General features: G+C 61.5%; 77 protein-coding genes. 28 read left to right on the forward strand and 49 right to left on the reverse strand.

Annotated elements, in window-relative coordinates:
* Window positions 1-202, forward strand: a 202-nt coding sequence (locus P3T24_RS36010) for a hypothetical protein (RefSeq protein ID WP_429441542.1), incomplete at its 5' end; no start/stop codon positions are given.
* Here P3T24_RS36010 and P3T24_RS36015 read toward each other — a convergent pair.
* Together P3T24_RS36015 and P3T24_RS36020 are read right to left on the reverse strand one after the other, a co-directional pair.
* Complete coding sequence (locus P3T24_RS36015) at window positions 186-446, reverse strand: DUF6723 family protein (protein ID WP_074266311.1); 261 nt, start codon at window positions 444-446, stop codon at window positions 186-188. The two genes, P3T24_RS36010 and P3T24_RS36015, sit on opposite strands and share 17 nt — an antisense overlap.
* Before the next feature lie 129 nt (window positions 447-575).
* Window positions 576-845, reverse strand: a complete 270-nt coding sequence (locus P3T24_RS36020) for a hypothetical protein (protein ID WP_074266312.1) — start codon at window positions 843-845, stop codon at window positions 576-578.
* A 217-nt stretch (window positions 846-1062) separates the two neighbouring features.
* On the opposite strand from P3T24_RS36020, the gene P3T24_RS36025 reads away from it, so the two are divergent.
* Window positions 1063-1266 carry a cold-shock protein gene (locus P3T24_RS36025; RefSeq protein ID WP_074266313.1) on the forward strand — a complete coding sequence of 68 codons (204 nt, stop codon included), beginning with the start codon at window positions 1063-1065 and terminating at the stop codon, window positions 1264-1266.
* Between the two features lie 172 nt (window positions 1267-1438).
* Here the strand turns inward: P3T24_RS36025 and P3T24_RS36030 are convergent, their stop codons facing one another.
* Entirely contained in the window at window positions 1439-2149 is a 711-nt protein-coding gene (locus tag P3T24_RS36030) for a lysophospholipid acyltransferase family protein (RefSeq protein WP_074266314.1), read from the reverse strand.
* 457 nt (window positions 2150-2606) lie between these two features.
* On the opposite strand from P3T24_RS36030, the gene P3T24_RS36035 reads away from it, so the two are divergent.
* The 3 genes from P3T24_RS36035 (at window position 2607) to P3T24_RS36045 (ending at window position 4064) form a co-directional block, all read left to right on the forward strand.
* Window positions 2607-3281 (forward strand): response regulator transcription factor, encoded by a 675-nt coding sequence (locus P3T24_RS36035; protein WP_429286098.1) that lies wholly within the window; start codon window positions 2607-2609, stop codon window positions 3279-3281.
* Between the two features lie 145 nt (window positions 3282-3426).
* The gene (locus P3T24_RS36040) at window positions 3427-3696 is read left to right on the forward strand and encodes a DUF4148 domain-containing protein (RefSeq protein ID WP_074266316.1); all 270 of its coding nucleotides are present in this window, start codon (window positions 3427-3429) and stop codon (window positions 3694-3696) included.
* 92 nt (window positions 3697-3788) lie between these two features.
* Window positions 3789-4064 carry a DUF4148 domain-containing protein gene (locus P3T24_RS36045; RefSeq protein WP_429286099.1) on the forward strand — a complete coding sequence of 92 codons (276 nt, stop codon included), beginning with the start codon at window positions 3789-3791 and terminating at the stop codon, window positions 4062-4064.
* 173 nt (window positions 4065-4237) lie between these two features.
* Here P3T24_RS36045 and P3T24_RS36050 read toward each other — a convergent pair whose 3' ends face one another.
* The 5 genes from P3T24_RS36050 to P3T24_RS36070 form a co-directional block, all read right to left on the reverse strand.
* Window positions 4238-4918, reverse strand: a complete 681-nt coding sequence (locus P3T24_RS36050) for a response regulator transcription factor (RefSeq protein ID WP_429286100.1) — start codon at window positions 4916-4918, stop codon at window positions 4238-4240.
* 13 nt (window positions 4919-4931) lie between these two features.
* Window positions 4932-6395, reverse strand: coding sequence for a sensor histidine kinase (locus P3T24_RS36055; protein ID WP_429441544.1), 1464 nt, complete (start codon window positions 6393-6395; stop codon window positions 4932-4934).
* Window positions 6396-6975: 580 nt separating this feature from the next.
* Window positions 6976-8121, reverse strand: coding sequence for a porin (locus P3T24_RS36060; RefSeq protein ID WP_429441546.1), 1146 nt, complete (start codon window positions 8119-8121; stop codon window positions 6976-6978).
* A 338-nt stretch (window positions 8122-8459) separates the two neighbouring features.
* Window positions 8460-8771 carry a DUF4148 domain-containing protein gene (locus P3T24_RS36065; RefSeq protein WP_429408452.1) on the reverse strand — a complete coding sequence of 104 codons (312 nt, stop codon included), beginning with the start codon at window positions 8769-8771 and terminating at the stop codon, window positions 8460-8462.
* A gap of 261 nt (window positions 8772-9032) precedes the next feature.
* The gene (locus P3T24_RS36070) at window positions 9033-9335 is read right to left on the reverse strand and encodes a hypothetical protein (RefSeq protein ID WP_429441548.1); all 303 of its coding nucleotides are present in this window, start codon (window positions 9333-9335) and stop codon (window positions 9033-9035) included.
* Between the two features lie 365 nt (window positions 9336-9700).
* Between P3T24_RS36070 and P3T24_RS36075 the strand changes: the two genes are divergently transcribed.
* From P3T24_RS36075 to P3T24_RS36085, 3 genes are all read left to right on the forward strand, one after another.
* Window positions 9701-11716, forward strand: coding sequence for a VTT domain-containing protein (locus tag P3T24_RS36075; RefSeq protein WP_429441550.1), 2016 nt, complete (start codon window positions 9701-9703; stop codon window positions 11714-11716).
* A 111-nt stretch (window positions 11717-11827) separates the two neighbouring features.
* Window positions 11828-12874, forward strand: coding sequence for a VTT domain-containing protein (locus P3T24_RS36080; protein ID WP_429441552.1), 1047 nt, complete (start codon window positions 11828-11830; stop codon window positions 12872-12874).
* Window positions 12875-12985: 111 nt separating this feature from the next.
* Window positions 12986-13189, forward strand: coding sequence for a cold-shock protein (locus P3T24_RS36085; RefSeq protein ID WP_074266324.1), 204 nt, complete (start codon window positions 12986-12988; stop codon window positions 13187-13189).
* A 95-nt stretch (window positions 13190-13284) separates the two neighbouring features.
* Here P3T24_RS36085 and P3T24_RS36090 read toward each other — a convergent pair whose 3' ends face one another.
* Window positions 13285-13899, reverse strand: a complete 615-nt coding sequence (locus tag P3T24_RS36090) for an H-NS family nucleoid-associated regulatory protein (RefSeq protein WP_429286105.1) — start codon at window positions 13897-13899, stop codon at window positions 13285-13287.
* Window positions 13900-14160: 261 nt separating this feature from the next.
* On the opposite strand from P3T24_RS36090, the gene P3T24_RS36095 reads away from it, so the two are divergent.
* Window positions 14161-15450 carry an Nramp family divalent metal transporter gene (locus P3T24_RS36095; RefSeq protein WP_429441554.1) on the forward strand — a complete coding sequence of 430 codons (1290 nt, stop codon included), beginning with the start codon at window positions 14161-14163 and terminating at the stop codon, window positions 15448-15450.
* A 15-nt stretch (window positions 15451-15465) separates the two neighbouring features.
* Here P3T24_RS36095 and P3T24_RS36100 read toward each other — a convergent pair whose 3' ends face one another.
* Both P3T24_RS36100 and P3T24_RS36105 read right to left on the reverse strand, forming a co-directional pair.
* Window positions 15466-17286 carry a diguanylate cyclase domain-containing protein gene (locus P3T24_RS36100; RefSeq protein WP_429441556.1) on the reverse strand — a complete coding sequence of 607 codons (1821 nt, stop codon included), beginning with the start codon at window positions 17284-17286 and terminating at the stop codon, window positions 15466-15468.
* 507 nt (window positions 17287-17793) lie between these two features.
* Window positions 17794-18735: a LysR substrate-binding domain-containing protein gene (locus tag P3T24_RS36105; protein ID WP_429441614.1), complete on the reverse strand. Its 942-nt coding sequence runs from the start codon at window positions 18733-18735 to the stop codon at window positions 17794-17796.
* Between the two features lie 392 nt (window positions 18736-19127).
* Between P3T24_RS36105 and P3T24_RS36110 the strand changes: the two genes are divergently transcribed.
* Window positions 19128-20714, forward strand: a complete 1587-nt coding sequence (locus P3T24_RS36110; protein WP_074266328.1) for an inorganic phosphate transporter — start codon at window positions 19128-19130, stop codon at window positions 20712-20714.
* A gap of 109 nt (window positions 20715-20823) precedes the next feature.
* On the opposite strand, the gene ppk2 is transcribed toward P3T24_RS36110, so the two are convergent.
* Entirely contained in the window at window positions 20824-21750 is a 927-nt protein-coding gene (gene ppk2, locus P3T24_RS36115; RefSeq protein WP_074266329.1) for a polyphosphate kinase 2, read from the reverse strand.
* 308 nt (window positions 21751-22058) lie between these two features.
* Between ppk2 and P3T24_RS36120 the strand changes: the two genes are divergently transcribed.
* Both P3T24_RS36120 and P3T24_RS36125 read left to right on the forward strand, forming a co-directional pair.
* Window positions 22059-23105, forward strand: coding sequence for a S1C family serine protease (locus P3T24_RS36120; RefSeq protein WP_074266330.1), 1047 nt, complete (start codon window positions 22059-22061; stop codon window positions 23103-23105).
* A gap of 129 nt (window positions 23106-23234) precedes the next feature.
* Window positions 23235-23504 carry a hypothetical protein gene (locus P3T24_RS36125; RefSeq protein ID WP_429441559.1) on the forward strand — a complete coding sequence of 90 codons (270 nt, stop codon included), beginning with the start codon at window positions 23235-23237 and terminating at the stop codon, window positions 23502-23504.
* Between the two features lie 95 nt (window positions 23505-23599).
* Here the strand turns inward: P3T24_RS36125 and ggt are convergent, their stop codons facing one another.
* From ggt to P3T24_RS36155, 6 genes are all read right to left on the reverse strand, one after another.
* On the reverse strand, window positions 23600-25327 hold the full coding sequence (gene ggt / locus P3T24_RS36130; RefSeq protein ID WP_429441561.1) for a gamma-glutamyltransferase: 1728 nt from the start codon (window positions 25325-25327) through the stop codon (window positions 23600-23602).
* Window positions 25328-25436: 109 nt separating this feature from the next.
* Complete coding sequence (locus P3T24_RS36135; protein ID WP_429286110.1) at window positions 25437-26840, reverse strand: MFS transporter; 1404 nt, start codon at window positions 26838-26840, stop codon at window positions 25437-25439.
* 224 nt (window positions 26841-27064) lie between these two features.
* A complete protein-coding gene (locus P3T24_RS36140; protein ID WP_429408468.1) occupies window positions 27065-27829 on the reverse strand; it encodes an NTP transferase domain-containing protein in 765 nt (254 codons plus the stop codon).
* A gap of 13 nt (window positions 27830-27842) precedes the next feature.
* Window positions 27843-28859, reverse strand: coding sequence for a flippase-like domain-containing protein (locus P3T24_RS36145; RefSeq protein WP_429286112.1), 1017 nt, complete (start codon window positions 28857-28859; stop codon window positions 27843-27845).
* A complete protein-coding gene (locus P3T24_RS36150; RefSeq protein ID WP_429441563.1) occupies window positions 28856-29677 on the reverse strand; it encodes a HalD/BesD family halogenase in 822 nt (273 codons plus the stop codon). The genes P3T24_RS36145 and P3T24_RS36150 overlap by 4 nt, the downstream gene beginning before the upstream one ends.
* Complete coding sequence (locus P3T24_RS36155) at window positions 29674-30357, reverse strand: CDP-alcohol phosphatidyltransferase family protein (protein WP_429286114.1); 684 nt, start codon at window positions 30355-30357, stop codon at window positions 29674-29676. The genes P3T24_RS36150 and P3T24_RS36155 overlap by 4 nt, the downstream gene beginning before the upstream one ends.
* 227 nt (window positions 30358-30584) lie before the next feature.
* On the opposite strand from P3T24_RS36155, the gene P3T24_RS36160 reads away from it, so the two are divergent.
* Complete coding sequence (locus P3T24_RS36160; RefSeq protein ID WP_429441564.1) at window positions 30585-31025, forward strand: hypothetical protein; 441 nt, start codon at window positions 30585-30587, stop codon at window positions 31023-31025.
* Window positions 31026-31076: 51 nt separating this feature from the next.
* Here the strand turns inward: P3T24_RS36160 and P3T24_RS36165 are convergent, their stop codons facing one another.
* On the reverse strand, window positions 31077-31613 hold the full coding sequence (locus P3T24_RS36165) for a hypothetical protein (protein WP_429441566.1): 537 nt from the start codon (window positions 31611-31613) through the stop codon (window positions 31077-31079).
* Window positions 31614-32243: 630 nt separating this feature from the next.
* On the opposite strand from P3T24_RS36165, the gene P3T24_RS36170 reads away from it, so the two are divergent.
* The 3 genes from P3T24_RS36170 (at window position 32244) to P3T24_RS36180 (ending at window position 34714) form a co-directional block, all read left to right on the forward strand.
* Entirely contained in the window at window positions 32244-33401 is a 1158-nt protein-coding gene (locus P3T24_RS36170) for a porin (protein WP_074266352.1), read from the forward strand.
* Window positions 33402-33674: 273 nt separating this feature from the next.
* The gene (locus P3T24_RS36175; protein ID WP_429441568.1) at window positions 33675-34019 is read left to right on the forward strand and encodes a sugar ABC transporter ATPase; all 345 of its coding nucleotides are present in this window, start codon (window positions 33675-33677) and stop codon (window positions 34017-34019) included.
* A 176-nt stretch (window positions 34020-34195) separates the two neighbouring features.
* Window positions 34196-34714, forward strand: coding sequence for a metal-dependent hydrolase (locus tag P3T24_RS36180; protein WP_074266354.1), 519 nt, complete (start codon window positions 34196-34198; stop codon window positions 34712-34714).
* Between the two features lie 33 nt (window positions 34715-34747).
* Here the strand turns inward: P3T24_RS36180 and P3T24_RS36185 are convergent, their stop codons facing one another.
* The 11 genes from P3T24_RS36185 to P3T24_RS36235 form a co-directional block, all read right to left on the reverse strand.
* On the reverse strand, window positions 34748-35953 hold the full coding sequence (locus P3T24_RS36185) for a PLP-dependent aminotransferase family protein (protein ID WP_429441570.1): 1206 nt from the start codon (window positions 35951-35953) through the stop codon (window positions 34748-34750).
* A 270-nt stretch (window positions 35954-36223) separates the two neighbouring features.
* Window positions 36224-37396 (reverse strand): NAD(P)/FAD-dependent oxidoreductase, encoded by a 1173-nt coding sequence (locus P3T24_RS36190; RefSeq protein ID WP_429441572.1) that lies wholly within the window; start codon window positions 37394-37396, stop codon window positions 36224-36226.
* Window positions 37397-37466: 70 nt separating this feature from the next.
* Complete coding sequence (amaB, locus tag P3T24_RS36195) at window positions 37467-38966, reverse strand: L-piperidine-6-carboxylate dehydrogenase (protein WP_429441573.1); 1500 nt, start codon at window positions 38964-38966, stop codon at window positions 37467-37469.
* A gap of 331 nt (window positions 38967-39297) precedes the next feature.
* Window positions 39298-40185: a LysR family transcriptional regulator gene (locus P3T24_RS36200; protein WP_074266358.1), complete on the reverse strand. Its 888-nt coding sequence runs from the start codon at window positions 40183-40185 to the stop codon at window positions 39298-39300.
* A 192-nt stretch (window positions 40186-40377) separates the two neighbouring features.
* Window positions 40378-41151 (reverse strand): alpha/beta fold hydrolase, encoded by a 774-nt coding sequence (locus P3T24_RS36205; protein ID WP_429441575.1) that lies wholly within the window; start codon window positions 41149-41151, stop codon window positions 40378-40380.
* A gap of 164 nt (window positions 41152-41315) precedes the next feature.
* Window positions 41316-42722 (reverse strand): MFS transporter, encoded by a 1407-nt coding sequence (locus tag P3T24_RS36210; protein WP_429441577.1) that lies wholly within the window; start codon window positions 42720-42722, stop codon window positions 41316-41318.
* Window positions 42723-42990: 268 nt separating this feature from the next.
* The gene (locus P3T24_RS36215; RefSeq protein WP_074266360.1) at window positions 42991-43797 is read right to left on the reverse strand and encodes an HpcH/HpaI aldolase/citrate lyase family protein; all 807 of its coding nucleotides are present in this window, start codon (window positions 43795-43797) and stop codon (window positions 42991-42993) included.
* Entirely contained in the window at window positions 43794-45170 is a 1377-nt protein-coding gene (locus P3T24_RS36220; protein ID WP_429441579.1) for an MmgE/PrpD family protein, read from the reverse strand. Before P3T24_RS36220 ends, P3T24_RS36215 begins: the two co-directional genes overlap by 4 nt.
* A gap of 10 nt (window positions 45171-45180) precedes the next feature.
* The gene (locus tag P3T24_RS36225; RefSeq protein ID WP_429441581.1) at window positions 45181-46359 is read right to left on the reverse strand and encodes a CaiB/BaiF CoA transferase family protein; all 1179 of its coding nucleotides are present in this window, start codon (window positions 46357-46359) and stop codon (window positions 45181-45183) included.
* Between the two features lie 31 nt (window positions 46360-46390).
* The gene (locus P3T24_RS36230; protein ID WP_074266363.1) at window positions 46391-47554 is read right to left on the reverse strand and encodes an acyl-CoA dehydrogenase family protein; all 1164 of its coding nucleotides are present in this window, start codon (window positions 47552-47554) and stop codon (window positions 46391-46393) included.
* Between the two features lie 67 nt (window positions 47555-47621).
* Window positions 47622-48464, reverse strand: coding sequence for an FAS1-like dehydratase domain-containing protein (locus tag P3T24_RS36235; RefSeq protein WP_429441583.1), 843 nt, complete (start codon window positions 48462-48464; stop codon window positions 47622-47624).
* Between the two features lie 230 nt (window positions 48465-48694).
* Here P3T24_RS36235 and P3T24_RS36240 point away from each other — a divergent pair, with 230 nt between their 5' ends.
* Window positions 48695-49480 (forward strand): 2OG-Fe(II) oxygenase, encoded by a 786-nt coding sequence (locus P3T24_RS36240; protein WP_429441585.1) that lies wholly within the window; start codon window positions 48695-48697, stop codon window positions 49478-49480.
* Here the strand turns inward: P3T24_RS36240 and P3T24_RS36245 are convergent.
* Window positions 49465-50391, reverse strand: coding sequence for a LysR family transcriptional regulator (locus P3T24_RS36245; protein WP_429441587.1), 927 nt, complete (start codon window positions 50389-50391; stop codon window positions 49465-49467). The genes P3T24_RS36240 and P3T24_RS36245 overlap by 16 nt on opposite strands.
* Window positions 50392-50532: 141 nt before the next feature.
* Here P3T24_RS36245 and P3T24_RS36250 point away from each other — a divergent pair, with 141 nt between their 5' ends.
* Window positions 50533-51627, forward strand: a complete 1095-nt coding sequence (locus tag P3T24_RS36250) for a tartrate dehydrogenase (protein WP_429441589.1) — start codon at window positions 50533-50535, stop codon at window positions 51625-51627.
* A 91-nt stretch (window positions 51628-51718) separates the two neighbouring features.
* On the opposite strand, the gene P3T24_RS36255 is transcribed toward P3T24_RS36250, so the two are convergent.
* The 10 genes from P3T24_RS36255 to P3T24_RS36300 form a co-directional block, all read right to left on the reverse strand.
* Window positions 51719-52120 carry a helix-turn-helix domain-containing protein gene (locus P3T24_RS36255; protein WP_429441616.1) on the reverse strand — a complete coding sequence of 134 codons (402 nt, stop codon included), beginning with the start codon at window positions 52118-52120 and terminating at the stop codon, window positions 51719-51721.
* Window positions 52121-52152: 32 nt separating this feature from the next.
* Window positions 52153-53307, reverse strand: coding sequence for an NAD(P)/FAD-dependent oxidoreductase (locus tag P3T24_RS36260; protein ID WP_429441591.1), 1155 nt, complete (start codon window positions 53305-53307; stop codon window positions 52153-52155).
* Window positions 53304-54680, reverse strand: a complete 1377-nt coding sequence (locus tag P3T24_RS36265) for an FAD-dependent oxidoreductase (protein ID WP_429441618.1) — start codon at window positions 54678-54680, stop codon at window positions 53304-53306. The genes P3T24_RS36260 and P3T24_RS36265 overlap by 4 nt, the downstream gene beginning before the upstream one ends.
* Window positions 54680-54985: a (2Fe-2S)-binding protein gene (locus P3T24_RS36270; RefSeq protein ID WP_074266368.1), complete on the reverse strand. Its 306-nt coding sequence runs from the start codon at window positions 54983-54985 to the stop codon at window positions 54680-54682. Before P3T24_RS36270 ends, P3T24_RS36265 begins: the two co-directional genes overlap by 1 nt.
* The gene (locus P3T24_RS36275; RefSeq protein WP_074266369.1) at window positions 54982-55776 is read right to left on the reverse strand and encodes an amino acid ABC transporter ATP-binding protein; all 795 of its coding nucleotides are present in this window, start codon (window positions 55774-55776) and stop codon (window positions 54982-54984) included. Before P3T24_RS36275 ends, P3T24_RS36270 begins: the two co-directional genes overlap by 4 nt.
* Window positions 55777-55863: 87 nt before the next feature.
* Entirely contained in the window at window positions 55864-56520 is a 657-nt protein-coding gene (locus tag P3T24_RS36280) for an amino acid ABC transporter permease (RefSeq protein WP_074266370.1), read from the reverse strand.
* A 35-nt stretch (window positions 56521-56555) separates the two neighbouring features.
* A complete protein-coding gene (locus P3T24_RS36285; RefSeq protein WP_429441593.1) occupies window positions 56556-57362 on the reverse strand; it encodes an ABC transporter substrate-binding protein in 807 nt (268 codons plus the stop codon).
* A gap of 82 nt (window positions 57363-57444) precedes the next feature.
* Window positions 57445-58722 (reverse strand): NAD(P)/FAD-dependent oxidoreductase, encoded by a 1278-nt coding sequence (locus tag P3T24_RS36290; RefSeq protein ID WP_429408494.1) that lies wholly within the window; start codon window positions 58720-58722, stop codon window positions 57445-57447.
* A 51-nt stretch (window positions 58723-58773) separates the two neighbouring features.
* Window positions 58774-59442, reverse strand: a complete 669-nt coding sequence (locus P3T24_RS36295; RefSeq protein ID WP_074266373.1) for a haloacid dehalogenase type II — start codon at window positions 59440-59442, stop codon at window positions 58774-58776.
* 434 nt (window positions 59443-59876) lie between these two features.
* The gene (locus P3T24_RS36300) at window positions 59877-61358 is read right to left on the reverse strand and encodes an aldehyde dehydrogenase family protein (protein ID WP_429441595.1); all 1482 of its coding nucleotides are present in this window, start codon (window positions 61356-61358) and stop codon (window positions 59877-59879) included.
* A gap of 224 nt (window positions 61359-61582) precedes the next feature.
* Here P3T24_RS36300 and P3T24_RS36305 point away from each other — a divergent pair, with 224 nt between their 5' ends.
* The 6 genes from P3T24_RS36305 (at window position 61583) to P3T24_RS36330 (ending at window position 68275) form a co-directional block, all read left to right on the forward strand.
* Window positions 61583-62446, forward strand: a complete 864-nt coding sequence (locus P3T24_RS36305) for a GNAT family N-acetyltransferase (protein WP_429441597.1) — start codon at window positions 61583-61585, stop codon at window positions 62444-62446.
* Window positions 62447-62510: 64 nt separating this feature from the next.
* A complete protein-coding gene (locus tag P3T24_RS36310; protein WP_429441598.1) occupies window positions 62511-63446 on the forward strand; it encodes a 2-hydroxyacid dehydrogenase in 936 nt (311 codons plus the stop codon).
* Between the two features lie 198 nt (window positions 63447-63644).
* Complete coding sequence (locus P3T24_RS36315) at window positions 63645-65024, forward strand: aspartate aminotransferase family protein (protein ID WP_429286140.1); 1380 nt, start codon at window positions 63645-63647, stop codon at window positions 65022-65024.
* Between the two features lie 183 nt (window positions 65025-65207).
* Window positions 65208-65690, forward strand: coding sequence for an Lrp/AsnC family transcriptional regulator (locus P3T24_RS36320; RefSeq protein ID WP_074266378.1), 483 nt, complete (start codon window positions 65208-65210; stop codon window positions 65688-65690).
* Window positions 65691-65772: 82 nt separating this feature from the next.
* On the forward strand, window positions 65773-67254 hold the full coding sequence (locus P3T24_RS36325) for an NAD-dependent succinate-semialdehyde dehydrogenase (RefSeq protein ID WP_429441600.1): 1482 nt from the start codon (window positions 65773-65775) through the stop codon (window positions 67252-67254).
* A gap of 43 nt (window positions 67255-67297) precedes the next feature.
* The gene (locus tag P3T24_RS36330) at window positions 67298-68275 is read left to right on the forward strand and encodes a M14 family metallopeptidase (RefSeq protein WP_429441602.1); all 978 of its coding nucleotides are present in this window, start codon (window positions 67298-67300) and stop codon (window positions 68273-68275) included.
* Between the two features lie 69 nt (window positions 68276-68344).
* On the opposite strand, the gene P3T24_RS36335 is transcribed toward P3T24_RS36330, so the two are convergent.
* The 7 genes from P3T24_RS36335 to P3T24_RS36365 all read right to left on the reverse strand — a co-directional run bounded on the left by P3T24_RS36335 (window position 68345) and on the right by P3T24_RS36365 (window position 78330).
* On the reverse strand, window positions 68345-68728 hold the full coding sequence (locus P3T24_RS36335) for a cupin domain-containing protein (protein ID WP_429286143.1): 384 nt from the start codon (window positions 68726-68728) through the stop codon (window positions 68345-68347).
* Window positions 68729-68762: 34 nt separating this feature from the next.
* Window positions 68763-70757, reverse strand: coding sequence for a hydantoinase B/oxoprolinase family protein (locus tag P3T24_RS36340; protein WP_429441604.1), 1995 nt, complete (start codon window positions 70755-70757; stop codon window positions 68763-68765).
* A 13-nt stretch (window positions 70758-70770) separates the two neighbouring features.
* A complete protein-coding gene (locus P3T24_RS36345) occupies window positions 70771-72837 on the reverse strand; it encodes a hydantoinase/oxoprolinase family protein (protein WP_429441606.1) in 2067 nt (688 codons plus the stop codon).
* Window positions 72838-72850: 13 nt separating this feature from the next.
* A complete protein-coding gene (locus P3T24_RS36350; RefSeq protein ID WP_429408508.1) occupies window positions 72851-74716 on the reverse strand; it encodes an ABC transporter ATP-binding protein in 1866 nt (621 codons plus the stop codon).
* A gap of 1 nt (window position 74717) precedes the next feature.
* On the reverse strand, window positions 74718-75629 hold the full coding sequence (locus P3T24_RS36355) for an ABC transporter permease (RefSeq protein WP_429408510.1): 912 nt from the start codon (window positions 75627-75629) through the stop codon (window positions 74718-74720).
* Window positions 75630-75703: 74 nt separating this feature from the next.
* Entirely contained in the window at window positions 75704-76657 is a 954-nt protein-coding gene (locus P3T24_RS36360) for an ABC transporter permease (RefSeq protein ID WP_429286147.1), read from the reverse strand.
* Window positions 76658-76752: 95 nt separating this feature from the next.
* Complete coding sequence (locus P3T24_RS36365) at window positions 76753-78330, reverse strand: ABC transporter substrate-binding protein (protein ID WP_074266386.1); 1578 nt, start codon at window positions 78328-78330, stop codon at window positions 76753-76755.
* Window positions 78331-78687: 357 nt separating this feature from the next.
* Between P3T24_RS36365 and P3T24_RS36370 the strand changes: the two genes are divergently transcribed.
* Window positions 78688-78813 carry a hypothetical protein gene (locus P3T24_RS36370; RefSeq protein WP_429441608.1) on the forward strand — a complete coding sequence of 42 codons (126 nt, stop codon included), beginning with the start codon at window positions 78688-78690 and terminating at the stop codon, window positions 78811-78813.
* Here P3T24_RS36370 and P3T24_RS36375 read toward each other — a convergent pair.
* Window positions 78810-79958, reverse strand: coding sequence for a porin (locus tag P3T24_RS36375; protein ID WP_074266387.1), 1149 nt, complete (start codon window positions 79956-79958; stop codon window positions 78810-78812). The genes P3T24_RS36370 and P3T24_RS36375 overlap by 4 nt on opposite strands.
* An 849-nt stretch (window positions 79959-80807) precedes the next feature.
* Here P3T24_RS36375 and P3T24_RS36380 point away from each other — a divergent pair.
* The 3 genes from P3T24_RS36380 to P3T24_RS36390 all read left to right on the forward strand — a co-directional run bounded on the left by P3T24_RS36380 (window position 80808) and on the right by P3T24_RS36390 (window position 84863).
* Window positions 80808-82745, forward strand: coding sequence for an FUSC family protein (locus tag P3T24_RS36380; RefSeq protein ID WP_429441610.1), 1938 nt, complete (start codon window positions 80808-80810; stop codon window positions 82743-82745).
* A gap of 251 nt (window positions 82746-82996) precedes the next feature.
* Complete coding sequence (locus tag P3T24_RS36385) at window positions 82997-84070, forward strand: Dyp-type peroxidase (protein ID WP_429408518.1); 1074 nt, start codon at window positions 82997-82999, stop codon at window positions 84068-84070.
* Window positions 84063-84863, forward strand: coding sequence for a family 1 encapsulin nanocompartment shell protein (locus tag P3T24_RS36390; RefSeq protein ID WP_429441612.1), 801 nt, complete (start codon window positions 84063-84065; stop codon window positions 84861-84863). Before P3T24_RS36385 ends, P3T24_RS36390 begins: the two co-directional genes overlap by 8 nt.
* Window positions 84864-84979 lie beyond the last annotated feature (116 nt).

The following is an 84979-nucleotide window of genomic DNA, read 5'->3' on the forward strand; positions in this document are numbered from 1 at the left end:
AAATCATGATCGAATGAACCCCAAACACTTGACCTTCAATACAGTTGCTTTCTTTGCGGCGGCAAAGAAAGTAAGTGCCGCCCCGCACAGGGGCAAAGCTAATAGACCGATAGCAATGCAAGGAAAGGCCAACACCGCCAGAAAACACCCAACCCAAGGCACCGCAGGCAAAAACCCCCAACCCCCTACAACTCCGGCCTAACCAAATCCCCAGCAACAATCCCCTCACCCCGCACCTGCGCGGCAGCCAACGCCTCGACCTTGGTAACAAAAGGCCCAATCTCCCCCGCCCCATCGAATGGAAACAACACCTTCCCATCGGTCTTGCGAACCACCTTCAAGACACCAAAAAACCGCCGATACCCGGCGAGTCGGGTCGAAGCCGAGACTTCGAAATCACTCTCGGACTTCGCTGGAACACTGGGAATGAATGCAGACTTGCTCATACGTCGAAACGAGGTGAGTTAGGAAGCGCAAGCGCCCACGACCACGTACGGATCGCCGCAGGCACCCAAAGCAAACCAGCATTGTCGCAAATCTTCACGCACCGCGAGTGACACGAGCGCGATACCAGATCAATACGCTTCCCTGAACCACGGCCCCCACACCGCTCCGTCGCCCTTCAACCGCGTATAGGTAGCGCTTTGCCCCGTCGGAAGCTCCGACGTATCGCCCTGCGGCTTGGCGTCAGTGGTATGTAGCGCAAATGCCTGCCGCTCGTCCGTGTCCACAGTGACACGCCCAATCGGCTCCAGAACGTCGCTTTGCGCGGATTCCAGCAGCGCGAAGTAAGGGGTCAGACGGCCCCAAAACGATGTCAACTCTTCCTGCAAGTAATGTTTCATGTATTTCCTCGGGAGAGTGTGCACGCAGTTTACCCTACCCTGACATTACAGTTTCCCAACACCGCCTGACTGCCATTTGTCCGATTTAAGCGACCTACAGAAACATCATGATTGGCAGGTTTGATATCAGCGTGGTACAAAGTCATTCTTCGCGTTCGGTCGCGGGGCGAAGACGCGGCACACGCGAACGCGACATTTAAATTGAATGGATTAAAAAATGGCAACCGGTATTGTGAAGTGGTTCAATGATGCAAAGGGTTTTGGTTTCATTACGCCTGACGGCGGCGGCGAAGATCTGTTCGCGCACTTCTCGGAAGTTCAGGGAAGCGGCTTCAAATCGCTGCAAGAAAACCAGAAGGTCAGCTTCGAAGTGAAGCAAGGCCCGAAGGGTAAGCAAGCGGCAAACATCACGCCGCTGTAACAGGCCGGGACGTTCGTTCCCCCCTGCTGCAAATGGCCCGCCTCGGCGGGCCATTTGCTTTTGTGACAGCCCAGGCCGCCATAAGCGCCTTTATTGTGAGTTCACAGGCAATAAATACTTGACCGGATGTCAAAGTCCGGTAAATCGTACCCGCGCATTTTTCGCAGAGCCATCAGAGCTTTAGCAAAGCCGTTTTCATCCAGTCGTGAACCGCCCGGCTCAACTCCTGTTGCGAAGTCTCGACAGAGGAAAACTCGGGACCCACGACGACCCGAATATGCCCTTTCCTGTCTGGCCAACCTTTTGCCGGCCAAACTTTTCCCGCGTTATGCACCACAGGTACCACCGGGGCACCGGTCGCACATGCCAGACGGATACCGCCCGAGGTCAGCCGAGGCGGCGCGTCGTGCGGCACACGGGTGCCCTCCGGAAAGATCACCACGACATCACCCTTAGCGAGACGCTCGGCGCACTCTTGCGTGACCGCCTGATGAGCCTGACGTGGCGACCCGCGGTTCAGGCTCACCATATCGAGGCCACGCAGCACCCAGCCAAAGAACGGAATGCGCAACAGATCTTCCTTGAAGACGAAACTGATGCGCCGTGGAAACAGCGCGAGAAATGCCAGCGTCTCCCAAGTCGATTCGTGACGGCACAACAGAATCGACGGCCCATCCGGAAGATGTTCAAGCCCTTCCACCGAACAGGTCACGCCGGGTAGCCAACGCATCCATGCAACCATTGCACGACACCATTGCGCTGCCAGCCAGTAGCGTCCAGACCTTCCCGCGAAAGGAAACAACACGAGGATGAACGCGGAATAGACCGTGCCGCTGCCGAGCAGGCAGACAATGAAAAACCATTTGAGGAACTTGGAGCGCATGAAAAACCGAGTGAATAATGAATGGAGCCGGAATGTGTTGCGTCGCCGCCCGTCCAGATTGCGTGCGAGCCCAAACGCGCGTGTGTGATGTCGCGCGCGGTGGTGTCGTGACTGAAACCTCGACGGCAGGCCATGCAGGCTGGCGGCCGCAGAACCGGTAGCAAGCTAGTCTGACACAAATTAAATCCGAGCCCACGCCTCGCGCGCATTCATTTCGGCTCGAAACACCTTCAAGCCATGGCGGCTCCCGCCTGTAGCGAGCCACTGCATAACGCCACACGTCGCGCCCGGCTCCGTTGCAAAACCATTAAAAACACTTAATCCATGTGGCGACGCCAGGTTACCAGCCGTCGGCGATGATGACCCTGTGATCTGTCCGATGGTCCTCCATGCACGCATTGTCAGCAGTGCGAATGCAGGGTCGACTCGTGCCTCCTTCTTCGTAAACTGATAAGCCATGCCTAAAGTGCTCTCTGTGGAAGACGATGAATTGATGATTCACGAGATTGTGAGCTCGCTCTCGGAGTCTGGCTATGAGGTCGACGTCGCACGCTGCGGGCGCGATGGCATCGCCAAAATCATGGCGTTCCCCTACGATCTCGTCACACTGGATCGCACGCTCCCTGACCTCGATGGCTTGACGATTCTCACGACCATGCGCGACGTAGGCATCGATACGCCCGTACTGCTCGTCAGTTCCATGTCGAATGTCGACGAACGCGTCAGGGGCTTAAGGGCAGGTGGCGACGACTATTTGACCAAGCCGTTCGCGCGCGAGGAAATGGCCGCTCGCGCCGAGGTGCTTCTGCGGCGCAAAACCCCGCAGCGCACGGCTGAAACCAGCCTTCAGGTGAGCGAACTGAAATTCGACCTGCTCAAGCATAGGGCCAGTCATCACGGTGAAGTGCTCGACCTCCAGCCAACCGAACTCAAACTGCTCGAATACATGATGCGCCATTCGGGCCAGGTGCTCACGCGCACGATGATCTTCGAGGGCGTATGGGGTTGCCGCTTTGATCCGGGCACCAATCTGATCGATGTTCATGTGGGGCGTTTGCGCAAGAAGCTCGGCGCTGCGGGAGAAGACCCGCAAATCCGCACAGTCAGAGGCTCCGGTTACATTCTCGGCTAAACATAGCTGCCGATTAAAAATCTCTTCACTTTCATGCTCGCGTTGCGATAGGCCCACCGCTCTATTCTGCTTCTTACCGAGACGCACATTGCGTTGTGCGGTACAGCCCGGACCTAAACCATCTCTTCCTCATAGAGGAGCAGTCATGAAAGCCATCAAGATCGCAGCTCTGCTGGGTATTCTCGCAACCAGCTCGGCCTTTGCCCAAAGCAACCCCGCCACTGCCGCTACATCCAACAACGCCCCGAGCACCGTGGCGATGTCGAACGCCGCGCCGCAAGACGCCGGAACGTGGGTTCCGCCGTCCCAGGCGATTGCACCGAAGACCCGTGCCCAGGTGTACGGCGAACTCGTGCAAGCCGAAAAAGACGGTCAGCTGAACTACCTGAACACGGTCGTCTACGCCCATCCGTAAGCGCGTCGCGGGATGCCGGCGTGCACCGGCTGGCATCCCGCGATGCAACCCGGCTTCATCCGGTTTTGCACTTTCTTAACAAGGAATCCGCCATGAAAACCCTCATGCTGGCAGCGCTCATCGGCCTCGCCGCAAGCAGCAGCGCATTTGCCCAGACCAACACGGGAGCAAACGATCCGCATGCGGCATCGAGCGACTCCAGCTTCACCACCGCAGCAGCAACGCCTGATCAAGCCGGCCAGTGGGTCGCACCTTATGGTCAACCGGTTGCGGGACGAACCCGCGCACAGGTGTATCAGAGACTCGTCACAGCCGAGCAGGACGGGCAACTCGCATATCTGGACCGCACCGTATATGCCCATCATTGAGCAATACGCGCCGGATGACCGGCCCGCTTCAGTGGGCAGACCCACGTAACGCGAACAGGTCAATCCGGCCACCTTAGTTCTCCGAGATGTTCAGTTATCCTTTTGATACCCGCTCCGTGCGGCGCCAGGCTGGCCGCTCCTTCTCCTGTCCACGCGGCGTTACCGTTTAATGTTCAACGCGAAGCCAACTGATAGCCGTAGCGGCTAATCGTCTCGACCCTCGCTCTAAACTCGTTCAGTTCCAGCTTGCGCCTCAGACGCGACACCACCAGGTTGACGCTGGAAGGATCGACATCCTCCTTGTCCGGCCATGCATAGCGGATCAGCTGATCTCTCGCGACCGGCGCATTCACCTGACGCAGCAGACATTCAATCAGCAGATACTCGCGTTTGGTCATCAGCACGCGTTTGCCGTCTTCGACAAGATCGCGCGTGAGTGGATCCAGTCTTAGCTGGATTAGCGTGGCCGACGGTTGAGCCGAGCGCGCCACCGATGCCCGATGAAGCGCCAGCATGCGCTCCTGCATCTCCAGAAACGAATACGGTTGCACGAAACAGGCGTCGGCGCCCGCGCGCAGCACCCGGGCACGATCTTGCGAACTGCCGCTGGCAAGCGCGACGATCACGGCCGGCGCACGTGGCAGCCGCGCCAGTTCGGGTAGCGCGTCGAAGAGCGAGGTCATCAGCGTGACGCCTACAGCGGAAATGACAATCGCATCGAATTCCTCATGCGAGGCAAGATAGAGCGCATAGCGGAGATTGTCCGCTGCCTGGACGCTATGCGCGCTTTCCCTGAATGCCTTATGTAGGTAAACCGTCTCCGCTTCGGAGGAAGAAACCAGCAGGATTCTCATCTATCGTTATGACCTACTGCAAGTTGTGTGGCCAGCAATCGATTGTGATTGTCGTTCCCCGGTCTTCACCACCAATGCGCAGCTCGAAGTCATGCAGCCGGATGATTGCCGAAACGATGCCAAGTCCAAGACCGGTTCCCGGTACGTGACGTGTCTGCTCGACACGGTAAAAGCGGTTTAGCACTGCGTTACGCTCGCTCACGGGAATACCGGGACCGTTATCGGCAATCACGAGTTGCGGCCCCGACTGGCTCGACCAGAGATCGACGCTCACCTCGCCACCGTTGGGCGCGAATTTGATCGCATTGTCGAGCAGGTTACTGAATGCCTCGAACAACAAGGCGCGGTCAGCATGCAATGGTCCGACAGCTGCCGTGCTGGACTTCAGAGTGATCGACTTCTCTTCGGCAAGCGGTTCATAGAGCTCGCACAGCTCGTCGACCAGCGTTTGCAACGAAATCACGTCGAAGCCGCTGCGCCGTTGCAGCGCTCCGATCTCCGAAATACGTAGCATCGCCCCGAAACGTTCGAGAATCGAGTCGGCCTCGACGCGCGCGTTAGCGAGCAGCGAGTCGGCCGCGCTGTCGCCCGTGGCCCGGACCCGCTCGGCGAGGTTGGCCAACTGCAGACGCAAACGCACCAACGGCGTACGCAGATCGTGCGCAATGCCATCGCATGCGCCTTTGACTTCGTTCATGAGGCGCTCGACTTCATCGAGCATGTGATTGACGAGGTGACACAGCATGTCCAGTTCGTCACGACCGCCGGTCGGCAAACGTTGCGCGAGATCCCCGTTGGCGATGCGGGTAGTCACGCGCCGCATGTCCGCCACACGGCGCATCTGACGCAGGCTCAGCAACAGGCCGGTGGCAAGACTGAGTCCGAGACATAGCACGCCGCCGCCGATCAGCACTTTGGTCAGTTCTTCCCGCACATGCTGCACGTCGGACAGGTTGCGTCCTATGACGAGCTTGACGCCGTTGTCGCGGAGTTCCCCTATCACACGCACCGTGGGCATCGACGCGTTATCCGGCAGTTCGATCGTGCGTCCCATACTGGTGCTATGGGATTCGCCCGCTTTGTCGAGCTTCAGCCCGGGTGGCATCGTGGCAATGTCCCCCGCGATCCGATGACCGTCCGGAGCGAATACGCCGTAGTAATTGGTGTGCCGGATTTCGCGCTCGAGCCTTTGGTTGATGACGGAGGCAAGCTGATCGTCGGACTTCGAATCGAAGTAACGCATCTGCCAGCGAATCCCACTATCGGCTTCGCGTTCCATCGCCGCGCCCACCGAGTATTCGAGAAACCCCAGCAAGGCCACGAAACACAGGGTAAAAATCGCTGCGTACGCCGACAGCCATCTAAATGTAGTGGTATGCCAGCGCTGCCCGGAACGGCGCCTGGCAGCCGTCTCCTGTTTATCGCTGGAGATCGCCTTCCCCCGTACTTTGCCAAAATCCAGAGTGGACACGGTCATCGGCCCCTCACTTGTAGATTTGTTGAAAGCGTGGACTTGATGGACATCCTCGCGACGCTAGCGGTCAGAAGGAAAATGGATTGAGCGTAAGACCACATAGTGAACATCCGAAAGTCATGCGCGTTTTCTGCTATCGATGTCGAAAGCTTCAACATCGCCAAAAACATTACAATCAGGATTCCATAGCTTACAGATTCTGCTATATTTAATTTATGAGGCGTCTCGTCTACGCTTCTCACGACTCGCCTGCATCAGCGTCCATGCGAAGCGCGTCGCCAGACAAAGCCCTGCCAATCTCCTGTTGCGCGCCACCAGGACATGGTCATACTGGTTACAGTCCTGGCATCATAGCTCCGCACGAATAAATACCAGGCCGCACGAAGATGAAAAACCCGTCACGTTTGTACACATTGCATGAAACATCAATGCAAATTCTTTACATTGAGCCAACTGCAGGCCATCAAATGACTCACGGGAGATTGCGTCGAAGGCCACCTAAGCACCAAATGCCGCAACAATGAAAAAGGCACACGCCGGAATCCGGCGTGTGCCTTTTATGCTGAAGCTAAGGTGAGACGTCTTAGAAGCGATGCGTCATCGCGATGCGATACACCATCTGGTTGCCGCTCGACGACTCGCTCGGCGATCCGAGAATGTTCGCATAATCAAAGTCCTGGCCAGTCTTGCCATCAGCATGCTGGTACGCCCCCTGCACGTAAACCGAAGTGCGTGCACTCAGATCGTAGTCGAGCATCAGCGATAGCTGGTTCCAGTTCGGATCCGAACTGCCCGTCACCGTTGAAACGTGCGCGCGCGTAAACGTATAGGCTGCGCCCAGCCAGAAGTCATGCGCAAAGAAGTACTGGCCGTTGAGTTCGATATTGTCGAACTTCCATGAGTTTTGTGTTCCGGGAGCCGGTTGCGTAACGAAGTATGCGTTGGAGGTCGGATTGTAGATATCCACGTGCGAATAGGCCAGCGAGACAATCGCCTTGTCGGCGAACTTGTACGAAAAGGCCGCATCGATGTTTTGCTGCGAGCTTGCAGTGAACACCACTGTCGCGCTCGGCGCCGCGCCACCGGCAGTCGCACCGCCGTTGTCGGTCTTCATATAAGCGGCAACTGCAGTGACCGGGCCCATCTGGTACTGGACCGCTGCGCTGTACACGCGATTGTCGGCGAACCCGCCCGCCTCGTTGCTAAAGCCGTACAAGGCCTCGCCGGTGAAGCCCGCAACCGTGGGCGACACATACTTGACCGAGTTCTGGATACGGTAATCCCAGTCCGCGTTGTCGTTGTCGTACGGGTGCGAACCAAGGTCGCCCTCCCAATTGCCGGCCGCCGTGAGAGCACTCCACATATCGACGGTCGGATCGTATTGACGGCCCATCGTGATGGTTCCGTACTGCGCCGACGACAAGCCAACGTAAGCCTGACGTCCGAACAGCAGACCGCCTTGCCCCATCGTGCCGGTGTTGGTATTGAAGCCGTTTTCCAAACGAAAGATTGCGCTCAGGCCGCCGCCAAGGTCTTCGCTGCCTTTCAGGCCAAAGCGGCTCCCGGCCGTGTCGCCGCTCACCATCTGGTAGCCACGGTTGCCGGCGGCGTTGGTGGTGAAATCGAAACCCTCATCGATGAGGCCATAAAGCGTGACACTGCTTTGAGCATGCGCGACATTACACAGCGCAAGTGCGGACAACAATCCGGCCAAACATGGTTTCTTCATTTGCCTTGTACCTGATGAGTGAGGTGAGAGAGTCTGTTTTTTCCTTTGCCCTTCTGCGCTCTGCGGCGCTGTCACTGCTGGTTGCGGCAGCAACATGAAAGTGCAAGCAAAGTTTAAGTAGCCACTTTTCTTGACGAGACGGCACTAAAGAAAGTCAGACTTTCAACAAACGCAAGTACGAAAGGCAGCCGCTCCATCGCCTTTGGTGGAGCGGTCTCGAGTTTCCTTTTTTGAAAAAAATGGCTCGTTTTAGGCGCGCAAGTGTCGTACGACTGCGACAACATCGGTCAAAACAAGCTTCCCGGCTATTGCCGGACACGGTCATGCGCTGCGGGTCGCTATGGCGTCGCCGAGTATTGCGCGGTCGCCACACCGTTCGAAGCCGTGCAGTCCCGTCGATATTCCGCGTTCAGCTTCTTCTGGGCGGCCATGAGATCGGACGGATAGTAGTTGTCGTTAGCGCTCGGGTCATAGCCGACCGCTTCAAGCTCCGATAACTCGTTCATCAATTGCTTATGCGTCACCTCGGTTTTGAGGCGCGTGAACGGATAGTCGTTGCATTGCTGCGGTGTCAGTCCGGGGGATGCCCAGCTAGCCGCGCTGACGGTCAGCAAAACCGCTGCCGCTATTGCCTTTTCGAAGTGTTTCATTTGTGCCCTCCAGGGTTAGAGCCATTGAGCAGGCCTAACGCGAGAAGGACGTTCTTACGTTGGCCTGCTAAACAAGGACCTGCAGGACAAAGTTAATCTTCCCAGCACGTAAACGCCGTTTCGCCAAGATGAAGAATGATTTAGTGTCAACACGTCTGGACATATGAAACATAGATAAGAAAATTATTTATCAGTTATCCATATTAATAAGCACCGCTGCCGGCTGACGATTTCTTCGTTCGGCTAGGGCAGGTCTGGACGTCATCGGCCGCGGAAAATGTTGCATTGCGGGCCGGCGACGCATCGCGGGCCGCCCGACTGTCCGTTGGAATCCACACTGCCTCCATATGATGAGTTAGTTATAGCGCGCGCCTGCGGCGTGCCGGGCTGCCCCGTTTCGCTATAGGGCATGTCTGTCGCATCTTGCGCGGTCTCGTTCGCGTTCTGCTCCAGGATCGCGCGCCCTCGCGCCTGCATGTCCGGGCGAATCTCCTGCCCGTTTGCTACGCTGGCCGCCAGCAGCAGCCCTGCGCCAGCCAACGGCAACACGATAAGTGTTTTCATCTCGACACTCCTTGCATCCTCAAGCGGGCTCGCAGCATGTCACCGTGGCCCGCTACCCGACTAACGACGCCTGTCGCCCTCCTCATTGCCGGAAGCGACAATGCAGTGCAACAAACGGGCGTCTGAAGTGGTGGATGCCGGTCCCAGACGCAGAGAATGCCCGCACCGCACCTCCGTTATAGGTCAAGTTCGCAAGACGTCAACGGAACGTCCCGCCAGCGCACACTCCCGCAGTCCAAGGCCGTCACATTGTTTGTCGACCGCATGCTTCGGTGCGGCATGACATCTGCTGAGGTTATATTCTGATATGACACGTTTTCCCGTTCGCAATCATTCGTCATAGTGCTGGACCGCCGGAGAGGTAGATGGAGCAAGCGTATGTTCACCTGTTGCACCTGCTCGGCGGCCACGCGGGATGGACGTTGGCGGTGGTGTTCCTGGCGGCGTTTCTGGAGTCGGTCGCGGTCATCGGCACCTTCGTCCCCGGTAGCACGGCCATGTTTCTGGCCGGAGCGCTAGTCGGCACAGGTGCGCTCAACCTCGGCTGGCTGTTCGCCTGCGCGTTCGTCGGCGCCATCGCCGGCGACGGTCTTAGTTATTGGATCGGCCACCGCTACCGCAATACCCTCGTCCAACTCTGGCCGTTCCGCACGCATCCGCAGATCCTGCAGACCGGCCACCAGTATTTCACGCAGCACGGCGCACGCAGCGTGGTGTTTGCCCGTTTCATCGCACCGGTGCGCGCCATCGTGCCAGTCGTCGCAGGCATGCTGGGAATGAGCCCAACGCGCTTCTACGCGATGAACGCACTGTCTGCCGTATTGTGGGCACCTGCGCATATTCTGCCGGGGGTCGTGTTCGGCGCATCCCTGCAACTAGCCGGCGCCGTCTCGTTTCGTCTGGTGGCCGTCATCGCAATTCTCGCCGCCATCGGGTGGTTGAGCTTTCAGGCCATGCGCCACATCGTCTTGCGCGCGCGGGCATGGGCCAACGCATCGCGTCGCGAGCTGGTCGCATGGGCCCGTTGTCACAACGGACGTGCAGCAACTTTTCTGGTGCAGGTGCTGGACCCCCAGAGGCCGGCGATGGGTATCGTCGCCATCATCTCCGTACTGGTGCTGTTGTTCGCTGGGATATTCTTCGGCGTGTTTCAAGGCGTGTCCAATGGCGCCCCGCTGGTTCAGATCGACATGTCGGTGTATCGATTCCTGCAATCGATCCATTCTCCCTGGGCCGACTCGCTAATATCAGGCCTCGCCACGCTAGGCAGCCTCCCTACGCTGGGCGCCGTTGTGGCGACCGTTATCGTCTGGATGACATACGAACGGCGTTGGCTCGCCGTCGCCTACTGGTTGGCGGCAGTCGCCTTTTCGCAATTGCTGATCTTCGCCATCCAGTTGACGGTGCGGCAGGTGTCGCCCGTTTCCACCGGCTTCGAAGCGTATGCCTTCCCTAGCAATCACGTGGCGGCAAGCGCGATCGTCTACGGTTTTCTCGCCTTCCTGCTGTCACGTCGCGTCGGCAAAATCCAAGGGATCCTCGTGACGACGGTCAGCGCAGCGATCGTCGTGGCAGTAGCATTCGCAGGGCTCTACGTCGGGCGCTTCGCGTTTTCCGATGCGGTGGGCGGGGCGGCGTTCGCGGCGATCTGGGTCGCCGTCGTCGCATTGACCGCCGTGTGGCGCAACCCTGACATGCCCACTCCGCGCGAGTTTATGCCCGCTGTGATGTTGCTCGTGATCTGCGCCAGCGCGGCACCCCAGATAGGACTTCACCGTTTGAGCACCGCACCGCCCAGCGAACAGCACCCTCCTCTCGAGGTCGTCACCGAAGCGCAATGGACCGACACGCTCTGGAAAACCTTTGCCTGCTACCGCTCTGACATGACAGGCGACCGGCGCGAGCCGATCACCGTGCAGTGGTCGGCCAACCGCGAGCAGATCGAATCGCAACTGGCCGACCGCGGCTGGATGGAAGGCACGCAACTTTCGGCGCGCTCCATCCTCTCGCTGGTGGCTCCCGACCCCGAGGCGACCGCGTTACCCGTTTTGCCAAAGCTCAACAACGGCGAGCCCTCGACACTCGTCTTTACCCGTGCCCGCGAAGCGCGCGACGAACGCGACGTCTTACGCTTCTGGCCCACCACGTATGCCGTGCAACGCAAAAGCGGTGGACCCTCCGCGCAGATCTGGCTAGGCTCGCTGGTCCATGAGCGGTTGCGGCGCCCATCGTGGCCGTTCAATGTGCTACGCCCCGACCGGCAAATCGATCCGCTGATCGCCGTCGAAGGACCGAAAGGTCCATGGCGCGAACTTGAAGTCTCCAGCGACGCCGGATGCGAAGGCGTGCGCGTGACGCTGATCGATTCAAACGTAAAATAAAAGCGTGTTGACGCCTGCCCGGGCATCCGGCTTGCGCCTACAACATTCCACGAACGCGGATGCAGCGACGCTGCTGCTGCGCCCTCAGCCGTGACTTCAGGAGCCGCGCAATTGATAGAGTTTCCGCAATCGGAGATTTCGACGTGGGGTGGCGCGGTCGTCTTTCTAAACGTGTTTCTGACCCGTCTCGGCGTGCCTCTGCCTGCGGTGCCCGTCCTGCTCTTCGCCGGTACCGCGATCGCAAGCGGTGCCCTGTCGTTCTGGTACGTATTGCCGGCAGCGGTGCTCGGTGCGTTGCTCGGCGATGGTATCTGGTTCACGGCGGGACGCCTGTATGGCCAGCGGCTGATTAACGCGCTCTCGCGGCTATCGATGTCTGCTGGTGCACGCGTGCGGACTACGCGTTCCCTGTTTGAGCGCTTTGGCGCGCCGATTGTGTCGGTGTCCAAATTCATTCCGGGTCTTGCCCTCGCCACCCCGCCGTTGATGGGAACAACGCGTGTCGACCCAAAGATATTCGCCGCATGGGATCTGCTAGGCGCTGTGATATGGGCAACGTTCTGGCTGCTCGGCGGCGCCCTGTTCCAGAAGCAGCTGGGTCCGTTCGTGCTCGCAGTCAGGGCACATGGGACCACAGTGATCGATCTGGTGCTGGCGGCGTCGCTCCTCTACTTCGTGCTTCGCTGCATCCAGCGCTGGCGCTTTAGACGCTGGCTCAAGCAGGTTCGGATTACCCAGGAACAGTTTGAGGCAACCCTGCATTCGGAGTCGCCGCCGATCATTCTGGACGCACGGCCGGCGTCCGCGGTGCAGGACGATACCCATCGCATTCCGGGCGCCCGGCGGCTCGACGCGACTTCGGCGGCCGACATCGAAGAGGCTTTACCGGGAAAGCACCGCGTGGTGTATTGCGTGTGTCAGGACGAGGACACAGCCATGCGCATCAGGTTGCATATGCGCCGTAAAGGGTTTACGCGGATTCGCGCGCTCAAGGGCGGGCTCGATTCCTGGGCACGCCGTGGCTACGCCTTCGACCCGTTTCCTTCACGGGCCAGCGCGGCCGCCCTGGCAGCACGGGTGGAGAGTTTGCGCTCGGAGACAGAGGCCGTCACGCTGCGCGGTGTCGCGCCAAGGCGAGAAAGTTCCGGTAAACCGTAGCCTCCCTGGTTGTGGATTGTCATTTTACTGTGGTACAAAGACGCGTCGCGCTCCGTCAACCGTGGCGGCACGACGCCAACACAACACGTCTTTTTTGGAAAACTCAGGAAAATGGCAACAGGTACAGTGAAGTGGTTTAACGATGCAAAGGGCTTTGGTTTCATTACGCCGGACGGCGGCGGCGAAGACCTGTTCGCGCATTTTTCTGAAGTCCAGGGAAGTGGCTTCAAATCGCTGCAGGAAAACCAGAAGGTCAGCTTCGAAGTGAAGCAAGGCCCGAAGGGCAAGCAAGCGGCTAACATCACGCCGCTGTAAGCAGCCGGAACTCGCGTTCCCGCAGGACATTGGCCCGCCTTGGCGGGCCAATGTCGTTTTCAGGCATGAACTGTTGAACGTATCAACAGACGTTGTTACGCAGCGACCGCGCTCGACGCAGCCTTTTTAGCTGCCGGCCGACCCCGTGACGCTTTCTTTGCCACCGGCTTTTTCACGCTTGCTTTCTTCTTCGCGGCGGATTTTTTCGCCGGGGCTTTCGCGGTCACGGCTTTCTTAGCTACGGTCTTCTTCGCGGCGGCTCGCTTGCCGGGCGCTTTCTTTGCGGCCGCTTTTTTCGCCGATACCTTCTTTGCCGCAGTCGTCGCTTTGCTAGCGCCGCTGCCGTTCAATGCGATCTCAGCTGCGCCGTCAATGAGGAAACGGGTACGGTCCTTCACGTCCTTGATCCAGGCGGGCGGCCGTGCGTGACCGCTCCACGTTGCGCCGGTTTTAGGATCACGATACTTCGGTGGGAGCTTGCCCTTGGCGCCGGCGGCAGTCTTCGCAACGCCATTGGAAAGACGGCGCCCCGCTGCTTTAGCTTCACGCCTCGCCTTGGCACGGGCTTCGATATCCGCAGTCGTCAAGCCGTGCTTGATCATCAGTTCGCGGATCTGGTCGACGGCCGCTTGCGCGCGTTTGGCAAGCAAAGCTTCGGCTTGCGCCTGGAGTTTTTTCATACGCGCTTGAATCTGCTCGAGAGTGGCCATACTGCCTCCTTACGTGTGGACGATGGTCGCACTATGCCATGAGCACACAACAAAGCGCTATGGTTTCGCGCACAACGAGACAAGGCATTGCACTTATCGGCACTGCATCGCTCAAGAAATATCCGCTTGCCGGGCGTTCAACTGTTTCATTAATAGAACTGATCATAGGTCATTCCTATTCGTCCGCCCAAACCCGTGGCACGAATAATGCTGTCCAGCAAAGGGTAGCTGCGAACGAGCCGCCACCTTCAAGGAACCAACGTGCCCACTGAACCATTAGATCCAGAGCTTGTGGTCGAAGATGAGGCCGGCCGGTCGTGGACCAGGCGCCTGGGTCCGGGCCTCGTGACGGGCGCGGCCGACGACGACCCGAGCGGTATCGCAACGTACTCGCAGGCCGGCGCACAATTCGGCTTCGGTCTGCTGTGGACCATGCTGCTCACGTTCCCGCTGATGGTCGCGATTCAATCGGTCAGCGCGCGCATGGGACGGGTTACCGGCCGCGGACTCGCCACCAATCTGCGCCGCCACTATCCTTCGCAGATCCTTTATGCCGCCGTGATGGTTCTGCTGATTGCCAATACGATCAATATCGCCGCCGACCTCGCGGCAATGGGTGCGGCCGCCAAACTCGTGCTCGGCGGTCCCGTGCCGGTTTACGTCGTTCTGCTGGGCACTTTTTCCCTTTTGCTACAGGTCTTTGTGCCATACGAGCGCTATGCCCGCATCCTTAAGTGGCTCACGCTCGTATTGCTTGCGTACGTTGCGATTGCGTTTGTCATTCCGGTCGACTGGAAGGCCGTTGGCCTAAGCATTGTCAAACCGCACATTCAGTTCTCCGGCCACTACCTGACCACCGTCGTTGCCGTGCTTGGCACCACGATCAGCCCTTATCTGTTTTTCTGGCAGGCCTCGCAGGAAGTAGAAGAGATTCGCTCCGAACCGGGGCAAGAGGCCTTGCTGCGCGCGCCGCAGCAGGCAGAGTCCCAACTCAGCCGCATCACCTTCGATACGTGGATTGGCATGGCGATGTCGAATGGCGTGGCGTTCTTCATCATTCTTGCCGCGGCGACGACCTTGCACGCACATCACATCCAGATCACCACTTCCGCCGACGCCGCAAGCGCCTTAAAACCGATTGCCGGTTCATTCGCATTCCTGCTGTTCAGCCTCGGCATTATCGGCACCGGCCTGCTCGCTCTTCCTGTGCTGGCGGGATCTGCGGCTTACGCCGCTGCCGGCACGATGAAGTGGCGTAACAGTCTGGCGCTACAGGTTAGCCTCGCCAAGCAGTTTTATGCGGTGATCGCGATCGCGATTCTCGGCGGCGTCATACTCACCTTTGTCAATTTCGATCCGATCGACGCGCTTTACTGGAGCGCCGTCGTGAACGGGCTAGCGGCGGTACCCATCATGGTGCTGGTTATGCTCATGTCGGCGCGCCGGGACATCATGGGCGAGTTTATCGTGACCGGTCTGTTGCGCTGGGTGGGATGGATCGCGACTGCGGTGATGGCGTTAGCGGCACTGGGAATGTTCTGGCCGACGTAACTCTTTAGACAAATATCAGGCAAGCGAACCGAGACCTGCGTCGTCGCTCTCGGACACGTAGATCTGATTGCGGCCTCGCCGTTTGGCAACGTATAAGGCACGGTCTGCTGCCGCCACCAGACCACTCGCGTCGCGACCCTCGCGCGGCTGTTGTGCTGCGACACCCAGGCTCACGGTCACTACGCCAGCGGGACTCGCCAGGTGCGGCACCTGCAGCCCTTCAACCGCCAGACGGATACGCTCGGCGACCCGCCGTGCACCGTGCAGATCGGTGTCCTTAAGGACCAGCGCGAACTCTTCGCCGCCATAGCGGGCCACGATATCCGAGGGACGCCGCGCCGACAGGGCAATCGCCTGCGCGATCGTCCGCAGACAGTCGTCGCCGCGCTGATGACCGTAGTGGTCGTTAAAACTCTTATAGGCGTCGATATCGATCATCACGACTGCCATAAAACTGGCGTCATTGGCCTCCGCGAGGTGCCGCCATTGATGCTCCAGTTCGCGGTCGAAATGCCGGCGGTTAAAGAGCCCCGTTAAACCATCGCGATAGGCTAGCCCCTGCAGTTCAAGACGTTCTTCGGCAAGACGCTGTTCGGCAGCTTTGCGTGCGGTGATGTCACGAGCCGTCGCCGTCAGCGTTTCAGGCTGCCCGGAAAACGGATCGATCACCGGACGAAGGTAGGTTTCGAGCCACAGGATCTGGCCGTCGGGTCGTCTGAAGCGGCTCACCTGCGAGACCTCGCTCGCGCCGGCGGCCAGCTTTTCGATAGCCGTAGCCAGCGCGTCGCGATCGTCGGCAATCACCAGATCGGGAAAGTATTCACCAATCAGCTCGTCAGGATCGCGACGCATAACCGTTTGAGCTCGCGGCGAAACATACGTCAGACGGCCATCGAGCGTCACGCTCATAACGATGTCGGTCGCGTTCTCCGCAAGGATCCGGTAGCGCCGCTCGCCCTCGCGCAACAGCCCTACCAGACGGCTGCGCGAAACTTGAGTCGCGCTGATCGGCAGCGCAATGCCTAACGCAGCCAGCAAAAACAGTTGCAGCGAAAAGATGCGCGCTTCCATGTTCGCATACGGATACATCCAGAGCGGTCCAATGCCGTGCATGGTGAACGCCACCGCAATGGCAAGACACAGCATCAGGCCGACCATGACGCTAGCGAGATCCGCCTGAAATGCCAGCAACATGATTGGCAGCAACGCCCAGTAGAGCAAAGGGAACTGGTTTTGAGCAAAGACGCCGGTCGTTACCGCGCAAACCAGCAGGAGCAGTCCCAAGGTCTTTAGACCCCGCTCCCCACGCAACAGATGGGCACCCTCGCCGCTCCAGAGCACGAGCGCGCCAGGCGTAAAGATGGCCAGACTGAGTGCGTCCGAAACGAACCAGTTAGAGAAATCAGGCAGCAGATTGCCGCTCAGTTGCCCACGCAACAGCACGCTTGCCAGCACACCGGACACGAGCGGCGCGAGTATCACGCCGCCGGCGATGAATCTGACGAGCGCTTTAGGCCGCAGCAGTTCGGCGATCGAAGTCACGCGTGGCGCAAAGCTAAAGGCAATCAGCACCTCGAGCGTATCGGCAAACGTGTAAGAGAGGGATACCGCAAGGCTCTCGCCAAGCAGATTGGCCGCCATATTGCCTGCTATGCCGCCGGCAAGCACCCAGTAGCGCTGGGCCGGCGCGGCCACCATCATCTGGCCCAGTAACAGCGCATTCGCAAGCCAGATGGCCGCAATTTCGCCTGCCATGCTTTTGAGTGCGCCACTCAGCATACAGGTGAGCATCGTCACCGCGAACGCAAGCAGCGTGGCGCGCAGTGTTGCGCTCACTCTTTGCCGACGTGTTGCACCCGGAAATCCCGGCGATTCTCCTGCTGCTTCTTCGCTTGACTGCCCCATACGCTTGCTCTCAGTTCTTCTTGTTGGCGTAGGCTCGCACGGAACTTCCTGCCGTTCCCCGACGCGCGGCCTTACCTTGTTCTTCAAGACGATCTTGCGATTCGTCCCCGCGGAGCCAGTGTATAGAGATTCGCGCGAATCCAGGGCGGGCGCCTTGGGCTGAACGTGCAGAACACCGCAGAACGCGAGCTTTTAAGCGCAATGCTTAACTTACAGGAGCTTAATCAACCCGCTCGGACGACTTGCAAGGTGTCGGTTAGCGCGATTTTATGGAGAGCGCATTGTTCGCAGGCCTAAGCCGTTGGCCCAATCTTATGCGTGGTGGGTAGCCACCACGCATGGGCGACCAAAGCGAACAGGGCAGCCAAGGCGGCTAAAGCCCGCTAAAGCGGCGTGGGCGACGCTGCCCATCAAAGATCGCCGTTGTCACATCGCGGCTCAATGTCCGCTGGCCAGCCGGTCCGGCGACGATGCCGACGGCTCCTGATTGCGTGCGGTAGACCACATTTCCTGTTGCAGCCAGTCGCGAAACAAGGCCAGTTGCGGTAAGTCGTCCTGCTCGGGGCGTGTCACCAGCCAGTACGACTGGTGGCCATCGACGTGCACGTTCAGCACCTGCACGAGTTCGCCGTTTGCGAGTTCGCGCGCGATCATATGGCGGTCGGCGATCGTGATGCCAAGACCGTCGACGGCCGCGCGAATCGCCAGGTCGAGCAGATCGAATTCGTAGCCACCGGTCGTATCGACGCCGACAATTCCCGCTGCTTTTAGCCAGTGCTGCCAGGTCAGATAGCGCTGCTCGTCGCTCGCCAGCACGTGCAGCAACGTGAACTGATTCAGGTCGATGCCCTGTTGTCCCGCATGCCGCGCGAGCAGCGCCGGCGAGCAAACCGCGATATGCCGCTCGCTCATCAGCAAGCGATTGTCGAAGCCCTCCCATTCACCGTCACCGAAACGGATGGCACAATCGAGCACGCCCGATTCGGCAAGCTTGTCCTCGACGCGCGTCGACAGACTCAGTTCCAGCTCCGGATGTTCGTCGCGCAGGCGTCCCAGACGCGGCATCAGCCAGCGGCTGGTAAAGGTGGGCGGCGCATTGATACGCAAACGGTTAAGGTGGGTCTTTTCCTGAATGCTACGCACGGTCAGTTCGATCTTGTCGAACGATTGCTGCAGCGCTTGCAGCAGCAGGCGCCCCGCCGCCGACAGCTCAAGATGGTGATGGCGCCGTTGCAGCAGGGATTCCCCGAGTTGCTCTTCCAGTTGACGCACTTGCCGGCTAACCGCGCTCTGCGTGACATTCAACAGTTCGGCGGCACGTGTGAAGCTGCCGGTGCGGCCGGCCACTTCAAAGGCTTTGAGCGCATTGAGCGCGGGCATTTTTCGTTTCAAGGGCGTCTCTGATCGGATGCGGCAAAGCGGAGTGACATTTTACGCGCTCGCCACGCTGGTCCTTTCGCCGCTCACGAGTGCGAAGAGATGCCGGCCACCGCACGCAAGATTCAACCGTTCAATGGACAGACAAATTACTTCGTATGACGAATTGATTTGAAAAGGCACGCTTGCAGGTCCGCCAGGTGCCAGAATTTATGTCGCGAATCGAAATAGTAGTTGAATTCCGTATGCGATTTTCCGATGGGGCCGCCTTACCAGGTAAGGCTTACGCCCTTTCGTTGCTTTCAAAGGGTCCGAAAGACACATCTCTGTCATAAACACGACATATTCGTAAACCAGCATGAAACGTTGACGCGACTACTTTTTGGGGCAACGCCATGCCGGAACTGTCTTACCCGCAAACGCCTGCCACGGGCGGCCGAAACCGCAACATTGGTATGATCATTTTCCTGATCGTGATCGCGATTGGTGCGGTGTACTGTGCCGCCCATCTGGTCAGCGATCTGCAGTCGGTTCAATCGCTCAGCTTTCTGCCTTACCTGTTGCTTGGCGTCGCGTTGCTGATCGCGCTCGGTTTTGAGTTCGTCAACGGCTTTCACGATACCGCGAACGCCGTCGCCACCGTCATCTACACCCATTCGCTTGCGCCGAATTTCGCGGTGATCTGGTCGGGCACGTGGAATTTCCTCGGCGTCCTGACATCGACCGGCGCAGTCGCCTTCGGCGTGCTGCAGCTTCTGCCCGTCGAACTGATCCTGCAGGTCGGCAGCAGCGCGGGTTTCGCGATGGTGTTCGCACTGCTGATCGCGGCGATCATCTGGAACCTCGGGACGTGGTTCTTCGGCTTGCCCTCATCGAGCTCGCACACGCTGGTGGGATCGATCATCGGCGTCGGCCTGATGAACCAGCTGATGCACGGCTCCAGCGGCACGAGCGGCGTGGACTGGAACCAGGCGTTGGGCGTCGGCAAGTCGCTTGTGTTCTCGCCTATCGTCGGTTTCCTGCTGTCGGGATTGCTGCTGATGGTCCTGAAAGCGGTCGTACGTGTGCCGGCCCTGTATGCCGAACCGAAGGGCAACGAGCCGCCGCCGTTCTGGATTCGCTGCCTGCTCATCCTGACCTGCACGGGCGTCTCGTTCGCGCACGGTTCGAATGACGGCCAGAAAGGCATGGGCCTCATCATGCTGATCCTGATCGGTACGGTGCCGACCGCCTACGCCTTGAACAAGGCCGTGACGCCTGCGGAAACGCAAACCTTCGTCGCCGTGTCGCAACAGGCCGCCGCGACGTTCGGCAAATACACCAATGGCGCACCGCCGTCGGCCCATCCGCGCGCCGACGTCGAAGCGTATGTGCAGACGCATAAATTGACGCCGGAGACGCTGCCTGCGCTCCAGCAGCTGACCACGCAGATTGGCCAGCAGGTTGGCACGTCCGGCTCGATGGCAGCGGTGCCGCAGGATGTCGTCGACAACGTGCGCAACAACATGTACGTCGTCTCCGAAGCGGTTCGCCTGATGGACAAGGCCAAGCAGCCCGACTTTGCCGCAGACGACGACAAGGTGATCGACAACTTCAAGAAGCAGATCGATCGCGCCACCAAATTTATCCCGACCTGGGTCAAGGTCGCAGTAGCGATCGCGCTCGGCCTGGGGACGATGGTGGGCTGGAAGCGCATTGTCGTGACGGTCGGCGAAAAAATCGGCAAGCAGCATCTGACCTACGGGCAAGGCGCGTCGGCGGAACTGGTGGCGATGCTGACGATTGGAGCGGCTGACGTCTACGGTCTGCCGGTGTCGACGACCCACGTGCTGTCGTCAGGCGTGGCCGGCACGATGGCAGCCAACGGTTCCGGCCTGCAATGGAGCACCGTGCGCAGCCTGCTGTTGGCATGGGTGCTGACGCTGCCAGTTTCGATCGCGCTGGCAGCAGGCTTGTATTGGGTGTTCCTGCACGTGTTCTGAAGCCTCAGCGGACGGGGTTGTGGCGGCACGACAGGCCGCCCATCCCGTCAGCCATAAAAAAGCGCGGCTCACAAGCCGCGCTTTTTTTGTCACATCGATCCACTCAAACTCAATACAGTTCAGGCACGATCATATTGGCCGGCACCGGTTGCCGGATGTACTCGCTGTTATGCACACGCTCCGGCAGGTTGATCGTCGGATGCTCGATCTCGTGGTACGGCACCTGGCTCAGCAAATGGTGAATGCAGTTCAGACGCGCGCGCTTCTTGTCGACGGCCTGCACGACCCACCACGGCGCTTCGGGAATATGCGAACGCTGCAGCATCACTTCCTTCGCGTGCGTATAAGCCTCCCAGCGGCGGCGGCTTTCCAGGTCCATCGGGCTCAGCTTCCACTGCTTGAGCGGATCGTGGATGCGGGTCTGAAAGCGGATTTCCTGCTCTTCGTCGGTGATCGAAAACCAGTACTTGATAATCTGCACGCCGCTGCGCACCAGCATCTTCTCGAACTCCGGCACCGAGCGGAAAAACTCCTCGTACTCTTCGTCGGTACAGAAGTTCATCACGCGCTCGACGCCCGCCCGGTTGTACCAGCTGCGGTCAAACAGCACCATCTCGCCGCCAGCCGGCAGATGGGTTGCATAGCGCTGGAAATACCACTGCGTGCGCTCGCGATTGTTCGGCGCCGGTAGTGCCGCAACCCGGCACACGCGCGGGTTCAGGCGCTGCGTGATGCGCTTGATCGCGCCACCCTTGCCTGCCGCATCGCGTCCCTCGAAAATCACTACCAGACGGTGCCCCGTCGCGACGATCCAGTCCTGCAGTTTGACCAGCTCCCCTTGCAGACGGAACAGCTCGCGGAAGTAGTGCTTACGCGCCTCGCGATGCTCGGGTGAGAAGCCCGCTTCGCCGTCGCCGATGCGGTCGTCTACCTCCATCTCGAGCTCTTCGTCGTACGCGTCGATGAGATCCTCTTCAAAACGGCGCTGCCGTTCTGCCATCGATGCCGTATCGGCGCTGGGATCCTGCTCTTTCATCGCGACTCTCCTGAAACGGGGAATAGGTAGGCGCACCGCGCGAACCGCTGCGGCAACCGCCCGATTATCGAGTACCGAGGTGTCACTGTTATTACTGGGGCGACATACGTAGCGCCTGAAGGGCCGCCACGGATGATTTCCGCCCATCCGGACGCTGATCTGCGCGCAAAGCGTCGTATGCAAACCATGATAACCAGTTTTGGCCACCTTTAAATTGGCCTACGGCCAGTTTCTCACGCCCTTTCCCGTGCCTTGAAAACCGGCAGACAGCCCTGCAGTTACGCTCCCGCCTTGTCCGGAGCTTCACCATGGGAAGCCGTCCCCGTTTTATCGACGACCTGTCGCGCGCGGCGTCTGAGCCCGTTGCGCCTGGCGGGTCCACTGGCCCGTCCGCGCTATCCGACGACGCCCTGCTCGACGCCTACTCGCGCACCGTGATCGGCGCGCTGGAGCGCGTCCAGCAGGCAGTCGTCTTCATTTCCGTCGAACACCGAACCCCCGCCAACCCCGGTGGCCGCGGCACACGCGGCGGCACCGGCTCGGGCTTTCTGTTCACACCTGACGGCTACCTGCTGACCAATAGTCATGTCGTGCACGGCGCCGCGCAGATCCGCGTGACCCTCGCGGACGGCAGCCAGTTCGACGCCGATCTGGTCGGCGACGACCCCGGCAGCGACCTCGCCGTGCTGCGGATCGGCTCGGCCGAACCATTGCCGCACGTCGAGCTCGGCGAATCCGGGCGGCTGCGGGTCGGTCAGATTGCGATTGCGGTTGGCAACCCGCTCGGCCTCCAGCAGACCGTCACGACCGGCGTGGTGTCCGCCCTCGGCCGCTCGCTGCGCTCGAACTCGGGCCGCATGATCTACGACGTGATCCAGACCGACGCGGCCTTGAATCCCGGCAATTCAGGCGGTCCGTTGATCAACTCGGCGGGTCAGGTGATTGGCGTGAACACGGCCATCATCCCCGGTGCTCAGGCCATCTGCTTTGCCACCGCAATCGACACCGCCAAGTGGGTCATCATGCAGATCTTCGCGCATGGCCGCGTGCGCCGTGCGTATATCGGCGTAGCGGGCACCACGACGCCGCTGTCGCGGCGTGTACAACGCTACTTTGGATTGAACTCGGAGACCGGCGTGCGGGTGATGGAAATCGTCAAGGCGAGCCCGGCCGCGCTCGGTGGACTGCGCACGGACGACACGATCGTCGCGATCGATGCGCTGCCCGTCGACGGGGTCGATAGCCTGCAACGGGTGCTGGATGCGTCGCGCATCGACCGTCCGGTCAATATGACGGTGTTGCGCGGCGCGCAGCGGCTCGAGCTGACGCTGACGCCGGTCGAACAGACGAGTTGAGATTGATGCGAAGAAACGCACCAGTGTCACGGCGATTTTCTATACTGAGGGAACCGACCCTCGAGCGCATTCAAACTGCATGGGATCGGCGCAGGTGCTTTAGCGCCAACGCCGACACAGGAGAGCGATGTGACAAGCAACTATCAGGTGCGAGTCACGCGGAACACCGCCGACTACGACGACTCCGGCGTGCCGCGTGTGACGAAAACGCCGGCGCGCGTTGAAATTGCCGCATCGCGACGCGAACTGGTGTTTGCCGATCGCGACGCCCTGCAGCAATTTATCGACGCCTGCGTCAAAGCCCGCGAAGAGGCATTCGGCGTCACGTCGAACTCAGCCCTCTCGGAGGCCGATAAGACCGCCTGGGCGCGCTTCCTCGGGCGGTTTACGGAGTTGTAAGCGCATCGCGCGTCGACTGCTCGAGCCGTCTCGTGCTGCACTGCATGGCGGCGGTGCAGTGCTGAACGCGCGCCCGCCGCCGCCATTTCAAACGCTCACTGAACCACTCGCGTCACACCGCGGCCACGCGGATCGGCAGCCGGCTCCGGCGTATCGCCATTGACCTTGATGACCTGGATATCGCCGCTGAAATCCTGGCCTTTCAACACGTAACCCTTTGCCTCGATCTGCTGCGCGAGATCGCCGGTAATCGGCTTGTACGGCTCCCAGAAGATCGTGTTAGGCGGCAACAACTGGTGATGAAAGCGCATCGCGGCGACTGCGTCGGGCAACGGCATGTTGAAGTCGTAGACGTTGTTGATCACCTGGAAAATCGACGTGAAGATGCGCGAGCCACCCGGCGTGCCGATCACCAGCGACACCTTGCCGTCCTTCGTCAGGATAGTCGGCGTCATCGACGAAAGCGGACGCTTCTTCGGCGCGATCGCATTCGCATCGCTGCCCACCACGCCAAACTGGTTCGCCACCCCCGGCTTGGCGGAGAAGTCGTCCATTTCATCGTTGAGCACGATCCCTGTGCCGTCCACCACGACGCCCGAGCCGAAATAGCCATTGAGCGTATAGGTGTTCGATACCGCGTTACCCCACTTGTCGATCACCGAGAAATGCGTGGTCTCGGCCTTCTCCGGCATCGAGGTGCCGAGTCCTGGCTGCACACTCTTTGTGTCCGATGGAGTCGTGGGGTTAACGTCGGCGGCGCGTTTGGCAAGGTACGCATCGTCGATCAACTGCGCCACCGGCACCTTGTAGAAATCAGGGTCGCCCATGTACTGGGCACGGTCGGCAAATACACGCTTTTCGATTTCCGCAATCAGGTGCACATACTGCGCCGAGTTGAGCGGCACGTCCTTGAAGTCAGGTGCGATATCCGCCTTCATCTTTAGCAATTGCACGAGACCGACACCGCCTGAGCTCGGCGGCGGCGCGGTGATCACGTGATAGCCGTTCCAGTCGGCCTGAACCGGCTCACGCCAGATGGCCTTGTACTCATGCAGATCCTCTTTCGTGATCAAACCGTGGCCGCGCATAGACGTGGCGATCAGGTCGGCGGTCTTGCCATCGTAGAAGTCTTTGGCACCCTGATTGGCAATACGCGTCAGCACAGCGGCAAGGTCCGCCTGCTTGAAGGTGACGCCCTGCTTGAGATTACCAAAGTAGGTATCGAAGTTGGTCTTGCCTGCAAAGTCTTTAGCGGCATCGTCACGACGCTGCTGCAACTGTTCGCTCACTTCGAAGCCGTCTGTAGCGTACTTGATGGCCGGAGCCAGCACCTGCTTCCACTTCAGCTTGCCGAAACGGCGCTGCGCTTCCCACATGCCTTCGACCGTGCCCGGCACACCCACCGCGCGATAACCGAACAGGCTCATGCCTTTGACGACCTCGCCCTTGTCGTCGAGATACATATTGCGTGTGGCCGCAAGCGGCGCTTTCTCGCGATAGTCGAGAAAGTACGGTTTGCCGTTGACATACAGCGTCATAAAGCCACCACCGCCAATGTTGCCAGCTTCCGGATACGTCACGGCAAGCGTAAAGGCAATCGCCACGGCGGCGTCGACGGCATTGCCGCCTTCCTTGAAGATCTGCTCAGCGGCATCGGCGCTAAACTTGTCGGCCACGGCAACGGCCGAAGCATCGAGAACTGCGGGTTGCTGATCCGAAGTCTTCGCGTACGCCGGCACCGCTTCGAGGAACCCGCTCGATACGGTAAGGAATGCTGCTAACGCAAATGCGCAAGCAGACAACTTTACTTTGCCTACTGACATTGACTGTCCTCCTTGACCATTCCCTGACTAAACAAAACCTCTGCCTTGGGCTTATAGCACGCTCACCAACGTTTGCGAAGGCAAAACCTGTAGTCCTAACTTTGCACGCTTAGGCGCGGCCCCGGCTGCCCTTTGCGATCTCATCGCCACTACCCTGCGGCAGACGCGCCGTAACAGGAATCGAACCCACTGAGAACAAACCCACCACCAGAAACGCCGGCCAGAAGTCCGACCACACAATCGCCGGATGACCCTGCAGATGGTGCGAAATCTCCAGCACGATACCGCCGATCGTCACGCCGAGCCCAAGCGAGATCTGCTGGATCACGCTCGCCACGCTAGTGGCACGGCCGATGTCGCGGGCCGGGATATCCGCATAAGCAAGCGTATTCAGCGAGGTGAACTGCAGCGACGGGAAGAAGCCGCCGAACAGCACGATGCACCAGATCGCCCAATGCGGCATGCCGGGGAAAAACAGTCCGTAGACCGCGATCGCCAGGCCCGCCAGGCCCGCATTGACCATCAGCACCTGGCGGAATCCGAAGCGCTCCAGCACCCGCGAGGCGGCCGCCTTCATGAAGAACGCGCCGAACGCTGAAGCACAGGTAATTGAACCTGACACGAAGGCCGTCATGCCAAGCCCTTCCTGCAACGCTAATGGCAGCAGAAACGGCACCGCGCCAAGACCAATGCGAAACAGCGAGCCACCCAGCACGCTTGCATGGAAGCTCGGAATGCGCAGCAGACGCAGATCGAGCACCGGCAGTTCAACACGGCTCGCATACAACCAGTACACGAGCAGCAACGCGGCGCCGGCCACGCACATACCGAGCGACAGACTGTTCGACACCAGTTCGCCGCCCACCAGCGACGCGCCCAGCATAAACAGCGAAGCGCCGGCCGCCGACAATACGAAACCGAACCAGTCGAGCCGTCCCGGATGCGCCTCGTGGACATTGGCGATGTGCTTGTTCGTGAGCCAGATGCCGAGCACGCCGATCGGAATGTTGATGAAAAAGATCAGGCGCCAATGCAGATACGTGGTGATGAACCCGCCGAGCGGCGGTCCAAGCACGGGGCCGAGCAACGCGGGCACCGTCAGGTAGTTCATGGCCCGGATGAACTCCGACTTCGGCAGCGAGCGGAAAATGATGATGCGTCCGACCGGCACCATCAACGCACCGCCAAGTCCCTGCACGAAACGCGCAAACACAAACGTGCCGAGCGAACTCGACGCAGCGCACATCAGCGAGCCGGTCATGAAGATGCCGATTGCCGTGCGAAACACCGTGCGTGAGCCGAAGCGGTCGGCCACCCAACCGCAGATGGGAATAAAGACGCCGAGGCCGATCACGTAACTCGTGATGGCAAGCTTAAGGGTAATGGGACTTTGGCCGAGGTCGCGCGCGAGGACGGGGAGCGACGTCACGATGACTGTGCCGTCCACGTTTTCCATGAACATCGCACATGCGACGATCAACGGAACGATGAATGCACCCAGGGCGAGAGGCATTGGCGAGACGACGGCTGACGAAACCGTCGGCGTAAAGGCGCAATTATCGCATTGCCCCGGCAACAGATGTTGTTAAGGAAGGTGATTTACACAGCACAGCATGCTGTGATGACCCCGCGCGGGATCTGTGCGAGATGGTTGAGGATGCAACGAAGCGTGCAGAAAAGAAATGTGCCGGCATCAGCCGGCACACTCACATCGCATAGAAAAGCGGGAAGCGGACCTTAACGCGGCGCCGTGACCAGCGGCTGCAATTGCGGCAGGATCTCGGTGCGGGCACGCACAACGTCATTCGGAAAGTCGATCTCGATCCACGGTGCGCCGGTCACGTCGGCAGTATCGAACACCTGGCTGCCCTCGAGCAGCAGATCGCGCACGGCCTCTTCGTGTGGCAGATTCGAGCGGCCGCTATCGATGTAGCCCGCCACGATCTGCGCAAAGCGCTGCGCCGTTTGCTCGCGGAAACGGAAGAACCCGACCGACTCGCCAATCGTGTCGTATTCGAGGTTCACCGCGAGCTGCTTGCGCAACTCGACCGGCACGCCGTCTTTCAGACACAGCTTGACGGGCTCGTCGCCCGCTTCGAAATCACGGTCGATCAGCAGCCGGTTTGCCGTTTCGCCCGCCACCAGGGCGTTCAGGATGCGCTCGTCATACAGCACGTCGGCGTCCATCAGCAAGACGTCGCCGCCGCGCGTCAATGCGTCCGCTACGGTGTGCACCGTCAACACGCTGCCGAGGTCGAAACGCGGATTGATCACCGTCTCGACCGGGTGCGGCCAGTTGATGCGCTTCAGCTCTGCCGCGACCAGTTCCGGCTGGAAACCGAGCGCCAGCACGACGTCGGTCACGCCAGCGGTTTCGAGCATCTGCAGATGCCGCTCGAGCAGGCTCACGCCGTCGAACTGCAGCAGACACTTCGGGAACTGTTCACCAGGCGGAAGCTGGAGACGCAGGCCAAGGCCCGCAGCGAGAATAATGGCACGCATGCGCGGTCCCTTTCTAAAAGTAAGATTTGTCGACAGCCGGCACCTGCGTCGCGCGCCGACGCTGCCAGTTTCTTTCACTGAAATGCAAGTACAACAGGCCCGGCAAGCCAAGCAGGAGTTCACGGGCGCGCTTGGCAAGCGACAGCGCCAGCGCCGCCTCCGGCGGCAAGCCGACGAGCGGCGCGAGCAGCAGATAACCGCCCTCCTGCACGCCAAGCGAACCGGGAATCGCAAACGCAGCGCCGCGAATTGCCTGACCCAGGCTTTCGAGCAGCAACGCATCGATCCAGCCTACCGGATGACCGAGGAAGCGCAGCGCAAGCCACACTTCCACGGTGCCGACGATCCAGCCTACCAGGCTCAGCGCAAAACTCGCCAACACGCGGGCGCGGTCGCGATAGAGCGCCTGCACGGCACCATCGACGGCGTCAGCGCGCATCGTGAGCGACGACCAGTCGCGCTTGCCGAACACCTTCGACACCACTCGCAAAAGCCGTCCAAACAGGCCGCGCCGCTGGGCGAAGAAGAACAGCGCAATCATTCCGGCGAGTATAGCGGTGGCAATAAAAGTTGCGGTGCGCAGATCGTGCAGCGCGCCTTGCGCCGCGTAGGCGCCGAACAGCAGCAGGCCGAGCACGGCAAAGACGATTTGCGCGAGCGCCTGCAGCGTGGTGCTGACCGTGATCGCGGCGGCCGCATCGCGCATGCGCATGCCGCGTTGCGACAGTTGCCGCACGATCACCACAGGGCCGCCAATCTGTCCGGCCGGCAACAGGCTGTTGACCGACTCGCCGGTCCAGCGCGCCAGCAGCGCATCGAGCGCGCTTACACCGTCGCGCCGGCGGTCGAACAGCACGGCGATCGCCGCCGAATCGAGCACCAGCGGCACGAGATGGAATGCGGCCACCAGCGCCAGGCCCCAACCCGCCACCATCAGCGTCGACGTAACGGAACCAAGGCCCTGCCAGGCGAGCAGCGCGACGAACAGCGCCACGCCGATCGTCAGCAGGATCACGGCCGCGCGAGTCATGCGCCGGCCCCTTTGCCTTTGACCATCTGACGGAACACCTGGCGGAAGCCGAAGTAGGCGATCGCGTCTTTCATGTTCGAGATGAAACGCCGCCACGGGCGCATGTTCGGATCGGTAACGTATTCGAACGTCAGCGAGACGCGGAATTCGTTGGCGCCAGCCGGCGTGATGCGGTGGCGCAGCTTGTCGCCGTCGAAAAACACCAGGCCGCCCGGTGGAATCTGCACGGAGCCAGGCACGTCCGGCACGTCCGGGTTGCGCGTATGCAGTTCGTAATCGAGACGGCACGACGACTCGTCGATCACGCCAAGCAGCAGCGTATAGCGACGGCCGTCGTAGTAAGAGGTGTCGTAGTGCCAGCCAATATGGTCGCCCGGCCGCATGTAGTAGTACAGCGCATAGGCGTGCGGATCGTCCGCCGGCGAAACCATCAGCTTGTCGCCGCTCAACTGCTCCAGCCAGCCGATCAGCTCTTTCGAGCGATACAGCTCGGCAATAAACGGCGCGAGACGGTCGATCGTGTGACGGCTGACGCTGCCGCCCTGCTTGTGGCCCGGCAGGTAATTGCGGTTCACCTCGTCGAGCAACGCGCGGGCGCTATGCACCAGTTGCGCCGTCACCTCGGGCGCCAGGAAGTCTTCCATGTAGAGGAAGGCGCCCTGATCGGCGAAGTCCTTGCGCAGACCGGCCGTGTCGAACTGGCGTGTACGGCCGGCGACTGCGCGATCCGCCTCGGGAGCGGCCGCGGGTGCTGGTGCGCCGGATACCTGCTGGAACGAAGCCTGGCTGACCACGTGCTCTTCGGCCTGCGTACTCATTGACTAACCTGCATCTGACTGGTCTCGGCCACGGGGCGTGCATTGCGACGCAGCGCGCGGCGATAGTCGACGATCACCCAGATGGCAAAAAGCGGCGCGCCGATCGAGGCAGCCACCACGAACGGCGTGATGATGCCCGTCAGCGTGACGAGTGGCAGCAGGTACAGCACGTCTTCGGTCTCGAAACCGGCCACCGATGCCTGTTTGGTGCCCGATTTTCCTTCCATGTCTTCAATCCGCATACGCAGGAAGAAAATCACGGCGACCGCCACTCCGGCCAGTCCTCCAAGGAACCCGCCCGGCAGGACCCGGCCGACTTCGTGCACCGGGCCAATGCCAAGGCCCAAGCCAACGAACAGCAGGACCGTCACGAGGGCGTCGCACGCCAGGTCGTAAAAATGACCGATCCGGCTCGACTTGCCGCTGATGCGCGCGAGCTCGCCGTCCGTGTGGTCGACGAAGTTCGACAGCACGATCAGCAGTGCGCCTGCATTGGCCCATACAAACCCGCCACGGGCCAAGCCCAGCGCGCCCGCGACGCCAATCAGGAGGCGCAGGGTGGTCAGGTGATTAGGGGTGACAAACGTGTTCACAAGCGGCGTCACGAGCCGGCGGGCAAGCCTCGCGTCCCACGTTTTTGGGACCGGAACGTTTTTTAGGGATATTGGTCGCGAATTCATAACCCGGAAATATATACGGTTACAGGAAATCCTGCTCTTCTCCGCAACAAAAATCCCTCTAACCGTTGACAGGAGCGGACTTCAGCACGAATCCCCGAACGTTGGTAAAGTGCGAATCCAGTTGCGCCTGTAACGCCGTGTAATCCAGATGCGCAACCCCGCGCGGCGGCCCTTCCAGCCTTGCCGTGCGGCGAATTTGCCATTTCGACCACGCTACCCCGAAGGCCATGAAGCACGTTTTTTCGACCGCCCTGCTCGTCTTGTCTGCGACAGCCCTGCCGCTTGCCGGCCACGCCGCCACGGCGCTCGACGCGTCGCTTGCCTGCAACGAATCCGGACATCAGTTCATCGCGGACCTCGCCCAGCAGCAACTGATCGAGGCAACGCCGATGCGCGTCGAAAGCAATTCGATCAACGCATTCAAGCCGGCCAAAGGCGCCGACCTGACCGCCTTCGGCTTTCACGTGTTCGCGGTGGTCGGCTTCGAGAAGGACGATCCGATGTTCCGTACCGGCGACGGCGAGCCGCTTGCCAATTCAGCTTACGGCGCCGTGGTGTGGGGCAGCGATTCGAGCGTGCAGGAGGCGGTCACGCAGGCCGGCAGCACCGCGGCAATCGTGCATCACGTCGCCCCGCACGTCACGGCAATTTTCTGCAAGCGGAATTGAGAACGGGCGTGAGTGCCGCGCCCGGAGATCTAACCCCGGTTTAGCGCGGACTCAGCCCGGACGCCGAAAGCCGTCCGCCACCCACGCGGTAGCGTTTGCTTTGCCTAGCTTGAAGTTAGGCGCCACCTTCACCTGCGCGAGCTGCTCGCCAAAAGCGTCGAACGCGGTCAACAACGCGTAGGGATCATCTTCGCTCGGCACGATGTCGAGCGTGACCGCCAGTTCCCCGTCGCCGGACGGCGAATCCACTGTGACCCGTTTGTGCAGCATGGCGTGCAGCTGCTGCTCATGGCGGCGCAATACCTCCGACGCCGTCTTCACCAACGTATTGAAAGCACCCGTATCGAGCGGCTTCGGGTTCTTCTTGTCACGTCCCATCGTCCATGGTCCGACCAGCGCAGGCTCCGCCTCGCCGTCCTTGATCATTTCCACCGCCCAGCCGTCGTCGTCTTCGTTCTTGATGACGCGCGCCGTCCAGCCGTCATCGCGCCACAAACGCGCTTCGTGCTGGATCTCGGGCACTTCGGGGAGGTCTTCCGTCGCGGAATCGGCAGCGGTGTCGGGCGAAGGAAGGGACTTGTCGGTCATTGCAGGGTCGCTCAGGTTTGGAACAGGTTCATCAGCACAAGGCTCAGGGTTCGATTCTACCTGTCCGCGCGGCCGCCAAGGACGGCCTACGCCTTTCAGCCAAGGTGGCTGATTCTTTCCATTTATAGAAAAATGTTTTTCGAAATTACCAGGAACTTATAATCGAATTCAATACGGAATAAAAAAACGCGGCCCGAAGGCCGCGTATAAACAGATGAAAAAGACACCCTCGGTCAAAGGGTGCGCTTAATTGTAAATCGAGTAACCCGGCGTAATCGCAACAACAAATGGAATAATCTCTTTCGCGAAACTTAAGAATCGGAATCCTGTCGTTCGGCCAACAGTCCGTAAGGCGCTGAGCCGCCAGGGACGGGCGTCGCGCATGTGCAACATCAAAACAGTTGACAACATCGTGACGCCCAATAAATCAAACAGAAATTCACTTTATTTACTTGCACTTACGTCTGATCAAACGCGCCATTCCTGATTCGGAAAAGCATTGTTGCGCCATACAACGTAAATCAATGGATTAGACGGAATACACTTCGCTGCGAATCACTAGGCGGCCGGCGGCGTCGGCATTAAGCCCTATATCGCGATTCTCTACGGACTGTCTCGGAGTTAAAAAGCATGAAAAAAACCCTCATCATCGCGGGCATCATGGGCGCGTTCGCCATCAACGCCCACGCACAAAGCAGCGTCACGTTGTACGGCACGCTGGATGCCGGTCTGGTCTATACGAACAACCAGGGTGGCCACAACAACTGGCAACAAGGTAGCGGCACGGTGTCGGATACGTACTTCGGCCTGCGCGGCAGCGAAGACCTCGGCGGCGGCCTGCATGCCATCTTCACGTTGGAAGACGGCTTCAACATTAACAACGGCCAGTTCAACGAGAGCAACACGTTGTTCAACCGTCAGGCTTTCGTCGGTCTGCAAAGCGACCAGTACGGTACGCTGACCCTCGGCCGTCAATATGACTCCGTGGTCGACTACCTCGGTCCGCTGTCGGAAGCAGGTTCGGGCTACGGCAACAACCTCGCCGCCCACCCGTTCGACAACGACAACCTCGACAACTCGTTCTCGATCAAGAACGCAGTCAAGTACCAGAGCGCGAACTACGCCGGTTTCCACTTCGGCGGCTTGTACGGCTTCAGCAACGACGCTGGCCAGTTCGCGAACAACCGCGCATATAGCGCCGGCGCTTCGTACACCAACGGCCCGTTGAATGTTGCAGCTGCCTACCTGCAGATGAACAACTCACTGGGCAGCTCGAACTCGGGCGGCGCGGTGTCGGCAGGCGCAGGCAACGATGCCAACCTGACGGCAGCAACGCAGCGCACGTATGGCGTGGGCGCGAATTACTCGTTCGGTCCGGCTACGGTTGGCCTGCTGTACACGCACACACAGGACGACAACCTGATCGCCGGCGACCAGAACGGCGTGGGCTTCACGGTGCCGACGGGTACGAACCTGCACCTCGACAACTATGAAGTCAACGGCAAGTACGCTCTGACTCCGGCGCTGAGCCTGAACGCGGCGTACACGTTCACGAACGGCCATGCGACGGGCGGCACGAGCGATGGCGATCCGAAGTGGCAAACCGTTTCGCTGCAGGCTGACTACTCGCTCAGCAAGCGCACTGACTTCTACCTGGAAGGTGTGTACCAGCATGCGTCGGGCTCGTTGGGCGATGGCAGCGCGAACGTGGCTATGATCAACACGCTGTCGCCGTCGTCGACCGGCAACCAGGTGGCAGCGACCGTCGGTCTGCGTCACCGCTTCTAATGAAGCTGCGGACCGGATCGAACGATCCGGTCTGTTGAGACTGCTGAACAACGCACGCGTGACACGATCACGCGTGCGTTTTTTTATGGGCGCGCGAAATGTACAAGTGTCGAACCGTCATGCATACGCAGGTATACTCGATGCAGCCGCCTTCCACGCTGCAGGCCTCATCGGGCGCTCGCCGCGGTTGACCGGCGGCTTCGTCGCGGAGCACCACGTTCTCCGCCCATGGCCCAGTTCCCGCGCCCGACCGGGAGCGCCGACGATCCGATCATGAAAAAACTTCTTCTGTTACTCGTTCCCACTGCACTCACACTTGCGGCCTGCGGTTCGTCCGGCCCCACGCGCGATGCGTCGCAACCGCTGGTGTTCGTGACGTCGCAACGCACCACCTCCGACATTACAGAATGCCTGGAGAGCCGTCTTTCGCGCGTACGGGCATCGTCCGTGGGCGGAGCGACCGAACTGGCCGTTGGATCGGATTCGAACACCTCTTACTTCGTTACAGTTACGCCCGCCAGTGCCGGGGCCGTCATCAAGGTGATGCGGCCGGCCAACTCGCCGGACGATCCGCCGGAACCGGAAATGCGCTTCGATATCGCGCGCTGCGCGACTTGAGCAGCGGGCATAGCGTCTGCGCTTTGCGCGGCGCTCGCCGCTTGACGAATGTGAGTGAGTCTCTCGCGCCGCGCCTGCACTGCACGCGCGGCGCTGTCTTTTTGCGCGGGCATCTGCGAATATAACGGCCCTTCGTATTCGTAGTCAGACGGCGCACGTGGCGCCGCGCACTTCCGATGGCATCGAACAAAGCACATCACGCTACCGGCTTCGCGGCCGGTGTTATCGCTGCAGCTATCGTCGCGCGCAGTGGCGCGGGCGGCCCGTTTCATCTGTGGGTGTTGTCGAGTTTTATCGCCGCCGTGGCCGGCGGTACGGCGCCCGATTGGATGGAAGTGGCATGGTGGTCGCGCAAGCGGCGCCTGTGGATCACTCACCGCACCGTCACGCATTGGGGCATTGGGTGGGTCGTGTTGCTGGTGTTGTCGTATCGTTGGCTTGGGCTACCGCATCCGTTTGCGGCAATTGCGTTTGGCTTTGCTTGCGGCGGCTTGATGCATTTACTCGCGGATTGGCCTAACCCGCTTGGCGTGCCATGGATTGCAGGCCGTCACTCGCTTAACTGGTGGAATAGCGGGCACTGCGATCTGCTGGTGGTCGGAGCTTCGTGGATCGCCGCGTGGTTTGTGGCTGGCCATGTCTGGCTACATGGCGTGCATGGGTTTGCGTTGTTGCAGCATTTGCGGGCGGGTTAGGGTATCGATGACGCGCACGCCCCGTCGCAATCGTCACGCCCCGCCAAACGCGTCAAGCGCCCGCTTCAACCGCAGCACACCTTCTTCGATATCGCTCACGCCCGGTGCCGCAAACGACAACCGCAGCGATGCCAGGTCAACGTTGTCCTTATAAAACGCGACGCCGGGCACAAACATCACGTTCTGTTCGATACACGCCTTCAGATAAACGGACGCATCGAATCCACCGCCCAGCCGCGCCCATACGAACATCCCGCCCGCTGGACGATGAAACGCAATCTCGTCTTTCAGATGCGTCTGGAGACCATCGCACAGCGTCCTGCATTTCAATGCGTAGGCCGCGATGATCTGCGGCAGATGCACTTCAAGCGCGCCGCTCGCGAGATATTCCGCTGCAATCACCTGAGTCAGGGACGAGGTGCACAGATCCACAGTCTGCTTGGCGACCGTACAGCGCCGCAGAATCTCCGCATGTGCCACAGTCCAGCCCACTCGCAAACCCGGCGCCACGATCTTCGACAAACTCGAAAAGTGCACGAGCCAATCGCGCGAGCCGGGCACCTGGGCACTCAACGCGAGCAGCGAGGGCACCGCCTCACCGGCAAACCGCAGATCCCCGTATGGGTCATCTTCAATGACGAGAAACTGATGCCGCGCCGCCAGCTCCAGCAATGCAATGCGGCGGTCATGGGAAAGCGTCGCGCCGGTCGGATTCGCGAATGTGGGCACCGTGTAAAGCAGCTTCGGCGCGCGCTTGAGCGTGCCCGCTTCGAGTAGCGCGGTCAACGCAACCACGTCGAGGCCGTCCTGATCGACCGGGATCGTAATCACCTCGGCTTGCTGCAACTTGAGCGCCTGCAACGTCGCCGGATAAGCCGGCTGTTCGACCAGTACGATGTCACCAGCGCCCACCATTACGCGCAGCAGCAGATCGAAGCCTTGCTGCGAGCCCGTGGTCACCAGCAATTCCTGCGGAGTACATGGCGTGCCGCGCCGCGTCATCAGTCTGGCAAGCTCTTCTTTGAGGACCGGCAAGCCGTCGGTTGGGCCATATTGCAAACACAGCGCGCTCTGTTCCGACGCGCGTGCTGTCGCGGCATCAAGACCTGCCCGATCGAACAGGTCGCTCGCCGGATAGCCGCCTGCAAACGAGATCATGCCCGGCTGTCCCAGGTACTTGAACAGCTCGCGAATCGGCGAGCCAGACGGTGCTTCGAACGGTGGAGTGAACGAGAACATGGTGTCGAAACGGTAGACCGCGGGCTCGTGGCCAGCAGTTAAGTGAGTGGGGCAAAAGGTTCGGCTTTAAGAGCTCGGGGCGCTCCGTGAGCCAACGCCAACGTAGATTGTGGTCAGCAACCCCACGCGCGGCAAACGATATCTAATCACTACGTTTTGAGTTTTCGGAATCACTCGGCGCAAAAAAACCCGGCGCGAGGCCGGGTTCAGCTAACGCATTCCCAAAGGCGCGGGCAACATGACGCACAACGCAGCTGCACTTGTCCGCACCTAGACAACATTCTTTTCGACGATCGGCCGGTTCTCCAGCACGCGCTCAAAATTGAGCGACGACAGATCGAGCGTCGTATAACGCCCGTTCAGAATCAGCTCACTGACGCCGCGCCCGGTGGCCGGCCCTTGCTGCAAGCCATGACCGCTAAACCCGTTGGCGAAGATACAGTTATCGACATCAGGATGATGGCCGATGATCGCGTTCTGATCCAGAACGTTATATTCGTAGTAGCCCGACCAGCAATTCTGCACGCGCAGCGCTTCAAATTGCGGCACGCGATGCGCCAGCGTCGGCCAGATCACCTCATCGAACAGCGCGTGGTCGACTTCGTCGAGCGGCAGATCGTCCGGATCGTTATCCGCACTCGGCGACGTCCCGCAGATAAACGACTTGCCTTCAGGCCGAAAATAGACGCCGGTCGGATCGATCAGCAACGGACAGTGTTCCAGTTGTGCAGGCGAACTGACGTTGAAAATACTGCGGCGGCGCGCGAATATCGGAATGTCGATGCCGATCATCTGAGCGATCTTGCGCGACCACGCTCCCGCCGCATTCACCACCACGTCGCAGGGGAAAGTCTCGCCGCCCGCCGTCACCACTTGCGTGACACGCTTGCCGTCGCGATCCAATGCTGTCACCGCATCGGCCACGTAGCGTGCGCCCAGCGCCTGCGCCTTCTTGCGCAAAGCCTGCACGAGGCCATAGCCATCGAACCAGCCCTCGCCGCTTTCCCCATAAGCGCCCGCCACCAGATCCTCGGTATTGAGCCACGGGAAACGTGCCTGCAATGCCGCTTTCTCGAGCAGACTGATGTCGGCGCCAAGGCTTTTCTGCAGCGCGTGATTGTCGCGCAAGGTGCGCTCGCCGGCCGGCGTGGCAAGGAACAGATAGCCGCCTTCATGCAGATCGATCGAAGGTTTTGCCCCGTCGATCTCCAGACGCTCGCCAATTGAACGCAAGAACTCGATGCCGAACAGCGACATCTGGATCGAGAGCGGTGTGGAGAACTGCTGACGGATCGACGCCGCCGACAACGCCGACGACGAGCGCGCATAGGTCGGATCGCGCTCGATCACGGTGACGCTCACGGTCGGGTCCGAAGCCCGCAAGAAATACGCAATCGAGCTGCCGATCACGCCACCGCCGATGATTACGACTTTCGCACTCACGACAAGGCTCCACCGAAAGCAGGCGCTGGCCGCACGAACCGTGCGGTCAGCCGGGACATCAGCCGGAAAATCAGCCGATATTGAAGTCGATACCCTGCGCGAGCGGCAGCGCCGACGAGTAATTGACCGTGTTGGTCGCGCGGCGCATATAGGCCTTCCACGCATCCGAACCCGATTCGCGCCCGCCGCCGGTTTCCTTCTCGCCGCCAAACGCGCCGCCGATTTCCGCGCCGCTCGGTCCGATGTTCACATTGGCAATCCCGCAATCGCTACCGGCAGCGGACAGGAAACGCTCTGCTTCGCGCAGATCCGTGGTGAACACGCAGGAGGACAGACCATGCACCGCAGCGTTGTTCGCGTCGACCGCATCCGCGAAGTCCGAGTGGCGCAGCACGTAGAGAATCGGCGCGAAGGTTTCCTTCAGCACAACCGCCGTTTGCGACGGCATTTCGACGAGCGCCGGGCGCACGTAATAGCCGCTTTCGTAGCCCTTCACCTCGACGCGCTCGCCGCCGAACACCTTGCCGCCTTCCGCGACCGCCTGCTGCAGCGCTTCCTGCATACGGCTGAACGACTGCTTGTCGATCAGCGGACCCATCAGCGTGCCCTTCTCTAGCGGGTTGCCGATCGGCACCTTGCTGTAAAGCTGCTTCAGACGCTCGATGGTCTTGTCATACACGCTGTCGTGCACGAACAGGCGGCGCAGGGACGTGCAGCGCTGGCCCGCCGTGCCGACCGCGGAGAACAGGATGCCGCGCATGGCCAGTTCATGATCGGCGCTTTGCGCGACGATGCCGGCGTTGTTGCCGCCCAGTTCCAGCAGCGAGCGGCCAAAGCGCTTCGCCACTTCGACGCCCACCGTGCGGCCCATTTCAGTGCTGCCGGTAGCGCTGACGATCGACGCACGCGGATCGGCAACGAGCTTCGCGCCCACGTCGCGGCCACCGTTGATCAACGCGGTGAGGCCTTCGGGCGCATCGCCGAATTCCTTCAGCGCTTCGGCGAGAATCTGGTTGACGGCCAGCGCGGTGAGCGGGGTCTTTTCGGACGGCTTCCAGATCACGGCGTTGCCGCACACCAGCGCCAGCGCGGCATTCCACGACCAGACGGCGGCCGGGAAGTTGAACGCGGAAATCACGACGCAGGTGCCCATGGGATGCCACGATTCGGCCATGCGGTGGCCCGGACGCTCCGAGGCGATGGTCAGGCCGTATAGCTGACGCGACAGGCCGACCGCGAAGTCGCAAATGTCGATCATTTCCTGCACTTCGCCGAGACCTTCCTGGAGGATCTTGCCGGTTTCGAGCGTAATGATGCTGCCAAGCGCCTGCTTTTTCTCGCGCAGACGGTTGCCCAGCACGCGTACCAGTTCGCCGCGGCGCGGCGCCGGCACATTGCGCCAGACGTTAAACGCGTGCTTGGCATTAGCGAGCGCCGCGTCGACGTCGGCGACGGTATGGCTGGTCACGCGGCCGATGAGCTCGCCGGAGATCGGCGAATGAACCGCGATGTCGCCGGCTTGCGCCGCCTGGGCGATGCCGAGATCGGCGAGGATGGTCGAAGCGTTCATAACAGGAATCCCTTAAATTTCCAATGCGAAACAAGAGTAAGTTCGGAAACTATACACGCGGGGGTTTATGGCGGCAAGCGCAATTGCGGCGGGGTCCGGGGCTCAGGTCACGGGCGCATCAGTCCGCGCCGCCTGGAGGCTTGCAGCATATAGGATAGGCGGATTTCCGGGGACCCGCTCGCGGCGGTGCGTAGCCTTTCGATGAGGACAATTTCGTTTCCTATACGAAATATTCTCGATCCGGAAACGTGTGGGTCGTGGCTGCCTCGCGCGCCCAGCGGACATATCTTCAAACACCACTTTGAGCCTCCGGCGCCTTCGAGTGCATACCTCAATTGCCCGCCATCAACCGGTCGACCAGTGCCCGCGCAAACGGCGGCAAATCCTTGACGCTGCGCACGCAGATCTTCAGCTTGCGCTCCGCCCACGCGTCGTTCAGGCGCACAAGGGCAATCTGCATGGTCTTTCCATGGCGCAGCGCGACAGACTCCGGCACGATGCCGATGCCCACACCTGCCTCGATCATCCGACAGGCCGCCTCGAAGTTGCCCACCTGAATGCGCAGTTTGAGCCGCACACCCAGCGTATCGGCCGCGCTCGTCACAAACGCGTGAATCGCGCTCGCGGTGGGCAAGCCGACGAAGTTGTCCTCGAGCGTCTGCGCGAAATCGACCGAACGCTCATGTGCGAGTGCGTGGTCTTTCGAGGTGACAAGGATCAACCGGTCGTCCCGATACGGCAGCATCTCCAGATGCTCGGCGTGCATGTTGCCTGCAACGATGCCGATGTCGGTCGCGCTATCCGCGACGCCTTTGACGATCTCGCCGCTCAGCACTTCGCGCAAGTCGATGTTGACATCGGGATGGTCGCGCAGGAAATGGCTCAGGACATTGGGTAGAAATTCGCTGATCGCCGTGGTGTTGGCCCAGATCCGCACATGGCCCTTGATGCCTTCGCCGTACTCCTGCATGTCGCCCGCCAGATGCTCGACTCGCTCGAGCACGAGCCGGGCGTGGTGGACGAACGCCTCGCCGGCTGGTGTCGGCGTCACCCCCTGGCTGGTTCGATAGAGCAGTTTGAAGCCGAGCTGCTCCTCCAGGTTCTTGATCCGGTTGCTCGCCGCCGGTGCCGAAAGGTGGGAACGCTCCGCTGCGCGGGCAAGGTTCTTCGTGTCGGCAACGTTGATGATGAGCCGCAGGTCTACAAAGTCGAAATGCATGACGAAAGCCGATGGAGTGAGCGCCGGTGCGCCGACAACCACCTACAGGCGGACGGCAGCAACGCAAAGACCCATCTTAACCGGGCGCGAAACGGCGTTTCAATTAGCCGAATGGCTAGCCTCGGTACGGCCTGCTGCGCCATCGTCTCCCGGACGGCGCAGCGGCAGTCTGCGCCGACTCCCCCGCTTCCCTCAGACAAACGCCATCAGTTTCTCCGCCAGCGCTTCCGGCGCGCTGACCATGGCATCGTGTCCCGTGGCAATCTCATCCCACGCCCAGTCCTGCTGCGCTTTCACAAAGTCACGGCTGCTTTGCAAAGGGGCGTACACGGGATCGACGCACTGGATGTAGACCTTCGGAAGCGCGCCACCCACCGGGCCCGTCAAAGCAATAGGATCGTCGAACGTCTTCAACGGATGCGGTGTGCAATACCGCTCTAGCAATGCGACCTGATCGGGCTCGAACACGCCGAATGCGCTCGCGGGCGGTACCGGGATGGTCAAGCCGTTACTGGTTTCCAGCGCCAGCTGCCTGCGCGCCGCGGCGATCTCCGGCGGGAGCCGCGAGAATGCCGTCTCCCCATTAGACAGGACGACTGCGTCGAGAAACACCAGTTGACGGATACGCTGCGGCACGCGATCGGCCGCGCCGGCGATTGATATGCCGCCGAAGCTGTGCCCGACCAGAATCACATCGGAGAGGTCGTGCTGCTCGAGCACATCGACGACGTCCTGAATGAAGACCTGCAGATCGATTTGCGGCGACAGCAGATTGCTTCGCTCGCCAAGCCCGCTTAGCGTCGGCGTGAACACGCGATGCCCGTTCGAGCGGAGGATCTGCGCAACCGCGTCCCAACACCAGCCGCCGTGCCAGGCGCCGTGGACCAGCACGTAGGTGTGAGACTTCGCGTGCGCCGGCGTAGCCGTTGGCGCATTGGCAGGGGCTTCGGTCTGGGTCAAGGGCATCTCCTTCGGAAGCTGCGGATGCGGGCCTCGCGTTGTGCGATGTGCCACGTGGGCGGAAGCCGTCGAACCCCGTGGGCTCCGCGCCAACCGCACCTACATTAAATCACGCGCCCTCTTCTCACGCATTGCCGACGATTACCCAAGGCAGGCCCCACAACCAAACCTCACACCCTCGCAGACTGCCGCGTCACACCACCTGTCGCCACTTCCGCGCCGCCTGCGCCATACATCTCCGTATCCGGGGAAATCTCTTCGAGCGTCTGCTGGCTGGTCTCGATGCGCAACGCGAGAATCGCCACGCTCATCAGCAACAACACACCGCCGACCATGGCAAGCACACCCGTCACGCCGAAATGGGTGTATAGCAGCAGCGCGACATAAGGCGTCGTCATCGAAGCCGCCCGCCCGCAGGTCCCGGCGATGCCAGTACCACGCAAGCGATGCGCCGTCGGAAACAACTCCGGGATATACCCGAACAGACCCAGCGTGCAGACCGTATAAATCGCGGTGACGAGCGCGAACCCGACGAGTGAGATCGCCGCGGGCGCACGCATCTGCACATAGATCAGGGCCAGCACGATCGTCACGATGGAAAACAGCACAAGTCCGTTACGTCGTCCCATACGGTCGGTCACAAAGTAGCCGACCACGGCGCCAAACGGCGCGCCGAACGACATCAGCAGCACAAAGCCGAGCGACTGTACGATCGTCAACCCTTCCTTGACGAAGAACGTCGGCAGCCAGGCCACGAAACCGTACAGCGACATATTGATAGCCATACAGGTGAGTGCGGCCACCAGTGTGCGGCCGATCATCCCGCGCGCAAACAGCGCAGACAGCGGCGCCGCAGGTACTTCGTGGCTCACCACGCGCGCCACCGGCGGCAGCTTGCCGACACGCACCTCGACCTCTCGCTCGATCGCCGAGACCGTCGCTTCGGCTTCGTCGAGCCGACCCACCGTTTCGAGCCAACGCGGCGACTCCGGCATGCGATGGCGCAGGAACCAGACAACGAGCGCGCCGACGCCGGCAATCGCAAACATATAGCGCCAGCCCAGATGAGGAATCACCCAGTAGCCGACCGCCGTCGCGCCGAGCAATCCTGAGTTGATGATCAGCGCCAGCAGCGACGTCCAGCGCCCGCGCGTGGCCGGCGGGACGAATTCGCACAGCGTGCCGGCCGCTACCACCAGTTCCGCGCCGAGCCCGACACCCATCAGGAAGCGCAGCAGAATCAGCCAATAGATGTTCGGCGCGAAGCACGCGGCCAGTGATGCGAGACCGAAGATAGCCAGATTCGCCTGATACGAATAGCGTCGGCCGAAGCGGTCGCCGAGATAACCCGACAGACCCGCGCCGATCATCATGCCCATAAAGGTCGCGGAGATGAAGAACGAGCCGAGCCGCAAATCGGTGAAGCCCGTCTTGACCATCGCGGCGAGCGAGCCGTTGGCGAGATAGATGTCGAACGCGTCGAGAAACGCGCCCGCGCCGATCAGGCCGAGGATCTTCCAGTGAAAACGACTGATAGGCAGGCGGTCGAGCCGCGCGCCGGAATTAACGGTAGCCAAGCTTTGTCTCCTGTGTCGACCGGGGTTAGCGCTTTGACAGTGACTCCGGTCCCATGCTCTTGCGGCGGGGTCCGCACGCTCTACGAAGCTTGCGCGGCCGTCTTGGGTGGCATGACAGCTCTAATGCAAGCCCCTGGGTGTTACGGCTTCGATCAGCCTCTTCCAGAGCAGACTAAGATTGCAATAGCCGGCCCAAAGTGGGAATTCGCATTGTTGGAAGCCGGTATTTCGCTGAGGTTAATGAGGTGCAACAATCGGTGCTTTCGCCTCAACCCTGACCGAGAATCCGCCGCGCCTTCAGGATTACAGGCAGGTCGACCATCTTGCCGTCGACGGCCACCGCTGCCCCCTCGCTCGCCTCCACGGCCTGCAACACCCGCGTGGCCCACGCCTGATCTGCGTCGCTCCACGCGTAAGCACGGTGCACCGCATCGATCTGCTTCGGATGGATGCACAGCTTGCCGCCAAAGCCAAAGCGGCGTCCACGCCGGGCATCGGCTTCGATGACGGCAGCATCGTCGATTGTGGTCGATACGCCGTCTACCGGCGCGCCAATCCCCGCCAGCCGCGAGGCCAGCACGATCTGCGAGCGGAACAGATGCAATTCCTCCCCCTCGCCGTCGATACCCAGATCGATCTGGAAATCGAGCGTCCCGAACACGATGCGGCTCACGCGCGGCGCGGCGCACAAGACCGTCAGATTGGCAAAACCGCGGGCCGTTTCGACGATCGGCAGCACGCTCAGCGCCGCATGCGCATGAGCCAGTACCGCGCTCACCTGCTCCTGCGTCTCCGCCTTCGGCAACACCACCCCGGCGATACCCGGATGCCCGGCGAGCGCAGCGACGTCGTCGGCGAACCAGCGCGTGTCGGAGCCGTTGATTCGCACCCATGCCGGCCGCGCGGCATTTGCGGCCGCGAGAACGGCCGCGCGCGCGGCAGATTTCTCATCCGGCTGCACGGCATCTTCAAGGTCGAGGATCACGGCATCCGCGCCCGCCGCATGCGCCTTCTCAAACCGCTCGGGACGGTTGCCCGGTACGAACAGGTATGAACGCGGCAGCGCGGTGCTCATGCAGGCACCTCTTCCGCAAACACCGCTCCTACGCGGGCCTGCGATGCAATTTGCCAGGCGTGCTCGAGCAACTGCGACGCCTCTTCCTCCGAGGCTGCGCCGGAAAACGCCGCCAGCCGCTGCAGCTTGGTCGCCAGCTCGGAACGCGTCAGCGTATTGCCAGGGTCGCCCTTGGGCTCGTCCACACGACCGTGCAGCGTGCGGCCATCGCGCGTCTCGACGGTGACCTTGCCGATCCAGCGCGCTGGATAAGCAGCGTCTACTTCAGCGTCGAAGGCCATCGCGACCTTGTCGCGGAAGGCAGCGATCGCGTCGTCGTCAAAGCCCTGTTCAAACTCGGTCACGCCCGCATAACCGTGATAAGCGACGAGGCCCAGCACCGTTCCCATGTTGAACTTCGCCTGGTGTACGGTGCGCGGATTGACGACGGGGCCCAGCACATCAATTGCGCCTTGATGCACGTGAGCGGTGACCTTCGCGATCTCCTGCGGTACCAAGGCGTGTTGCTGAACCACCGAAAGCAGTGCGTCCGCCGCAGGATGCGTGTGCCTGCAAGCGGCGTGATACTTGAACGACGTTTCGGCGGTGGCCCAGCGGCTGCCCAGTCGGTCGACCAGACGCGCAGGATCCGCGTCGCTCGACATACCCGCTGCCATCCCTTGCGCTCCTTCGAGGATGTGCGTCGCGCCCTTGAAGCCGTCGGCGGCGAGTTGGGCGGCCATCAGGCCGTTGGCCGCAGCCATCGCGGTATGCAGTTGTTTCGAATCCGCCGCATCGCGCAGGAATTCCCACAGGCCGCTCGCCTGGGTGCCTGCCGAGCCGAAGGCGTCCAGCATTTGCGCGGGCGTAAGACCGAGCAGCCGGCCCGCGGTAGCGGCGGCTGCGACCGTACCAGCCGTGCCGGTAGTATGAAAAACCTTGTAGTGCGAGCGGCCGAGAAACTCGCCTATGCGAATCCCAACCTCATAACCCACCACCGCTGCCGCGATGAATTCGCGCCCCGATGCGTGGTTCGCTTGCGCCAGCGCGAGCGCCACCGGGAACACGACGGTGGCCGGATGAAAAACCGAACCGTTGTGCACATCGTCCTGCTCGGCGAAATGCGAGGCTGCACCGTTCACCATTGCCGCGAAATACGGTGTCGCGCGACTGCGATCGATCAAGACTTCACATGGCCCCTCTGCAAGACCGCCGCCCGCCTGGCGGGCAAAACGTGCAATGGTCTCGACCGGCCGCGCGCCTTTACCGGCAAGCGCCGAGCCTAACCAGTCCACGTACAGATTGACGGTGCGTTCGACCACTGCGTGGGGAATGGAATCGAAGTCCAGTTGTGCGGCAAATGTCGCCAGCGTACGGCTCGGGTGATCGGTCATGATGGAAGCCTCAAATGGTGCCGGCCACGCGCAGCGCGTCGATCTGCGCGCTGTCGTAACCGAGTTCGCGCAAGATCGCGTCAGTGTGTTCGCCCAATGCCGGGACGGGGTCCATGCGCGGGTCAAAGCTGGTGGGCAAGCCAGGCGGCAACAAGGCTGGGATCATGCCGGCCGGCGTGCCGACCTCTTGCCAACGCTCGCGCGCAGCCAATTGCGGATGCACCCATACGTCGTTGAGCGTATTCATCTGCGCGTTGGCAATGCCGGCCGCTTCCAGGCGCTCGATCACTTGTGCCGCCGTCAACGGCGCAAATGCCTCCACGATCACCGAGCGCAGTGCCTCACGTGCAGACGTGCGTTTCGAATTCGATGCAAAGCGCGGATCGGTGGCAAGCTCGGGTTGCATAAGCACCTGCTCGCAAAACAGCTTCCATTCGCGCTCGTTCTGCAGGCCAAGCATCACAATCTTGCCGTCGCCCGCGGGGAACGGTCCATAGGGATAGATGGTCGCGTGCGCAGCGCCAGACAGCGGCGGGGGTGTTTGACCATCAATAGCGTAGTAGAGCGGATAACCCATCCACTCGACCATGCTCTCCAGCATCGACACATCGATGCGGCAACCGCGCCCCGTGCGTGCGCGCAGCAACAACGCGCTGAGGATGTTCGAATACGCATACATGCCTGCAGCGATATCGGCGATCGAGCAACCGGCCTTGGCGGGCTCACCGGGTGAACCGGTAATGGACAGAAAGCCCGATTCGCTCTGGATCAGCAGGTCATAGGCCTTCTTGTCGCGATACGGACCGTCCGCGCCATAGCCGGAAATATCGCAAACGATCAGCTTCGGATATTTCCCGCTCAAGGTCTCGTAGCCGAGCCCAAGCCGGTCCGCTGCGCCCGGAGCGAGGTTTTGCACGAGCACATCCGCATCGGCGACAAGTGCGTCGAGAATCTTCGCGGCTTCCGGTTGCTTAAGGTCGAGTGCGAGGCTCTCCTTCGACCGGTTGGTCCAGACGAAGTGCGAAGACAGACCGTGCACCCGTTCATCGTAGCCGCGCGCGAAATCGCCTACGCGCGGCCGCTCCACCTTGATCACGCGCGCGCCGAGATCGGCAAGCTGGCGTGTGCAAAACGGCGCCGCGATGGCGTGCTCGAGTGTGACGACCTTGATACCGTCGAGGGGTCTCATCTACACCTCACCTTCACAATCAGACAGAACATCAGAACGAACGCGGCAAGCCGAGAATATGCTCGGCCACGTACGAGAGAATCAGGTTCGTCGAAATCGGCGCAACCTGATACAGGCGCGTTTCGCGAAACTTGCGCTCTACATCGTATTCGCATGCAAAACCAAAACCGCCGTGAAATTGCAGACACGCGTTCGCTGCTTCCCACGAGGCGTCCGCAGCCAGCAGTTTGGCCATGTTCGCCTGGGCACCGCACGGTTCATGCGCGTCGAAGCGGCGTGCGGCTTCGAAACGCATCAGGCTTGCAGCCTCGACATTGACGTACGAGCGCGCGATAGGAAACTGCACCCCCTGGTTCTGCCCAATCGGGCGACCGAAGACGACGCGCTCTTTCACATAAGCCGAGACCTTGTCGACGAACCAGTAACCGTCGCCGATACACTCCGCTGCGATCAGCGTGCGTTCCGCATTCAGCCCATCGAGAATGTATTTAAAGCCCTGACCTTCTTCGCCGATCAGGTTTTCCGCGGGAATTTCGAGGTTGTCGAAGAACAGTTCGTTGGTCTCGTGATTGACCATGTTCAGGATCGGCTGCACGGTCAAACCGTGGCCGATCGCCTCGCGCAGATCGACGATAAAGATCGACATGCCCTCGGATTTCTTCTTTACGTCAGCAAGCGGCGTGGTGCGGGCAAGCAGGATCATGAGATCCGAATGCTGCACACGCGAAATCCACACCTTCTGTCCGTTGATCACGTAGCGGTCGCCGCGACGCTCGGCGGTGGTCTTGATCCTGGTGGTGTCCGTGCCGGTGGTGGGTTCGGTCACCCCCATCGATTGCAGACGCAAATCTCCGCTGGCGATCTTCGGCAGATACCTGAGTTTCTGCTCCGCTGAGCCGTGCCGCAGCAGCGTGCCCATGTTGTACATCTGCCCGTGACACGCGCCCGAGTTGCCGCCGGCCCGGTTGATTTCCTCCATGATGACCGACGCTTCCGTCAGACCGAGTCCCGAGCCGCCGTACTCCTGCGGAATCAGCGCGGCGAGCCAGCCCGCTTTGGTCAGAGCATCGACGAAGGCTTCGGGATAGCCGCGCGCCTCGTCGATCTTGCGAAAGTATTCGCCGGAAAACTGCTGGCACAGATCGCGCACAGCTTCGCGAATGTCCTGGAAAGAATCGGATTGCGTCGTTTGCATGGAAATGGCAGTTGGTGTTCGAGGGCAAGCGTTGAAGTTCGGCGGTGCTGCACAGCGGCGGCCCGAGTCAGGCTATTGCCGCCGTGGCGCGCATCGTCAGATAACCCTCGTGATCTTTGGCCCACAGATCGATGGTCTTGCCGTCGTCAGAGGGCTTGCCGCAAACAGTGAACGGGTGGTTCGCGAAGGTCGGACGTAGCGCCTTGAAAGCAAAACTTTGCAGCGTGGCGTCGGGTAACTCGCGGCGCACGAGGTCAACTAGCAGCGTCGCAATCAACGGGCCGTGCACGACCAGGTCCGGATAACCCTCAACCCCGGTCACGTAGGGATAGTCGTAGTGAATGCGGTGGCTGTTGAAGGTCAGTGCCGAATAGCGGAACAGCAATACCGGGTCAGTTTGAATCGTGCGCCGCCACGTTTCGCCCTCCGGCGCAGGCGCCGCTTTTGGCGGAGGCGCATCGGGGTGCGGCGCGTCCCGATAGACGATGTCGTGCTCTTCTTCGATCTTCAGCTCGCCGCCAACCTCAACCGTATGCTGCACCGTGACGAACACGAGACGGCCCGAGCGCCCCGTCTTGTCCTCGATGTTGGCGATGGTCGAGGTGCGCACGGCACGCTCGCCCACTTTCAGCGGCTCGTGGAACGTGAGACGCCCACCGGCCCACATCCGCCGCGGCAACGGCACGGGCGGGAGAAAGCCGCCGCGCTTCGGATGACCGTCCGGCCCCGCCTCTGCCAGCGGCGACACCGGCAAGAAATACAGCCAGTGCCACATTGGCGGGACCACATCGCCCGCTTCGGTCCGGTCCAGCGTTGCCGCCAACGCCGCCAGGGGAAAGGCGGTGATGGTGTCCTTGACGACCTCCTGCTTTTCGAGCCAGGCGTCGAGACTCTGGGGAGAAGCGGACATGGGCGGCACTCCGGATAAGCTAAACAGACTATTACTATGAACCTTATGGCACGTTTCGCGAAGTTCGCATTTCTGAAGCGAGTCTTTGGATTTGGTTAAGACCTGGCCTTTCAAATCCATGACTGCTGCCCGCCAGAGGAGTTCCACCGAATTGGAAAGCAAGACCCGGGGTGTCCGGCGACGCGCATTTTCATACACTGGGTCTATTGAAGCAGAATCTGGAGCCTCGCATGAACACCGTTCTGAAGCACGTTCCCCAAAACGCGAACGTCACCGATACGACCATTGCTTTACTTGATGCATCGGACGCAGAGACGGCGCGCCGCATCGAGGCAGTTGACTGGTGGAACGTCGAGCAGAGTCTCGACCAGCACGGCAGCGCGATGATTCAAGGCCTCCTGTCGCCGCAGGCATGCGATGCACTAAGCGCGCTTTATTCATGCGATGAGCTATATCGCAGCCGGGTTGTGATGGAGCGCCACGGTTTCGGTCGCGGCGAATACAAGTACTATGGCTATCCACTGCCCGATCTGATTGGTACGCTGCGCCGCTCGGTATATCCGCATCTGGTGCCGGTAGCGAACCGATGGAACACGCTCATGCATATCGACGCATGCTACCCCGCGCAGCACGCCGAATTCATCCGCCGTTGCCACGATGCCGGTCAGACACGGCCGACGCCGCTGATCCTTCAGTACGCGAAGGACGACTACAACTGCCTGCATCAGGATCTGTACGGCGAGCACGTGTTTCCGCTGCAGTTGGCTATCCTGCTCTCCGAGCCGGGAGAAGATTTCACCGGCGGCGAGTTTGTGCTGACCGAGCAGCGGCCGCGTATGCAATCGCGCGTTGCGGTGATGCCATTACGTAAAGGCGATGCTGTTGTGTTCGCCGTGCATCATCGCCCCGTGCAGGGAACACGCGGCAGTTACCGGGTCAATATGCGGCATGGCGTGAGCCGGCTGCTTTCAGGGCATCGCCACACGCTCGGAGTGATTTTTCATGACGCACTGTGAAGCGCCGCGCCGCCCTTCCACCCCTTGAACTCTTTCACCAGAAAGTCCACGCACGCCCGCACTTTTGCAGAACTCGCACGGCGTTCGGGATACACCGCCCATACGTTCGCGGCCTGGGACACCTGCGGCAAGACCTGCACAAGCGTACCGTTCGCCAGCAACGGCGCGACGTCCCAGATCGAACGCAGTACGATGCCGTACCCGGCCACGGCCCATTGCACCGCGATCTCCCCGTGATTTGTCGAGAGCGGCCCAGTCACCTTCAACTGCGTCTCCTTGCCCTTGACGCTGAGCCGCCACACGCCGAACGGGTGATCGCGCTCCTTGATGACCAGACAGCGGTGCGCAACGAGGTCGGCCAGTTCGCGCGGCTTGCCATGACGTTCCAGATACTCCGGCGACGCACACAACACCCTATGGTTCGCCGCCAGCTTGCGCGCAATCAGATGCGGCGCGATCTCGTCGCCGATGCGCACGTCGAGATCGAAACCCTCCGCAGCAACATCGACGATCCGGTCGAGCAGGTCAAGCCGCACATTCAGTTGCGGATATGCCGCCGACAAGCGCGCCACCGCGGGCGCAACCACATGCCGCCCAAAGCCGAAGCTGCTGGAAATGCGCAGCGTGCCGCTCGGGATGCGCTGCGTCGTGGAGACATCTTCGACCAGGTGCTCCACGTCATCGAGAATCTTCTCGGCCCAGGCGAAGACCTGCGCGCCCGCCTCGGTGATCGTCACACGCCGCGTGGAGCGGTGTAGCAAGCGCGTGCCGAGATCGGCTTCGAGCATGGCGACACGCTTGCTGACGAACGCGGGCGACACGCCCAGCAATTCCGCGGTGGCGCTGAAACTGGCATGCCGCGCAACAGCACAGAACACGCGAAGGTCGGCGAGATTGGGCGTTTTATTCACGATTCGTGGAAAGTGGATTAACCTGCAAAGGGCTGTTTCGCCTCGTCCGGATCAATAGAATGGATTCACTCGCGTGGCCTGCCGTCGCGCCGCGCATTGTCCTCCATCTACGGCCCAACGCTATTCATCCGGACGTTCGACATGACCCGCAAACAACATCGTATCGCCGTGATCCCCGGCGACGGCATCGGCCGTGAAGTAATGCCGGAAGCGCTCCGCGTCCTCGACTCAGTCAGCCGCCGCTTCGGCGTCGAACTCTCGTACAAGCACATCGAGTGGGCCAGTTGCGACTACTACGCGCAAACCGGCCAGATGATGCCGGACGACTGGAAAACCCAGCTTGCCGACTGCGATGCCATCCTGTTCGGCGCGGTCGGCTGGCCCGACACCGTGCCCGATCATATCTCGCTGTGGGGCTCGCTTCTCAAGTTCCGCCGCGAGTTCGACCAATACGTCAATCTGCGCCCGGCACGCACGTTTGAAGGCGTGCGCTCGCCGCTCGCCGAACACAACGCGAAAGACATCGACTTCTTCGTCGTGCGCGAGAACACCGAGGGCGAGTATTCGTCAGTGGGCGGCAAGATGTTCGAAGGCACCGAGCGTGAAGTGGTGATGCAGCAGTCCATCTTCACGCGTCACGGCACCAACCGCGTATTGAAGTTCGCCTTCGATCTCGCGCAACGCCGCGCCCGGCGTCATGTGACGGTAGCAACCAAGAGCAACGGCATTTCCATCAGCATGCCTTGGTGGGACGAGCGCGCCGCCGAAATCGCGGCCACGTACCCCGACATCACGTGGGACAAGCAGCATATCGACATCCTGTGCGCACGTTTCGTGTTGCAGCCGCAGCGCTTCGATGTAGTGGTTGCGTCCAACCTGTTCGGCGACATTCTCTCGGATCTCGGTCCGGCCTGCACGGGCACGATCGGCATTGCCTCCTCCGCGAACCTGAATCCCGAGCGGCGCTTTCCTTCGCTATTCGAACCGGTTCACGGCTCGGCGCCGGATATTGCAGGCCAGCATATCGCCAATCCGGTTGCGATGATCTGGTCCGCGGCGATGATGCTCGACTTCCTCGGCGAAGGTGCGGGCGCTGAGCACGATGCGCATGAAGCGATTGTGGCGGCGATCTCGGACGTGCTGAAGCAAGGACCGCGCACGCGCGATATGGGCGGGGAAGCGTCGACGGATGAGATTGGTGCGGCGATTGCGGAACGGATTGGTAACTACGTTTGATTGAGCCTGCAGCGAGGCCACCGCGTGCGGCCTCGCGTTAGCTACTCGCCAGCTATAGCTAGCCACCCGCCAGCTGTGCACCAACAGCACCCTAACTACGCGACGCCAGGTACGCGCTAGGCGTCGTGCCCACCGCACGCTTGAAATGCCGGCCGAGGTGGCTCTGATCGAAGAAGCCCACTTCCGTCGCCACGATCGACGGCGGCAACCCTCCACGCAAAAGACGCTGCGCGTGCCGGATTCTGACCTGGCAAACATAGCGATGCGGCGAGATCCCCATCTCCGCGCGAAATAGCGCTGCAAAGCGCGATACGCTCAACTCCGCCTGGGCAGCGAGTGTGGCGAGCGTCACAGGTTGGGAGAACGATGTTTCGATGAACTCGATCGCCCGTTCTATGGGCCTCGTCGCACGACGCGGTTGTGCGAGCGTCGTAGCCAGATCAAGACGAAGCGATGCGGCCGGTGCCTTCTCGGTCACATCGTCCGCAAACATGCTTGCGTGATCGGTCAGCATGATCTCGATTCCTAAGCAGCTTGCTGTGCCCGTGTGGCCACGGTGGCAAAACGGCGAATATCGAACGGTTCCAGCGGCGTGCTGGTTGCGCCGGTGTCGATCAGTTCGGCCATCGTGTCGCCCACGCCCGGTCCGAGCTGAAAGCCATGTCCGCAAAAACCGAACGCGTAGTAAAGGCCGCTGACATTGCCGCTTGCGCCCATGACCGGACGATCATCGGGCATATAGCCTTCAATCCCGCTCCACACGCGGATAATATTGAGCTTCGCCAGCGCCGGCGCAAGGCGGTGCATCTGACGAAACTGCAGCATGGTGTTCTGCGGCAACACATAAGCGCGCCGCACGTCGGGATAAGCCGGCCCCCGAGCACAACCGCCAATCACGATGTTGCCGCGCTTGACCTGGCGGAAATACAGCACTTCCTCGATATTCGGCGACGACACGCCCACTACCGGACGGATTCCATAGGTGGTCGGTTCGGTCACGGCCATTTGCGGGCCATGCACGGCGATCGGCACCGGCTCGCCGAACTGTTCGCTCAACAAACTACCCCATGCTCCCGCAGTCACTAACAGCACCGGCGCATGGAACGTGCGGCCATCCGTACTGGTAGCGCGAAATTCCGCGCCTTCCTTTTCGACGGTCAAGATCTCCGTGTTCTCGATAATCTGCGCACCGAGACGAGCCGCGGCACGCCCGAATGCCGGCGCCGCGAGCCGCGGATTCGCATGACCGTCTTTCTCCGAATACGACGCACACAGCACTTCCGGGCCGAGGAACGGAAAGCGCGCCTTCATTTCAGCGCCGCGAAAGAGGTCAAGCTTTAAGCCGTACTGGCTAGCCTCTTTTGCATAGATTTCAAACTGGTCGGCCTGTTCGTCGCGATAGGCGATGCGAATGTGGCCCGACATCAGAAACTCTGCGTCGTGCTGGATCAGTTCCGGCAACTTGCCCCAGATCTCACGCGAGCGATTCGCGAGCGGCAATTGCGGCAGGAAACGCCCCTGGCGCCGCACATTGCCGAAGTTGACGCCGCTGGCCTGCTGTCCGACGAGGCCACGCTCGAGCAGAATCACCGAACGGCCGCGCTGGCGCAGGAAAAATGCGGTGGCCGCGCCCATGAAGCCGCCACCGACAATGATCACATCTGCTTGCGAGCGACTCATTCGACCTCCTCAACGGTAGCGATCGAAAGCGGCTTGACGGGCGCTTGCCCGCGCAAGCGGCCGACCAGTTCGACCGGCACAGCGGCCGCATCCGCGATGATTTCCGCTGCTGCATGGCCGCAATAGCGACCCTGGCAGCGTCCCATGCCGACCCGGCTGAAGGCTTTAGCGCGATTCGCTTCGCACGCGCCCTCTTCCCGGATCACACGGCGTAGTTCGCCAACGGTGATGCCTTCGCAGCGGCACACCACTGTGTCGTCAGAGAGGCGCGCGGCTTGCGCAGCGGGCCACGGAAAAGCTTCCACCAAGCCCTGGCGGAAACGATCCATCTTCTGTTGCTGGCGTTTCAGTTCGTCCAGCGTAGTGGCGTCAATATCGTGGCCTAGATCCTGCAATGCCGCATAGGCGGCAAGACGGCCTGCCAGTTCCGCACCGTCTGCGCCGAGCACACGCACACCGTCGCCTGCGAGATACACGCCCGCTTCCGAGCTGCGGCCCAGTTCGTCGATCTGCGGCAGCCACTGGCGCGACTTGTCGTCGAAGCGGAACGCGCAGCGCGCGAGATCTGCGAGTTGCGATTCAGGGCGCAGGTGATAGCCGAGCGCTACCGCATCGCAAGCGATCTGCTCTACCTGTCCTCTTGCATTTCGATAGCTCACGCCTTGCACGCCGGCGGCGTCAGAGCCCACGATTTCCAGTGGCTCGATGCCGTTCTCTACAACAACGCCCGCCTTCTTGAGTGACGAGACGAGCGCGGCGCCCTTCTTCAATACATCGGGCCGTGCCAGCAGTTTCGGCAGCGCGCGCAGACGTTGCCCGAGCTTCGACGTATCGAGCACTGCCGCCACTTGAGCGCCGGCTTGCACATACTGACTCGCGACCAGATACAGCAACGGCCCCGAGCCCATGAACACCACTTTGCGGCCAATCGAAACAGCTTGGGACTTCAACGCAATCTGCGACGCACCGAGGCTGTAAGTGCCCGCGAATTGCCAGCCCTTTACCGGCATCAGACGATCGGTCGCGCCTGGGCACAGGATCAACGCGTCATAAGGCAGTGAGCTTGCGTGCCCGTCACGAACGACATGCAGCTTGCGCTCCGCGACATTCCACGCGAGCGTTTCCGGCCGATAATCGAGTTGCGGACGCAAACGTTGGAACGTGTTGTGCAAATCCTCCGCGCGGGGAGCTTCAGTCCCATACAACTTCGCGTAAGGGCGAGAAAAATTCTCCGGCTGACGTCGATAAATCTGCCCGCCGTCGCGGCGGCCTTCATCAATGACGATCGGGCGGATGCCGGCAGCCAGCAGCGTCTGCGCACAACGCACACCCGCCGGCCCCGCACCGACGATAATCACGCGAGGTTGGCCCATCACAGGTTCGCCCATTGCTCCTCCGCTTGAGTCGTCAGGATATGCAGCCCTTCGCTGACCACGGTCGTGCAGGCACGCAGCCGCTCGCCGTCTGAGGTCCAGACCCAGCAGTCCTGGCAGGCGCCCATCAGGCAGAAGCCCGCGCGCACCTCATTGCCGAATTCCGATTGACGCACATGATCCACAGAGCAGAGCATCGCCACCAGCAGCGTGTCGCCTGCGAGCGCTTCTACCTCTTTACCGTCCACGCGAATCTTCACGCTCTTGCGTCCGGTTTCGCCAAGCCGGATGAATCGTCCGTTCATGCTGTCGCTCCATGCGCGTGGCCATCGTTATTGGCGCCAGCGCTATCGTCTGTCGTCTCCATCCGGTTCGTGAGCACGTGACGCAGGAATTCGCGCGTGCGCGGCTCGCGCGGCGAGCACAGCACCTGCTGCGCGCTGCCTTCTTCGATGATCAGACCACCGTGCAGAAAGCACACCCGGTCGGCCACTTCGCGGGCAAAGCCCATTTCATGCGTGACCACCAGCATCGTCATGCCCTCGCGCGCGAGCGTACGCATCACCGCGAGCACTTCGCCTACCAGTTCTGGATCGAGCGCGGAAGTCGGCTCGTCGAACAGAATCGCCTTCGGCTTCATGGCAAGCGAGCGCGCAATCGCCACACGTTGCTGCTGGCCACCCGAGAGCTGGTGCGGATACGCATGCAGCTTCTCGCCGAGCCCCACTTTGCCGAGCAATTCGATCGCCTCGCGATGCGCCTGCTGCTTCGGCTCGCCCTTCACATGAACAGGGCCTTCCATCACATTTTCGAGCGCAGTGCGATGCGGAAACAGATTGAAGCGCTGAAACACCATGCCCACTTGCGTACGCAAGCGGTTGATGTGACGCGAGCGTTGCTCGACGCGCTGATCCATCAGCTTGATATCACCGGTATCGTACGACTCGAGCGCGTTAATACAGCGCAGCAGAGTCGATTTCCCGGAGCCCGATGCGCCGATCAGGCACACTACTTCGCCCTGCTTGATATTCAACGAAATGCCCTTCAGCACCGGAACGGCGCCGAAGCTCTTGTGCACATCAACGATCTCGATCATGGCATCCTCGCTTGAGGCCCGGCTTGCGACCTCGCTAGAGGCCTCGTTTAGCGTTCGTACAGCCTTCATGTCGCCTTCGTGTCGCGGTTACTTCGCCTTGTGCTTGCCGAAACGCTTTTCCAGATGACGCGTCAGGCTCATCAGCGGCAGACTCATCGCCAGGTACCCCAGCGCCACCAGCGTATAGACAGTCACGTTCTGAAACGTGGACGCCGCGATCAACTGACCTTCACGCGTCATCTCGGCAACGGTGATCGTCGAAGCCAGCGACGAGTCCTTCAGCATCATGACCAGCGTATTCGCATACGGCGGCAACGCAACGCGCACGGCTTGCGGCAGGATCACGCGATACATCGTCTTCACGCGACCCATGCCGATCGACTGGGCCGCTTCGAACTGGCCAGGGTCGACGGCTTCGATGCCCGAGCGGATGATTTCCGCCACATAGGTCGAGTAGCCGAAGCCCAGACCAATGATGCTCGCTTCGAGCGCCGTCATCTGAATGCCGACGTCCGGCAGCACGAAGTAGATGTAAAACAGCAGCACGATCATCGGCAAACCGCGCACCACGTTGATCATCGCACTGACCACCGTGACGACACCGGGATGGCGCGACATTTTCAACAACGCCCAGACGAGTCCGAGCACGGTGCTCAATACCAGACACCCCAGCGTGATGAGGATGCTCATCAGGGCGCCCGTGAACAGAATCGGGACAAAATCGGTTATATCGCGCCAATGCATACGGTGTGCTCTTCAGAATCGGGGTGGGTTCGCGTTCAGCTTGCGAGATTCCACTTCTTCAGGATCGCATTGAGCGAGCCGTCGGCCTTCATCTTCGTCAGAGCATCGTTGATCTTGGCGAGCAGTGCACCATTGCCCTTCTTCACGGCGATGGCGATGTCGAATTTCTCCATCGGCACGTAGTCGTTCACCACGCGAGCGCCGCGCAGGCCGCCCGACGCTTCCTGCGCCTTGAGAATCGGATAGTCGCTAAAGCCGGCGATAATGCGGCCCAGCACCACGTCGCGCGTCATGTCGGCGGGGCTGTCGTACATCTTCACTTCCTTGAAAATGCCGAGCTTGACCAGTTGATCGCCGTAATCGGTGCCGGTGGGCGCGCCCACTACGGTGCCCTTCAGGTCCTGCACCGACTTGTAATCCGTCTTGTTCGAATCCTTGACGATGATGCCTTCGCCGAATGCGGTAACCGGTTGCGAGAAGTCGACCACTTCAGCGCGCTTCGGCGTCGGCGTCATGCCCGCCACGATGATGTCGATCTTGCCCGATACGGCCGACTGGATCAGCGCCGAAAACGGCACCGCATCGAACGAGACGTTGAAGCCTTCGCGCTTGCCGACCGCATCCACCACATCGGGCATCAGGCCTTCGATCTTCTGCGTCTTCACATCCATGAAGGTGGTCGGTGCGCTCGACGGCGGCGAACCCGCGGTCAGCGTCGGCGTATCGGCATGGCTCAGGCTTGCGCCGAACATCATGGAAAGGGCTACGCCAGCCTGAAGAGCGAAGCGTTGAACGGCTTGCAGGCGTGCTGCGGGGCGAAGCTCACGGGTAAAACGCAACATGGTCATCCTCGGAATGGTTGGTGAAAACCGTAGCAACGAGATGCGCTGCTACGGCAAACAACAGTACTGCCCCTGCATCGGTTCAATGCAGAATGTCCTGCAAACGGTAATACGCGCCCACCAGCGGCAGAAACCACGCATGGCCGAAATGGCCTGGAATGGCGGGCCACTCCAGCTTGCGCCATGGGTTGCTCGCGGCGGCGCCGAACATCACGTCGGCCATCAAGCGACCCATGTGCACCGACATCTGCACACCATGGCCGCTGTAGCCCATCGAGTAAAACAGTCCCTCATGCTGGCCCGCGCGCGGCAACCGGTCCGCCGTCATGTCGACGAGGCCGCCCCAGCAATAATCGAGGCCCACGTCGGCCAGTTTCGGAAAGTAGTTGGCGAGACCTGCACGCAGGATCTGGCCGCTCTTTTCGTCGGAACGCGGATTCGACATGGCAAAACGGGCACGACCGCCGAACAGCAAACGGTTGTCGGCCGTCGCGCGAAAGTAGTTGCCGATGTTGCGTGTGGTCACATAAGCGCGGCGCTTCGGCACGATCTCGTCGAGTTGTGCGGTCGTCAAAGGTTCGGTGACGACGATAAAGCTGCCTACCGGCGCAATGCGGCGCCGGAACCACTGCAATGGGCCGATCTGCGAAGCGCCTGTAGCAACCAGCACACGCCCGGCGCGGATCTTGCCGAACTCGGTGGCCACTTCGTAACGTTCGCCTTCGAGGCGCTTGAGGCCCGTCACCGGTGTGTATTCAAAAATGCGCGCGCCGTGTTTGACAGCGGCATTCGCAAGGCCCACGCCAAACTTGCCCATATGCATCTGCGCACCGTTGCGCTGCACGAGGCCGCCGTAAAAACCATCGGAGCCGACTTCCTCGCGAATCCGTTCCGGAGGAATCAGTTCGACATCCGAATCGACATTGCGCAACAGCGATTCGTAGCTTTTGGCAAGCTTGTCGAAGTGCTGAGGCTTGGCCGCGAGCTTGATCTTGCCGCCGCGGAAAAAATCGCAATCGATCTTCTCTTCGCTGACGATCGACGCCACCGTCCCCACCGCACTCTCATACGCACGATAGAAATCGCGCGCATTGTCCGCACCGATACGCTCGGCCAGCGCCGCATAATCGTGCGCGAGACCGGTGTTGCACTGGCCGCCATTGCGGCCCGACGCTTCACCGGCTATGCGTCCGGCTTCCAGCACCGTCACCGGAATACCGCGCTTCGCCAACTCGAGTGCCGCAGACAGGCCGGTAAAGCCGCCGCCGATCACCACCACATCGGAGCCGCCTTCGAGCGGGCCTTGCTGCCCGTGCAGAAACGGCGGCGCAGTGTCGAGCCAGTACGAATCAAGCTTCATCGGGTTCCTTCGCGCTTGAGCGCGTCAGTGCATCAGTGCGTCAAACCAGGCTTAAAGACCGACGACGCCGGCCAAGCCGCCGATGTCCTTGATCTCGGTGTAGTTGTAGAACGGCGTCGACGGTTCATGACCGCGCGCGACGAACACCTTGTTCTTGATGCCGAGATCGTTGGCCGACATCAGGTCGTAGCGCAGGCTCGACGACACATGCAGGATGTCTTCCGGGCCGCAGCCGAGGTTGTCCAGCATGTATTCGAACGCTTGCAGACGCGGCTTGTACGCTTGTGCCATTTGCGCTGTGAACACAGCATGAAACGGCGCGCCGAGCTTGTCGACATTGCTCTGGATCTGGTCGTTCGATGCGTTCGACAGGATCACCAGCGGGATTTCCTTCGCGACCTTGGCAAGACCTTCCGGCACATCCGCGTGCGGACCCCAGGTCGGGACGGCGTCGTAGAAACGTTGGGCTTCGGCGTCGTCGTAGGCGAGATTCCAGCGCTTGAGCGTGCGGCGCACGGCGTTCTTCACGACTTCCTGATACGGCTTCCAGGCGCCGAGCACTTCGTCAAGGCGAAACGCCGAGAAGTCGCGCACGAACTGATCCATATGGTCGGCGCTGACGCGGTCGGCAAAAATTTCGCGGGCCATGTCGCCCATGCGGAAACGGGTCAGCGTGCCGTAGCAGTCGAAGGTGATGTATTTGGGCCTGAAGCGGGTCATGTCTATGTCCTTTGGTGGGCAATAGTCAGCGGGAAAGCAGTCACTGCACGCGCGGCGACGGCTGCTTGAAGAGAATTACACCACCCCAAAAAATGCGGGTTGTCGTGTTATGGACGGCGCTGAACACACAATCCGCCGTTTTTCGCTGCGCTCGCAGCACAGTATGCGGCATCCGCTGAAGGGGCTCAGAACAGCATTTCGTCGACCCGGGTATGCCCTTACGCGGGCGCGCTCAGCCAGGCCAATCAAGGTTTCACGGGGTCCTTGACGGCGATCGCCAGGCGACGACATAAACGACAACGGCCGCGTCGGAGACCGACGCGGCCGTATTGGAAGCTATAGACGCCGCGTTTAGCAGCACATCGTGCTACGCGCAGCAGGGCTTATGTATGAGCTGAAATCGACGCGCGTGAAAGCCACGCCCGCACGCAGATTCAAGCCCCCTGATTCAGATCGATCAGCACGCTCTTGAAACGCAGATTCGCTTCAAACGCCTGGCGGCCGAGATCCTTGCCGAGTCCGGATTGCTTGTAGCCACCAGTGGGAATCACAAAATCGGAAGTACGCCCATAGCGGTTGATCCACACCGTGCCCGCTTCGATGCTACGCATGGCCCGTAGCGCGCGGCTCAGATCGGCCGTATGAACGCCCGACGCCAGACCATATTTCTCGTGGCTGGCGAGCGCGAGCGCCTCGTCTTCGTCATCGAAGGTCTGCACCGTGAGCACGGGCCCGAACACTTCTTCACGCACAGCCTCGGAGTCTGCAGTCACGTTGGTCAGGATGGTCGGCGCGTAGAAGGCCCCCTCACCAGCCACCGGCAGGCGCGTGCCGCCCGCGGCAATCTGTGCGCCCTGCCCGACGCTACGCGCGACGATGCCTTCGATACGCTGTGCCTGCTTGGCCGAGATGATCGGCGGCAGCGTCGTGCCCGCGGCCCACGTGTGCCCAGGCTTCAACGCAGCGAACGCGGAGGCAATACCGTCGATCAGACGCGGCGCGGCCGAACGTTCGACGATCAAGCGCGAACCCGCCACACACACCTGCCCAGCATTGCCGGCAATCGCGCCGGCGATACGGCGCGCCACCAGATCGAGATCGGGCGCATCCGCGAACACGACTTGCGGACTCTTGCCGCCAAGCTCCAGCGTCACAGGCTTGGTGCCGGTCTGCGCGCAGGCCGTCATGATGGCCGCACCAGTCTGGCTCGAGCCGGTGAAGGTCACCTTGGCGATCTTCGGATGACGCACCAGTGCGTCGCCCGTGACGCGCCCGTCGCCTTGCACGACATTGAAGATGCCCGGCGGGATGCCGGCTTCGATCGCGAGTTCGGCCAAACGCAGCACCGAAAACGGCGTCATCTCCGACGGCTTCAGCACCACCGCATTGCCCGCTGCAAGCGCCGGGGCGATTTTCCAGGACGCCATCACCAGCGGAAAATTCCACGGCGCGATCGCGCCGATCACACCGTACGGCTCGGCGATGATCATGCCAAGATGATCGGGTCGCGTCGCCGCGACCTCGCCGCCGATCTTGTCGGCGAATTCGGAGTAGAAGCGGATACCTTCGGCGGTGAACGGCACATCCCACGCGGCGGCATCGCGAATGGGCCGGGTCGAGCCGACCGACTCCAGACGCGCCAGCGTGTCCACATCCGCCTCGATCAATTCGGCCCAGCGGCGCAGCGTGCGCGCCCGTTCGCGCGGCGCGCAGCGTGCCCAGTCGCTGGTCCGGAAGGCGTGCCAGGCATCCTCGACAGCACGATCCACCAGATCGGCGTCGGCGATCGGCAGATCCGCGTAGACTGCGCCGTCCGAGGGGCGCGTGACATCGAGTGCAGCGGCACCGTCTACATAGCGGCCACCTATGAAGTGCGCGCCGCGCACGGCAATCAGAGCGGGATCGAAGCTGTCCATTGTGTCAATTCCAGGTCGCAGACGAGATTCGAATCATGGTACGGGCGATAGCGCAGCATTTGCTGCCATGATGACCGGCCACGACCGCGCGGAGCACGCGTTATGAGGGCTGTGCGCAGCGCAGCGTGCGGTATTCCCACGCTGCGGCCCGCGCAATAAGATCGTCCTAGCCGCAGTATTTTGCCGGTGCGACATTACGCAGGCATATTGAAGAGGAGTGGAAAGTGACTGAACCGCTTGCTGGAGCACCTGTCCGGTTTCGTCCGCTGACGGCCGGCGATCTGCCCGCCGCGCACGAACTGTCGGTGGCGGTCAAATGGCCGCATCGCCGCGAAGACTGGGAATTCGCGCTGAACCTGGGCACGGGCGTCGGCGCCGAGGACCACGGCACCCTGCTCGGCACCGCGTTGCACTGGAAATTCGGTGCGGATCACGCCTCGCTCGGCATGGTGATCGTCGCTCCCGAACAGCAAGGCCGCGGCATCGGCCGCGATCTGATGACCCGCACGATGGACGCGCTCGGCGAGCGCACCACCTTTCTGAACGCCACGCCGGCCGGCCAGCCGCTCTACGAAAAGTTCGGCTTCAAGGCTATCGGCAGCATCCATCAACACCAGGGCACGGGTGGCGCGCATCCGCCGGCCGTGCAACTGGCGCCCGGCGAACGGATCCGTCCACTCGGCGCGCGCGATCCGGGCCGGCTCTCGGCCCTGTTAAACCGCGCCGCGGGCTATGATCGCACGCAGGTGCTGGGCGCGTTACTGAACGTGGCGGAAGGTGTCGTGCTCGATCGCGACGGCGAACCGGTTGGCTTCGCGCTAATGCGCCGCTTCGGCCGCGGTCATGTGATCGGGCCGCTGGTGGCGCCGCATATCGAAGGCGCCCAGGCGTTGATCAGCCACCTGGTTGGATCGAACGAAGGCAAGTTCGTGCGTATCGACGTCGACGGTAACTCGGGTCTGTCCGACTGGCTCGACGGTCTCGGACTGCAACAGGTGGATGCAGTCGTCACCATGGTGCGGGGCGCCGCGCCCCAGCCTGAAAGCGACGTACGCGTTTACGCCATCACCAACCAGGCGCTCGGCTAGGCGCTATAGGCCTCCAAAGATCCTCACCGCCCTCCCCAAACGACGACGCCCAGGACCCCGCGAGATGACCTTCCTCTACAAGGCCGACACCGTGCGCGGCGCCCAATGGGCGCGCCTCTTTGCCGAAAAAGCCCCGGACATCCCCTTCCGCATCTGGCCGGACGGCAGTTCAGGCGACGACGCCCACGCCGTGCGCTACCTCGCCGTCTGGGAACCGCCGCGCGATCTCGCCACAGCCTTTCCCAATCTGGAACTGGTGTTTTCGGTGGGCGCCGGGATCGACCAGTTCGATCTGTCGGCCATTCCGGCGCATCTGCCGGTAGTGCGGATGATCGAACCGGGCATCGTGGCGGGGATGGTCGAATACACGACGCTCGCCACGCTGGCGCTGCACCGCGACTGGCTCACCTATGCGGCGCAGCAACGCGAAGGCCGCTGGCAGCCGGTGCGCACCCGCGTCGCAGGCGAGCGGCGCGTCGGCGTGCTGGGTCTCGGTGTACTGGGTGAGGCCGTGCTGACGCGCCTTGCCAGTTTTGGCTTTCCCTGCGCCGGCTGGAGCCGTTCGCCGCGCGAGCTCGACGGGATCGAATGTTTCGCGGGCGCCGACACGCTGCCGCAATTTCTCGCCCGCACCGATATTCTGATCTGCCTGCTGCCGCTGACGGCCGCAACGCGGCATATCCTGAACCACGATCTGTTTGCGCAATTGCCACGCGGGGCCGCGCTGATCAACACAGGCCGCGGCGGTCATCTGCAGCAGGATCATCTGCTAGAGGCGCTCGAAAGCGGGCAACTGAGCGCCGCCGTGCTGGACGTGGCGGACCCCGAGCCGCTAGCTGCGGATCATCCGCTATGGCATCACCCGCGCGTCATGCTGACGCCGCACATTGCCAGCGTGACGCAGCCGGACAGCGCGGTCGATGTCGTGCTCGACAACCTGCGCCGCCACCGCGAAGGCGAGCCGCTGATCGGTCAGGTGGACCGCGCCCGCGGATATTGAGCGCGCCAGCGCAGCACAAAATGCTGCGCCGCCTGCAAAAACACAATTCCCACCTTCCAGCAGCGGCGAATCCCAGCGTCTTCGTTGTTTCTGTCCCGCTACCATGGATTGCATGCGGTTCGCGCTCGCGGCACGCGTTGCGCGCACCTTTCCGGCACTCCGTGCATTGCTGCGCGCACAACTCACGCACCCCATACCATGTCCACGTCCTCACTGATCGAATCCGACCGCAAACATCTGATCCACCCGGTTGCCAGCATGCGTGCTCACGAGAAGCGCGGCGTGACCATTCTCGAATCGGGCCGTGGCGCATGGCTGCGCGATAGCGAGGGCAACGAACTGCTCGACGCATTCTCTGGTCTGTGGTGCGTGAATACCGGCTACGGTCACGAGAGCATCGTGCGCGTCGCGACCGAACAGATGACACGCTTGCCCTACGCCACCGGTTATTTCCATTTCGGCTGCGAACCGGCGATCAGGCTTGCTGAACAACTGGTTGAACTGGCGCCCGCCTCGCTGCGTCACGTGTATTTCACGCTGGGCGGCTCGGATGCGGTGGACGCGGCAGTCCGCTACATCACGAACTTCTACAACGCCACCGGCCGGCCGCAGAAAAAGCAGTTCATTGCGCTGGAGCGCGGGTATCACGGTTCGTCGTCGGTGGGTGCGGGGCTGACGGCACTCGGCGTGTTTCACCAGAACTTCGATCTGCCTTTGCCGAACCAGCATTACATTCCTTCGCCGTATCTGTATCGCAGCGAAACGAGCAACGATCCGCAAGCGGTCATCGACGCGTCGGTTGCCGCGCTGCGCGCGAAGGTCGAGTCGCTCGGCGCCGAGCGCGTTGCCGCGTTCTTCTGCGAGCCGATCCAGGGCTCGGGCGGCGTGATCGTGCCGCCGAAAGGCTGGCTCAAGGCGATGCGTGACGCATGCCGCGAACTCGATATCCTGTTCGTCGCCGATGAAGTCATCACCGGCTTCGGCCGCACCGGCCCGTTGTTCGCCTGTGCTGGCGAAGACGTCGAGCCGGATCTGATGACGGTGGCGAAGGGCCTCACCGCGGGCTATGCGCCGATGGGCGCCGTGCTGATGTCCGACGAGGTCTACAACGGCATTGCCGATGGTGCAGGCACCGGTTCGGCCGTGGGCCATGGTCAGACCTATTCGGCGCATCCGGTCAGCGCGGCCATCGGTCTCGAAGTGCTGCGGCTCTATCACGAAGGCGGCCTGCTGGCGAACGGCGTGGCTCAGGCGCCGCGCTTCGAAGCGGGCCTGCGCGACCTGCTCGACCATCCGCTGGTGGGCGACGCCCGCAGCCGCGGCCTGCTCGGCGCGCTCGAACTGGTGTCGGACAAAGCCACCCGGCGCCGCTTCGACCCTGCACTGAACCTGAGCGAGCGGATCGCCACCACCGCCTATCGCAACGGCCTGATCTTCCGCGCCTTCAACGACAACATCCTCGGCTTCGCGCCGGCGCTCTGCTACACGCGCGAGGAATTCGACGTGATGTTCGAACGCCTGCGCAAAACGCTCGATACGGTGCTGGAAGCGCCCGAAGTACGCGCCAGTCTTGCCTGAGGTCGTGCCCGAGGCTTGATCTCGGGCATCGCGCGGCAGCCTCGCGGCGCGGCTGCGTAATGCGTCGAAAGGCTTGCTGCGTACGGGTTTGCCGTGAAATTTTTTCATGACGGAGCGTGCTACGATAGTTCCGTCACCGCGCTTCCATAGGTCATCGCCTCCGTGTCAACCAACGCTAGTTCAATGAAGCTGGACCGCATCGATCTGCGCATCCTGTCCCAGCTCCAAAAGAAGGGCCGTATAACCAACGTCGACCTCGCGGATGCGGTCGGTCTCTCGCCGAGCCCGTGCCTGATTCGCGTGAAGCGTCTCGAGAAGGCCGGGTACATCGCGGGCTACGGCGCACATCTGCAGCTCAACAAGCTCGGTGACATCCAGCTCGTGTTTACCGAAGTGACCTTGCAGGACCATCGGCGCGAAGACTTTGCCAAGTTCGAGGCCAGCATCCGCACCGTGGATGAGATCGCCGAATGCCACCTTGTCAGCGGCGGCTACGACTATCTGCTCAAGTTCGTCACGCGCAGCGTCGTGCATTACCAGAGCGTGATGGAGAATCTGCTGGAACGTAACATCGGCATTGAAAAGTACTTCAGCTACGTCGTGATCAAGTCGCCATTCGTGAAGAACCACTACCCGATTGAAAGCCTGTTTCCGTTGACCGATTGAAGGAATGGGCGCGGCATGATTTTGTGCTGCTTTCCCGGCTTTCTATTTCGTTATCCTGAACTCATTCTTGCAGGCGTTCGCCATGCCACTCACACTCCATCGTCCAGAACTTTCCCGCTCGCACAACTTCATCAATGGCGAGTGGCGCGATGCTATTGATGGCGCACGCTATCCCGTCAGCGATCCGGCTAGCGGAAGCGAATTTACGAGCGTGCCCGACAGCAGCGACGCTGACGCCCAGGCCGCCACCGACGCAGCGCACGCCGCTTTCGATGGCTGGCGCGAGCGTACAGCCCGCGAACGTGCGCAGCTTCTCAAGCGCTGGCATGCCGCGATCGTCGCCAATAGCGAGGACCTCGCGCGCATCATCTCGCGCGAGCAGGGCAAGCCGCTCGCCGAAGCGCGCGGCGAGGTGGCGTATGGCGCGTCGTATGTGGAATGGTTTGCGGAAGAGGCCGTACGCAGCTACGGCGATATGATTCCCGCCTTGATGCCCGGTAAGCGGATGATGGCGATCAAAGAACCGGTCGGCGTGGTCGCCGCCATCACGCCGTGGAATTTCCCACTCGCGATGATCGCCCGCAAGATCGCGCCAGCGCTGGCCGCCGGCTGTACGGTGGTCGCCAAGCCCGCGGAAGACACGCCCCTTACCGCTCTCGCGCTGGCTCGTCTCGCCGAAGAGGCCGGCCTGCCGGCTGGCGTGCTGAACGTCGTGACCGCCTCGCGCGAACACACGCCGGCAGCCGTTTCTAACTGGCTCGCCGATTCACGTGTGCGCAAAATCACGTTCACTGGATCGACGCCCGTCGGCAAGCACCTGGCGCGCGAATCGGCTGATACGCTCAAGAAACTCTCGCTGGAATTGGGTGGCAACGCGCCGTTTATCGTTTTCGACGATGCGGATCTCGACGCCGCAGTCGACGGCCTGATGGCCTCGAAGTTTCGCAACGGTGGCCAGACCTGCGTGTGCCCGAACCGGGTGTATGTGCAAAACGGCATCTACGACGCGTTCGTGCGCAAGCTGGTGGACCGTGTTGCCGCTCTGCGGGTAGGGCCCGCCACGCGCGACGACTCGCAGATCGGCCCGATGATCAATGCCCGTGCGGTCGACAAGATCGAGCGTCACGTGCAGGACGCGCTGGCGCATGGCGCCGTAGTGCTGACGGGCGGCCGTCGCCTGCAAGGTGAAGGGCTGGACGGTCCACACTACTACGCCCCCACGGTAATCGGCGACGCCAACCGCGACATGGCGCTGTTCCGCGAAGAGACCTTCGGCCCGGTTGCACCGCTGTTCCGCTTCGACGCCCACGCCGACGTTCTGCGCGAAGCCAACGACACGCCTTTCGGACTCGCGGCATACTTCTATTCCAACGATGTGCGGCGCATCTGGCGCGTCGCCGGACGGCTCGAAAGCGGCGTGATCGGCATCAACGAGGGCGCCGTCGCGAGCGAGGCGGCGCCGTTCGGCGGCGTGAAGGAGTCGGGCTATGGCCGCGAAGGTTCGCGCTACGGTCTCGACGACTACCAGCACATCAAATACCTTTGCCAGGGCGGCCTTGCCTGAATCCTGGATAAAGGCCCTTTATCGACTGCGAATGGACTCTCACATGACAACCCACTCACCGCAGGACCACGCCTACCCGGTCGACGTCGAATTCCCCGACCTGAGCGGCTATGCCGCAGGCAATACCGGCATTCCGTATGTCTACACGTTCGACAGCGGCCTGCCCGGCTCGCACGTGATGATCAACGCGCTCACGCACGGCAACGAAGTGTGCGGCGCGATCACGGTCAAGGGGCTGCTCGATCTCGGCGTGCGGCCGCGCCGCGGCAAGCTCACACTGGCGTTTTCGAACGTCGAGGCTTATCTGACTTTCGACGCTTCGAAGCCAGATGCATCGCGCTTCGTCGATCAGGATTTCAACCGGGTATGGACCGCGGCGAAACTCGATGACACGAGCACAGATTCGAGCGAGCTGCGCCGTGCACGAGCGTTGCGTCCTGTGATCGATACCGTTGACGCATTGCTCGACCTGCATTCGATGCATGAGCGTAGTGCGCCGCTGATCGTGTCAGGTCCCCTGGAGAAAGGCATCGCGTTGTCCCGCGCACTGGGTGCCCCTGCTACCGTGATCAGTGACGAAGGTCATCCGGAAGGGCGTCGCATGCGCGACTATGCCGACTTCGGCGATCCGCAAAGCACACGCAACGCGCTGCTGGTGGAGTGCGGCCAGCATTGGGAGCCGTCGTCGGTGGTGGTGGCGAAGGACTGTACGGCACGCTTCCTGGTGCTGTCCGGCGTACTCGATGAAGCCGACCTGCCCGCTGACTGGTTCGCGCCGAAGCCGGATGCCATGCGCGTCATTCGTGTCACGGAGCCGGTAGTGGCAAAGAGTATGGACTTCCGCTTTGCGGATGCTTATACCGGTTTGGAGACATTCTCCAAAGCGGGCGCTGTGATCGGCTGGAATGAGGGCGAACCGGTGGTCACGCCTTATGACAATTGCGTGCTGGTGATGCCGTCGTTGCGACAGCTCAGGCCTGGGGTGACGGTGGTACGGTTGGGGCAATTGCTCGACAACTGAGTTTCGCTGTCTATTGCAAGAGGCGTGAAGCGATGCTGCTGACAGCGGCGCCGCTTCGCGCCGCGTCACTCAGATATTCTGCACAAACATATACTGCTTCGTGACTTTCTCGGTCACTTCGAACACGCCGCGAAAACCTTCCGGCACCATCACAGCATCGCCCGGGCCGAACGGTTTGCGTTCGCCTTCATCCGGCACGATCGCGCCAATGCCCGACAGCACGTGGAAAAACTCGAACTGTCCTTCGGGGAAATCGATCCGCCACGCGCCTGCTGTGCCGCTCCAGATGCCGGTGCTGATCTTGCCGTCGCCGCGCTCGAATACGGGCCAATCGCGGCGCTCGGGCTGACCGCGCAACAAACGCTCCGGACTCAGCGAAAGCAGTGTGCCTTCGCCTTGCGGCTCGCCGAAACAAAAACTCTGCACGGAACTAACTGATAAAGACTGCGACATGAATGGGTTCTCTCTTTACGGTAAATCGATTCCGTTAACTCGCGCGACGCAACTCGGGCCACGAAGCACAGAGCTCCGCAAAGATCTGCTCGATCACCTCGGCGCCCGCACCTTGCGTTTCGACACGCGCATCTAGTGCATCGAAAATCCGATGCTTGATGAAATAGCGCCATTGCACAGGCACGCCTGACAAAATATGTGTGAGCGCGGCATAGCGTTCGCGCGTCCACTTCGCTTCGAAAGCTTCACGGTAAGGACCAAACTCGAACGCAGGCACCGGCGTATTGCGCGCCATCGCATGAGCCTGCTCGCGCAACACAGCCGTTTCGGCAGAGTCGATCTCGCCGTCGGCAATCGCCACGGCATAAACCTCGCGCGCTTCCTGTGCCGTGACATAGCCGCGTTGCACGTCTTCGCACACTCGCCGAACGTCGCGATCGATAGGCCTGCCGTATCCTCCTGCTCCCGCACCAATCAGCCGGATCACGTCGCCCGGATTGCAGATCACCAGGTCCGTGTTGCCGAGTTGCTCCGCCTGCGGCATGTCGGGGTTCCTGGTGAACCGCGCGTTCGCGCCGGCATGGCCGCCGCGAACGCCCCATGAGGCAAAGTGCGTGCGGTCGCGGTTGCGAGCAGTGACGAGCGTGTTTGGCGAGAAGACCTTGAATTCCATCACCAGCCCCTGGCCGCCGCGAAATTGTCCTGCGCCACCTGAACCGGGCGCCACGCCGTAACGCGTGATACGGATCGGCACCTCAGCCTCGTTGATCTCCACAGGCGTGTTGCGCAAAAACGCGTTGTTCGCACCAGAGCCGTCTTCGCCATCATCGAACGACATGCCTCCGGCGCCGCCACCAATAGGTCCAATCGACGCCATGACCGTACTGCCGTGCCGGTCCATTGTCTTGACGCTGAGGATCGACAGGCCGCCTGCGGGGCAAGCGGCGAGCCGCTCAGGAATGGCCTGCGAGAAAGCACCGAAGGTCAGCAAATGCAGCAGCTTGCAGGTCAGGCTGCGCATGCCGACCGCCGCCGGCCGCTGCGCATTCACCACCGTGCCTTCAGGCAGCACGCAGCGCGCTACTCTCAGCATGCCGCTGTTCAGCAGGATCTCCGGGTTGAGCGTGTACAGCACATAAACGAAACCGACCAGCGCAAGCGCATGCCGTTCGCGTCCACCGGTCGGGATGTTCAATGACGACTGCAACTGCGGATCGCTACCGGTGTAGTCGAATTCGACGCTGCCGTCGCGGATACGCAGCGTCAACGCGACGCGCATCGGCTTGCCGCGCACCGAGTCTTCGTCGGCGTATTCGGCGAAGAAATACTCGCCATCGGGAATGCCGCGCATGACGGTGCGCGCCTGCTCTTCCGAGTAATCGAGCAACGCCTGCATGCCCGCCTTGAAACCGTCGATGCCGAACCGCTCGATGATCTCCAGCACGCGCCGCTCGCCCGTATGCAGCGACGCCAGTTGCGCATGCAAATCACCGACGTTCTGGTCCGGCACGCGCACATTGGTAGCCATGATGCGCAGCAGCTCTTCGTCGAGCACGCCGCGTCGCACGATCTTGGTGGGCGGAAAGCGGATGCCCTCCTGCTCGATCTCGGTCAGCGTACGCGACAGCGAGGCGGGCACGGCGCCGCCCATATCGGTGTTGTGAATGTGGCCGCCCACGAAGCAGACGATCTCGCCTTCGTAGAACACCGGCTTCCAGAGCACGATATCCGGCGTGTGGGTGGCGACGAAACCGCTGTATGCATCGTTCGTCATGCCGATGTCGCCCGGCTCGTAGTGATCGATCATGCCGATCACCGGGCCGTAATCGAGGCCGACGTACCAGGTCGCGCCAAGCGTCTTTGGTGAAGCGAACGTGTGTCCATCCGGCGTCGTGATCGCGCACGAGAAGTCCTCCGTCTCTTTCACGAAGGTCGAATGTGCGGTGCGTACCAGCGTGTACGCCATGCTTTCCGCCGCAGCGACGCAGTAGTTGGCGAAAATCTGCAGGACTGCCTTGTCGAATTGCATGCCGGGCTCCGGTTCAGTTCGCGCCAACGTAAGTGAGTATCAGATTGCCGTAGGTATCGACGCGTCCCGCGAAACCAGGCAGCACGCAGGTTGTGCAATCGTCCTGCGCGATCACTGCGGGTCCGGCCATGTGCTGGCCGGCTAGCAGTTTGGCGCGGTGAAACAGCGCGGCGTCGTGGAACGCGCCGTCCATCCAGACCTTTACCGAAGCGTCCGGCACCGGCGTCTGCTCACTGGCTTCGATTGGGCGCAAGGCTGGCTTGGGGGTTACTGACGCGATCACGAGGCGCAGCGCCACGATCTGAATCTTTGCTTTCAGATCGCTGTGGCCATAGAGTCGCGCGTGCTCGCGGTGGAATGCTTCGCTGAGCGCGTCAATGTTTCGCTCCTGCAGCCATGCCAGTTCAAGGGGTGTGTCGATTTCGAACGATTGGCCCTTGTAGCGCATATCCGCCGAGACCGTGATGCGCGCGGGGCGATCGTCGCTCTTATCGCTGGGAGACGCAGTTTCACCGGCCATCCAGCTTCGCGCCGCCGTTTCGAGCGCATGTGCATCGTCGCGCAGGGCCTCAAGCGCCGCAGCATCGAGATCGTAGTAGGTGGTCTTGACGAAGTCGTTCTTGGTGTCCGCAATCAAACCGCCCAGCGCACTGAGCACGCCCGGCGTGGTCGGCACAACAACCTGCTCCATGCCGAGTGCCCGCGCGAAGTAGCACGCGAGCATCGGCCCGGCACCGCCGAACGGCAGCAGCGAAAACGTGCGCGGATCGATGCCGAAGCGCGAGACGATCCGGCTCACGCCCGCATACATGCCGGACACCGACACGTTGACGATCGCTTCCGCGGTCCGGTAAATATCGGAGCCAAGCCGCTGCGCCAGCACTTCGACCGCGCGGCAGGCCGCATCGTGATCGACCTTCACCGAGTTGTAGCCGAGGCTCGCGTTGCCGATCACGCCCATCACGGCGAAGGCATCGGTGATCGTCGCGCGCGTGCCGCCCCGGCCGTAGCACACCGGCCCGGGGTTCGACCCAGCACTCTCCGGCCCGACCTTGAGCACGCCGAAATCGTCGACCCACGCAATCGAGCCACCGCCGTCGCCAATCGAAGATACCGAGACCGACGGAATATGAATCTGGAAGTCGCCGATATATTCGCCGGTTGCGTATTGCGGCTCGCCGTCGATGATCAGCGCCACGTCAGCCGTCGTGCCGCCGATGTCCAGGCTCATGCAATGCTGCAGGCCGCACAGCTGTGCAACATACGCCGCACCGATCACGCCGGACGCCGTACCGGAGAGAATCATCTGCACGCAATTGGTCTTGCCGGTTTCGGCGCTCATCACGCCGCCATTCGACTTGGTGACCTTCATGTCCGCCGCGATGCCGGTTTCGCGTAGCGCGCGCTGCAACGACGACAGATAGTGCGACACCTTCGGCTGCACATAGCCGCCAATCACCGCCGTCGAGGTGCGTTCGTATTCGCGGATGATTGGCCATACATCGGAGGAACATGAAACGAAGAGATCCGGCATGGCCCGCTCGAGGATGGCCTTAACCTCGTGCTCATGAGCCGGATTGCGATACGAATGCAGCAGCGATATCACCACGCCTTCGCAACCGGCACGGCGCAGCTTGTCGAGTGCATCGAGCACGCTCGCCTCATCCACGGGTGTCTCGACCGTGCCGTCCGCGGTCAGCCGCTCCACGATGCCGAAGACACGCTCGCGCGGCACCAGCGGCGCGGGGCGCTTCGACATCAGGTTATACATATCGGGGCCCTTGAGCCGCGCGATATCGAGTACGTCTTCGAAGTGACGTGTCGTAATCAGGCCGAGCGTCAAACCCTTGCGTTGTACGACGGCGTTGACGCCCACCGTCGTCCCATGCGTGAAATACGCCACTTCATGCGGATCGATGCCGTAGCGTTCGGCCAGCCCTTCCATACCGCGTAAAACTTCGGCGCCAGGGCTATCGGGACGGGAAAACACTTTCAGCGTTTTCAGCTCGCCTGTTTCATCATTCAGTACTGCAAAGTCCGCGAACGAGCCACCGATATCAACACCGATTCTTAGAGCCATGACGTTCTTCCCGTTATACAACGGTACCTTCTCGCACCATTGCGGCCTGCAAGGTCGTCAGATCGAGCTCCGTGCGATGACACAGCACTTCGGCACCGTTCGACAGTTGCCGGCGCGCCGGTGCCGTGGTGTTGCACAAGCCGTCGACGCGCAACGGACAGCGCCCGAGAAACGTACACAGTTCCGAATGCGCCGCGCTGGGTCCAATAGGCGGCAATTCGCTGTGACAGCGAATGGTGGCCTCATCGAGCCAGCCCGTGCGCAACTCCGGAGCCGATGAAATCAGCAGATCGGCATACGGATGAAACGGCGGCGCGCACAGTGCCGCGCGATCGCCCGCTTCGACGCGATGTCCCGAGTACAGCACGACGATATCGTCGCTGATCGCGCGCATCTTGCCGATGTCGTGGGTAATGAACAGATACGACACACCCAGCTTGCGTTGCAGGTCGGCGAGCAGATCGAGAATCGCCGCGCCTACCACGGTGTCAAGTGCGGACGTTACCTCGTCGCACAGAATCAGATCAGGCTCGGCCGCAAGCGCTCGTGCCAGATTGATCCGCTGCTTCTGGCCGCCCGACAGCTCGCCCGAACGGCGCGTCGCAAGCGCTGCGGGCAGTCGCACCAGATCGAGCAGTTCGGCGACACGCCGCCGGGCACGCTCGCCCTTCATGCCGTGATAGAACGCAAGCGGCCGGGACAAAATCCGTTCCACCGTATGCACCGGATTCAACGCCGTATCCGCGTTCTGGAACACGATCTGGATGCGCCTGAACTGCTCCTTGCTGCGCTGATCCAGCCGCTTGGGCATCGGCTCGCCGTCGAGCAGCAGCGAACCGCCCGCTACCGGCACCAGCCCTGCAATTACTTTGGCAAGCGTAGTCTTGCCGGACCCGGACTCGCCGATCACGCCGACCGTCTTGCCGCGATGGATCACCAGATCCACGTCGTCGAGAATACGTGCCGCCGGATAACCCTTTGCATCGGTCTTGCCGTAGCCTGCGACAAGCCGCTTCACCTCCAGCAACGGACGCTCGTCGGCTCCGGCCGCGGCACGTCCTTCCGGACGTGCGCCGCGCGGCGTCGGCATGACCGCCGCGATCAGACTCTGTGTGTACGCATGCGCGGGAGCATTGAGAATCTGCGCCGTGCTGCCCACCTCGCGAATCTCGCCATCGCTGAGCACGACGATGCGATCGGCCATCTGCGCGACCACCGCCAGATCGTGCGACACGTACACGGCCGTCGTTCCGAGTTCCTTCACGACCCGCTTGAACGCCTGCAGCACATCGATCTGCGTGGTGACATCGAGCGCGGTGGTTGGCTCATCGAGAATCACCAGTTCGGGATCCGTAATAAGCGCCATCGCCGCCAGCAGTCGCTGCAACTGGCCGCCCGATACCTGGTGCGGATAGCGCTTGCCGATCCGCTCCGGATCCGGCAACGCCAGCGCGCGGAACAATTCGATCGCTTTTGCCTGGGCAGCCGCCTTGCTCATGGTCCGATGAATCAGCGCGCTTTCGATCACCTGATCGAGAATCGTACGCGCCGGGTTGAACGCCGCCGCTGCACTTTGCGCAATATAGGCAACCTTGCGACCGCGCAGCGAAGCCAGCGCGTTGGGTGACAGCGAGCGCACATCTGCGTCGCCAACGCGGATAGAGCCGCCCGCAATACGGCAGCCGGTACGCGCGTGACCCATCAGCGAAAGTGCAATCGTCGTCTTGCCCGAGCCGGATTCGCCGATCAGCGCGAGCACCTCGCCGCGTGCGACCGTAAAGTCGATGTCGTGGACGATGGTCGTTTCGGGCCGCCCTTCACTGCTGCCCACCACGCGCAGTCCGCGCACTTCAACCAGGTTGTCGGTTGTCGTATTCATCTCAGCGAGCCTCCGCGGCACGGCGCAAACGCAGACGCTTGCCACGCCCAGGCAGCCCGTCGATCAGCAGATTGACGCCGACCGTCAGGATCGCAATGGCAATAGCCGGCATTAGCACCACCGGCGCACCGTCACCGAGACCGGCGATGTTTTCCCGCACCAGCGAGCCGAGATCCGCATACGGTGGCTGCACGCCCAGCCCAAGGAAGCTCAGGCTGCTCAGCAATAGCACCACGAACACGAAACGCAGGCCGAGGTCGGCCAGCATCGGATGAATCATGTTCGGCAGGATTTCCACGCAGCAGATGTAGATTGCGTTCTCGCCACGCACCTTGGCTACCTGCACGTATTCGAGCGCGCTGATATTCACAGCCAGCGAGCGCGCAATGCGATAAGCGCCAGGCGTATAGCTGATGCCTGCTGTGATGACCAGCAACGTGAGCGACGAACCGAACGCGGCCACGATCATCAGCGCGAACATCTTGGTGGGAATCGAGCTCACTGCGTCGAGTATGCGGCTCATGGTCTCGTCCACGGCGCGGCCGGCGACGGCTGCCAGCAAACCGAGACCGGTTCCGCACAGCGCGGCGAACAGCGCCGCGGCCAACGCCAGCAGCACTGTCAAACGCGTGCCGTACATAATGCGGCTCAGCATGTCGCGACCCAGGTAGTCGGAGCCGAGCGGCAAGTGAGCGCTGAACGGCGCGAACACATCTTGCGTGACGATCGCGCCCACCGGATACGGTGCGAGAATCGGCCCGAAAATCGCCACGAATAGCGCAAGCGCCACCATGAAAGCGCCGATCCAGCCGCTCAACGACAGCGACGGCAAGCGGCGCGCGGCACGCCTGACCGGTGGCGTCGGCGCAGCGCCACCACCGCCGGACGGCGCGGGTGAATGAGGAGCGGGCATGGCGGAACTCCTAAGGAGCGCCCCTTCAGCAGGCGTCGGCGAACGGGGATCGACGGGGGACGATTGAGGAATGTTCATGTCCGCAGCCTCGGGTTGGAAACGATCGCGCACAGGTCCGCGAGCAGCACCAGAATCAGATAGCCGAGGCAGAAGATCAGCGTGCAGGCCTGCACCAGCGGCATGTCGCGGTTGCTGACCGCATCGACCATCAGACGCGCGAGGCCCGGATAGTTGTAGATCGTCTCGACGACAATCACCCCGCCCAGCAGATACGACAGACTTAACGCCACCGCATTGGCAATCGGGCCAATCGCGTTAGGCAGCGCATGCAGCAGCACCACACGCGCCGGACGCGCTCCCTTGAGAATCGCCATCTCGACGTACGAGGAGCCGAGCTGCTCGATCACAGCCGCTCGTGTCATGCGCGCCATCTGCGCGATGATCACGCAGCACAGCGTGATAACCGGCATCGCATAGGCCCGCATGAAATGTTCGAAACTGTCGATCTCGCCGCTGTACGACAGCGCGGACAACCAATGCAGCTTCACCGCGAACACCAGCACCGCGAACGTCGCGATCAGAAATTCCGGCGTCGCCACCAGCGCCAGCGTGCTGAGACTGATCATGCGATCGAGCAGCGAGCCGCGCTTCACGGCGGCGAGGATGCCCATCGAGATCGCAATCGGCACCGAGACGAGCGTCGTGATTGCAGCCAGCTCGAGCGACTTCGGCAGACGGCCGGCAATCATCTCGCTGACCGGCAGACTGGCGGAGAGCGACATGCCGAAGTCACCGCGCACGAGGCCCGCAAGCCAATGCAGATAACGCAGGTAGGCCGGCTGATCGAGGCCAAACTGCAGCCGCAATGCCGCAATCGTCTCCGGCGTCGCCGCCTGGCCGAGCGCCTCTTGTGCGGCGTCGCCCGGCAGCAGGTTGGTAATCGTGAAGATGATCATCGACACGATCAGCAGAATCAGCAGCGTCAGCGCAATGCGCTTAACGATCAGCGCTGCAATGGTCTGGTTCATCGCACGGGCCTCCTACGAGGATTGCAGAGACCGGTGGCGCAACGCAACGTCGCGCCGTTGCGCCACCGGCGAGCCGGTCAGGAGGGTCTGCCAGGTCAGGCTTCCCACCAGACGTTCTCGGCAAACGAGAAGCCCATCATGCCGCCGGTCGGAATCGAACCGAGGCCTTTGAGGCGCTTGTCGTAACCGTCGAGCAGACTGATAAACGAAGGAATGCCGATGCCGCCCTGGTTGCTGACGATGGTCTGCATGTCAGCGTACATCTGCTTGCGCTTGGCGTCGTCGGTTTCTGCACGCGCCGTAATCAGCAACTGGTCGAACTGGGGATTCTTCCAGCCGGACTCGTTCCACGGTGCATCCGATTTGAAGAATTGCGTGAACAGCACGTCGGCGCTCGGACGCGGATTGATACTGCCGAAGCCAAGCGGATGCTTCATCCAGTGATTCGACCAGTAGCCATCGGCGGGAACGCGGTTGACCGCCAGGTTGACGCCGATCTTCTGCGCCGTCAGCTGCATCATCTCGGCCATTTCGATCGAACCGTTGGCGTCCGACGTCGCGTAGATCGGCGGCAGCGTCAAGCCGACGGCGCCGGCTTTCTGCAGATGGAACTTGGCCTTGTCCGGATCGTACGGACGCTGCGGCAGGCCGGCGAAGTAATAGCGGTGACCGGGAGGAATCGGCTGATCGTTACCGATTACCGCATAGCCGCGAAACACCGCCGTGCGGATCTGCTCGCGGTCGAACAGATACTTCATGCCTTCCACGAAGTCCGGGTTGCCGGTGATCGTGTTGTCGCGCCGCATGATTAGGTCGGTATAGAGACCCGACTTGGTCTCCTTGATCGCGTAGCCCGGCGTCGACGCTACGCGCTGCGTTGCGCGCGGATCGACGGCGCTGATCAGATGGACATCCCCCGAGAGCAGCGCGTTCACGCGCGCCGCGTCGTCACCGATACCGATCAGCTCCACCTCGTCGAGGTAGGGTTTGCCCGGGCGCCAGTAGCTGTCGTTGCGCGTGCCGACCGTCGTGACACCTGGCTTGAACGTCTTCAGCTTGTACGGGCCGGTGCCCACGGCGGTCGAGAAATCGGTGGTGCCGTCCTTGACGATGACGAGTTGCGGCGTGGCGAGAATTGCCGGCAGGTCCGCGTTCGGCACGGTCAACGTGATCTGCACTTCATCCGGGCCGCTTGCCTTGACCTCGTCGAACTGATCCGCGACCGACTTCACCTTCGAGGCCGTCGCCGGATTCTTGTGGCGCATCAGCGAGTACACCACGTCGGCGGGCGCCAGCGCCTTGCCGTCATGAAAGGTCACGCCCTTGCGCAGCTTGATGGTCCAGACCTTCGCGTCGCTGCTGGTGAACGACTCGGCCAGCGCCGGCTGCGGCGTCAGGCTGCTGTCGAACTGCGTGAGTCCGCTATAGAACATGAAGAAGCGGATGTAGTCGGCGCCAGCCGAGCCCTTGGCCGGATCCAGCGTGTCGGCGGTCGAACTGGAGTCGTAGGCAGCCCGAATCTTGCCACCCTTCTTCGGCGTGTCGGCAGCAAAGGCGCTGGTCGCGCCCGCCAGCAAACCACTGGCCCCCGTCGCGAGCATGCCACCCGCAGCCAATACTCGCATCATGTCGCGGCGGCTGAAACCGGCTCGTTTGATTTCGTCGTCGTTCATGGAATCTACTCCTAGGACCAAGGATGAATGAATCCGGGTTGTGTAACGTGGCTTGCCCGTCATTTCGAGGAACGTTGCGGGTTGAGTGAATTTAAGCACCGCAAAATTAACGGAATGTCCTGATTCGGCATCGCGCGCAAGCGAAACGAATCGTTTTGATAGCGCTTCACAGCATGAATTGCTGCGAACGTGGAGGCAGGCGGCTCACAGCCCGCCGGGACGGGCTGTACGGCGAGCGTAAGGAGATCTGGTAAGGGTTTGCCAGACCCAGGCGGCGCATTCTGGTGCTCGAGGCGCCGCCTGGGACGTGCTTTGCGGCCCACAAACAGCGCAATTAAGCGTTCGCCGGAGTGGCACGTGGCACTTTATGCTGCGGACGAAAAAAAGCTCATCGTGAATCTTCAGATGCACGATGAGCCTGCCAAGGACATCACGTCACGCCGATCGCGTCACATCATGCCGCGTGGTGGAGCAAAAATTTAGAACTGGTGGCGGATGGCGACACGAACCACGGTCTGGCTCGAGCTCGACGACGGTGCGTCGGTACCGAGCACGAAGCCGTCGTCCAGCACCGAGTTCGTCTTGTCGCCGGTCACGTCCTGGTACACGCCCTGGATGTAGACGTCGGTGCGCTTCGAGAGGTTGTAGTCGGCCATCAGACCGACCGTTTGGATCTTCGGCTTGACGTTGCCGGTCGAGGCATCGAAGTTCTCGATTGTGTAGACGTACTCCGCGCCGACATAGAACGCCGGGCTGATCTGATACTTGCCATTCACTTCGAGGTTCTGGAACTTCAGCGTGTTCAGCGTCGAGCCGATGACGAGCGGGGCCGTTGTGCTGATGTAGCCGTTTGCCGTCGGGTTCTTGTAGTTCGAGTTGGAGTATGCAAAGCCCACCGTCGCCGGGCCGAACGTGTAGTTGATGCCGGCGCCCCAGACGCGCATACGCTCGGCAATGAAGCTCGCGTCGTTGGTGGTGATCGCGCCGCCAGTGGTCCCGCCAGGATTGTCCGCTTGCATATACGCGGCAGCTACCAGCAGGCCGCCGTTGGTGTATTGACCGCCGAAGCTGTACGCGCGATCGTTCGCGAAGCCGGTATCGTTACTAAAAGCGTACGCGCCGCCGAACTGGAAGCCACCAATGTTCGGGCTCGCGTACTTCACGGCATTGTCCAGACGGAACGAGTTGTCGCTATTGTCGTTGTCGTACGGGTGGGCAAACAGATAGCCGGCCCAGTTGCCGTTGGCGGTGGTTTGCGCGAAGTAATCGACCACAGAGTCGTACTGGCGGCCGAACGTGACCGTACCGTACGTGTTGCTTGCCAGACCAACGTATGCCTGACGTCCGAACAGACGGCCGCCCTCAGCGAGCGCGCCGTTACTTGCGTTGAAGCCGTTTTCCAACTGGAAGATGGCCTTCATGCCGCCGCCCAGATCTTCCGAACCCTTGAAACCCCAACGGCTGCCCTCTGCATAGCCGCTCGCCATCTCGAACTCGCGGCCACCGCCGACGTTGCTCGTGTAGTTAATGCCCTGGTCGATCACGCCATACAACGTGACGCTGCTTTGGGCAAATACGGGGGCGGCACATGCGGCTAATACAGCCAATGCAATGAACTGCTTTCTCATTACGATCTCCGGGTTCTTGGATATATAAACGACGCGCTTTTTTCGAACTGCCATGCAGGGTTCAATGGCAAACTTCGTTGATGGTTGCGGTTCATAAACACGCAACGGGACGGATGCTTGCACGCTCGTGGCGGGTCGTCCATCGAGATTGAGACGGAAGCGAAAAAGCGTTGTGTAATACCAACCTGGAGAGATGCAATGCTCAGCATTGACTTCGCGCAGCCCCCTTAAATGAAGTCATTTCCGCGCTTTGCCACCCTCGTTGAAAGCTCGACGTTTTGTACTGCGATACGCTGCCTTATCGCTTGCGCAGCGCACCAAATTTCACGCCTCCAAAGAACGAACCTGGTGTGAAATTTGAACCGGCTTATTTGATTAGGATCACAGATTAAACAGACAACTGATATTCCAGACTTTCGGTTTTTCGATTTGAAGGGAGGGCGCATCGCATCGCCATGGATCGCCGGATCTGAGCTTTGCATTTTGCGTTTTGCGTTTCCCGTGCCGCGCCGCGCTGTCGAAAAGCCGGCGCTGTCTCAGGTTCTGTAAACGCGCCAAAGCTTTCAACCAGCCTTCATAAAAAATAGCGAATTCATGTTGCTTTTCTGGACGCAGCTAATTTTGACCAGATATCATCCGGGAAAACCCGAACATGCCACCGCTACGCAGATGCCGTTTCCTGCGACCGATGTGGTCATGCGCGGGTGATGTAGTCCGTCGTCGAGCGGGCTGTGAGCCGGTGATCCCGGCTCACAGCCCAGGTCGGCGGCCTGAAGCTGGCGGTTCCATCCGCCCTGTCGCAGTCGGCCACAAGCCGGTCTCGGCCTCCTAGCCTGGATATCATCGATCATGATTGCTGTCGCGTTTTCACGCGTCGCCGGCCGCCTGCTGGTTGCGGACCCGGGACTCGTACGCCTCCACACTGCCTTGCGCGCCGCGCTTGCCTGCCTCCTGAGCGGCATCGCCTGCGTCGCATGGACGGCCGGTCATCACCAGCCCGTCACCCTTGCTGCCCTCGGCGTCCTGTTCAGCATGATCGCGCCGCTGTTCGTGCGCGACGCGCGCCGCAGCGCGTGGTTCGTCACCCTGTTCTACCTCTATCTGTGCGGCTGCGTGATCTTCGCCGTCGCCGCCGCGTTGAGCCGCTATCCGCTCGCGGGCGATGCCGGCTTTCTGCTTGTCATGTTCGCCGGCATGCTCTGCCAGGCTTGCGGTCCGCGAGCGCTTGGCTGCGCGATGATCGGTGTGGTTACGTTCTATCTTGGGCTGTATCTGCATCCTTCGGCCGCCCAGGTTGCGCAGACCATTGCGTTGTCGACGGTCGGCCCTGCGATGGTGGCGCTCGTCGGACGACTGATCGTACCGATACACGCCGAGCGGACCTTGCGTCTGGCGGTGCATACCGTCACGCTGCGCGCCGAACGCGTGTTGGCTGCCACGCGCACTGCGCAGATGCCTGGCGTCGCCAGCGCCGCGCGCGTCTCCGAACTGAATGAGGCCGCGCTCGCGCTGGAAGAACAACTTGCACTGCTGAACCCTCCTGACGCCGCTACGCTGCGCGAACGGCTCGTCGAACTCGAGGTGGCGGCGGGACAGAACGCATTCGGCTCGGCATCGGAAGAGGCGGACACCAATCCGCTACGCAGGGCCGTCGAACGGCTCAGGCAAGCCGCGCGGCCGCGGCGCGTCTCGCAGACGTCGCCTGCAGCACGCGGCAAAAAGACCACCGCCGAGTGGATCGGCGAGATCCGTTCGAAGCTCGCCTGGCTGCCGGCGGCACGTGCCACCACTGCGGCGTTGCTCGCCATGGTGATCGGCCACTCGCTCTCGCCGGAGCGCTGGTTCTGGGCGGTCATCACCACCTTCGTCGTGTTCCTCGGCACCCGCTCGCGTGCCGATACCGTCTATCGTGGCGCACAACGGCTGGCCGGGACGCTCGCAGGCGCACTCGCCAGCATGCTGCTGGCAACCTCGCTGCACGGGGAGCCGCTGCTGATGGCCGTGGCCATGGTGCTGTGCGTGTTCGGCTGGGCGTACTACATCCTGAATGCGTATACGCCGGGCGTGTTCTTTATCACGGTGCTGGTCGGCCTCGTCTATGGACAACTGGGCTTTGCGATGGGGCCGTTGGTCGAGTTGCGCATCGAGGAAGTGATGGTGGGCTGCGTCGTATCGTTTGCCGTCGCCATTCTGATGATGCCGCTCGCAGCGACGCGCCATGTCGAGACGCGAATCGCCGCCGTACTCGCGGCACTCCGGCAGGTGGTGCGGCTTGCTACACAACCCGATGCGCGACAACCGGACGGCACCGCGGCAAGCGCCGCAATGCGCACGCTGGACCGAAGCTGGCATGACCTGCGCGTTGCATTGCGACCGTTGCAAACCCAACGGGTGTTCGTGTGGAACCCGGGCGTCGAACTCGCTACGGGGTCCATGCTCAGTTGCCTGCACTGGGCCCGCGTGTTGAGCCGGCCCGAAGAAGCCGCGCTTGTGCCCGGGCATGTTGGGCAAGCGGTATCGAACGATGCCGGCGTGGCGTACGCCGCGTCAATCCTCACGCGACTCGACGCGATGATTGCGCGTTATCACGGCTCCCCCGCTTCGCCAGCAACTGGCGAGCGGCTCGAAGCCACCGCACGTGCGTTGGAGATGGCCATTGATCGAGGCCATGCACAGACCTTGGCGCAACTGGACGGTGCCGTGGCGCAACTCGCCGACCGGCTTGCTCATCCAAATGCCAGCATGCAGAAGCGCCTGAACTGGGCGTTGCGAGCCAGGAGCGCCTAGTACGCAGTTCGCGCTGCGCGCGGTGGGCCGGTAGCGTTATCGGTCCACCCTGTTCGTCTCAAACGGCCGGATAAACGGCGCGAATTGATACGTTCGGCCTTCCCGCTGCACCTCCTTCCGACGCACAAAACCCCGCACCCTGCTACCCTTGGCGTTCCGCAACGCCTCGGGTGATATATCCTGTGGCCCTGCGTCTCCCTTTGCTACCCCGACCAACCTTGTCTGACCTGTCAGCCTGAAAGGCCGAAGCGATGTCCGATACCCCGATCCCTGCTGCTGTTACGCACGAACCACAAGCGGTGTCCGTGCAGGTCACTCCCAGTGCAATCTTCATTGTTGCGACCATCAACTCCGACCCCGCCAGTCGTGAAACCGTGCGAGCCTGGTGTGCCGATATTGCCGCGCTGGTGCGCTCGGTCGGCAAGCGTGTACCGGCCGGCGGGCTGTCCTGTGTCTGCGGCTTCGGCTCAGAGGCTTGGGATGCGCTGTTCGGCGCGCCGCGCCCAGCCGGCCTGCATCCGTTCCGCGAATTCGGCTCCGGCGAGCGGCTCGCGGTGGCGACGCCCGGCGATATCCTGCTGCACATCCGTGCCAACCAGATGGACCTGTGCTTTGAGCTGGCTACGCAACTGATGGGCCGGCTCAGCGGCGCCGTGACCACGGTCGATGAAATCCACGGTTTTCGTAACTTCGATCAGCGCGCCATGATTGGCTTCGTGGACGGCACCGAGAATCCGACCGGTAACGAAGCTGTCACGTTCACGGTGGTCGGCGAGGAAGATCCCGAGTTTGCCGGCGGCAGCTACGTGCTCACGCAGAAGTATCTGCATGACATGACCGGCTGGAATGGGCTGTCGGTCGAGACGCAGGAGCGCATCATTGGGCGCACCAAACTCTCCGACATCGAACTGGACGAGGCGGTGAAGCCCACCAACTCGCACAGTTCGCTCACGACGATCGACGACAACGGCGAAGAGGTCAAAATCCTGCGCGACAACATGCCGTTCGGCCGACCGGGCTTCGGCGAGTTCGGCACGTACTTTATCGGCTATGCGCGCTCGCCTGCGCCGATCGAACAGATGCTCGAAAATATGTTCGTCGGCCGGCCGCCTGGCAACTATGACCGGCTGCTCGACTACAGCCGCGCGGTCACGGGTGGCCTGTTCTTTGTGCCTTCGGCTCCCCTGCTTGAAGCGCTGGCCGAGCGCGATCCGGCCGCAGTAGCGACACCCGTCAATGAACCCGAATCCCCGCCGTCTGCCGAACCGCTCAGCGATGGTTCGCTGAACATCGGCTCTCTCAAAGGAGCACCTCAACATGAATAATCTGCATCGCGAACTCGCGCCTATATCCGCGGCCGCCTGGTCGGAGATCGAGGAAGAAGTCGCACGGACCTTCAGACGTTCTGTGGCGGGTCGCCGTGTGGTCGATGTGAAAGGACCTGGTGGACCGAGTCTGTCTGCCGTTGGCACGGGTCATCAGTCCACCATTGCGCCGCCGCAGCTTGGTATCAGTGCGCGGCAGCGCGAAGTGAAAGCGCTAGTGGAATTGCGCGTGCCGTTCGAATTGACGCGCGACGCGATCGACGATGTGGAGCGCGGCGCGGAAGACTCGGACTGGCAGCCGGCGAAAGATGCCGCGCAACAACTCGCCTATGCCGAGGACCGTGCGATTTTCGACGGTTATAAGGCGGCGAATATTGTCGGCATTCGCGAGGGCTCGTCGAATCCCAAGCTGAGTCTGCCGGCGGATTTGAGCGATTACCCGGCGGTGATCGCGAAGGCGCTCGAGCAATTGCGTCTTGCCGGGGTCGACGGGCCGTATTCGGTTTTGCTGGGCGCGGATGCGTATACGGCTGTTAGCGAGGCGAGTGACCAAGGGTATCCGGTGCTCGCGCATCTCAAGCGACTGGTGAATACCGAGATTATCTGGGCGCCAGCTATCGATGGTGGGAGCGTGCTTTCCACACGTGGTGGCGACTTCGATCTGCATATTGGGCAGGATTTGTCGATTGGGTATCTCAGCCATACGGATCAGGTGGTGAGGCTGTATCTGCAGGAGACGTTGACGTTTTTGATGCTGACGAGTGAGGCTTCGGTGGCGGTGTTGCCGGAGTGAGGGTGCTGCGGAGGCGCCGCAGGGGGTGTCCCGAATTTTGTGTAAACGGGTTGGTGTTTAACGCTGCACCAGCCGTTCTTCGAACTGGATGGTGAAGCGGTTCAGAGCTGCTTTCC

Origin of the sequence: Paraburkholderia sp. GAS33, from assembly GCF_050436645.1 — a bacterium.
GTDB classification, from domain to species: Bacteria; Pseudomonadota; Gammaproteobacteria; order Burkholderiales; family Burkholderiaceae; genus Paraburkholderia; species Paraburkholderia phenazinium_B.

What these genes read in the sequence shown, in the direction of transcription:
- P3T24_RS36015 (WP_074266311.1), bottom strand. Translation starts at nt 446, where the DNA reads ATGAGCAAGTCTGCATTCATTCCCAGTGTTCCAGCGAAGTCCGAGAGT.
- P3T24_RS36020 (WP_074266312.1), bottom strand. Translation starts at nt 845, where the DNA reads ATGAAACATTACTTGCAGGAAGAGTTGACATCGTTTTGGGGCCGTCTG.
- P3T24_RS36025 (WP_074266313.1), top strand. Translation starts at nt 1,063, where the DNA reads ATGGCAACCGGTATTGTGAAGTGGTTCAATGATGCAAAGGGTTTTGGT.
- P3T24_RS36030 (WP_074266314.1), bottom strand. Translation starts at nt 2,149, where the DNA reads ATGCGCTCCAAGTTCCTCAAATGGTTTTTCATTGTCTGCCTGCTCGGC.
- P3T24_RS36035 (WP_429286098.1), top strand. Translation starts at nt 2,607, where the DNA reads ATGCCTAAAGTGCTCTCTGTGGAAGACGATGAATTGATGATTCACGAG.
- P3T24_RS36040 (WP_074266316.1), top strand. Translation starts at nt 3,427, where the DNA reads ATGAAAGCCATCAAGATCGCAGCTCTGCTGGGTATTCTCGCAACCAGC.
- P3T24_RS36045 (WP_429286099.1), top strand. Translation starts at nt 3,789, where the DNA reads ATGAAAACCCTCATGCTGGCAGCGCTCATCGGCCTCGCCGCAAGCAGC.
- P3T24_RS36050 (WP_429286100.1), bottom strand. Translation starts at nt 4,918, where the DNA reads ATGAGAATCCTGCTGGTTTCTTCCTCCGAAGCGGAGACGGTTTACCTA.
- P3T24_RS36055 (WP_429441544.1), bottom strand. Translation starts at nt 6,395, where the DNA reads ATGACCGTGTCCACTCTGGATTTTGGCAAAGTACGGGGGAAGGCGATC.
- P3T24_RS36060 (WP_429441546.1), bottom strand. Translation starts at nt 8,121, where the DNA reads ATGAAGAAACCATGTTTGGCCGGATTGTTGTCCGCACTTGCGCTGTGT.
- P3T24_RS36065 (WP_429408452.1), bottom strand. Translation starts at nt 8,771, where the DNA reads ATGAAACACTTCGAAAAGGCAATAGCGGCAGCGGTTTTGCTGACCGTC.
- P3T24_RS36070 (WP_429441548.1), bottom strand. Translation starts at nt 9,335, where the DNA reads ATGAAAACACTTATCGTGTTGCCGTTGGCTGGCGCAGGGCTGCTGCTG.
- P3T24_RS36075 (WP_429441550.1), top strand. Translation starts at nt 9,701, where the DNA reads ATGGAGCAAGCGTATGTTCACCTGTTGCACCTGCTCGGCGGCCACGCG.
- P3T24_RS36085 (WP_074266324.1), top strand. Translation starts at nt 12,986, where the DNA reads ATGGCAACAGGTACAGTGAAGTGGTTTAACGATGCAAAGGGCTTTGGT.
- P3T24_RS36090 (WP_429286105.1), bottom strand. Translation starts at nt 13,899, where the DNA reads ATGGCCACTCTCGAGCAGATTCAAGCGCGTATGAAAAAACTCCAGGCG.
- P3T24_RS36105 (WP_429441614.1), bottom strand. Translation starts at nt 18,735, where the DNA reads ATGCCCGCGCTCAATGCGCTCAAAGCCTTTGAAGTGGCCGGCCGCACC.
- P3T24_RS36110 (WP_074266328.1), top strand. Translation starts at nt 19,128, where the DNA reads ATGCCGGAACTGTCTTACCCGCAAACGCCTGCCACGGGCGGCCGAAAC.
- ppk2 (WP_074266329.1), bottom strand. Translation starts at nt 21,750, where the DNA reads ATGAAAGAGCAGGATCCCAGCGCCGATACGGCATCGATGGCAGAACGG.
- P3T24_RS36120 (WP_074266330.1), top strand. Translation starts at nt 22,059, where the DNA reads ATGGGAAGCCGTCCCCGTTTTATCGACGACCTGTCGCGCGCGGCGTCT.
- ggt (WP_429441561.1), bottom strand. Translation starts at nt 25,327, where the DNA reads ATGTCAGTAGGCAAAGTAAAGTTGTCTGCTTGCGCATTTGCGTTAGCA.
- P3T24_RS36135 (WP_429286110.1), bottom strand. Translation starts at nt 26,840, where the DNA reads ATGCCTCTCGCCCTGGGTGCATTCATCGTTCCGTTGATCGTCGCATGT.
- P3T24_RS36140 (WP_429408468.1), bottom strand. Translation starts at nt 27,829, where the DNA reads ATGCGTGCCATTATTCTCGCTGCGGGCCTTGGCCTGCGTCTCCAGCTT.
- P3T24_RS36145 (WP_429286112.1), bottom strand. Translation starts at nt 28,859, where the DNA reads ATGACTCGCGCGGCCGTGATCCTGCTGACGATCGGCGTGGCGCTGTTC.
- P3T24_RS36150 (WP_429441563.1), bottom strand. Translation starts at nt 29,677, where the DNA reads ATGAGTACGCAGGCCGAAGAGCACGTGGTCAGCCAGGCTTCGTTCCAG.
- P3T24_RS36155 (WP_429286114.1), bottom strand. Translation starts at nt 30,357, where the DNA reads ATGAATTCGCGACCAATATCCCTAAAAAACGTTCCGGTCCCAAAAACG.
- P3T24_RS36160 (WP_429441564.1), top strand. Translation starts at nt 30,585, where the DNA reads ATGAAGCACGTTTTTTCGACCGCCCTGCTCGTCTTGTCTGCGACAGCC.
- P3T24_RS36165 (WP_429441566.1), bottom strand. Translation starts at nt 31,613, where the DNA reads ATGACCGACAAGTCCCTTCCTTCGCCCGACACCGCTGCCGATTCCGCG.
- P3T24_RS36170 (WP_074266352.1), top strand. Translation starts at nt 32,244, where the DNA reads ATGAAAAAAACCCTCATCATCGCGGGCATCATGGGCGCGTTCGCCATC.
- P3T24_RS36175 (WP_429441568.1), top strand. Translation starts at nt 33,675, where the DNA reads ATGAAAAAACTTCTTCTGTTACTCGTTCCCACTGCACTCACACTTGCG.
- P3T24_RS36180 (WP_074266354.1), top strand. Translation starts at nt 34,196, where the DNA reads ATGGCATCGAACAAAGCACATCACGCTACCGGCTTCGCGGCCGGTGTT.
- P3T24_RS36185 (WP_429441570.1), bottom strand. Translation starts at nt 35,953, where the DNA reads ATGTTCTCGTTCACTCCACCGTTCGAAGCACCGTCTGGCTCGCCGATT.
- amaB (WP_429441573.1), bottom strand. Translation starts at nt 38,966, where the DNA reads ATGAACGCTTCGACCATCCTCGCCGATCTCGGCATCGCCCAGGCGGCG.
- P3T24_RS36200 (WP_074266358.1), bottom strand. Translation starts at nt 40,185, where the DNA reads ATGCATTTCGACTTTGTAGACCTGCGGCTCATCATCAACGTTGCCGAC.
- P3T24_RS36205 (WP_429441575.1), bottom strand. Translation starts at nt 41,151, where the DNA reads ATGCCCTTGACCCAGACCGAAGCCCCTGCCAATGCGCCAACGGCTACG.
- P3T24_RS36215 (WP_074266360.1), bottom strand. Translation starts at nt 43,797, where the DNA reads ATGAGCACCGCGCTGCCGCGTTCATACCTGTTCGTACCGGGCAACCGT.
- P3T24_RS36220 (WP_429441579.1), bottom strand. Translation starts at nt 45,170, where the DNA reads ATGACCGATCACCCGAGCCGTACGCTGGCGACATTTGCCGCACAACTG.
- P3T24_RS36225 (WP_429441581.1), bottom strand. Translation starts at nt 46,359, where the DNA reads ATGAGACCCCTCGACGGTATCAAGGTCGTCACACTCGAGCACGCCATC.
- P3T24_RS36230 (WP_074266363.1), bottom strand. Translation starts at nt 47,554, where the DNA reads ATGCAAACGACGCAATCCGATTCTTTCCAGGACATTCGCGAAGCTGTG.
- P3T24_RS36235 (WP_429441583.1), bottom strand. Translation starts at nt 48,464, where the DNA reads ATGTCCGCTTCTCCCCAGAGTCTCGACGCCTGGCTCGAAAAGCAGGAG.
- P3T24_RS36240 (WP_429441585.1), top strand. Translation starts at nt 48,695, where the DNA reads ATGAACACCGTTCTGAAGCACGTTCCCCAAAACGCGAACGTCACCGAT.
- P3T24_RS36250 (WP_429441589.1), top strand. Translation starts at nt 50,533, where the DNA reads ATGACCCGCAAACAACATCGTATCGCCGTGATCCCCGGCGACGGCATC.
- P3T24_RS36255 (WP_429441616.1), bottom strand. Translation starts at nt 52,120, where the DNA reads ATGTTTGCGGACGATGTGACCGAGAAGGCACCGGCCGCATCGCTTCGT.
- P3T24_RS36260 (WP_429441591.1), bottom strand. Translation starts at nt 53,307, where the DNA reads ATGAGTCGCTCGCAAGCAGATGTGATCATTGTCGGTGGCGGCTTCATG.
- P3T24_RS36265 (WP_429441618.1), bottom strand. Translation starts at nt 54,680, where the DNA reads ATGGGCCAACCTCGCGTGATTATCGTCGGTGCGGGGCCGGCGGGTGTG.
- P3T24_RS36270 (WP_074266368.1), bottom strand. Translation starts at nt 54,985, where the DNA reads ATGAACGGACGATTCATCCGGCTTGGCGAAACCGGACGCAAGAGCGTG.
- P3T24_RS36275 (WP_074266369.1), bottom strand. Translation starts at nt 55,776, where the DNA reads ATGATCGAGATCGTTGATGTGCACAAGAGCTTCGGCGCCGTTCCGGTG.
- P3T24_RS36280 (WP_074266370.1), bottom strand. Translation starts at nt 56,520, where the DNA reads ATGCATTGGCGCGATATAACCGATTTTGTCCCGATTCTGTTCACGGGC.
- P3T24_RS36285 (WP_429441593.1), bottom strand. Translation starts at nt 57,362, where the DNA reads ATGTTGCGTTTTACCCGTGAGCTTCGCCCCGCAGCACGCCTGCAAGCC.
- P3T24_RS36290 (WP_429408494.1), bottom strand. Translation starts at nt 58,722, where the DNA reads ATGAAGCTTGATTCGTACTGGCTCGACACTGCGCCGCCGTTTCTGCAC.
- P3T24_RS36295 (WP_074266373.1), bottom strand. Translation starts at nt 59,442, where the DNA reads ATGACCCGCTTCAGGCCCAAATACATCACCTTCGACTGCTACGGCACG.
- P3T24_RS36300 (WP_429441595.1), bottom strand. Translation starts at nt 61,358, where the DNA reads ATGGACAGCTTCGATCCCGCTCTGATTGCCGTGCGCGGCGCGCACTTC.
- P3T24_RS36310 (WP_429441598.1), top strand. Translation starts at nt 62,511, where the DNA reads ATGACCTTCCTCTACAAGGCCGACACCGTGCGCGGCGCCCAATGGGCG.
- P3T24_RS36315 (WP_429286140.1), top strand. Translation starts at nt 63,645, where the DNA reads ATGTCCACGTCCTCACTGATCGAATCCGACCGCAAACATCTGATCCAC.
- P3T24_RS36320 (WP_074266378.1), top strand. Translation starts at nt 65,208, where the DNA reads ATGAAGCTGGACCGCATCGATCTGCGCATCCTGTCCCAGCTCCAAAAG.
- P3T24_RS36325 (WP_429441600.1), top strand. Translation starts at nt 65,773, where the DNA reads ATGCCACTCACACTCCATCGTCCAGAACTTTCCCGCTCGCACAACTTC.
- P3T24_RS36330 (WP_429441602.1), top strand. Translation starts at nt 67,298, where the DNA reads ATGACAACCCACTCACCGCAGGACCACGCCTACCCGGTCGACGTCGAA.
- P3T24_RS36335 (WP_429286143.1), bottom strand. Translation starts at nt 68,728, where the DNA reads ATGTCGCAGTCTTTATCAGTTAGTTCCGTGCAGAGTTTTTGTTTCGGC.
- P3T24_RS36340 (WP_429441604.1), bottom strand. Translation starts at nt 70,757, where the DNA reads ATGCAATTCGACAAGGCAGTCCTGCAGATTTTCGCCAACTACTGCGTC.
- P3T24_RS36345 (WP_429441606.1), bottom strand. Translation starts at nt 72,837, where the DNA reads ATGGCTCTAAGAATCGGTGTTGATATCGGTGGCTCGTTCGCGGACTTT.
- P3T24_RS36350 (WP_429408508.1), bottom strand. Translation starts at nt 74,716, where the DNA reads ATGAATACGACAACCGACAACCTGGTTGAAGTGCGCGGACTGCGCGTG.
- P3T24_RS36355 (WP_429408510.1), bottom strand. Translation starts at nt 75,629, where the DNA reads ATGCCCGCTCCTCATTCACCCGCGCCGTCCGGCGGTGGTGGCGCTGCG.
- P3T24_RS36360 (WP_429286147.1), bottom strand. Translation starts at nt 76,657, where the DNA reads ATGAACCAGACCATTGCAGCGCTGATCGTTAAGCGCATTGCGCTGACG.
- P3T24_RS36365 (WP_074266386.1), bottom strand. Translation starts at nt 78,330, where the DNA reads ATGAACGACGACGAAATCAAACGAGCCGGTTTCAGCCGCCGCGACATG.
- P3T24_RS36375 (WP_074266387.1), bottom strand. Translation starts at nt 79,958, where the DNA reads ATGAGAAAGCAGTTCATTGCATTGGCTGTATTAGCCGCATGTGCCGCC.
- P3T24_RS36380 (WP_429441610.1), top strand. Translation starts at nt 80,808, where the DNA reads ATGATTGCTGTCGCGTTTTCACGCGTCGCCGGCCGCCTGCTGGTTGCG.
- P3T24_RS36385 (WP_429408518.1), top strand. Translation starts at nt 82,997, where the DNA reads ATGTCCGATACCCCGATCCCTGCTGCTGTTACGCACGAACCACAAGCG.
- P3T24_RS36390 (WP_429441612.1), top strand. Translation starts at nt 84,063, where the DNA reads ATGAATAATCTGCATCGCGAACTCGCGCCTATATCCGCGGCCGCCTGG.